Genomic DNA, 112,770 nt, shown 5'->3' with positions numbered 1-112,770 from the left:
CAGGAGCAGGAGCAGGTCGGGCAGCACCCCAACGGCAGCGGCATCCACCGCCGCTCCGACCTGATCGTCCGCCTGGGCAACCGGCCGATCTGGCGCCAGGGGGACGCGGCCAAGGTGGCCGTCGACCTCTCCCGCATCATGATCTTCACCTCGGACGGCGCCCGCATCGACCCGCCCCGCCGCTGACCCGCGACCCCCCCGAAGACGGAGACCCCGCCTTCTGCCGGACCCGTGTGCCGACGGCGGCTTCACGGGCACACGTGCCGGCCGTCATCACCCGTGTTCTAGGCGAGGCTCCAGCGGGAGCCCTCGGGGGTGTCCTCGACGGCGACGCCACCTCGGACCAGGGCCGCGCGCAGGGCGTCGGCGACGTCGTACCGGCCGCTCTCCCGCAGCGAGGCCCGCAGCTCGAGCAGCGGCTCCACCAGGGCGGTCAGGCCCTCCGAGCGCCGTCCCGACGCGGCGGCCAGCTCGCCGAGCCGGGCGATCAGCAGCCGCACCAGCTCCCTGGCCTGCTCCACGCCGCCCGAGTCCTCCTCGGTGTCGGCCGCCCACTTGACCATCTCCGCCTCCAGGTCGAGCACCGCCCCCGCGGCCACCACCGGATCGTGCCTGGCCGCTGCGGCGTTGAACGCCTCCTCGCACGACCGGATCGACTCCTCCAGCGTCACCTCCGCGGGCACGGCCCGCGGCTCCGCCGCGGCAGGGGCGGGTGCGGCGCCCGCCGTCTTCCCCTCGGCCAGGCGGCGCAGCCCGGCCAGGTCCGTACGGGTGCCGGCCGGCAGCACCGTCACCGACCCGGGCAGCCGCACGGTCAGCCCGCCGCGCCCCGCCACCCGCACCTCCTCGCTGTGCAGGTCGATGACCAGCGCGGTGTGCTCGTCGATGCCGAGCACGGCGGTGCCGGGCGGCAGCTCGCGTTCCATGCGGGACAACCGCCGCTCCCCCAGGTAGCAGAAGCGCGTGTCGTGGGTGCCGCCCTCGGCGTTGTCGAAGTGCGGGATCAGCACCGCCCGCAGGCCCAGCGGCTCCAGCAGGTCGAGCCCCTCGCGCCAGTGCGGCTCCGCGCCCACCTTGTAGATCTCGTAGACCGGCACGGTCGCCAGGCCCGCCGTGCAGGCCGCCGCCGACGCCAGCACGGTCACGCTCGAGCGGGCGCGTACGCGAGCCCGCAGATCACCCGCGACGCCCGAGCCGGCCCAGCGGTCGAGCGCGTACGTGGGACTGCCGGGCCCCGAGAACACCCAGTCGGCGCCCGTGATCGCCGGCGAGACCTCCACCTCGAGCCCGACGCTGCGGGCGAAGTAGCGGCGGGCGCGGGCGGAGATGTCGGCGCAGTTCTCCTGGAAGGCGTAGGGAGTGTCGAGCAGCACGGCCCGCGCCCCCGCGCGCAGCGTCCGCGCCGCGGCGCGGTGGACCTCGACCATGGTCGGGCTCGTCTCGCCCGACCCCATCAACACCAGCAAACCGGGCATGGCTGTCGGCCTCTCTCTCGCACGCCCTCGATCACAACCCGGCCGCCCTGCTGTTTCAAGAGCGAAAAGGGACATGCCCGTGGAACGCACCTGCACATGACTGGCAGTAAGTTGGTGACGGTGACGGCAGGACACGTGGTCTCGGTCGAGACGCTCATGCTACGGGTGGACGCGCGGCGCCGCTGGTCGTACCGGTCGGCCTTGACCAGCCCACGACCCGGCGAGAGCCCCGACGCGGCGGCCCGGCGGCTGGCCGGCGTGGCCGCCGGCGACTCGGGCACCGTCGTCCACTCCACGAGCTGGCGCTACGAACCCGACGGAGGAGTCGTCCTCACCTACGCGATCTGCCCCGACCCCGAGCCGTGGCTGCCCGCCGTCGAGGTGCCGGTGCTGGAGATCGCCCGCGGCCGGGCTCCCGCCGCGCCGTCACCCGACCGTGTCGCCCTGGCCAACGTGGTCGCCCACGCCGTGCGGCACCTGGCGTTCCTGATGGCCGAGGACCCGGTCGTCGCCCGCGTCCTCGCCCGGCACCCGCGCCTCGCCGCCGCCCTGGAGCCCGCCGCGGCACCGGCGTGAGACCCGCCGGCCGAGGTCCTGCATCGGCTTCTCCACGAACCGGTACGTCAGCGCGCTCGCCCCGATGATCACTGCCAGCGCCACGGCGGTCATCAGCAGCTGGTACGGCAGCGCCGCCTGCCGCAGATCCCCGCTGACCTGCACGAAGTACTTCAGCAGCGGATGGTGCACCAGATAGAGCGAGTAACTGATCAGCCCGAACCACACCAGCACCCGCGGCAGCCGCCGCCCCCGCAACGCCATCCCGCCCGCGAACGTGGCCGCCGCCAGCGCGATCGTCGTCAGCCAGACGTCGGCCCGCACCCACCACCAGCCGCTCTCGATGGCCCAGACGGGCGCGACCACCACCAGCGCCGCCGTCACCGCCACCGGCCACAGCGGCCCGGTGCCGCGCTCCCACCGGTAGATCGCCGTCCCCGCGAACATCACCGCCAGCACCGCCGCCCCCAGCCACGGCACCCGGCTGCTCAGCAGCAGGCAGGCCACCGCCATCACGCCCAGCAGGCACGCCGAGACCGTGCGCAGGCGGCCCAGCACCACGCCCGTCAGTCCGAGGACGAACACCGCGCACGACACGTACGCCGGCCACCCGCCCCCGAACACCGCCCCCGACGCCACCAGCCCCACCAGCACCGCCGCCACCGCGAACACGATCGCCCACGTCCCGCTGCGCTCATGCCCGCGCGTCAGGAACAGCGCCGTGACCACCAGGTAGAACACCATCTCGTACGACAGCGTCCACATGGTGTCGGCCACCCCGCCGATGCCCACGACGTCGAGCAGCATCGTCGCGTGCGCCGCCACCGCGCTGCCGTCCCGCACCACCGCCTCCCGCACCGGCACCCACCAGGCGAGCGCCAGCACGAGCACGATGATCGCGAGGTAGAGCGGGTAGAGCCGGAAGAACCGGCTGATCCAGAACGCCCGCACATCACCGTGCCGCTCCAGCGACGCCGGGATGATGTAACCGCTGACCAGGAAGAACACGAAAATCCCGTAAACGCCGAGACTGAACCAGTAGGGCCTCAGACTGGGCACGAACCACGGCAACATGTGCTCGGCCACCACCGCGAGCGCACCGATCCCCCGCAAAGCGTCGAGCCAGGCGAGCCGGGAGGATGAGGTGAGGGCGGCCGGGGACGCGGGGGATGAAGCGGCTGCGGACACCCGCACCAACCTACCGTTGCCAGTGAGCGAGCACTACCGAAGCGCGCGCCGGCAGCCATGACCTTACGGCCTGGCGTTCCCCCGCGAAGGGGTTCCCGCTTCATCGCCGACCGCCCACCGAGGCGGGTCTTACACCAGCTCTGCCAGGACGATCGGAGCCGTCCTGCCCGGTATCCCGAGGGGCGTTTTCCGTCTCCCCGCAACTCTGGGCGACGTCGACCGCGAGCGCGGCCAGATTGCGTGCGGCGTTGACGTCCCGGTCCAGGAGCAAACCGCACTCGGTGCATGAATAGGTGCGCTCCGATAGGGCGAGCTTGGCTTTCACCGCGCCACATGCAGAGCACGTCTTCGAAGAGGGGAACCAGCGATCGGCAACGACCAGCCTGCCCTTGTTCCGGGTGGTCTTGTATGACAGCTGTCGTCGGGTCTCGCCCATGGCGACATCGGCGACGGCCCGGGCGAGGTGGCGGTTGGCGAGCATCCCGGCCACGTTCAGGTCCTCGGTCACGACGGTGCCGTAGGTGGACGCCAGGCGGGTGGTCAGCTTGTTCAGACCGTCGCGCCGTTGGGCGGCGACATGGGCGTGTGTCTTGGTGAGAGCCGCTCGGGTCTGGTGCCAGCGGGCGGAGGCGTTCCCCCTGCTCCCGTCTGGGGCGCGCGGGCCTCGGCGGCGGGCCAGTTGCTTGTTCAACCGGCGCAGTTTCCGTAGCGCAGACCGATGATGCCGGGGGTTGTTGATCACTTCACCGGTGGACAACACCGCCAGCACCTTGACGCCGAGGTCAAGAGCGACGACCGCGTCCGGCCGGGCCGGCGAGCGGTCGGGCCGGACGATCTCGCAAGTGAACGAGACGAACCAACGGCGGCCGTCGAGCCGGACCGTGGCCGAAAGGATCCGGCCGGTGCCGCGCTCGATGTGGCGGGCCAATTTGCGGGCGGACTCGCAGAGGCGGATCGTGCCCAGCCGAGGCAGCGTCACATGCCGCCGGTCGGCCTCCACCCGAAGGGGACCGGTGGTGAACCGGCACGACGGCATGGCTCGGTGTTTCGCCGTGAAACGCGGAAACCCGACCCGTTCACCCGCCCGCTTGCCCCTACGGGAAGCCGACCAATTCTGCAAGGCACGCGCCAACCCGCCCAGGCCGGAAGTGTACGCCTCTTTGGAATTTTCTGCCCACCATGGCGCGTCTGTGCGTTTCGCCAGGTTCCACGCTCGGCGCAGCGCGTACAGGTTCCAGGGGACTTCGGTCAGTGACTCTGCGGAAATGCCGTAAGACTGCTCGGCTGCCCGCTGCGCAAGAGCGGCCCTGACGCGGGCCAAGCCCCAATTGAACGCGAACCGCGCCGCGCCGCAGTGCGAGGCCAACCCCTCGGCTTGCTCCGTAGTGGGGTCCAGCGCGTATCGGTACGCCTGGGTGACCTTCAAGGCAGGTCCTGCATAGCGGTCGCCACCGCCGGACCGCTGTGGTGCACGCGCGGTTCACTGTCTCCGCCGAGCGTCCGCTCCTCCGCATTCACCCGTGCACTACAACGCAGAGTCACCTTCCGTCACTCGCCATATCGTTCACAGTCGACGGAGCGGGGTGGGTCAGTGGGGGCGGTGGGTGGTGAGGGTGGCGTGGTGGTCGGCGTCGGCGGGGCCGTCGGGGTCGGTGTGGACCGTGGCGGCCCGTAGGCGTGGGAGTTCGTGGATGAGGCGGTGTTCGGCTTCGACCGCGACCCCATGAGCGGTGATGACGGACATGTCGTGGGGGACGAGGATCTCTACCTCGGCGTGGAGGGCGTGCCCGATCCAGCGCAGACGTACGGAGCCCACGCGGCGGACGCCGTTCACCGAGGTGAGGATGCGTTCCGCGGCGTCCACGAGGGCGGGGTCGACGGCGTCCATGAGGCGGCGGTAGATCTCGCGGGCCGCGTCGCGCAGCACGAAGCAGATGGCGACGGTGATGAGCAGGCCCACGACGGGGTCGGCCAGCGGCAGGCCGAGCGCGGCGCCGCCGGCGCCCAGGAGGACGGCCAGGGAGGTGAAGCCGTCGGTCCTGGCGTGCAGGCCGTCGGCGACGAGGGCGGCCGAGCCGATCTCCTTGCCGACCTTGATGCGGTAGCGGGCGACCCACTCGTTCCCCGCGAACCCGATCAGCGCCGCCCCGGCCACCCAGCCGACCGCCCTGATCTCCTGGGGGTCGAGGAGGCGCGTGACGGCCTCGTACCCGGCCAGGGCGGCGGATACGGCGATGAGCGCGACGATGACGATGCCCGCGAGGTCCTCGGCCCTGCCGTAGCCGTAGGTGTAGCGGCGGGTGGCGGCGCGGCGGCCGAGCGAGAACGCGATGGCCAGCGGGACGGCGGTGAGGGCGTCGGCCAGGTTGTGCAGCGTGTCGCCGAGCAGCGCGACCGAGCCGGACACCGCCACGATGACGGCCTGGACGGCGGCGGTGACCATGAGGACGGCGAACGAGACGGCCAGCACGCGCATGCCCCTGCTGCTGGTCTCCAGGGGGGTGTCGGTCTTGCCGGCGGTGTCGTGGCTGTGCGGGGTGACGGCGTGCGTGATCCGCTGCACCACACCTCGGATCCCCCGCCACCGGCCCGAACGCCCATGCCCATGCCCATGTTCGGGCCGATGTTCGGGCCCATGCCCGTGCCCATGCCCGTGCTCGTGGGCGGTGTCCTCGTCGTCGGACATGGTGTTCCTCGCTCCCGCAGTCCCTCCGCGCTCAGGATAAGCAGCGGCCCAGGGAGCGGCGGCGTCACCAGCCGACCTTGCCCTTTCCCGAGATGAGCGAGCGCGCGATGACCATGCGCTGCACGTCGTTGGTGCCCTCGCCGATCGCCATGAGCGGCGCGTCGCGGTAGAGCCGCTCGACCACGTACTCCTGGGAGTAGCCGTACCCGCCGTGGATGCGCATCGCGTCGAGGGACGCCTTCAGCGCCACTTCGGAGGCGAAGTACTTGGCCATGCCGGCCTCCATGTCCACCCGCCGGCCTCCGTCGGCCTGGGAGGCCGCCCAGTACGTGAGCAGCCGGGCCGCCTGGATCTCGGTCGCCATGTCGGCCAGTTTGAGCTGGATGGCCTGGAAGCCGGCGATGGGCTGCCCGAAGGCGGTGCGGTCGCGGGAGTAGGCGAGCGCGGCGTCGTACGCGGCCTGGGCGACCCCGACGGCGCGGGCGGCGATGTTGATGCGGCCCATCTCCAGCCCGCCGAGCACCTGCTGCATGCCGCGCCCCTCGGCGCCGCCGAGCAGGCACGAGACCGGCACCCGCACCTCGTCGAGCACGACCTCGCAGGTCTCGGTGCCCTTGTAGCCGAGCTTGGGCAGATCGCGGCTGACGGAGAAGCCGGGCAGATCGGGGTCGACGAGCAGCACGGACATGCCCTTGTGGGCGGGCTCCTCGATGGAGGTCTTGACCAGGACGGGCAGCGGGTCGGCGTGGCGGGCGTTGGTGATCCAGGTCTTGGTGCCGGTGACGACGTAGTGGTCGCCGTCGCGGACCGCGCGGGTCTGGATGCCCTGCAGGTCGGTGCCGGCGCCCGGCTCGGTGAGCGCGATGGCGGTGCGCCGCGCGCCGGTGGCGAGGTCGGGCAGGTGGCGGCGTTTCTGCTCGTCGGTGCCGTGGCGGGCGATCATCCAGCAGGCCAGCGAGTGGGAGCCGATCGTGCCGGCGACGCCCATCCAGCCGCGCGCGATCTCCTCGAAGACGAGCGCGAAGGAGACCATGTCGGCGGCGAGCCCGCCGTACTCCTCGGGGACGGACAGCCCGAACAGCCCCATCTGCTTCATCTTGTCGATGATCTCGGCCGGATAGCGCCCGGAGTGCTCCCATTCGGTGGCGACCGGCATGATCTCCTTGTCCACGAACGCGCGCAGGGTCTCGCGGAACGCCTTCTGCTCGTCGGTCAGCTCGAAGTCCATGTGACTCAACTCCTCAGAGCGGGCCGGTCCTGGCCTGGGGGAAGTAGCCCTTGTCGTGGGGTGCGTCGCGCTTGTAGACCATGACGGTGCGGGTCCAGGACATGATCTCGTCGCCGTCCTGGTTGAGCCCGCGCGTGTACGCGGTGACGATCCCGGCGTACGGCCGCGACTTCGACTCCCGCTTGGCGGTCACCTTCGACTCGGCGTAGAGGGTGTCGCCGACGAAGACGGGGTGGGTGAGCTTGATGTCGGTCCAGCCGAGGTTCATGATCGCGGTCTGGCTGACGTCGATGACGGACAGGCCGAGCACGATGGCCACGGTCAGCCCCGAGTTCACGATGATCTTCCCGGTGGGGGCCTTGGCGGCGAAGTGGGCGTTGAAGTGGTTCTGGTTGGTGTTCATCGTCAGGAGCGTGAACCAGGTGTTGTCGGCCTCGCTGATGGTGCGGCCCATGGGGTGCTGGTAGACGTCCCCGACGGTGAAGTCCTCGTAGTAGCGGCCGATGGCGGGCTCGTGGACGGTCAAGGGCGGCTCCTGTTCACACCGTCGTGACCGCCCACGTTAGTGACCAGATCATTATTCGGTCAACGGTTACGCGCGGGCCGCCAGCTTGGACACCACGTCCACGATGCGGGCGGCGCGCTCCACCTCGGCGCGGTGGAAGTCGGGCCCGTCGGCCCGCGCCACCACCACGTGCAGCCCGGCGGCCACGACGGGCAGCAGCATGAGGCGCAGCTTCTCGGCGTCCCTGGCGACCGCCCTCGGGGGCGGCTCCGGCAGGTCGAACGAGGCGGGCGCGGCGTGCGAGGCGTGCTGGACGACGCCGTCGGCCACCGCCAATGACCACTCGGCCCCGCACAGGCCGGGCAGCGCGTCCACGAGCGTGGCGAAGCCCCGGGCGGGCTCGCTGGCGACGTGCATGAGCAGGTCGTAGTCGAGGGCGGAGCCGGGCACCTCCTTGGTGGGCCACACCCCTTCGACCCGGACCCCCGGCAGGGCGGAGAGCCGCTCGCGCGCCTCTTCTGTGGTCACCGGCGCGGGCCAGGAGACGGTGAAGTCGTCCACCGCCCGTCCCGCCTCGCGTTCGAGCACGGTGACCTGCAGGATGTCGGCGCCCAACGTACCCAGGGCCTTGGCCACCTGGCCGAGTCCGCCGGGCCTGTCGGGCAGTGACACCCTCAGACGCAGCAGCATGTCCGCCCCCTTTCCGCAGAGGCTCTCACAGTGCCGTGGACAAGTTTCGAGCATGTTCCACGGATATGTCGTGCACGCTGCGGTTATTTCCAACATTGCAGTGTTAAGTCCGGATTGTCGATAAAGGGACTGTCTGCCCCGCCGCATCCCCGGACAAAGCGCCGCTCGAAACGCTCAGGCGAACACGTCCTGCTGGTAGCGGCCCCGCTCCTCCAGCTCCGCCGGCCACGCGGCCCCGTCCTCGCCGGTCCTGTCGCGGTGAAGGCCGAGCAGGACCTGCCGGACGGCCGGCGCCATCCGGAGGCCGTCGCCGCAGACGTACACGTGCCCGCCCTGCTCCCAGGCGGCCAGCCCGCCCCCGCAGGGCAGGTCATGCTCGGGATGCTCGTCCAGAATGCGCGGGATGACGTCCAGCTTCATGATCGTCTTGTGCGCCCTCGGCCCTGCGCCGCTTGATCACGTCGTCCACCAGCGACCGCATCGTGGCGATGTCGCGCCGGCAGGAGCGCTCGTCCGCCTTCCTGAGCTCGTCCGCCTTCCTGAGCTCGTCCGCCTTCCTGAGCTCGTCCGCCTTCCTGGGCCTGGTCACGACGTGCTGAAAGGCGTTCGTCTCCGGTGTCGTCATCGCCGAGGCGCAGGGGCTCCTGCCCGGCGATCCGGAGGAGGCCGAGCGCGGCTTCGACACCGCGAGATCCGGGTGATCATCCACGGGCCGGGCTGATTTTCCTGGTAGGGGTTGCGTTGGATTTTCCAACTCACTTATGGTGGGTTGGAAAATCCAACCCAAGCGGACGGTGCCGCGATGCGTGATGCCGTCATCGTGCAGGCCGTACGCACCAATGCGCACCGGCGTCCTCCCGGCCACCGAGCCACTCACCCTGGAGCGAACCTCATGAAGATCACCGACAGCGTCGCCCTCGTCACCGGCGCCAACCGCGGCCTGGGCGCCACGTTCGCCCGCGCCCTGCTGGAGCGCGGCGCGCGCAAGGTGTACGCCGCCGCCAGGAACCCCGCCTCGATCACCGACCCGGACCTGACGCCGATCGCGCTCGACGTGACCGACCAGGCCGCCGTGGCCGCCGCCGCCGAGCTCTGCGGCGACGTGAGCCTGCTGATCAACAACGCGGGCGTCTCCCACAGCCAAAACCCGGGCCCGGCGGCGGCCAGGGCCGAGATGGAGGTCAACTACTTCGGCACGCTGGCCATGAGCGGCGCCTTCGCGCCCGTGCTGGCCCGCAACGGCGGCGGCGCGCTGGTCAACGTCCTGTCGGTGCTGTCGTACCTCACGTTCCCGCGCGTCACCACGTACGCGGCGTCGAAGGCCGCGGCCTGGTCGCTGACCAACGCGCTGCGGCTGGAGCTGCTGGAGCAGGGCACGCAGGTGGTGGGCGTGCACGCCGGCTACATCGACACCGACATGGCCGCGAGCATCACCGGCCCCAAGATCGCCCCCGAGGACGTGGTCGCGGCCACGCTCGACGGGCTGGAGTCGGGGGCGTACGAGGTGCTGGCCGACGACGTCAGCAGGCAGGCCAGGTCGGGGCTGTCCGGCGGCCTGGAGCTGCTCTATCCGGCGCTGGCCGGCCAGTAGGCGGGCCGGCGGGCGGCGGCGGTCGTGCGAAGGGGTCAGCCGACGGCGGCCCAGACCGCCTCGAACGCCTCGGGGGTGATCTCGGTCAGCTCCCAGATCTCCAGCGGCTGGTCGGACAGGAAGCCCTGGCCGTCCTGGAGGTGACGCCACCAGTAGCGGCGGGCGGCGCGATCGGCACCGTCGGCACCGTCGGCGCCCACCTCGACCTGGCGGACCGCCCAGTGCTCGCCGTCGCCCTCGACGCTCTCGAACAGCCAGGCCCGCCCGTCCTCGTCCCCCAGGTGCCAGTAGTGCCTGGGGGCCTCGGAGTCGGCGAGCCTCTTCACCAGCTCGCGGCGCGCTTCGAGGTGGGCGGAGTCGATGCTCACGGCGTCAGTGCTGGTAGGCGCCCGCGGTGGGCGAAGACTTGAGGACCTTGCCCGCGGCGTCCTTGAAGATCGCCTTGCCGCCGTACCACGTGGAGCTCAGCCGCACCCCGCGCCCGATCGCCGGAGAGCCGGGACGCAGCCGCAGGTCGGTGCGGGAGACGAACTTCGGGTCGGCCATGACCGTCTTCGGCCCCGGCTTGAAGCGGGCTTTGCGCCCCTTGTAGACGCCGCCCGCCTCGTCGGCGCCCTTGCCGTCCTCGAAGCCGGCCTCGCCGCCGACGTGGACGGCGTTGTTGCGCAGCTTGAGTATCGACGGCGAGCACCCGTCGTGGCAGGACCAGCCGATGGTGTTCCTGGCCGGCAGGTAGACGGAGTTGTGCACCGCGATCGTGCCCTTGACCGGGCCGACGATGTGGCGCTGGCCGCGGGTGATGAGGAACGAGCCGCGGCTGCGCTTGGAGGTGACGACGTTGAAGGCGAACACGTTGCCGGTCGCGGTCGTGCCCTTCTTCGCGCCGAGCTCGGTGAAGGTGTCGTTGTCGCGGGCGACGTTGTGGGTGACGCGGTTGCGGTCGCCGCCGAAGATCTCGACGGCGGCGCCGTCGGTGCCGTAGTCGCTGCTCTTGGCGTAGCTGCCGGTGATGGTGTTGCCGGTGACGAGGTTGTCGTCGCCGTTGAGCAGCACGCCGAAGGCGCCGGAGTCGTTGTCGCCGCCCGAGTCGTTGACGCTCATCCGGTTGTTGTCGGTCAGCACGCTGTCGCGGATGGTGTTGTGCGAGCCGGACGGGGTGACCAGCACGCCGGCGATGTTGCGGTCGGCCTGCACGCCCGACAGCTCGATGCGGCGGCCGGCGAGCTGGAAGCCGGCCCATCGGCAGCCGGAGGCGCGCAGCCCGCTGATGCGCCAGTAGTCGCCCTTGACGATCACGCAGTCGTCCTCGGTGCCGCTGATCCTCGCGAGCGGGCCCTTGCCGTAGGCGCGGACCACGATGGGCCGGGCGGCGGTGCCGTCGGCCTCGAGGGTGAGCGGGCCGGTGAAGCCGCTGCCGCGCTTGACCGCGACCGTGTCGCCCGGCTTGAGCTCGGCGGCGCCGACCTTCTCCAGCGACTTCCACGCGGTGCGCTCGCTGGTGCCGTCGGCCGCGTCGTCGCCCGCCTTGGAGTCGACGTAGTAGGTGGTGCCCGCCCGCGCTCTGCTCTCCGCGCTCCGGGTCTCCGCCGCCGCGGCGGCGGGTACGGCGGGCAGGAGCGAAGCCATGACGGCTACGGACAGCAACCTCATACGGGGCACACCACTAACGAGCTGGGAGGTACGGAAAATCAGCAGAGGCCACCGTAGCGTGATCAGCCGCTGGTTCGCCATACGCTCAGCGAAGGTCCGTCACCCGGTATCACGTCGCCGTCGGGCGCGTGGTAGAGGCCGGTGAGGTGCTCGCCGAACGTGAGCGGCTCGCCCGGCGCCCGCCGTACGCACACCACGATCGACTCCCCGTACGTCTCCCGCGCGAACACCAGGCAGTCGGCGTCGGCGTGCAGCCAGCGCAGGCCGCCGTGCCGCAGGGCGGGCTCGGCCCTGCGCAGCCCGAACAGCTCGCGGTAGGCGGCCAGCGTCGCCTGGTCCCGGTCGCCGGGGCGGTTCCACGGCATGGGGGTGCGGGAGTGCTCGCCGTTGACGCCGGTCAGGCCGAACTCGCTGCCCGCGAAGATCATCGGCGTGCCCGGCAGCGTGGCCTGCAGACCGGCGGCCAGCAGGTGGCGCTCGCGCGAGCCGGTGACCGTGCGCACGCGGGGCGAGTCGTGGGAGTCGAGCAGCTGCCAGGAGTGCACGTACGAGCGCCACGACAGGTGCGCGGCGAAGGACCGGAACGTGGCCAGCGTGGCCAGGCCGTCGCGCTCGGGGATGCCGCCCGGCACGCCGAGGAAGTGCTCGAGATCCGTCTCGGGGCCGCGCAGCCAGGCCCAGACCGGGCGGGTGAAGCCGCCGTAGTTCATGGTGCCGTGCCAGCCGTCGCGGTCGAGGTCGGGCGAGGCGTCGTGGTTGTGCTCGGCGATGAGCGCGGCGCCGGGGCCGAGCTCGGCCCGCAGCAGGGCGGCGACCTCGTGCAGGTGGTCGTCGGCCGCGCGGCGCCCGGTCATGTTGGCGACGTCGACCCGCCAGCCGTCGAGCGGGCCGAGCCACCGCTTCAGCACCGCCGTCATCCGTTCCCGTACCAGTGCGCTGCCCCAGTTGAGCTTGGGCAGCGTCTTGACGCCCCACCAGGACTCGTAGTCGCCGGTGGCGGGGTCGAAGTAGAACATCTCGCGCTCGGGGGCGCGCACGTCGGAGACGGCCGTGGTGAACCACTCGTGGGCGTCGCCGCAGTGGTTGGTGGTGATGTCGCCGATGAGCCGCATGCCGCGCGCGTGCAGCGCGCCCGACAGGCGGTGCAGCGCGGCGTCGCCACCGAGCAGCGGGTCCACGTGCTCGAAGGTCGAGGCGTCGTAGCGGTGGTTGGAGCGGGCGGGGAAGAACGGCGTGAGGTAGACGGTGTCGGCGCCGAGTCCGCTGATGTGGTCGAGACGCCGGGTGACGCCGTCGAGGTCGCCGCCGTAGAACTGGGTGGAGGTGCCGGGGCCGCTGGGGATGACGGGGTCGCGGTCCCAGTCGCGGGGCAGCGCCCAGCCGGGCGGCTCCGGCCTGGCGCCGGAGCGGTCGAAGCGGTCGGGGAAGATCTGGTAGACGATCGCGCCGGCCAGCCACGACGGCGGCGGCTCGTGGCAGACGAGCCGGAAGTCGCCCGCGTCGGTGAGGTCGTGCGCGGCGAGCCCGGCCGCGGTCAGCCATTTCTGGCCGGTACGGGTGTGCAGCAGGAAGCGGTACGGGGTGACCGGGTTGACCGCGGTGATCTCGGCCCGCCACCACACGTCGCCGCGGCCGTAGCCGCCGGCGCCCCGGCGCGCGGGGTCCACGCGGGCCTCGGCGTAGCGGGGCTCGCCGTCGTGCACGGCGCGGACGTGCACGCCGGCGACCCCGGCGGCCACCGGCGCGCGCAGCCAGAGCGTGACCCGCGCGCCGAGCTCGGGTCGCTGGTCGGAGACGTAGAGGGCGGACCCGTCGTGGTGAGGCTCCCCGAGGTGACGCACTGTGCTCATCTATCCCTTGACGGCGCCGGCGGTCAGGCCGGAGACGATGTACTTCTGCAACCACAGGAACACGCCGACCGTGGGCACGGCGGTGATCAGCGTGGCCGCGGCGAACATGCCGAAGTTCGTGTTCCGGTGATCCCCCGCGATCATGCCGTACATGCCGACCGCGAGCGTCTTGCTCTCCGGATCGCGCAGGAACACGCTCGCCATCAGGAACTCGCTCATCGTGCCGATGAACGCCAGCAGCGCGGTGACCGCGAGGATCGGCGTGACCAGCGGCATGATGATGCGCCAGAAGATCTGGGCGTGGGTGGCGCCGTCCATGGTGGCGGCCTCGTCCAGCTCCTTGGGGACGGTGTCGAGGAAGCCCTTCATCAGCCAGGTGTTCACGCCGAGCGCGCCGCCGAGGTAGAGCAGCAGCAGGCCCCACACGGTGTCGAAGCCGAGGGCCGGGTACAGCTCGGTCACGCTCGTGAAGATCATGAAGATCGTCACGATGGCCAGGAACTGCGGGAACATCTGGATGAGCAGCAGCGCCAGCAGCCCGGTCCTGCGGCCGGCGAAGCGCATGCGGCTGAAGGCGTACGCGGCCATCATCGACAGCACCAGGCCGGCGAACGACGAGGCGAGCGCGATGAACACCGAGTTGAAGAACCAGCGCTTGAAGGGATAGGCGTCGGAGGTCAGCAGGTCGCCGAAGTTGTCCAGGCTTGCCCCGGTGGGGAACAGCTCGGTCGAGGCCAGCGTGCCCAGCGGGTTGATCGCGGCCGAGATCACGAACAGGATCGGGAACACCGCGAACACGCACACGGCCAGCACGAAGACGTGCCGCAGGGCGAGCTTCACGCGTAGACCTCCTCCTGCTTGCGGGTACGCCGGAAGGCCACGGCCGAGATGACGGCCACGATGGCGAAGATGAACACCGAGATCGCCGCCGCGAAGCCGAACTGCGCGCCGCTCGGCCCGAACGCCAGCCTGAAGGTGTAGGTGATGAGCAGGTCGGTGCCGCCGACCTGCGGGTTCTCCGCGGGGAACGGCCCGCCGTCGGTGGTCAGGGCGATGACGTTGAAGTTGTTGAAGTTGAAGGCGAACGACGAGATCAGCAGCGGCGTGAGCGCGACGAGCAGCAGCGGCAGCGTGACCCGGCGGAACGCCTTCCACGGGGTGGCGCCGTCGATGGCGGCGGCCTCGGTCAGCTCGCGCGGGATGGCCTGCAGCGCGCCGGTGGTGACGAGGAACATGTACGGGAAGCCGAGCCACAGGTTGACCAGCACGACGCCGAGCCGGGCGGTCCCCGTCTGGCCCAGCCAGTCGATCTCGGCCCCGAGCAGCTGGTTGATCAGGCCGAAGTCGCGGTTGAACATGTCGCGCCAGACCATCAGCATCGCGAAGGCGGGCATCGCGTACGGCAGGATCAGCACGATCCGGTAGATCTTGGTGCCGCGCATGCGCGGGTGGTGCAGGGCCAGGGCGACCGATATGCCGAGCGCGAACGTGCCGAGCACCGAGGCGAGCGCGAAGGCGAGGTTCCAGCCCAGCACGCCGGCGAAATAGCCGGAGATGGTGGGGTTGGTGAGCACCCGCAGGAAGTTGTCCAGGCCGACGTTGACCTGCCAGCCCTGGGCCAGGTGCTCGCCCTCGGCGTTGACGAAGTAGCCCTGCGACTCGTCGGCCGTCCAGGGGCCGCCGTCGCCGCGTACGCAGTCGCAGGCGGCGTCGTACACCAGGGCGGCCTTGCCCTCGACGGCGCGGCTGAGCCCGTTCGCCTTGATGAGGCCGTCACCGGTGGGCACGGCCAGCGCCGTGATCTCGGGCCCGCGCGCGGCGGCCTCGGGCGCCTTGAGCACGGTGAGCCCCGGCGCGGCGAGCACCTTGCCGGTCACGCCGAGCCGCGCGCCGGCCAGCGGTTCCACGCCGGCCCGCGTGCCCAGCGAGACCTGCTTGGTGTCCGGGTCCACGAGCAGGAACACCAGCTCCTCGCCGCGCAGGGCGACGGTGAGCGTGTACTCCGGCGAGCCGGGCGCCTGACGGACCGAGCCGGTCTGGACGGCCTCGATGGCGGCGGCCTTGTCGCCGCGGTGCCCGTCACCGAAGTTCGTGAACGCCGTGGTCACCGTGTAGAGCACGGGGAACACCTGGAAGGCGAGGAGGAAGACGGTACCGGGGATGAGGTATTTGGCCGGGATGAAGCGCCGGGTCAGATAGAGGCAGGCGATGACCGCGGTGGCGGCGCCGAGCAGCGTCAGTGACACCCACGACCCGGCGGCCACCAGCGGCGGCACGGCGTAGAGCAGGATCGCGCCGGCCACGGCCAGCACCGCGATCCTGCTCACCACGAACGCCGTGCTCCGCTCCCCGCGCGGCCGTGCCGCCGCGCGCACGTGCGAAGGCATGAGCGGTCAGTTCTTGAGCGCGCCGTCGATGGCCTTCTGCGCCGACGCGGCGGCCTTGGCCGCGTCGCCGCCCTTGACCACGGCCGTCTCGGCGATGCCGAACGGCTCCCAGATCGCGGCCATCGCGGGGATGGCGGGCATCGGCAGGCCGTCCTTGCCGGCCTCCATGAACTTGGCGGCGTCGGGATCGCTCGCCTGGACCTCCTCCAGGGCGGCGGTCAGCGCCGGGGGCCTGGGGTCGGCCTCGTACAGCGCCTTGGCGACGTCCTTGCTGGTCACGTAGTTGGCGACGAACTCCTGCGCCAGCGCCTTGCTCTTGCCCTTCGAGGCGACGAAGAAGCTCTGCACGCCCACGAACGGGGTGGCCGGCTGCCCGCCCTCGAACGGCGGGACGGCGCTGATGTCGTAGGTGACGCCGCCCTTCTTGATCTCGCTGATGGCCCACGGGCCGGAGACGAGGAAGGCGCACTTGCCCGAGGCGAAGGTCGGGATGTAGTTCTCGTTGGTCAGGGACGTGCGCAGCGCGCCCTCGCCCTTCTCACCGAGGTCCTTCAGCTTGCCGAACGCCTTGACCGAGCCCTCCGAGCCGAGCAGCACCTGCTTGGGGTCGGGGTCGCCGGAGGCGGTCGTGCCGAACAGCGCGCCGCCGCCCGAGGCGAAGATCGGGTAGACGTGGAAGGCGTCGCCCTTCTGGCCGACCGGCAGGCAGAGCACCTCCTTGACCTTGCCGTCCTTCTTCAGCGCCTTGCCCTTGGCGATCATGTCCTCGATCGTCGCGGGGGCGTCGGGGGCGAGGTCGGTGTTGCGGATCAGGGCGATGTTCTCCACCGCGTACGGGGCTCCGTAGATCTGCCCGTCGAAGGTGACCGCCTGGATCGCCTTCGGGGAGAAGGCGGCCTTCTGCTCCTCGGTGAGCGTGACCGGGTCGATGGCGCCGTTCTGCACGAGGTTGCCGATCCAGTCGTGCGCGCCGATCATGATGTCCGGGCCGCTGCCCTGCTGCGAGGCGGTCAGGAAGGTCGTCTGGTTGTCCTTGCTGATCTCCTTGACCTCGACGGTCACACCGTTCTCGGTGCCGAACTGCTCGGCGAACGGCTTGAGCGGCTCGACCCTGCTGGGGTCGGCCCAGATCACGAGCGTGCCGCCCGCGCCCGCGGGGGCCGAAGAGGCCGGGGACGACGGCGCCGCCGTACCGTCGGCGGGGGCCTGCGGCGACGATCCGCCGCACGCGGTCGCCGCGAACGCGAGAGTCGCGAGAGCTGCCACACCCAGAGCCCGGATGCGCATGGGGGGACCTCCTGAGGTCACGGAGGAACGGCGATGCGTCGTTGCACCGCCGCCGAGATTGGCTCGACGTTTCCGGGACGTTAGCCGCTCTTTGCAAAAAGTGGAAGAACTTGCGCAAGAGCGTTACCTGATCAACACCCGCGCCATCGGTCCTGACCTGCCCGACACCAGGCCACGACGTTGCAGGATGGAGCTGCAAGTTTCCGAAACTTGCACTTGACCTCGTCCTACGAATCGGACATCCTTCACCAGAACCACACCGATATCCGGATCATCCGGGAAGGACGCACATGCTCGGCAACGACGACTGGTGGCGGGACGCCGTCGTGTACCAGGTCTACCCCCGAAGCTTCGCCGACGCCAACGGTGACGGCGTCGGAGACCTCGCGGGCGTCCGCGAGCGCCTCGACTACCTGGCGGAGCTGGGCGTGGACGCCATCTGGCTGAGCCCGTTCTACACCTCCCCGATGGCCGACGGCGGCTACGACGTCGCCGACTACCGCGACGTGGACCCGATGTTCGGCACGCTCGCCGACTTCGACGCGCTGACGGCCGACGCGCACGCCAAGGGCATCAGGGTCATCGTGGACCTGGTCCCCAACCACTCCTCCGACCAGCATCCCTGGTTCAAGGCCGGGCTGCGCGACCGCTACATCTTCCGCGACGCGCCCAACGACTGGGAGTCGATCTTCGGCGGCCCCGCATGGACGCAGGTCGAGGACGGCTCGTGGTACCTCCACCTGTTCGCGCCCGAGCAGCCCGACCTCAACTGGGAGAACCCCGAGGTACGCGCCGAGTTCCGCGACATCCTGCGCTTCTGGCTCGACCGGGGCGTGGACGGCTTCCGCATCGACGTGGCGCACGGCATGATCAAGGCCGCCGGCCTGCCCGACGTGGGCAAGAAGGACGGCCCGCAGGCCGAGATGCTGGGCGACGAGCAGGTGCCGTACTTCGACCAGGACGGAGTGCACGACATCTACCGCGAGTGGCGGCCGATCCTCGACTCCTACCCCGGCGGGCGCATGGCGGTGGCCGAGGCGTGGGTGTCCTCCCCCGAGCGGCTGGCCCGTTACGTCGGGCCCGACGAGCTGCACCAGGCGTTCAACTTCGAGTTCATGATGGCCGACTTCCACGCCAAGTCGTTCCGTTCCGTCATCGAGAAGTCGCTCGCCGAGGCCGAGCTGGTCGGCGCGCCCACCACGTGGGTGCTGTCCAACCACGACAAGCCGCGCCACGTCACCCGGCACGGCTCGCTTGCCCGCGCCCGCGCGGCCACCCTGCTCATGCTGGCGCTGCCCGGCTCCGCCTACCTCTACAACGGCGAGGAGCTGGGCCTGCCCGAGGTGCTCGACCTGCCGGACGAGCTGCGCCAGGACCCGGCGTTCCTGCGGCGCGGCGAGAGCCGCGACGGCTGCCGGGTGCCGCTGCCGTGGACGTCGTCGGAGGGACTCGGCTGGCGGAACCCGTGGCTGCCGATCCCGGCCGAGTGGGCGGCGCTGTCGGCCGAGGCGCAGCACGACGACCCCGCCTCGACGCTCAACCTCTACCGCGCCGCGCTGCGGCTGCGCAGGCAGCACCCGGCGCTCGGCGGCGGCACGCTGACCTGGCTCGACTCGCCCGAGGACGTGCTGGTCATCGAGCGCGAGCCCGGCCTGGTCGTGGTGCTCAACACCGGCGACGAGCCGGTGCGCCCCGGCGTCGCGGGCGAGGTGCTGCTGTCCAGCGGCCCCCTGACGGACGACGGCGCCGTCCCGCCGGACACCACGGTGTGGCTGCAGCGCTGAGGCTTGCCTAATCTTTTCCCTTATTCGGTATATAAGCGACAAAACACTGCAATCACGCTCGGTAGCCTCGGGGGATGGCACCCTGGTGGGCCAGGTCCCTGCGCGGACGTGTCACTCTCATCGCGACGGCCGTAGCCGCCCTCGTGCTGATCCCTGTGGCCATCGCGGGGATCATGGTCGCGAGGACCCTCGTGAACGCGAGCGTCTTCAACGACACGAGGAACACCGCCGAGCGCATCGCCTCCGAGATGCGCGGCGGTGTTCTGCCGCTGGGCGCCGCCATCCCGGTGCCCGACCCGTCCGTCGACCTGATCCAGGTGGTCAGCGCCGACGGGCGGCTGCTGGGGGCCAGCGACGGGGCCAGGGCGCTGCCGCTGCTCGATGACGTCAGGCCCACCGGCGCCGGCCAGGTCATCAACACCACGACGTGCCTGCCCACCAAATGCGTCCACGTGTCGGCGGTGCGGGTGTCGGTGTTCCCCGACTCCCCCATCGTCTATGCCGGACGCAGCTCGCCCGACGTGCTGCAGACCCACACGATGGAGATCGTCGTGTTCATCGAGGTCGCCATGCTCATCGCCCTGGCGGGCTGGGCCACGTGGCTGGTCACCGGGCGGGCGCTGCGGCCCGTCGGCGCCATGCGCGCCGAGCTGGACGCCGTGCACGCCGGCGACCTGAGCCGCCGCGTCACCCAGCCGCCGGGCGACGACGAGGTGGCCCTGCTCGCCCGCTCCGTCAACGGCACGCTCGCCCGGCTGGAACGCTCGGCCGAGCAGCAGCGCCAGTTCGCCTCCGACGCCTCCCACGAGCTGCGCACCCCGATCGCCGGGCTGCGCGCCCAGCTGGAGAGCGCCCAGCTCTACCCGGACGACACCGACATGGAGGCGCTGGTCGAGAGCGCGCTGCGCGACACCGACCGGCTGGAGACCATCATCACCGACCTGCTGCTGCTGGCCAGGATCGGCTCCCGGGTGGACATCGTCAAGGAACGCTTCGACCTGGCCTGCCTGGTACGGCAGGAGCTGGCCACCCGCACCGACAAGATCCCCGTGCAGGTGGACCTGGCGGAGGGCGCGTGCGTGGAGGGCGTGCGGACGCAGCTCGCCAGGGTGCTGACGAACCTGCTGGACAACGCCCAGCGCTACGCCGAGCAGACCGTCCTGGTCACGGTGCACGCGGAGCCGGACAGGACGGCCAACGGCTGCAACCACCACGCCCTGGTGGTGCTGACCGTGGAGAACGACGGCATCGAGATCCCCCTGCACGACCGCGAGCGCATCTTCGAGCGCTTCACCCGCCTCGACACCGCCCGCAGCCGCGACACCGGCGGCGCCGGGCTGGGGCTGGCCATCGCGCGCGACGTGGCCGTCGCGCACGGCGGCACGCTCTGCGTCGAGGACCGCCCGGGCGGCGCCCGCTTCGTGTTGCGCCTGCCGTCCGCATGACCGGGCCGGCAGGCGCGGACGTCACGCCGGCGTGTCCCGTCCGCATGACCGAGGCGGGGACGTCACGCCGGCGCCTCCCGGCCGCGCGGACGGCGGGAGGCGCTGATGGCGTGCCGTCAGGCGGTCGTCAGCTCCTTGGCGGGCTCGCGGGGCTCGTCCCCGTCAGAGTCGCCGTCGTCCAGGAGCGTGGCCTCGTCGAACGGGGCCTGCCCGGCCAGCACCTGTCCCGCGCGCTCCCTGTCGAACTCGCCGGTCCACGTGCCGACGAGCACGGCGGCCACGGCGTTGCCGGCGAAGTTCGTCAGCGCCCTGGCCTCCGACATGAACCGGTCGATGCCGACGATGAGGCCGACGCCGTCCACCAGCTCGGGCCGGTGCGCCTGCAGGCCGCCGGCCAGCGTGGCGAGGCCCGCGCCGGTGACGCCCGCCGCGCCCTTGGACGCGATCATCATGAACAGCAGCAGCGTGACCTGCTCGCCGAACCCGAGCGGCGACCCGGTGGCCGTGGCGATGAACAGGGTGGCCATGGTGAGGTAGATCGCGGTGCCGTCGAGGTTGAAGGAGTAGCCGGTCGGCACGGTGATGCCGGCCACGGTCTTGCTGACCCCGAGGTGCTCCATCTTGGCGATGAGCCGGGGCAGCGCCGTCTCCGACGACGAGGTGGACAGGATCAGCAGGAACTCCCTGCCGAGGTAGCGCAGCAGCGACCACAGGTTGATCCTGGCGACCAGCCACAGGATCGTGCCGAGCACGACGCCGACGAACAGCGCGCAGGTCACGTAGAAGGCGATCATGATGATGGCCAGGCTCTTGAGCGCCTCGAGGCCGGTGTCGCCGACGACGGCCGCGATCGCGCCGAACGCGCCCACCGGCGCCGCCCACATGATCATGGCGAGGATGCGGAAGACCAGCCGCTGGAAGTGCTCGATGCCGCGCAGGATCGGCTCGCCCTTGCGGCCCATGGCCTGCAGCGCGAACCCGGCGAGCAGCGCCACCAGCAGCGCCTGGAGCACCGAGCCCTCGGTGAGCGCCGACACCAGCGTCTTGGGGATGATGCCGAGCAGGAAGTCCACCATGCTCGCGTCGGCGCCCTTGGCCGCCTCCGCCTCGGCCCGCTCCCTGGCCGCGTCGGTGAGCTGCAGGCCGGAGCCGGGGTCGATGACGTTGCCGACGGCCAGGCCGATGATCAGCGCGACCGTGGACATGGCGATGAAGTAGCCGAGCGCGAGCCCGCCGACCTTGCCGACCTGGGCGGCCTGGCGTACCGAGCCGATGCCCAGCACGATCGTGCAGAAGATGACGGGCCCGATCACCATCTGGATGAGCGAGACGAACCCCGTGCCGATGGGTTTCAGCTGGACGGCGAGGTCGGGCCAGATGAAGCCGACGAGGATCCCGAGCAGGACCGCCACGATGACGGCCAGGTAGAGATAACGGGTGCGATCGCGCATAGGGGGGCTCTCCGGCGGTTTTGGAACGAGCTTCTGTCCGTGCGACTATGCGCTGCACAAGTGATGCAGGTCACCATTGCGTAAGTTTCGTTCACGGGGAGGGTGGGACATGCGGCGCTGGAGCCTGGCCGGGCAGATGCTGGTGCTGCAGCTGCTCGTGGTGACCGTCACGGCGGCGGGCGGCGCGACGCTCGCGCTGGTGCAGGCCCACCGGCTGCTCACCGATGAGGCGGGCAGCACGGCGAAGGCGGTGGCGATGAGCGTGGCGGCCTCGCCCGACGTGCTGGCCGCGCTCGACGAGCGCGACCCGACGGCGCGGCTGCAGCCGTACGCCGAGCGCGTCCGCACGGCGACGGGCGTCGACTTCATCACGATCATGCGCCCCGACGGCACCCGCTACACCCATCCCAACCCGGCGGAGATCGGCGGGCGCTTCCTCGGCCACATCGAGCCCGCGCTGCGCGGCGAGACGTTCACCGAGACCTACACCGGCACGCTGGGCCCCTCGAAGCGGGCGGTGACGCCGGTGACGGCCGGCGGGCGGGTGCGGGCCCTGGTCAGCGCCGGCATCACCATCGACCGCATCGACGCCAGGCTGCGCGACCAGCTCGCCTGGGGCGGCCTCATCGTCGCGCTCGCGCTCGGGCTGGGCGCGGCGGGCACGTGGCTGGTGACCGCGCGGTTGCGCCGCCAGACGCACGGGCTCGGCCCGGTCGAGCTGGGCCGCATCCACGAGCACCACGACGCCGTGCTCCACGCGGTCAGGGAGGGCCTGCTGCTGGTCGGCAGGGACGGCACGCTGACGCTGTGCAACGACGCGGCCAGGCAGCTGCTGGGGCTGCCCGCCGACGCCGAGGGGCGGCACGTCGCCGAGCTGGGCCTGGCGGAGCTGCTGACGGACGACGAGGAGCGCGTGCACCTGGCCGGTGACCGGGTGCTCGCGGTCAACAGCGCGGCCAGCAGGCTCGGCACGGTCGTCACCGTACGCGACCACACCGAGCTGCAGGCGCTGACCGGCCAGCTCGACGCCGAGCGCGGCTTCGCCGACTCGCTGCGCTCGGCCGCGCACGAGGCGGCCAACCGGCTGCACACCGTGATCACGCTGGTGGAGCTGGGCCGCACCGAGCAGGCGGTGGCGCTGGGCACGGCCGAGCTGCGGGCCGCGCAGGAGCTGACCGACCGGGTGGTGGGCGCGGTGCGCGAGCCCGTGCTGGCGGCGCTGCTGCTGGGCAAGAGCGCCGAGGCGGCCGAGCGCGGCGCCGAGCTGGTGATCAGCGCGGACAGCGAGCTGGACGACCTGGGCTTGGACCCGCGCGACCTGGTCACGATCGTCGGCAACCTCATCGACAACGCCGTGGACGCGGCGAGCCGGGTGGAGGTGCATCTCAGCGGCGACGAGCGGGGCGTACTGATCAGGGTGGCCGACGACGGTCCAGGGCTGACCGGCCGGGCCGCGTTCGAGAAGGGCTGGACCACCAAGGGCGACGGCCACGGGCTCGGCCTGGCGCTGGTGGGCCAGGCGGTGCGGCGCCTCGGCGGCACGATCGACGTGGCCGGCTCGGTCTTCACCGTACGGCTGCCGGCGCCGAGGCGGGAGCCGGTGCCGTGACGACGCCGGAATCCGGGCTCATCTCCGTGCTCGTGGTCGAGGACGAGGAGATCACCGCCGAGGCCAACCGCATCTACGTCGAGCGGGTGCCCGGCTTCGAGGTGGCCGGGGTGGTCAGGTCGGGCGGCGAGGCATTGCGCTTCCTGCGCCGCAGGCCCGTCGATCTGATCCTGCTCGACCTCTACCTGCCCGACATGCACGGCCTCGAGGTGTGCCGGGCGGTGCGGGCGGGCGGCCTGCTGTGCGACGTGATCGCGGTGACGTCCGCGCGCGACCTCACCATGGTCCGCTCGGCGGTGTCGCTCGGCATCGTCCAATACCTGCTCAAGCCGTTCACGTTCGCCGCGCTCGCCGAGAAGCTGACCCGCTACGCCCGCTTCAAGGAGGAGGCCGGGCTGGCGGTCGGGCAGGGCGACGTGGACCGGGTGCTGGGCACGCTGCGCGGATCGTCCGCCGAGCTGCCCAAGGGCATGGCGCAGGACACCCTCGACGCGGTCGTCACGCAGCTGCGCGCCCAGGCGGGCGGGGTGGGCGCGCAGGCCGTGGCGGACGCGATCGGGGTGTCCAGGGTGACCGCGCGGCGCTACCTCGAATACCTGGTGGAGCTGGGCGTGGCGGCCCGCGTCCCGCAGTACGGCGGCGTGGGCAGGCCAGAGTTGCTCTACCGGATCCCCACGCAGAGTTCAGGACGGTGACGCCGCCCGTTCAATCCGGCCTTCTAGCTTCTGGGTGCAATCCGATGCACTGAGGAGTCACCTTGCGAGTCCTGGCCGTAGTTCCCGCCCGCGGAGGTTCGGCGGGCGTACCCCTGAAGAACCTCGCCCTGGTCGGGGGCGTTCCGCTGGTCACCAGGGCGGTGCGGGCCTGCCTGCGCGCCGAGTCGATCGACCAGGTGGTGGTGAGCACCGACCACGAGGGGATCGCCGAGACCGCCCGCCAGGCGGGGGCGGTCGTGGTGGAGCGGCCCGCCGAGCTGAGCGGCGCCACCGCCTCCAGCGAGTCGGCGGTGCTGCACGCGCTCGACGCGCTCGGCGCCGAGCCCGAGGTGGTGGTGCTCGTGCAGTGCACGAGCGCGTTCATCGACCCCGCCGACCTGTCGGCGGCGGTGCGCAGGGTGCTGGACGGCGAGGCCGACTCGGTCGTGTCCGGGCTGCCCACGCACGAGTTCCTGTGGACGGCCGCGGGCTCCGGCGTCAACCACGACCCGGCCGTACGGCCACGGCGGCAGGACCGCGAGCCGCAGTTCCGCGAGAACGGCGCCTTCTACGTCATGCGCACCGCCGGTCTGCGCGAGCACGGCCACCGCTTCTTCGGCACGGTCGCCGTGCAGCCGGTGCCGGCCCGGCACGCCATCGAGGTCGACGACCCCGAGGACCTGGAGCTGGTACGCGCGCTCGCGCCGTTCATCGACCGGCCCGAGCCGATCGACGTGGACTGCGTCATCACCGACTTCGACGGCGTGCACACCGACGACCGTGCCTACGTCGACTCCGACGGCCGCGAGATGGTGCTGGTCAGCCGCTCCGACGGGATGGGCGTCTCGCTGCTGAAGCGGTCGGGGGTGAAGGTGCTGGTCATGTCCACCGAACAGAACCCGGTCGTGGCCGCCCGCGCCCGCAAGCTGGGCGTGCCGGTGCTGCAGGGCCTGGCCGACAAGCGCACGGTGCTGCGCGACTGGCTGAGCATCGAGGGCCTCGACCCGGCGCGGGTGGCGTACGTCGGCAACGACGTCAACGACCTCGGCCCGATGGCGGAGGTCGGCTGGCCGATCGCCACCCCCGACGCGCACCCGAGGGTGCGCGCCGCCGCCCGCGTCGTGCTGACCAGGCCCGGCGGGTCGGGCGCGGTGCGCGAGCTGTGCGACAGGGTGGTGGCCGCCCGGCCTGAGCCGCCCGCCGCCGAGGCGCGCGTCAGGCCGCACTTCGGGCCCGTCGCGATCGGGGACGTGCTGGTCGGCGACGGCGAGCCGGTGTACGTGATCGGCGAGATCGGCATCAACCACAACGGCGACCTCGACCTGGCCAGGCGACTCATCGACGTGGCCGCGGACGCCGGGTGCCAGGCGGTCAAGTTCCAGAAGCGCACCCCGGCGATCTGCGTGCCCGAGGAGCAGAAGGGGCAGATCCGGCAGACGCCGTGGGGCGAGATGACGTACCTGGAGTACAAGGAGCGCACCGAGTTCGGGCGCGACGAGTACGCGCAGATCGCGAAGCACTGCGCTGAGCGGGGGCTGCACTGGTTCGCCTCGCCGTGGGACGTGCCGTCGGTGGAGTTCCTGGAGGAGATGGACGTCCTGGTGCACAAGGTGGCCTCGGCCGGCGTGGCCGACCACGAGCTGCTGCGGGCGCTCGCGGCCACCGGCAAGCCGGTCATCCTGTCGACCGGCATGTCCACGCTGGCGGAGATCGACGCGGCCGTGGAGATCCTCGGCACCGAGAAGCTGATCATGATGCACGCGACGTCCACGTACCCGCTGCCGCCCGAGGAGGCGAACCTGCGCACGATCACCACGCTCAAGGAGCGGTACGGCGTGCCGGTCGGCTACTCGGGGCACGAGCGCGGCCTGCAGATCTCGCTGGCGGCGGTCACGCTGGGCGCGGTCTGCGTGGAGCGGCACATCACGCTCGACCGGACGATGTGGGGCTCCGACCACGCCGCCTCACTGGAGCCGGCCGGGCTGGAGCACCTGGTCCGCGACATTCGCATCATCGAGCAGGCCATGGGCGACGGCGTCAAGCGCGTCTTCCCCGGCGAGGAGGCCCCCAAGGCCCGCCTGCGCCGCGTAACCGTCTGACCCGGCACCCGTCCGAGACGGATGCCGTCCGACACGGGTGCCGTCCCAGACGGGTGCCGTCCCAGACGGGTGCCGTCCCAGACGGGTGCCGTCCCAGACGGGTGCCGTCCCAGACGGGTGCCGTCCCAGACCCCGAACCGACGGCCACCCCCTCCCACCCCCCAGCAGGAGACCAGCCGCTTTGATCACGCTCTCGGTCGTCGTGCCGGTGCGGGACGGTGAGCGCTTCATCGCCGACGCGCTCACCTCCCTGTGCCGCAACGCCGCACCCGGCTTCGAGTTCATCGTCGTGGACGACGGCTCCGTGGACGCCACGGCGGACGTCGTCGCCGGCTTCGCCGACGACCTGCCGGGCCTGACCGTGCTGCGCAACCCGGAGCCGCTGGGCCTCGCGGACGCGCGGAACGCGGGCCTGGCTGCGGCGACCGGCCGGTACGTCACGTTCATGGACGGCGACGACTGGCTGGCCCCCGGCCACCTGGCCCGGCTCGTCGCCGCGATCGACGGGCTCGGCTGCGACTTCGTCCGCACCGATCACGTGCAGGCGGAGGGCCGCAAGCGGGTCGTGCACCGCGCCCCGCTGGCGCGGCGGGGCGCGGTGCTCGACCCCCGCGAGGCGATCCTGCCCGCGGGGGTGCGCACGATGGTCGACTACCCGTACGCCTGGGCGGGCGTCTACCGGCGCTCGCTGGGCGACCTGCTGCACTTCCCCGGCTCGCTGCACACCGCGGAGGACCGGCCGTGGATCTGGCGGCTGCACCGCGAGGCCGCCTCGTTCGCGGTGGTGCCGCTGGCCGGCCTGTTCTACCGGCGCCTGGTGCCGGGCTCGCTCACGCAGGTGGGCGACGAGCGCCAGCTGCACTTCTTCGACGCCTTCGAGCTGGTGCTGAAGGACCTGGAGCCGGAGTTCCTGCCCAAGGCGGTGCGCAACTTCTGCGCGCTGCTGGCCCACCACCTGAACATCGGCGACCGGTTCACGCCCGAGCTGCGCGCCCGCTTCGAGGAGCGCGGCAGGGACATGCTGCGCACGCTGCCGCAGGAGCAGGTGTCCGAGGCGCTGGCGGGCATGCCGGCCGAGCGCGAGGCCGTCCTGCGGGCCCTGCTGCCCGATCTGGCGCCCGGGACGCGTTTCCGGGTCCGCCGCGACCACGAGGAGCTGTGACGTGCGGGTCTTCTACGCCTCGACGCTGTTCGGCGCCATGTCGCTGGCGGCGGCCATCGACGACGGCCGCTTCGGCGACGGCCGCAGGCTGCTGATCGTCTCCACGAACGCGGCCGTGCCCGAGGTGGCGACGCCGCTGGACGAGACGCCCGGCTTCGCCGCCTTGCGCTCCCGCTTCGACGAGGTGCGCTCGTGGAACGAGCTGATCGCGCCGCTGCACCCGTCGGACTGGCGGGCCCGCGTCATCGAGGTGCCGATGCTGGAGCGCCTCATCCGCGCCCACTGGGGCCTGGACGGCGTGACGGAGCTGGTGCTGGAGTCGATCGCGGTGCCGCCCGCGCGGACGATCGCCGGGCTGGTGCGCGACTGCCCGATCACCGTCTACTCCGACGGGCTGATGAGCTACGGCCCCACCCGCGACCCGCTGCCCGCCGAGATCTTCCGCCGCGTCACCCGGCTGCTCCACCTCGACCTGGTGCCGGGCCTGACGCCGCTGCTGCTCAGCGAGTACGGCGTCGCCCCCGAGACCCTGCCCGCCGAGCGTTTCCTCGCGATCGTGGACGAGGTCGCCGCCGCCACCCCGCCCCCGCCGGCAGGCCGGGCGGTCGTCCTCGGCCAGTACCTGTCGGCGCTGGAGATCGTCACGCCCGAGGAGGAGGCCGCGCTGCACGAGACGATGCTGAAGGCGCTGGCCGCCCGCGGCCACACCTCCGTCGTCTTCAAGCCGCACCCGGCCGCCGGGCGCCGGCACGCTCAGCTGCTGCGGGCCGCCGCGGGACCGGCGGGCGTGCGGCTGGAGGTGGCCGGGGAGGGCGTGCCGGCCGAGGCGTGCTTCGCGGCGCTGCGGCCCGAGCTGGTCGTGGGCTGCTTCTCCACGGCCCTGGTGACCGCGTGGCGCTACTACGGGCTGCCGGTGGCCTCGTACGGCACGGAGCTGGTCCTGGAGCGGCTGACCCCGTACGAGAACAGCAACCGCGTGCCCGCCACCATCGTGGACGCGCTGCTGCCGCGCCTGTCGGCGGACGGCGGCGTCGAGCAGCCGCCGGAGACGGACCTGCCGGCGCTGGTGCGCGCGGTGGGCTACTGCATGCAGGCCGACGCCTACCCCGGGCTGCGGCCCGAGGGCGTCGCGCTCGACCCGCGCTACTTCAAGCGCCGCCGCCTGGAGGCCCTCGGCCTGGCCGAACCGCCCCCCGCGGCGGCCCGGCCAGGCACGCTCACCCGCATCCGCAGGAAGATCAGGTCAGCGCTCTGAGGTAGCGGCGCACGCGGCGCTTGGCGCGGTACCCCACCCGCAGCATCTTGGGCGGCACCTCCACGCGGAGCCTCGCCCTGCGCCGCGCCGCCGCGTGCTCGGGCCCGTCGAGCAGCGACCGCGCGGGCGTGTCTGGCCCCGCCTCCACGAGAGCGGCCAGCCGCCCGGCCCAGTCGTCGCGCTCGGCGGGGTGGAAGTAGTTGGCGGCGCACCAGGCGGGCGAGGCCGTACGGAAGCCGCCTTCGGCCAGCTCGTCCAGCGTGCCCAGCAGGTCGCTGCCCTCGAACACCAGGTTGATCATCTCGGCGCTGACCCCGAAGTCGCGCAGCACCAGCGACGGCACCCCCATCGCGATGGCCTCCAGCGCCGCCGTCGAGCTGACCGTGACGAACCCGGCCGCCCGCTCCAGCTGCTCCCGCATCGACCCGGCCGCGAACGTCAGCCGCCCCGGCTCCCCCATCTCGCGCCACAACCGCTGGTACGGCAGCCGCTCGTTGTGCGTCTGCCGCTCGCCGTCGAGGGCGCGCAGCTTGACCACGACCTCCAGGTCAGGCCGGTCGGCCGAAAGCGCGGCCAGCGACAGCAGGATCCGCTCGCGCTGCCGCCGCTCGCGCGGCACCTTGGCCTGGGTGGCGAACACCACCCGGTCGCCGCCGCCGGCGCCCCGCTGGGGCCGCAGGAACGGCAGCCTGGCCAGGCCCACCGCGCCACCGCCGCCGAGCCGGCCGGCGATCGCGGTGAACTCGGCCACCTCGCGCTCGCTGTGCACGACGAACAGGTCGCAGCCGCTGCGGAACGTCCACGCCTTCTCCGTGGCGGGCACGGAGATGCCGGGCAGCCCGGAGACGAAGACGGGCCGGGGCCGCAGGCCGTCGAGCACCTCGGCGACCAGCACGTCCACCACCGGGCCCGTACAGGCCACCAGGATCGCGTCGGGCCCGGTGCGCTCGGCCAGCCGCCGCAGCGACCGCGCCGACAGCACCGGCGGCACCGGCGGCACGGCCCGCTCCCCCACGGCGGCGGCGATCTGCTCGGGCGAGGGCGCGATCGGCGTGCGCACCACGACCAGGTCGGTCACGCAGCCGGGAGGCAGGTCGTCGAGCAGGCAGGCCGCCCATTTCAGATACGAGTCGGAGTCGGCGACGGCCAGCACTCTCACCCGGGAACTCCTGTCAAATGCGAGCGCAGGGCGGGCGCCGCCCTGCTGGTCCACCAGTCATCGGGTACGTCCACGGGCTCGACGGCGACGCCGCGCGGGCCGAGCAGCACGCGCAGCGACGTGATCGCGGTCGAGGGCAGGCTGAGCACGCGCTGGCCCGCGTCGAGGCCGCGCAGCGTCAGCTCGGCCGGCACGCCGCCGTCGTGGACGGTGATGCCGGGACGCTCCCGGATCAGCGCGACGTCCACGGGGTCCTCGCGGCGGTGCGGGTAGTAGGCGAGCGGCTCGCGCGCGGCCAGGTCGGTCAGCCAGCGCAGGTAGTGGTCGCGGCGGACGAGGCCGTTGCGGACGAGCGAGGTGCCGAGCACGACCGTACGCTCGGCGGGGCCCTCGGAGCTGGGCGGCTGCGCGCGCAGCCAGGCGAAGTCGTGGCGGACGAGCTGCACGCCGGCTTCCCGTACGGCTTCGGCGAGCCGGTCGTCCACGGGCAGGGCGGTGAAGACCGACACCTCGCTCAGCCGCAGCCGCAGCGCGGCGGCCAGGCCGAGCACGGCACGCAGCCGTCCCCCCTCGGCGCGGGCCCGCAGCAGCGGCCGGTACGGCCCGGCGGCCAGCAGTTCGAGCAGCCGCAGCGTGGCCAGCCCGTCGTCCACCACGACGACGCGTCCCGGCCTGGACAGCAGCCAGCGCAGCTGCACCCGTCCCGAGAAGGCGTCGCCCACCGCCAGCGCGCGGCGCGGCATGCGCTCACGCGGCTCGGCCAGCTCCAGCCCGCCGGGCAGCGCCATCGAGCGCAGCTCGCGCCGGGTGGCCTTGAGCGGGCGCAGGCCGGCGCGCGGCACGACGGCCGTGGCCGGGCCGAGGAGCCCGGCTTGGTGGGCCTCGACGGCGCACAGCATCTGGAGCGGTGACTCCACCCAGGCCGACGCCTGTTCGACCACTCCTGCCCTCCCGGGTGATGGGCCGTTCACGACCGCTTCAAGCTAGCCCGCCCGGCTTAAGCCGCCAGGAACGCGGCGTGAACAATGGAGGGTATGAACTCGCTCATGCTCAACACGGACGGCGTGCAGATCCCGCAGCTCGGTTATGGCGTCTGGCAGGTACCTGCCGAGGAGGCCGAGCAGGCGGTCACGACCGCGTTCAAGGCCGGCTACCGGCACATCGACACGGCCGCCGCCTACGGCAACGAGGAGGGCGTGGGCCGCGCGGTGCGCAACAGCGGGCTGCCGAGGGAGAAGGTGTTCGTCACGACCAAGCTGGCCAACGGCGAGCACGCCCGCGCCGAGGCCGCCTTCGACGAGTCGCTGGCCCGGCTCGGCCTCGACTACGTCGACCTCTATCTCATCCACTGGCCGATGCCGGGGCAGGACAAGTACCTGCAGGCGTGGAGGGCCATGGAGAAGATCTACCGGGACGGCCGGGCCAAGGCCATCGGCGTCTCGAACTTCACCGTCGAGACGCTCACCAGGCTCATGGACGAGGCCGACATCGTCCCCGCCATCAACCAGATCGAGCTCCACCCCTACTTCCAGCAGCGGCAGATGCGCGAGTTCCACGAGGCCAACGGCATCCTCACCGAGGCGTGGAGCCCGCTGGGGCAGGGCAGGGGGCTGCTCGACGACCCGGCGCTGCGGGTGCTGGCCGACAAGCACTGCAAGACGCCGGCGCAGATCGTGCTGCGCTGGCACCTGCAGCTCGGGAACGTGGTGATCCCGAAGTCGGTGACGCCGGCGCGGATCGCCGAGAACATCGACGTCTTCGACTTCATCCTGGACGCCGAGGACCTGGCGGCCATCGGGGCGCTCAGCCGGGGGCAGCGGCTCGGGCCCGACCCCGACTCGTTCGAGTGACGGATGTGACAAAACGACATTCCTGATATTTCCGGCACCACCGACATAAGCCCATATTTGCCTTCCGTATACGATCGCCGGCGTGCGAGATTTCACTTGGGGAATAGCCGCCACCGGCGGCATCGCCCGTACCGTGGGTGCGGCGATCGTGGCGGAGCCCGGCATGCGGGTGGCCGCCGTGGGAAGCAGGAATCTGGCCAGGGCGCAGACCCTGGCGTCGGATTTGGGCGCCGAGTCGGCGTACGGGTCCTATGAGGAGCTGTGCGCCGACCCGGCGGTGGACGCGATCTACGTCGCCACCCCGCACGCCCAGCACCTGCAGGTCGCCGCCGCCGCCATCGCGGCGGGCAAGGCGGTGCTGTGCGAGAAGCCGCTGGCCGCGACCGTGGACGACGCGGAGAAGATGGTGCGGCTGGCCCGTGAGGCCGGGGTCTTCCTGATGGAGGCCATGTGGATGCGGTTCAACCCGCTCATCAGGCGCATCAAGGAAGATCCCCGCTTCGGGGAGATCCGGTCGGTCCAGGCGAGCTTCGGCTTCGCCCATCCGTACGACCCGGCGCACCGCCTGTGGGCTCCGGAGCTGGGCGGCGGCGCGCTGCTCGACCTCGGGATCTACCCGTTCGGGCTGGCCCAGCTCATCCTGGGCATGCCCACCGGCCTGCACGTCACCGGCTCCCTGGCCCCGAACGGCGTTGACGCGGAGGCGGCCGGCGTCTTGCGTTACCCCGGCGGGCGGCACGCTCTCGTGGCCACCTCATTGCTCGGGAATTACCCGAACGGGGCCAGTGTTGTAGGTACGCAGATGCGGGCGGACATCCAGGCACCGTTCTGGGCACCGCAGCGGATCGTCCTCTCCGGGCCGGCGATGGAGCCGGAAGAGCACGTGCTCGACCCGGCCGACAACGGTTACGCCGGAGAGCTCCGCGAAGTCCGCGCCGCCGCGGCCGAAGGCAGGACCGAATCCTCGATCATGCCGCTTGACGAATCCCTTGCCATGATGGGGCTTCTGGCCGAGGCGCGCAGTCAGCTCGGCTGACTTTACTTTTATGGATTTGTAATCCTCTTGCCTCATGTATTACCTTATGGGACATCTTGAGGCATACGTCCGGTTTGTCCGGCTATGTCAGACCATCGCACGACACATCACAGGATCGTCCTGTGACCGCTGAATCCGCCACGCGCGGAACCGGGGACCCATGTCCTTTGGGGTGAATCGGCACTTCGGTGCCGTAGGGCAGCTTCCACGCCCGAACCCGTCAGCTAACCCGGTAAGCGGCATGGAAGCAAGGAGTAACCCCCTCGATGGCCAAGCATCGTCTTACCGCTGTCTCGAAGAGCACCATCGCCCGCGCCGTCCTCGGCGCCGGCGTCCTGGCCTCGGCCTTCGGCGTCCCCGCCGCGGCCCACGCCGACACCTCCACCGCCGTCGCCGCGGCCACCGCCGCGAAGCACCCGGCCACCGCGCTCGCCGCCCACAAGGCGGCCGAGCGTGACGAAACCAAGATCACCGCCACCGCCGACCAGGTCCTGGCCGTCGCCAGGGCGCAGGTGGGCGTCTCCGAGAACGCCAGCGGCGGCGGGACCAAGTTCCAGCAGTGGTACGCCAACTCCCAGCGTGCCGCCGAAACCGTCGCCCGTGACGGCGGCAGCCGCGCCGCCTACCTGAACGCCGCCTGGTGCTCGATGTTCGTCTCCTGGGTCGGCGAGCAGACCGGCGCCCGCCCGCAGGTCGGCTGGGACGCCTGGACCGTCGCCCACGCCAAGTGGTTCGCCGCCAACCAGCGCTTCGGCCACGAGGCCAAGCCGGGTGCCGTGGTGTTCTTCTCCTGGAAGGGCGGCAAGTCCCTGAGCGACATCCAGCACGTGGGCTTCGTCGTCAAGGACAACCACGACGGCACCATCTCCACCATCGAAGGCAACACCGGCAACGGCAAGGTCGAAGAGCGGGTCCGGCCGAAGTCGCAGGTCGTCGGCTACGGCTACCCCGAGTACGCCGGCTGACCTTCCCTCACGTCCCTCTTCCTGACAGCGGAACGCGCGCCCCTTCCCGGGGCGCGCGTTCGTCATGTCAGGAGATCGGCGTACGGCCCCGGGATCTGGCTGAGCCGGTCGTGGGTGCCGCACTGCACGATCCGGCCTTCGCCGAGGACGACGATCAGGTCCGCCATCCGCACGGTGGGGAAGCGGTGGGTGATCAGCAACGTGACGGCTCCCGGATGGCCCTTGGCCGCCTCGGCGTAGCGCGCGAAGACCGCGCTCTCGGCCGGTGCGTCCAGCGCGGCGGTCGGCTCGTCCAGCACCAGCAGCAACGGCTCCGTCCGCATCGACCCGCGAGCCAGGGCCAGCCGCTGCCACTGCCCGCCGGAGAGCCGTACACCGTGCTCGAACGTCTCCCCCAGCTCGGTCTCCAGTCCCTGAGGCAGCCCGGCGACCACCTGGCCGGCGTCGGCTCGTTCCAGCGCCCCCGCCACGGCCGCGGGGTCGCGCAGCTTGGGGAGATCCCCCACGCCGACCGTCTCGCCGGCCGTGAGCTCGAAGCGGACGTGATCCTGGAAGACCGCGCCGACCCTGGCCTGCCACGCGTCCTGCGCGAGGTCTCCGAGCGGACGGCCGTCCACCAGGATCGTGCCACGCGACGGCCGATGCAGCCCGCACAGCAGCTTCACCAGCGTCCCGGGACGGTAACCCGGTTCCGCCCAGCCGGTCAATTGCGGAAAGTTGTAAGGCGCCTTACCATTTGGCGATGATCCACGGTGAGCGGCCGTCGTACGACGAGATGGTGTCGATGCTGGGGGTGCCCTTCGCGGTCGAGGACGCCCGCGCCCGCTGGGGCAGGCTCGTGGAGGAGGCCAAGGACGGCAGGACCATCATGATCACCCGCGAGCGCTGGGAGTGGGCGGCCCTCGTGCCGCTCTCCAGGGTGGGCGGGGTGCTCACCGGCCTGCCGCTCGTGGGGCTGTCGACCGCGCGGTCCAAGCTGGGCGACCTCGTACGCCAGGTCGCCGACCCGTACGGCGAGCCCGTGCTGCTCGGCCGGCACCGCAAGCCGGTCGCCGGGCTGGTGGGCGCGCACGTCCTGCTCGGCAAGGACGCCCAGCAGGACCGCTCGGCCACCGCCGACGCCCTGCTGGTCGGCGGCCACACGATCACGCTGGCCCACGACCCGGCCGAGGGCCTCGTCCTGGCCGTCGCCCGTGACAGGGAGGGCAAAGAGGTCTCCGCCGGCGCCGGCCGCAACGCCCGCGAAGCCCTCCACGCCCTCACCACCCCACTGACCTGGCCGCAGACCTGACGTCCGGCGCCGCGAAGAAAAGTCGCGGGGCGTGTCGATCCGGGACGCAGCCGCTCGACGCGTTGCCGAGAACGTTCGAAGAGACCCGAGGAGAACCGATGAAATTCATGATCGTGGGCAAGGCGAGCGCCGAGACCGAGGCGGGGGCGGTGCCCAGCCAGGAACTCGTGGACGGCATGCGCGCCTACAACGAGTCCCTGACCAAGGCGGGCGTGCTGCTGGCGGCCGAGGGCCTCTATCCCAGCTCGCACGGCGCCCAGATCTCCTACAGCGACGGCAAGGCGACCGTCATTGACGGGCCGTTCACCGAGGCCAAGGAGCTGATCGCGGGCTTCTGGCTGATCCAGGTCAAGTCGCGCGAGGAGGCCGTCGAATGGGCGCTGCGCGTGCCGGTGCCGCCGGGCAACGACGGGGTCGGCCTGGAGGTGTGGCAGGTGTTCGACGGCTCCGACACGCCCGAGGGGACGATGTCGCCGGAACAGCAGGCATACGACGAGGCCCTGCGCGAGCGCCTGCTGGGAGACGAGCCTCGCCCTTGATCCGGGTTGCGCGGCCGTGGGGCTGACTGGTCTCATGGGCCGGTGGCGGGTTCTGACGTCCAGCGGACGATCGAGGCGGTCTGGCGGATCGAGGCGGCGCGGCTCATCGCCGGGCTCGCCGGGCTCGTCCGCGACGTCGGGCTGGCCGAGGAGCTGGCTCAGGACGCCCTGGTGGCGGCGCTTGAGCAGTGGCCGGAGTCGGGGGTGCCGCGCAACCCGGGCGCGTGGCTGATGACGGTGTCCAAGCGCCGCGCCATCGACCTCATCCGCAGGAACGAACGCCTCCAGCGCAACCTCGCCGAGCTGGGCCGTCGCATCGACCTCACCGAGGAGGCGCCGGAGCCGGACGAGATCGAGGACGACCTGCTGCGGCTGGTGTTCACGGCCTGCCATCCGGCGCTGTCGATGGAGGCGCGGGTGGCGCTGACGCTGCGCGTGCTCGGCGGCCTGACCACCGATGAGATCGCGCGGGCGTTCCTGGTGCCGGAGCCGACGGCGGCGCAGCGCATCGTCCGCGCCAAGCGCACGCTCGCCGCGAAGAAGATCCCGTTCGAGGTGCCGCAGGGGGCGGAGCTGGCGGCGCGGCTGTCGTCCGTGCTGGAGGTCGTCTACCTCATCTTCAACGAGGGGTACTCGGCGACGGCGGGCGACGACTGGATGCGGCCCGCCCTGTGCGACGACGCGCTCCGCCTCGGCCGTGTCCTCGCCGGGCTCATGCCCTCGGAGGCCGAGGTGCACGGGCTGGTGGCGCTGATGGAGATCCAGGCGTCCCGGTCGGCGGCCAGGGTGGGGCCGTCCGGCGAGCCGGTCCTGCTGCTGGAGCAGGATCGCGGCCGCTGGGACCGCCTGCTCATCCGCCGCGGCCTGGCCGCACTCGGACGCGCCGAGGCGCTGTCCGGCTCACCGGGGTCGTACACGCTGCAGGCCGCCATCGCCGCCTGTCACGCTCGTGCGCTCGCACCCGAGGAGACCGACTGGGCGCGGATCGCGGGCCTGTACGAGGAGCTGGCCAAGCTGTCCCGCTCCCCCGTCGTCGAGCTGAACAGGGCGGTGGCGCTGTCGATGGCATCCGGCCCCGCGGCCGGGCTCGCGCTGCTCGATCAGATCGCCGGCCAGCCCGCGCTCAAGGGCTATCACCTGCTGCCGAGCGTGCGCGGCGACCTGCTGGCCAAGCTGGGCCGCAGGGACGAGGCCCGTGCCGAGTTCGCCCGCGCCGCCGCCATGACCCGCAACGCCCGCGAACGCGCCCTTCTGGAGGAACGCGCCGCCGCCTGCGCGCCCGCCGGGTGATCAGCCGACGGCGCGTGCCCCGAGCAGGCCGGCCAGTGCCGGGTGCGCGCGGCCCCGCCTCCTCCTCCGAGGCCGCGTACCGCAGCGACAGCAGATGCAACATCCCCGCTCCCTGACCCCGTAGTGCCGCCCCGTGATGGCACCCGCGGGCTCAGGCCCGTTCAGGTGGGGAGACATGCCCCGAAGCGACACGAAAGATGCCTCTTGTGATGGGAGCGCTCCCAATCAGCTCTTTGAGGCGTTCATGCCCAAAAATCCGGTTTTTGAGTGTTAAACCGCCCCATTGGTAACGGTTGCGTTTCGCGGGATTGACGGGCGAACCGGGTAAGTGCACCCTTTGTGGGAGCGCTCCCAAAGATTCCACCGCGGCAGAGCGCGTGTCGCGGTGCCCTCCCAACATTCACCCCAGAAGGGCTCCACCATGATGATCAGGAAGCGTCGCGGCACCCTCGCCGCGGCCTCGGCCCTGGCCGCGGCGGCGCTCGCCGTCGCGTCGTGCGGCTCCGGTGGCACCGCGGAGCAGAGCGGCGCCCCGGCCTCCTCCGCCGCGGCGGGGCCGATCACCATCCGCGTGCAGACGTTCGGCGGCGGCACCAACTTCGGCTACAAGAACGCCGTCGACAAGTGGAACGCCGAGCACAAGGACATCCAGATCCAGCACGAGAACCTGACCGACCAGTTCGAGCAGCAGTACTGGCCGCAGATGATCCAGTGGCTGCAGGCCGGCAGCGGCGCGGGTGACGTCGTCGGCATCGACGAGGGCGGCATGGGTCTGGCCAAGGCGCGCACCGAGTGGTGGGCGGACCTGAAGGAGCACGGCCTGGAGTCGCGCAAGGCCGACTTCCCCGCCTGGAAGTGGGAGAACGGCGTCGCCGCCGACGGCAAGCTGTTCGCCCTCGGCACCGACATCGGCGGCATGAGCCTGTGCTACCGCAAGGACCTGTTCGAGAAGGCCGGCCTGCCGACCGACCGCGAGGAGGTCGGGGCGCTGTGGCCGACCTGGGACGAGTTCCTGAAGACCGGCGAGAAGTTCCAGTCGAAGGTCAAGGACACCAAGTGGGCCGACGGCACGAACACGCTCTACCAGGTGGTGCTCTACCAGGAGGCGGCCAAGAACGGCAACGTCTCCTACTTCGACAAGGACAACAACCTGATCGTCGACAAGAACCCGGCGGTCAAGACGGCCTTCGACTTCGCCCAGAAGCTGAGCCAGCAGGGCCTGACCGCCAAGCTGCGCAACTTCACCGACGAGTGGGCGACGGGCACCCAGAAGGGCGCGTTCGCCACGCTCGGCTGCCCGTCCTGGATGCTCGGCGCGATCAGCGGCAACGCCGGTGACGAGGGCAAGGGCAAGTGGGACGTCGCGGCGGTGCCCGGCGGCGGCGGCAACTGGGGCGGCTCCTGGCTGGCCGTGCCGAAGCAGTCGAAGCACCCGAAGGAGGCGGCGATGGTCGCCGACTACCTGACGCAGGCGACGACACAGGCGAGCGTCTTCACCGACTTCGGCAACATGCCGAGCAACACGAAGGCGCAGCAGGACCCGGCGGTGCAGGGCGCGAAGAACGAGTACTTCAACGACGCGCCCGTCGGTGAGATCTTCGCCAAGTCCGCCGCCAGCCTCCAGCCGGTCTTCCTCGGCGTGAAGCACGCGCAGGTGAAGAGCGCGATCGAGTCGGTCGTGCAGGGCATGGACGACGGCTCGGTGCCGTACGACAAGGCCTGGCAGCAGCTGGTCGACGACGCGGTGAAGGCCGCGGGCTGATCTCCCGCCCGGCCCGCCTCGCGGCGGGCCGGGCTTGTTGCCGCCGAAAGGTCTGTTATGAGCCTCGACACCCTTCCGCGGGCGGCGCGGAGCAACCACCGCGCCCGCCCGCCCGGCCGCCGCTGGCGTTCCCGTCTGGACGTCAAGGCGATGCCGTACTTCCTGGTGTCCCCGTACTTCCTGCTGTTCGCCGCCTTCGGGCTCTTCCCGCTGGCGTTCACGCTCTACTACTCGCTGTACGACTACGACCTGACCGGCACCGTCGAGTGGGCCGGTCTGGGCAACTACACCGCGCTGCTGGGCGACGACGACTTCTGGCGGGCCACGGTCAACACCCTGGCCATGTTCATCATCGCCACCGTCCCCCAGATGCTGCTGGCGCTGTTCCTGGCCAACGCGCTGAACAAGCGCATGCGCTTCCGGCTGGCGCTGCGCATGAGCGTGCTGCTGCCGCTGGTCACCTCGGTGGTCGCGGTGGCGGTGGTCTTCACGCAGCTGTTCGCCCGCGACTGGGGCCTGGTGAACTGGCTGCTCGGCATGGCCGGGGTGGACAACACGAACTGGCGGGCCGAGCGCCTGCCGTCGTGGATCGCGATCGCGACCATGGTCGACTGGCGCTGGACCGGCTACAACGCGATCATCTTCCTGGCCGGCATGCAGACGATCCCGCGCGACCTGTACGAGGCCGCCTCGATCGACGGGGCCTCGCAGCGCCGGCAGTTCTGGCAGATCACGCTGCCGATGCTGCGCCCCACGATGATCTTCGTGGTGCTGAACTCCACGATCGGCGGCCTGACGCTGTTCTCCGAGCCGATGACGTTCTACAACGGCAACCCCGACGGCGGCTCGCAGGGCCAGTTCCAGACGGTGGCCATGTTCGTCTACAAGGAGGCGTTCCGTGAGTTCGACTACGGCTACGCCTCGGCCGCGGCCTGGCTGCTGTTCCTGCTGATCCTCATCGGAGCGGCGATCAACTTCGCGTTCGTGCGCAGGATCGGGGGCACGAAATGACCATCTGGAAACCGACCGTCCTGACGCGGGTGCTGCTCGGGCTGGCCATCTTCCTGTCGGCGTTCCCGCTGTACTGGATGCTGGTGATCGCCTCGCGGACGAACTCCGACGCGGTCTCGTCGCCGCCGAAGTTCCTGCCGGGCGGCAACCTGGGGCAGAACATCATCGCGGTGCTCCAGCACCCCGAGGCGAAGTTCGTGGCCGGCCTGACGAACTCGTTCATCGTGGCGAGCGTCGTGACGATCTCGGTGATCCTCATCTCGACGCTGGCCGGCTTCGCGTTCGCCAACCTGAACTTCCGTGGCCGCAACGCGCTGCTGCTGCTGGTGCTGCTGACGATGGCGGTGCCGCTGCAGCAGATGGGGGTGGTGCCGCTCTACCGGCTCATGGTGAGCCTGGAGTGGACGGGCACCCTCAAGGCGGTCATCCTGCCGTACCTGCTCAACGGGTTCGGCGTCTTCCTGATGACGCAGTACACGCGGCAGTCGGTGCCGATGGAGCTGGTCGAGGCCGCCCGGGTGGACGGCGCCGCCACGCTGCGCATCTGGTGGAACGTCGTGCTGCCCGCCGTGCGGCCCGGCATGGCCGTGCTCGGCATCAACACGTTCATGCTCATGTGGAACGACTACATGTGGCCACTGATCGTGCTTAACCAGGACAACCCGACCGTGCAGATCGCGATCAACGGTCTCAACGCGAGGTACTCCACGGAGTACTCGTTGATCTTCGCGGGCACCGCGTTGTCCATCATTCCGCTCATCGCAGTATTCGTCGCATTCGGCCGCCAGATCGTCGGCGGCCTCATGGAAGGTGCGGTCAAAGCGTGACGACACAAGAGGAACAGACGCGTTCCGGGCTGCGCTTCCCTGCGGGCTTCGCGTGGGGGGCCGCGACCTCGGCGTACCAGATCGAAGGGGCGGTCGCGGAGGACGGGCGCGGCACGTCCATCTGGGACACCTTCACCAAGACGCCGGGAAAGGTGCTGAACGGGCACCACGCGGACGTGGCCATCGACCACTACCACCGCTACCGGGAAGACGTCGCCATCATGGCGGAGCTGGGCCTGTCGGCCTACCGCTTCTCGGTCTCCTGGCCCCGGATCCAGCCGGACGGCTCCGGCCGGATCAACCAGAAGGGTCTCGACTTCTACCGGCGGCTCTGCGACGAACTGCGCGAGCACGCCATCGACCCGTGGCTGACCCTCTACCACTGGGACCTGCCCCAGGCGCTGGAGGACGAGGGCGGCTGGCCCAACCGCGACACCGCCTACCGCTTCGCGGAGTACGCCGCCGCGGTCCACGACGCACTGCAGGACTACGTCCACACGTGGAGCACGGTCAACGAGCCATGGTGCGCCGCGTTCCTCGGCTACGCCTCGGGCGAGCACGCCCCCGGCCGTCGAGAGCCGGAGAACGCGATCAGGGGCGCGCACCACCTCAACCTGGCCCACGGTCTGTCCGTGCAGGCGATGAACGCCCGCCGGGTCGGCGGCTGCGTCAACCTGTACGCGGTCACGCCGGAGACCGACAGCGAGCGCGACCTGGACGCGGCCCGCCGCATCGACGGCCTGCAGAACCGCTTCTTCCTGGACGCGATGCTGCTCGGCCGCTACCCCGAGGACGTGCTGGCGGACCTGCCGGTCGAGCCCGACTTCATCCAGCCGGGCGACATGAAGACCATCAACGCGCCGCTCGACGTGCTACTGGTCAACTACTACAGCCGCTTCACCGTCTCGGGCGCGCCCGGCGGCAAGCAGTCGGCCGCCGCGGCCCCCACGGACTCGGGGTCTCCGTGGGTCGGCAGCGAGCACGTCTCGTTCGTCAACGGCGGCCGCCCGGTGACCGCGATGGGCTGGGAGATCGACGAGGGCGGCCTGGTGGAGATCCTCACCAGGGTGGCGCGGGACTACCCGCCGATCCCGATGGTGGTCTCCGAGAACGGCGCGGCCTTCGACGACGTGCTGGACGACGGCCGGGTCCACGACAGGGAGCGGCAGGCGTACGTGGAGGCGCACCTCGGCGCCTGCAAGGAGGCCATCGACGCGGGCGTGCCGCTGGAGGGCTATTTCGCCTGGTCGCTGATGGACAACTTCGAGTGGGCCTGGGGTTACGGCAAGCGATTCGGCATCGTGCGGGTGGACTTCGAGACCCAGGAGCGCGTTCTGAAGGACAGCGCGCACTGGTACTCGGAGATCATCCGGCAGAATAGGCGCCATGAACCGACCGACTCTTGAGGCAGTCGCTGCTCGGGCCGGGGTGGGCCGGGGCACGGTGTCGAGAGTCATCAACGGCTCGCCCAACGTCAGCGCGAAGGCCCGCGAGGCCGTCGAGCTGGCGATCCGCGAGCTGGGCTACGTGCCCAACCGTGCGGCGCGCGCCTTGGTGACGCGCCGCACGGACACGGTGGCGCTGGTGGTGTCCGAGTCCCAGTTCCGGGTCTTCGACGAGCCGTACTTCGCGGGAACGATCCGCGGCATCGGCTCGGCGCTGGCCGAGACCGGGTTGCAGCTCATCCTCGCGATGGCGCGCACCCCGGAGGAGCACGCGCGGCTCGAGCACTACCTGACGGGTCAGCACGTCGACGGCGTGCTGCTGCTGTCCCTGCACGGGGCCGACCCGCTGCCGGGCAGGCTGGAGACGATGGGGGTGCCGACCGTGCTGGGCGGCCGCCCCGTCGGCCTCGACCCTTACAGCTATGTGGACATGGACAACAGGGCAGGGGCCCGGCAGGCGGTCAAACACCTGCTGGGCCTCGGCCGCACCGCGATCGCCACGATCGCCGGCTCCCAGGACATGGGCGTGGGCGTCGACCGGCTCTCGGGCTACCGAGACGCGCTGCTGCCCTCGGGCCTTCCCGAGCTCGTGGCCTACGGTGACTTCTCCGAGCACAGCGGCGCCGCGGCGATGACCGAGCTGCTGCGCGCCCACCCCGAGCTCGACGCGGTGTTCGCCGCCTCCGACCCGATGGCGCTCGGCGCGATGCGCGTGCTGAAGGCCGAGGGCCGCTCGATCCCCGACGACGTCGCGGTGATCGGGTTCGACGACTCCAAGGCCGCGCTGCACGCCGACCCGCCGCTGACGACCGTGCACCAGCCGACCGAGGCGATGGGGCGGCAGATGGCCCAGCTCCTGGTGGCGCGCATCAACGGCGAGGAGCTGCGCCAGCCCGTGGTGATCCTCGACACCCACCTCGTACGCCGGGAGTCCGCATGAGCAGCAGGATGCGAGGACCATGGACAGCAGGACCAAGCGGCGCTTAGCGGCGGCCGAGCTCGACGCCCTGACCCGCCGCGCGGTGGGTGTGGGCGTCGAGTCCGCCACCGAGCTGACCGACGGCTACGCCAACGCCGTGTGGCGGCTGCGGCTGGCCGACGGCCGCGACGCGGTGCTCAAGCTGAGCCCGCCGCCCGACCTCGACCAGCTCAGCTACGAGCGCAACCTGCTGCGCATGGAGGCCGCCGCGATCGGCCTGGCGGCGCAGGCGGGGGTGCCGGTGGCGGCGCTGCTGCGCGCCGGGTTCGACGACCCCGTGCTGGGCGGCGACTACCTGCTGCTGGCCGCGCTCGACGGCGTGTCGTGGAACGACGTCAAGCCGGACGGCGAGGCCGGGCTGCGCAGGGAGCTGGGCCGCCACCTGGCCAGGTTCAACACGGTGACCGGCGAGGTGTTCGGCTATCCGCACGCGGGCATCACCGGCCGCACGTGGCGCTCGGCGTTCCTCGCGATGGTGGCGGCGCTGCTCGGCGACACCGAGCGCTACCCGACACCGCTGCCGCTGCCCGCCGCGGAGATCATGGCGATCGCCGAGGCGGCGGCGCCGGTGCTGGACGAGGTGACGACGCCGCGGCTGGTGCACTTCGACGTGTGGGCGGGCAACGTCTTCCTCGACGTGAGCGGGCCGCCCCGCATCCAGGCGATCATCGACCACGAGCGGGCCTTCTGGGGCGACCCGCTGGCCGAGTTCGTCACGCCGACGATCTTCGGCGAGCTGGCCGACGACGACCCGCTGCTGGCCGGCTACCGCGAGGTGACGCCGCTGGAGCTCACCCCGGCCGCCCGCACCAGGCTCGACCTCTATCGCGCCTACCTCTACCTGATCCTGCTCATCGAGAACGGACCCCGGCAGTACCCGCCGGACGAGTACGCCAGGATCCGCGTCAGCGCGACCGCGTCACTGACGGACGTGCTGGACCGCCTCGTACGCGCGGCCGCGCGGCCCGTCGAGTAGGTCGGCGCCGGCGACGGTCAGGTTCGCCGCGCCGTGCACCGCGAGCGCGCCGCTGACCCGGGTGCCGAGCAGGTGCACATTCGGCCTGCCGTAGTTGCCCGCCGCGTCCATCGAGCGGTACTCGATCGTGTGCCGGCCACGCGGCAGCGTGCCGTAGACCAGGGAATCGATCTCGGTGCCCTGCTCGGAGAACGTCCACGGCATGACCTCGCGGCCCACCTGGTCGTAGGCGTAGCCGAGGGTCTTCATCGTGACTCCTCCGCTCCCTGAGGGGAGCGGCTTCTCGCTAAGCCGCTTCCGCAGCCTGGCGAAGGGCAAGCCCTGCCCTCAGAATGTTGATCGCCGCGTTCACGTCGGCGTGCGCGGCATGCCCGCACCCCTGACATCGGAACACGGCCTGGCTGACGCGGTTCTCCTTCGCACCATGCCCGCAGCGCGAGCACGTGCGGGAGGTGCCGGCGGGGTTCACCGCGATCAGCTCTCGACCGGCGCTTTCAGCCTTGTACGCGAGGACCGTCAGGAACACCCCCCAACCCGCGTCGAGAATGGACCGGTTCAGGCCGGCCTTGGCGGTCACGTTCCGGCCGGGCCGGTCGATCGTGCCGGACGCCGAACGAGTCATGTTCGCGATCCGCAGGTCCTCGTGCACGATCATGTCGTACCTGGCGACCAGTGCGAGGGCGGCCTTGTGCGCGCAGTCCAACCGCTGGCGGCGGACCTTGGCGCGCAGGGCGGCGACCTGCGCCACCGCTTTACGGCGGCGACGGGAGCCGCGCCGCTTGCGGGCCAGGGCCCGCTGGGCTTCGGCCAGCCGGTCGGCCGAGGCGGCCAGACGGCGCGGGTTGACCAGGTACCGGCCGTCGCTGGTGGTGGCCAGCGAGGCGACGCCCAGGTCCACGCCGACGGCCACGCCCGTGGCCGGGAACGGATCGGCGGGCACGCCATCACACGACAAGACCAAATACCAGCGGGAACCCTCGCGCTTCACGCTGATCGTCTTCACCTGGCCTTTCGCGGGCCGGTGCTGGTGGACGCGGACGTGCCCGATGCCCTGGAGCCGGACGTACGCGGTGGGGCGCTCGGGCTGGGAGTTCCACCGGCAGCCGTCGCCGTCCTTGGGCCACTCGACGGTGTCGAACCAGCCGCGCCCCTTGAACCGGGGAAGCCGGGCGTACGCCCGGCCTTGACGCGGTCGAAGAACGCACGAAATGCCCTGTCCAGCCGCCGCAGGGTGGCCTGCTGGGAGGAGAACGACCAGCGGCCCTGCCCATCCGGGTCATCACCCCGGATGTGCTGCAGTTCGCCCGACTGATCGCCGTACCGGACCGTCACGCCTGCCGTGCGGTAGGCCGTGCGGCGGTGCTCCAAAGCGGCGTTGTAGAGCTGACGGTGGTCTTCCAGGCACGCGGCGAGTGCAGCGGCCTGCTTGGCGGTGGGGCGCAAAAGGAACTTGAACGACCTACGCACGGCCACCGCCCTTGGACGACCGCTCGTCCTGCGTCTCGATGTGGCGCTGCACCGTCTGTGCGGACACCGCACCGGGCGTGGCCACGAAGGAGGACCGCGACCACAGTGTGGGCAGCTGGGAGCGCAGGTGCGGGAAGTCGGCGCGCAGGTGGTGGGAGGTGCACCCCTTGAACTGGCCGGCCACGTACGAAGGTGAGTGCTTCGGGTGTGGCTTGACGAACAGGTGCACGTGGTCGGACAGCACCTCCAGCGCCACGATCTCCCCATCATGCTCGTCGGCCTTGGCGTGGATCCGTTCCTCAAGGCGGTCCTTGACCCGGCCGCCGAGGACCGGGCGGCGGTACCCCGGGCACCACACCACGTGGTACCCGAGGTCGTACGCCGCACCCGGGGAAGTACGCACCTGACGAGACACACGATTCTTATAGCAGCGCCGACCCAGCTCACGCGCGACGAAACGGAGAACTCTCATGTGCAGACCTGACAAGTCACGCCTCAGGGAGGTCGGCGAGCATGACGGGGTCGGTGGTGGGCTGCCGGGAGCCCTCGGCCGGTTCGACGGTGAGCGCCACGCGGTCGTCGCCGCGCAGCGGGGTCAGCACCACCGGGGCGCTCGCCCCGCCGGGGCCCGGCTCCAGCAGGCCGGCCGGGCGCGGGCCTTCCGGGCCCATCAGCCACAGCTCGTACGCCTTCGCCCGCGGCAGCTCGGCCAGCCCCGACGAGGTGAACACCATCCGCCCCCGCTCGCGCGAGATGACGACCGTGCCGGTGCCGCCGGTGGTGACCTGCCGCCGCATGGTCTCGGCGTCGGGCGCGGCCAGCACGGCGGCCAGCTCGCCGTTCCTGGCGGTGAGGTCGGCGAGGTCGCGGCGGGCGTCGAAGGCGAGCACGCCGAGCGCCACGGCCGCCGCCGCCGACACGGCGACCGACACCCCGGCGACCACCTCCACGCGCCGCCTCCTTCGCCGCAACGGCGCCACCCGCCCGCCATCGCCGTCCCCGGGCGGCACGGGCAGTCGATGCGACACCGTGGGCGCGTCGTCGGGGATCTCCGGGGGGCGGGTCCGGTGGGCGGCGGTGAGGAGGCGGTGGCGGAGGCGGGCGGGCGGGGGTGCGGCGACCGTCTCCGCCAGGCGGGCCGCGGTCTCGCGCAGCCGGCTGACCTCGGCCGCGCAGCCGTCGCACACGTGCAGGTGCTCCTCGAACAGCACCCACTCGGCGTACGGCAGCGCGTGCACGGCGTAGGCGCCCGAGAGGGTGTGGAGCTCGTCGTTCATCGTCCACTCCCAGGTGTGAGAGGCGGCTCACCCCTGTACTTCGGCGCTCCCGGCACGCCGGATGGCCCCCGCCCTTGTGCATTTCGGCGAAGATGCGACAATCTCATTGGGGGATGAATTATGGGATGTGTGATCGCGGGGGGCGGCCCCGCCGGTGCGATGCTCGCCCTCCTTCTGGCGCGGTCCGGCGCCGAGGTGACGCTGCTCGAGAAACACGGCGACTTCCTGCGGGACTTCAGGGGCGACACGATCCACCCCTCGACCATGCAGGTGCTCGACGAGCTGGGGCTGGCCGAGGAGCTGCTGAAGCTGCCGCACCGCAAGTCGTACAGCCTGACCGTCGTCTCCGACGCCGGCGACATCCGCCTCGCCAACGTGCGGAACCTGCGGACCAGATACGACTACATCACGTTCGTACCGCAGTGGGACTTCCTCACGCTCATCACGCGCGCGGCGGCCCGCTACCCGAACTTCCGGCTGCTGATGAACGCCGAGGCGGTCGACCTGATCCGCGAAGGCGGCGCGGTCCGCGGGGTGCGCTACCGCGACCCGTCGGGCGAGCACGAGATCAGGGCCGATCTGACCGTCGCCGCCGACGGCCGCACCTCGGTGCTGCGCGCGAAGGCCGGTCTGACGCCGCAGGACCTCGGCGCGCCCATCGACGTGCTGTGGTTCCGGCTGCCGCGCGACCCCGCCGACCGCGCGGATCCGTTCCTGCGGGTCTCGCGGGGCCGCCTGATGGTCGCCATCAACCGGGGCGACTACTGGCAGCTCGCGTACGTGATCCTGAAGGGCGGTTACGAGCGGCTGAGGCACGAGGGCATCGACGCGCTGCGCCGGCCGATCAGCGAGCTCCTGCCCTGGCTGGCGGACCGGGCGGAGCAGATCACGAGCTTTGACGACGTCAGCGTGCTGACCGTCCGGATCGACCGGCTGCGCCGCTGGCACCGCCCCGGGCTGCTGTGCATCGGCGACGCCGCGCACGCCATGTCACCGGTGTTCGGCGTCGGCATCAACATGGCCGTCCAGGACGCCGTCGCGACCGCCAACCTGCTGGCCGGCCCGCTCAGGCACGGCGGGCCGATCCCCGAGCGGGCGCTGCACCTGGTGCAGCGGCGGCGCATGCCGCCCACCCGGATCACCCAGGCGCTGCAGCGGGTGATCCAGAACCGGTTCATCAGCCCCACGCTCAGCGGCGACGCCGACCCGACACGGCGGCTGCCGCGCGACCTGACCGCGATTCCGGTGCTCAATGGGCTGGTGGCCCGCGTGATCGGCCTCGGCGTACGGCCCGAGCACCTCATGGCAAAGCAAGTTTGACTTCCTCTGGGTTCGCACCCGTATAACCGCATTCTCACAACGTGGACAAGGGGGTCGGTGGTGCCGAGCCAGTGGAATACCCTCGTATCTCGTGAGCAGCAATCTAGTGGATCTCGATTCCTGGCGAGCCCTCCCCGCGGCGCAGCAGCCTGACTGGCCAGACCGCGGCGAGCTCGACAAGGTTGTCGCCGAACTCGGCGGCCTGCCCCCGTTGGTCTTCGCCGGCGAGTGCGACCAGCTCAAGGAGCAGCTGGCGGCCGTCGCCCGTGGTGAGGCGTTCGTCCTGCAAGGCGGCGACTGCGCCGAGACGTTCGCCGGCGCGACCGCCGACAACGTGCGTCAGAAGCTGAAGACGTTGCTGCAGATGGCGATCGTGCTGACCTATGCCGGCCGGGTGCCGGTGGTGAAGATCGGCCGGGTCGCGGGGCAGTTCGCCAAGCCGCGGTCCAAGCCCACCGAGGTCCGCAACGGCGTGGAGCTGCCGGCCTACCGGGGCGACATGGTCAACGGCTTCGACTTCACGCCCGAGGCCCGCATGCCCGACCCGTGGCGGCTGCTCAAGGCCTACCACTCCTCCGCCGTGACGCTCAACCTCGCCCGCGCCTTCACCAAGGGCGGCTACGCCGACCTGCGCCAGGTGCATGCCTGGAACCAGGACTTCGTGGCAGAGTCGCCGGCCGGGCGCCGCTACGAGCAGCTCGCTCGCGAGATCGACCAGGCGCTGGCCTTCATGCGGGCCTGCCGGGCCGAGCCCGAGGAGTTCCACACCGTCGAGTTCTACTCCTCGCACGAGGCGCTGATCCTCGACTACGACCGCGCGCTCACCCGCATCGACTCGCGTACGGGGCTGCCGTACGACGTGTCGGCCCACATGGTCTGGATCGGCGAGCGCACCCGCCAGCTCGACGGCGCCCATGTCGACTTCTTCGCCAAGATCCGCAACCCGATCGGCGTCAAGCTCGGGCCCACCACCACGCCCGACGAGGCGCTCGCGCTGGTCGACAAGCTCAACCCGGCCAACGAGGCGGGGCGGCTGACGTTCATCACGCGGATGGGCGCCTCCAAGATCCGCGAGCACCTGCCCGCGCTGGTCAAGGAGGTCACCGCGTCCGGCGCGCGGGTGGCGTGGATCTGCGACCCGATGCACGGCAACACCTTCGAGGCGCCGAGCGGTCACAAGACGCGGCGGGTCGACGACGTGCTCGACGAGGTGGCCGGCTTCTTCGAGGTGCACCGCTCGCTCGGCACCCACCCGGGCGGCATCCACATCGAGTTCACCGGTGACGACGTGACCGAGTGCGTGGGCGGCGGCCACGAGATCAACGAGGCCGACCTCGCCACCCGCTACGAGACGGCCTGCGACCCGCGCCTCAACCGCGGCCAGTCCCTCGACCTCGCCTTCCGCGTCGCCGAGCTCTACCGCGGCTGACCGTCCCCGGCCGATGGTCACGGCCGTCCGTCCGTCCACGGACGGCCGTCTGCGACTGACCGTTCCCGGCGCGCCGCCCGGCCCCCGAGGCCCGGGCGGCGTGACGCGCCTGCCCCCCTTCCACACCGCAGCGGGCCGGAGTTCTTCTCCGGTCCGCTGTGTCGCTTTCGGGAAAAGAGTGATCCAGGTCTCATCGGCGGGCAATCCTGAATTCGGGAGAAAGGTGAGGTTTGAGAGCTATGATCGCCCGGAAAAGCTCTCATATTTCAGGAGAAATGACGTGGCTGGTGCTCCGGAGGGGGTCGACCCGAACGTCCCCAACGTCGCGCGCATGTACGACTACTTCCTCGACGGCAAGGACAACTTCGCGGCCGACCGGGCAGCGGCCGAACAGATCCTCCAGAAATTCCCGCACACCAAGGAAGGCGCCAGGGCGAACCGGGACTTCCTCCGCCGTGCGGTGCGCCATCTGGTGGACTCCGGTGTACGCCAGATCGTCGATCTCGGCGCCGGGCTGCCCACCCAGGGCAACACGCACGAGATCGCCCCTGAGGCGCGCGTGGTCTACGTGGACTACGACTCGGTGGTGTGTGTGCACGGCAGGGCGTTGCTGGCCAGGAAGGAGAACGTCGACTTCCTCCAGGCGGACGTGCGCGAGCCCGAGGCGCTGCTCGGCAAGCTGGGCGGGCTGGTCGACTTCGACCAGCCGGTGGCGTTCCTGATGCTGGCGCTGCTGCACTTCGTCTCCGACGACGACGCCTACGACCTGGTGGCCAAGTTGCGCGCGGCGAGCGTGCCGGGCAGCTACCTCGTGATCAGCCACGCGGTGGACCCGACGCCGGACGAGACCCCGCGGGCGCTGGAGATCTACAAGAAGTCGACGGCCGCGCTGAACCTGCGTACGCGGGAGCAGATCGAGCGCTTCTTCGAGGGCTATGAGCTGGCCGAGCCGGGGCTGACGTTCCCCGCCAGGTGGCGTCCTGACCAGGAGATGATGCTGGGCGACCACATCACCTTCGGGTACGTCGGCGTCGCGCGCAAACTCTGACCCGTGCATGAGAAAGGCCCCGCCGTGAACCGGCGGGGCCTCGACGTGTCGGCGGTCAGTTCTGCTGGGCGTTCTTCAGCTCTTCGCTGAGCTCGGCCCTGATGGCGTCCATGTCGAGGGCCCTGACCTGCCTGATGAGGTCTTCGAGCGCGGGCGCCGGGATGGCGCCGGCCTGCGCGAAGACGACGATGCCGTCGCGGATGGCCATCAGCGTGGGAATCGAGGTGATGTCGAACCCCTGGGCGAGGCCCTGCTCCGCGTCAGTGTCGATCTTGCCGAAGGTGATGTCCTCGTGCTTGTCCGACGCCTGCTCGAAGATCGGCCCGAACTTCTTGCACGGCGGGCACCACTCGGCCCAGAAGTCGAGCAGCACGATCCCCTTGTCGGCGATGTCGTTGAAGTTCTTCTCGGTTACTTCGATGGTCGCCACAAGTGGCTCCTTGCTCGTTGTCGCTAGCAGTGCATCCGTCTCAACCACGTACCCACACCCAGCATTCCATGCTCCGGCGGCGGGCGCGGCCCTTCGGATCGGCCGCGCCCGCCGGGGCTCAGCGCCCGCCGGGCCCTCGCCCGGGCCCTCCGCCGGGCCCTCCGCCGGGCCCTCCGCCGGGCAGCGTCAGGCCGATGACCAGCGGATCATGGTCGGAGGAGCGGTAGGCGTCGGGACGGTAGAGGTCAGGCGGATTGAACTCGGTGTTGTAGTCGCGGATGCGCGGCTCGTCGGCGTTGATGTGCCAAATCGCGGCGCTGGTGACCCGCTTGAGCAGCTGCCTGCCGACCAGGGCGTGGTCGAGCTCGCCCGCCAGCCCGTCGAACAGGTAGCTGTAGCGCTGCGCGGCGGGCACGAACCGCTTGGTGACGCTGGTCAGGCCGCCCGCCTCAAGAGTGCCGATGGGGTCCTCCTCGCCGTAGGCGTTGAGGTCGCCGAGCACGATCGGGTTGGGCAGGTCCCGGTCCTCGATGAGGCCGAGCAGGGCCTGGGCCTGGGCGACGCGCGTGGCGTTCCAGCAGCTCTGGCCGTCGCCCTGGTCGGCGTCGGGGCCTTCGGACGGGCAGCTGCCCTTCGACTTGAGGTGGTTGACCAGCATCGTGAACGGCTGGCCGCCGCCCTTCCTGCGGAAGGTCTGGATCAGCGGGGGCCGGCTGAAGACGGGGTCGTCCGACGCCTGCGCCGCGCCCACCGGGGTGAGCTTGGCGGGCTTGTAGATCAGGCCGACCTGGATGGCGTCGGTACCGGGGTGCGGGTGCGCGAGCGCGGCGTACGTACCGGCTCCGATCTGGGCGTTGACCGCGTCCACGAGCGCCTGCAGGGCGGTCTGGCCGTTGTTCTCGACCTCCATGAGGGCGACCGCGTCGGCGTCGAGGCCCTTGAGCGCGGCCACCAGCTTGGCGAGCTGGCGCTCCTGCTCTGCGGCGTTGTTCGCGCCGCGCGAGCCGAGCGTGGTGAACCAGTTGAGGGTGTTGAACGAGGCCACCTTGACGTTCCCGATCACCGGGAACGGCTTGGGCGTGCGCGGGTTGGCGTTCGCGTACGCGATGGGCTTGGTGGGCTGCAGCCGGTAGGAGCCGAAGCCGTAGCCGAGCACGCCGGTGACGCCGAGCGCCACGTCGCCGGTCCGCACGACGGGCGGCAGCGTGGCGGGGTTCTCACGGGTGGAGGCGTCGTCCACGAGCAGGGAGCGGCGCTCGTTGAGCCCGGCGTCCACGCCGCGCCGGTCGGTCGGCTGGAACAGCCGGCCCTGGGAGGAGAGCGTGACCTCGCCGTAGCGGCCCAGGTTGTAGTGCTCGCTGACGGTGAGCGGCTGCGGGAAGGTCAGCAGCATGTTCTCGACCGGCTCCAGGCTCTTGCCGGAGGCCACCGGCAGCCGGTACGGCAGCGCCGCCACCTTGCCCTTGCCGCACACGTCCACGGCGGTGACGGGCGACAGTTCGGTCCAGCCGTTGAACTCGGTCACGGTGCCGGTCACCAGGACCCGGTCGCCGGCCTTGACGTCCTTGACCGACTCGCGGGCGTACGCGAACAGCCCTTCCGACGTCGCCGGGTCGGCGTCCGGCCTGGGGTCCTGGATGAAGAAGCCGCTGAGCTGGTCGGTCCGCTGGAAGTCGGCGGTCACGACGCCCTCGACGCGGACCGTCTGGCCGGCCAAGGGGCTGGCGTCTCCGGCGCCCTGTACCTGCGCGATGCGGTGCGAGGCCGGGGTGGCGCAGGGCTCTGAAGCGGGGTCGGCGGTGTTGACGGCGGCGGCGGAAGCGGCCGGAACCGCCACCGGGATCACCACCGCGACCAAGGCCGCCAGGGATGCTCGTGATAAAGCGTGCATGTCCGGCACTTTACGGCCAATATGACCCGCATATTTCCACATAAAGATGGATAGAACATTAAATCGCCGAACCTTGACATCGGCGGCGGCGGGTATCACCTGAGCATGGACTGGGTCACCTGCGCGTATTCTGCTGCTTGCACCGGAATCGCTAGCCGTCCGACCGGGCTCTGCCTCGCCCACCTCGATCCCGAGCACCTGAGCGCGGCGCTCGCCGAGCTCTCCCCCGGCCGCCTGCTCGACCTGCGCGGCACCACCGTCACCAGCGCCCTGCTCGCCCGCATCCTCGACGCCACGGGCGGCCGTCCAGGACGGGCCAGGCTCGACCGGGTCACCTTCACCGGCGACGTACGGCTGTCAGGGGTGAGGTTCTGCGGCGACGTGTCGCTCGACGGCGCCAGGTTCGACCGGCTCGCCTCGTTCTTCGGCGCCAGGTTCGAGGGCAACGTGTCGCTGGCGGGCGTCAGGTTCGCCCGCGAGCTGTCCTTCCACGGCGTCACCGCACGCGGGCACGTCTCGCTCGACCAGGCCGTGATGGCGCGCGACGCGCTGTTCAGCCAGGCCGAGTTCGGGCACGGGCTGTCGTGCGAGCGCGCCAGGTTCGACGGATACGCCACCTTCGACGGTGCCCACCTGGGCGGCGGCGCGGTCTTCAGGGGCGCGCGCTTCGGCCGTACGCTGTCGTTCCGCAAGGTCAGGGGGCACGCCGGGTTCGAGGCCGCCCACTTCGCCGCCGACGCGTACCTGTCGGCCACCGGACGGCTGTCGGCGGCCAGGGCGCGCGCCGACGGGCTGCTCGACGTCGCGGTGGCCTGCTGCGGCGTGAACCTGCGCGGCGTCGAGGTGACCGGCCCCACCACCGTGCGGCTCACCGACTCCCAGGCCGACCTGGAGGGCGCGGTGCTGCACGGCCCGGCCACCGTGACAGGGCGCGGCCGCTCCACGCTCACCTCCCTGCGCCAGGTGGACGCCGGCGACCTCGCGCTGCGCGGGCTCGACCTGACGACGTGCCGCTTCGCGGGGCTGGCGCACCCGTCGGGCGTGCGGGTCAAGGACTGCACGTTCGCGCTGACACCGCGCGGCGTGCAGCTCAGCCTGCGCTGGCCGATGCTGCGCTGGTTCTCCCGCCGCCGGGCGCTGGCCGACGAGCACGCCCTGCGCGGCGACCGCCTCGGTGGCCGCCACGGAAGCGGCCACGGAAGCGGCCACGGAAGCGGCCACCACGACGACCCCGGCGACCCGGGCGCCACACCCGACGGGCTCGCCGCCCTCTACGCGGGCCTGCGCCCCAGTGACCGCGCCACCTCGGCCGACTTCGCGTTCGCCGCCATGGAGATGCGCCGCCGGGCCGGTCACGGCTGGTGGCTGTCGGTGTCGTGGCTGCTGTGCGGGTACGGCATGCGCCTCGGCCGGGCGGCGCTCTGGCTGGCCGTGGTGGCGGCGCTGACGGCGGCGGCCCTCCTGTGGAGCACGGCCTCCCACGCCGGCCAGCACCGCGCCCCGACGAACCAGGCCGTCCCCCGCTGACGACACCCCGCGCCCTGCCCGCCAACCCCAGTGCCGACCACAGTGCCGACCACAGTGCCGAGCACAGTGCCGAGCACAGTGCCGACCGGGGGCGGCGGGCGTGCGGGGCTCAGAGTTCGGCCGCGAGCGCCTCGATGGTGGCGAAGTGGCGGGGCCAGCCGCCGCCCATGATGCGCCGCGACAGCTGCTGCACCTCGTCGTCCGGGTCGAAGCCCTCGTGGTCGAGGAAGAGCCTCGTGCCCTTGCCCTCGGGCTCCAGCCGCCAGGTCACGGTCCAGTCCACCCGCCCGTCGCTCCAGGCCAGCCGCAGCAGCTTCGCCGGCTCGATCGCCAGCACCTCGCAGTGGACGACCCCGTCGAAGCCGACCGCCTTCTTGGGCGTGGTGGTGAAGGTGAAGCGGTGGCCGACCTCGGGCTTGAAGTCGTTCGGCATGAGCCAGCGGGCCAGCAGCTCCGGCTCGGTGAGCGCGCGCCACACCTTGGCCGGCGGGTGGGCGAGGAACTGGTCGAGCCTGATGGCCGTGCGCTCCTCAGCGGTCTCCGGTGGTCCGGCGGGTGGTGGGGTCTGCGGCATCGTCGTCGTCCTCCAGGTCGTCGAGCAGGGTGGTCAGTGCGGTGAGGCGCTCTCGCCAGAAGCGTTCGTACGGGCTGAGCCAGTCGCGGATCTCCATCAGCGGTCCCGCCTCCAGGCGGTAGTGGCGTTCGCGGCCCTTGCGGGCCTCCGACACCAGCCCCGCGTCCCTGAGCACCTTGAGATGCTCGGACACGCTGGGCCTGCTCATGTCGAACCGCTCGGCCAGCCGGCCGGCGGGCTGTGCGCCCTCGTCGAGCAGCAGGCGCAGCAGCTCCCGCCGCGCGGGGCTGGCCAGCGCGGCGAAGACGTGGTCGGCGCTCACGCCTGGCTGACCACGAAACCGTTGCCGTCGGGGTCGTGGAAGAGCAGCTGCCGCCCCCACGCCTGCTCGCTCGGCCCGTCGAAGGCGACGCCGTGCTCGCCCAGCCGGGCGGCCAGCGCGTCGAGGTCGGGCGCGCCGACGACCAGGCCGCCGATCGGCGCCATACCGGGGAACCACGAGGCCAGCAGCAGCGTCGTCGCGCTGCCCTTGGGAGCCACGGTGAGCCAGCGGCCCATGGGGAAGGGATTGTCGGTGCGTACCTCGAAGTCGAGCACCCGCGTGTAGAAGTCGTGTGCCGCGCTCTGATCGGCGACCGGCACGGTGATGGTGAGGATGGAGGAGATGGGCATGTCGGACACTATATGTAGGAAATTTCCTACATGACAAGCCCCGGCCCAGCGCCGGATATCAGGGGATTCCCCGATGAGACCGGCGGCCGTTCTCTTTACACTTGAGCCATGCTCATCGACGACTACGTGGCCGAGCTGGACAGAGCCGTCTGCGGGCCGCCAGGACCCAAGCACGACCTGGTCGTCGAGGCACGTGACAGCCTGCTCGACACCGCCGAGGCGTTCGAGGCCGAGGGGCTCGACCGGGCGGAGGCCGAGCGGCGCGCGGTCGAGGAGTTCGGTGAGGTCGCCGAGATCGCGCCGGGCTTCCAGCTCGAGCTGACCGCCGCGTCGGGGCGGCGGCTCGGCATGCTGCTGTTCGTCAGCGTGCCGATCACGGTCGCGATGTGGTCGATGTTGTGGCGCCTCTATCCGGCCGACGCGAGCGCCTGGCTCGACAGGCCCGACTGGTACGGCCCGCTCTCCCGGCTGCTCGACGTGCTCCAGCTCGGCACCGGCCTGTACGGCGGCCTCGTGGTCTTCGCGCTGAGCAGGGGCGCCCGCTGGATCCGGCGGCCCAGGCTGGCCGTCCGGTCGATGGGCATCATGGTGTGGACGGCGCTGCCACTCACGGGTGTGCTGGCGATGGTTCTGTCGTTCGCCGTCGACGCACCCAACTCACTCGAATCGCTGCCGGCCCTGCTGGCGAACCTGGTCACCTCGGCGATGTGGGGGCTGCAGCTCTACGGCGCCGCCAGGTGCGTACGCGTGACGCGCGCCTGAGCCCCACTCACGGCGCCACTCACGGCACCGCTCATGACACAGCTCACGACACCGCTCATGACACAGCTCTGGACGCATCCGCCGGCTCGGCCCGCAGCACGCTGCCGATCACGGTGGAGAACTCCCGCCAGGCCGACCGCTCCCCCTGCAGCTGCTTCCTGCCCGAGTCGGTGAGCCGGTAGGTGCGGCGCCTGCGGCCGCCCACGGTCGCCCACTCGCTCGACAGGTGGCCGATGCGCTCGAGCCTGCGCAGCGCCGGATAGACGGTGCCGGTGGGCACGCTGAGCGCTCCTCCGCTGCGTTCCTGCAGCGCCTCGATGATGGCGTAGCCGTGCAGCGGCTTCTCCTCCAGCACGGAGAGGAGGAGAGCGTCCATGTGGCCGCGCAGCGCATCCGGGTTCATGACATCGATCCTAGACATCGGTTCATTGTGTAGCCAGTCTACATGTAGCCTTTCTACGTGTAGGCTATCTACGTATGGACACGACCTCGGAGCGGTGAATGGACGTCCTGGATCTGGCACGCACGCAGTTCGCGGTGACCGGCAGCCTGCACTTCCTGTTCGTGGTGCTCACGCTGGGCCTGGCGCCGCTGGTCGCGATCATGCACACCAGGTGGGCACGGTCGGGGCAGCCCCTGCACGAAGGCATGACGCGCTTCTGGGGGCAGATCTACGTCATCAACTACGCGCTCGGCATCGTGACCGGGCTCGTGATGGAGTTCCAGTTCGGGCTGGCGTGGAGCGGGCTGACCGACTACGCCGGCGACGTCTTCGGGGCTCCCCTCGCCATGGAGACGCTGCTGGCCTTCTTCCTGGAGTCCACCTTCCTCGGCCTGTGGATCTTCGGCTGGGGCCGGCTGCCCAAGTGGGCGCACGTGGCCTGCATCTGGGTCGTGACGCTCACCGCGTACGCCAGCGCGTTCTTCATCATGGTCGCCAACTCGTTCCTGCAGAACCCGGCGGGCGCCGTCGCCGACGGTGAGCGCCTGCGCCTGGCCGACTTCGGCGCGCTGCTCGCCAACAAGGCGCTGATCTTCTCCTTCCCGCACGTCGTCGGGGCCGGGCTGTTCACCGGCGGGATGGTGCTGGTGGGCGCGAGCGCGTACCGGCTGTGGCGGCGCGCTCCAGAGACCGAGTTCTTCGGCCGCTCGCTGCGCACCGGCGTGCTCACCGCCGCCGTCGGCATCTTCGTGACCATGGCCTTCGGCTACGCCCAGTTCGGCGGCGTCGCCGAGGACAAGTTCGGCGCGCACAACCCGGTGGCCGCCACCGCGCTCGGCTTCATGATCGAGATCGGCCAGCTCCTGGCGCTGGTGGTGCTGCTCGTGATGCTGCCGCTGATCCGCGTGCTGCCGCGGGCCCGCTGGGCGCATCCGATCCTCATGCTGATGACGCCGCTGCCGTTCGTCCTGTCGATACTCGGCTGGATCGCCAGGGAGGTCGGCAGGCAGCCGTGGATGATCTGGGAGCGGCTCAGCGTCGCCGACGCCATGACGCCGGGCCTGACCCCCGGCATGGTGATGGGCTCGCTGGCCGCCTTCACGGCCGTGCTCGGCCTGCTCGCCGTCGTCGACTACGTGCTCATCGCCAAGGTGATCAGGCGCGGGCCGCGCGGGCTCGACCTCGGCGCCGCCGCCGATGAGCCCCGCTCCCCCGCCCTGACCTTCTGAGAGGTGCTGACGATGGACCTGCTGTGGTTCGCCATCTTCGCCGTGCTGCTCGCCGGATACTTCGCGCTCGAGGGCTTCGACCTCGGCGTGGGGCTGCTGCTGCCGGTGCTCGGCAGGACGCGCGCCGACCGTGACCGCCTGGTGGCCGCGATCGCCCCGTACGTGCTGGCCAACGAGGTGTGGCTGGTGGCCGTCGCCGGGACCATGGCCGGGGTCTACCCGCTGCTGGAGGGCGAGGTGCTGGTGGGGCTCTATCCGCTGGTCGTGGCCATGCTGATGAGCTGGGTGCTGCGCGACGCCGGGCTGTGGTTCCGCCGCAGGCTCGGCGGGCCGCTGTGGCGGGGCTTCTGGGACGGCGCCGTCGCGTTCGGCTCGCTCGGCCTGTCCGCCGGCTGGGGCATGGCCCTGTACGCCGCCGCCACCGGCTTCCAGGCCCCCGTCGTGCATCCGCTGGGCCTGCTGCTCGGCGTCGTGGTGACGCTGCTGTTCGCCTTCCACGGCTGGACGTTCCTGGCCTGGCGCACGCCGGGCGCGTTCGGAGCCGTCAGGTCGGGGCGGGCGGTGCTGGTGTCGGGGCTGGTGGCCGCGCTGCCCGCGATCGGGGTGCTGGCGGGCGCGATGCCGTACCTGCTGGCGCACACCGCTCCCCCGGCCACGCTGAATGTGCTGAGTCTCATGGTCCTGCCTGTCGCACCCATCCTGGTGGGGGCGCAAGTATGGGTATGGCGGACTTTCCGGCCAGGCAAGACCGCCACGTTGCTCCCTTCGTTCTTCTGAGGGCTTACTGGGCGCGATCTGAGGGGCTCTGTGCACAAGGGTTTGCTTTCGCTCATGCGGGCCGAGCGTGCGGTCCGCACGCACCTCGGCGTCACCATGGCCGCCGCGGTGCTCGCAGGGCTGCTCGTGCTGGTGCAGGCCGAGCTGCTCGCGGGCGTGCTGTCCGGGCGCTTCACCGCGGCGGCGCTCGGCGTGCTGGCGGCGGTGGTCGGGGTGCGGGCGCTGCTCGCCTGGACACAGGGCGTCTTCGCCGGGTTCACGGCGACCGGCGTCAAGTCGGCGCTGCGCCACCGGCTGCTGGAACGGCTGCGCGAGCTGGGCCCTGCCCGGCTCGCCGCCCACCGCTCGGGCGAGCTGGTCACGCTCGCGGGGCGCGGGCTCGACGGGCTCGACAACTATTTGACCGGCTACCTGCCGTCCATCGCCGTGGCCGGGGTCGTGCCGGTGGCGGTGCTGATCCGGCTGTTCGCCGCCGACCTCGCCAGCGCCGTGATCGTGCTGGTCACGCTGCCGCTCATCCCCATCTTCGGCGCGCTCGTCGGCATGACCACCAAGGCCGTCACCGAGCGGCAGTTCCACGCCCTGTCGCGGCTCGGCGGCCACTTCCTCGACGTGGTCCGCGGGCTGCCCACGCTGCGCGCCTTCGGCCGGGCCCGCTATCAGGCCGGCGTCATCAAGCAGGTCGCCGACGCCCACCGCAGCGCCACCATGCGGACCCTGCGGGTGGCGTTCCTGTCGTCGCTCGTGCTCGAACTGTGCGCGTCGCTGTCGCTGGCGCTGGTGGCGGTGCCGATCGGGCTGCGGCTGCTCGGGGGGTCGCTCGACCTGACCACGGCGCTGCTGGTGCTGCTGCTGGCGCCGGAGGCGTACCTGCCGCTGCGGGCCATGGGGACCCGCTTTCACGCCTCCATGGAGGGGGTGGCGGCGGCCGACGCCGCCTTCGCCGTCCTGGACGACGAGCCCGACCACGCCGGCGGCGGCACCCGTGCGGTGCCCGTCGGCGGCGCGCCCGAGATCCGGCTGGAGAACGTCACCGTGCGCTATCCGGGCCGCGAAACGCCGGCGCTGGAGGACGTCTCGCTCACCATCTCCCCCGGCGAGCGCGTCGCCCTGGTCGGCGAGAGCGGCGGCGGCAAGAGCACGCTGCTGCACCTCGTGCTCGGGTTCGTCCAGCCGTCCTCAGGCCGGGTCCTCGTCGACGGGACCGACCTGCGGGAACTCGACCTGGCGCGGTGGCGGGCGCGGCTGGCGTTCGTGGCGCAACGGCCGCACCTGTTCGCCACGTCGGTGGCCGACAACATCCGGCTCGGCGCCCCCACGGCGTCCCTGGAGGACGTCCGCAAGGCCGCCGCGGCGGCGCACGCCGACTTCGTCGAGGACCTGCCCGAGGGGTTCGGCACGGTGCTGGGCGAGCGCGGCACGAACCTGTCCGCCGGCCAGCGCCAGCGCGTCGCCCTGGCTCGCGCCTTCTGCCGCCCGGCCGCCTCCGTGCTGCTCCTGGACGAGCCCACGGCCCGCCTCGACGGCCGCAGCGAGGCCGCGGTGGTGACGGCCACCGCCGAGCTGGCTCAGGGCCGTACGGCCGTCATCGTCGCGCACCGGCCCGCCATGATCGACCTGGCCGACCGTGTCATCCGGATCCACGACGGGCGCGTGCTGTCCGACACTGGGGCCCGCGTGGAAGGGAGCAGGCCGTGAAGCGGCGCATCGGGTTGCGCGTGTGGTGGGCGGTGCTGGCCGGGTCGGCGGCCGACCTCGCCGGGCTCGGGCTCATCGCCGCCGCCGCGTGGCTGATCACGCGGGCGGCCGAGCAGCCGCCGCTGGCCGCGCTGAGCGTGGCGATCGTGGCGACGCGGGCGTTCGCCACCGGCAAGGGCGTCTTCCGGTACGCGGAACGCCTCACCGGCCACGACGTCGCCCTGCGCGCCCAGGCGGGCACCAGGGAGGACCTGTACGAGGCCCTCATCCCGCCCCAGCGTCCCCGCCACGGCGGCGCCGACCTGCTGAGCCGCATGGTGGACGACACGGAGGCCGTGCAGGACCTGCTGGTCCGCTGCCTCCTGCCGGCCGCCGCGGCGGCGATGGCCGGGCTCGCCGCCGTGGTCGTCGGCCTGACGATCCTGCCGGTGGCGGCGCTGGTGCTGGCGGCGGGCCTGGTGCTGGCCGGGGTGCTGCTGCCCGCCGGCACGGCCGCTGCGGCCCGCCGCTGGTCGGCGCGGATCGCCCCGGCGCGGGCGGCGCTGGCGGGCCGGGTGGCCGACCTGGTGCACGGCTCGGCCGACCTGGCCGCGTACGGGGCCGACGACGCCGCCCTGGACCGGGCGCGCGCGGCCGACGGAGCCCTGGCCGCGCTCGAACGCCGCCAGTCCCGCGTGCACGCCGCCGCCCTGGCCGGCGGCACCCTGCTGCAGGGCCTCACGGTGGCCGCGGTGGTGCTGCTGGCCCAGGCGGCGGGCGTCGGCTCCGTCGGCACGGCGGTGCTGGCCCTGACCGGCCTGGTGGCGTTCGAACCCGTGCTGCCTCTCGCGGCGGCGGGCGAGCGGATGGCGGGTATCACGGCCGCGCTGCGGCGCCTGCGCGAGGTGCGCTCCGCGGCCCCCGCCGTCACCGAGCCCGCCGCCCCCGCGCCCCGCCCGGAGGCCCCGCTCACCATCGAGATCGACGACCTGGTGGTCCGCCACCCGGCGAGCAGGGAGCGGGCGGCGCTGGACGGGGTGTCGCTGCGGGTCGCGCCGGGGCGGCGGGTGGCGATCGTCGGGCCCAGCGGCGCGGGCAAGAGCACGCTGCTGGCCGCCTTCATGCGCCTGGCCGAGCCCGAGTCGGGGAGCATCCGGGTCAACGGCGTGGACCTGCGCGACCTGGCGGGCGACGACGTACGGGAGCTCATGACGGGCCTCACCCAGGACCCGTACATCTTCCGCGCCAGCCTGCGCGACAACCTGCGCCTGGCCGGCCCCGGCGCGGACGACGAGCGGCTGCGGCGGGCGGTGCGCGACGCCCGGCTGGACGGCTGGGTCGAGCGGACCGGCTGGGACACCGAGCTGGGCGAGGACGGCAGGACGGTGTCGGGCGGCCAGCTGCAGCGGCTGGCGCTGGCCAGGGCCCTGCTCTACGACCCGCCCGTGCTGCTGCTCGACGAGCCCGCCGAGGCGCTCGACGAGGAGACGGCCGACCGGCTGATGGACGACCTGCTGGACGTCACCCGCGACCGCACGACCCTCCTGGTGACCCACCGGCTCAAGGGCCTGGAGTCGGTCGACGAGGTGATCGTGCTGGAGGACGGCAGGGTGACGCAGCGCGGCCGGCACGACGAGCTGGTGCGCGTGCCCGGCTATTACCGCGACCTCTGGGAGTCGGAGGTCCTCACCCGGCGGTGACGTACCCGTGCCCACGGGTTGTGTTGGCGACGCAATCAGATTTACGATGCAAACCACTCTACAAAGCCGAGGAGTTTGCATGGTCGACGACGAGGAGCGCGTCCTCACCCCCGAGGAGATGCTGCGGGTCATCGAGGAGCAGAGCCACGCCACGACCAAGTGGCTGCATGGCGACCCGCGCCTGCTCTACGTCCCGTGGGGGGTTGCCTGGCTGCTCGGCTTCTCCGCCCTGTTCCTGCACTACGGGCTCGACGGCCGCCCCTACCTGGCGATCACGCAGATGCAGGCGGTGGGCGTGCTGCTGGCGGCCATGCTCGTCGCCGGCACGGTCTCCGCGTACGGGATCGTCAAGATGAACAAGCTGGTGCGCGGCGACACCTCGGCCAGAGGCGCGATGTACGGCTACGCCTGGCTGGCCGGCATGGTGCTGGTGACGATCATCGCGATCCGGTTGAGCCCGCTGCTGCCCGCGGCGGAGCGCGGCCTGCTGTGGGCGGGCGGCTCGCTGCTGGTGGTCGCGCTGCTCTACATGCTCGGCGGCGCGATCTGGCTCAACTGGCCGATGTTCTTCATCGGCGGCTGGACGGCCGGCGTCAACGCGCTCGGCGTGCTGCTCGGCACGGGCCTGCACGCGCTGCTGACGGCGGTCCTGCTGGGCGGCGGGTTCATCGCGGCCGGGCTGTGGCTGTGGCGGAGGCAGCGCGGGTGAGCGGGCTGCCCGAACTCGATCCGGTGATCCACGCCCAGGCACGGCTGCGCGTGGTGGCCGCGCTCAACGTGCTGGCCGACGGCGACGAGATGGCCTTCAACTCGATGAAGGAGCTGCTCGGCATGACGGCGGGCAACCTGTCGGTGCACCTCACCAAGCTGGAGGACGCCGGCTACGTCCGCATCACCAAGACGCACAAGGGCCGCACCCCCGTCACGTACGTGGCGCTGACCAAGCGCGGACGGCTGGCCTTCGAGGAATACACCGCGGCGATCCGCGCCCTGCTGGACAACGCTGGAGGAGTGCAATGACGGTCCTGGCCCGCGCGTCCGAGGTCACCCGCCGCTACGGCGACGTGGTGGCGCTCGACCGCGTCTCGCTCGGCATCGGGGCAGGTGAGCTGGTCGGCCTGCTGGGCCCCAACGGCGCCGGCAAGTCCACGCTGATCAACCTGCTGGTCGGGCTGCGCCGGCCGACGTCCGGCACGGTCGAGCTGCTCGGCGGCTCGCCGCTCGACCCGGCGACGCGGCGCCGCATCGGCGTGACCCCGCAGGAGACGGGGCTGCCCGAGTCGCTGCGGGTCGGCGAGGTGGTCGACTTCGTCCGCGCCCACTATCCCGACCCGGTCGGCGGGCCCGAGCTGCTCGACCGCTTCGGGCTCGGCGACCTGGCGAAGCGGCAGGTGGGCGGCCTGTCGGGCGGGCAGCGGCGGCGGCTGGCGGTGGCGCTGGCGTTCGCGGGCGACCCGCGGCTGGTCGTCCTCGACGAGCCGACCACCGGGCTCGACGTGGAGGCCAGGCACGCCCTGTGGGCGGGCGTCAGGGCGTACCACGAGGGCGGCGGCACGGTGCTGCTGACCAGCCACTACTTGGAGGAGATCGAGGCGCTGGCCCAGCGGGTGGTGGTGATGGGCGGCGGCCGGGTGCTCGCCGACGACACCGTGAGCGCGATCCGCGGCATGGTGGGCGTGCGCCGGGTCTCGCTGGTGGCCGAGCGGCTGCCGGAGCTGCCCGGCGTGCTCGGCAGCGAGCTGGTGGACGGCCGCACCACGCTGGTCACCACCGACCCCGACCGGCTGGTGGTCGAGCTCGTACGCAGCGGCGCGCCGTTCTCCGGCCTGGAGATCAGGCCCACCACCCTCGAAGAGGCGTTCCTCACCATCACCGCGAAGGAGTCGGCCCATGTCTAGCCTGGTCGCCGCGCACACCAGGATCCTGCTGCTCGAACAGCTCAGGGTGCCCATCGGCCTCGCGGCCGGCGCGTTGTTCCCCGCGGTCTCGCTGGCGGCGTTCGTGGTGCCGTTCACGGGTGATGACCCGCGGGCCGCCACGATGGCGACGGCGTCGCTGACCCTCTTCGGCGCGATGTCGCAGGCGATCATCGGGCTGTCCGTCACGGTGGCCCAGGACCGCGAGCAGCCGTGGAACCCCTACGTCCGCACGCTGCCCGCGGGCCCGTTCCCCCGCTTCGCCGGGCGCATCCTCGCGATGCTCGCCCAGATGGTGCTCGCGGTGGTGCCGGTGCTGCTGGTGGCGGCGCTGTTCACGGCGGCCACGATCACGCCGCTGGGGCTCCTCGCGGGCCTGGTGACGCTGCTCGCCGGCGTGGTGCCGTTCATGCTGATGGGGTTGTTCATCGGCTTCCTGCTGACCGCGAAGGCGACGATCGCGGTGTCGCAGCTGCTGTTCTTCCCGATGGGCGTCCTCGGCGGGCTGCTGCTGCCGCCCCAGATCCTGCCCGGCTTCCTGGAGGCGGTCTCGCCGTTCACGCCGGCGCGCGGGGTGGCCGAGCTGCTGTGGGCGGTGACGGCGGGCACCACGCCCGGCGTGGTGTCGCTGGTCTCGCTGGCCGCCTGGACGGTGCTGGCGGCGGCGGGGGCGGTGTGGGCGTACCGGCGGGACGAGGGCCGGCGCTTCGCCTAAGGGGAAATGTCGCGAAAAAGGGGGTGTGCCGCCGAGTCCGCAGCGATCTCGACGGCACACCCGCTCATGAGGGGGTCCTGATGTTACGCGTTCTCCGCAAGGGTGACGTCGACCTCGTGGCTTTCGCCGTCCCTCATATATGTGATCTTGACCTCTTGGCCCGGTTTGAAACCTCTGACCTGCCCAACAACCGTATCGCCTCCGTCAACCGTCTTGTCGCCGATCTTCGTGATCAGGTCGCCTTGCCGCAGTCCGGCCTTCTCCGCCGGGCTGCCCGGCGAGACCTGCCTGACCAGCGCGCCCGCCACGTCGCCGGTGGCGTCGGTGACGCTCACGCCGAGCCAGGCGTGGGTGACCTTGCCGCTGCTGATGAGCTGCTCGGAGACCTGCTTGGCGGTGTTGACCGGGATCGCGAAACCGACGCCGCCGCCCGCCGCGTCGGAGGCGATGGCGGTGTTGATGCCGACCAGCTCGCCGGCCGCGTTGACCAGCGCGCCGCCGGAGTTGCCCGGGTTGATCGAGGCGTCGGTCTGGATCGCGCCGCCGATCGTGGTGGGCGCGCTCTGGTTCTCCTGCGGCCAGCCGGGCGGCAGCTGCCTGCGCTGGTCGTCGCCGAGGTTCAGCGTACGGTCGAGCGCGCTGACGATGCCGGCCGTGACGGACCCGTCGAGGCCGAGCGGGCTGCCGATGGCCAGCACCGGGTCGCCCACCTTGAGCTGGTCGCTGTCGCCCAGCGTGGCCTTGGTCAGCCCCGAGACGCCCTCGGCCCTGATGACGGCCAGGTCGGTGGCCGGGTCGGTGCCGACGACGGTGGCCTTGGCGGTCTTGCCGTCGCTGAACTTGACGCTCATCTGACCACCCTGGCCCGCCCCCACGGCCACGTGGTTGTTGGTCAGGATCAGGCCGTCCTCCGACAGCACCACGCCGGAGCCCTCACCGGACTGTCCCTGGATCATCACGACCGTGGGCTGCACCTTGGCCGCCACTTCCGCCACCGTGAGCTGGTCGGACGCCGACTTGAAGACCGGGCTCGGAGCGCTGGGGCTGCTGCTGGCGACCGGCTCGGGCTGGAACGAGGTGGCGACGACGGCCCCGACGACACCGCCGCCGACGGCCATGGCGGCCATGGCGAGCGCCGCGATGGCCTTCTGGCCGACGGTGAAGCGCTGCTTCTCGGGCTGCGCCGGCGGTGGCGGCACCTCCATGACGATCGTCTCCCGCCGGGGGAAGCCCCCGGCCGCCGGTGGGGTGGCGCCGAACTGGCTCCACCCACCGGTGTCCCGCTGCTCGGGACCCTGCTCGTGAGGCTCGTTCGCGTTCATCCTGTCATCTCCCTCGAATCCCTCTGCTTCAAGGGTGTCAAGACTCTCGTAAGAGCAGGTTAAGGGGCGGATTCCGGAGGCGCGCCACGCCCTGATGCGACCCTTATCGATCGAGGTCGCGCCGGGCGTGGGGCTCGCGGAAAAATATTTGAGATTTCTACCGCTTCGCCGGCCAGTACTCGTCCTTCAGCAGCCGCTTGTAGAGCTTGCCGGTCGGATGACGGGGCAGCTCGGCCCGGAAGTCCACCGACCTGGGGCACTTGTAGTGGGCGAGGTGCTCGCGGCAGTACGCGATCAGCTCCGCCTCCAGCCCCGGCCCCGCCTCCGCCATGGACACCGGCTCGACCACGGCCTTGACCTGCTCGCCCATCTCCTCGTCCGGCACGCCGAACACCGCCACGTCGGCCACCTTCGGGTGCACCGAGAGCACGTTCTCGGCCTCCTGCGGGTAGATGTTCACGCCGCCCGAGATGATCATGTACGAGCGGCGGTCGGTCAGGTAGAGGAAGCCGTCCTCGTCGAGATGGCCGATGTCGCCCAGCGTGGTCCAGCCCCTGCCCTGTGGGTCCTGGGCGGAGCGGGTCTTGTCGGGGTCGCCGTGGTACTCGAAGCGGCCGCCGTTCTCGAAGTAGATGGTGCCGTGCTCGCCGGGCGGCAGGTCGTCGCCGTTCTCGTCGCAGATGTGCACGACGCCGAGCAGCGAGCGGCCGACCGTGCCCTTGTGGGCCAGCCAGTCATCGGGGCCGGCGTAGAGGAAGCCGTTGCCCTCGGTGCCCGCGTAGTACTCGTGGACGATCGGGCCCCACCACTCCATCATCTGCTCCTTGACCGGGACGGGGCAGGGGGCGGCGGCGTGGATGGCGTACCGGAGGGAGGAGACGTCGTACTTGTCCCTGACCTCCTGCGGCAGCTTGAGCATCTTGATGAACATCGTCGGCACGAGCTGCGAGTGCGTGACCGCGTACTGCTCGACCGCCGCCAGGTACCGCTCGGGGTCGAAGCGCTCCATGACCACCACGGTCGCGCCGAGCCGCTGGAAGGACATGCAGTAGCGCAGCGGCGCCGCGTGGTAGAGCGGCGCCGGCGAGAGGTAGACGCTGTCGGCCGACGGCGCGAACAGGCCCTGGATGAGCCTCAGCAGCATGCCGGGCTCCTCCAGCGGGCCGTGCGTGGCGGGCACCTTGACGCCCTTGGGGCGGCCGGTGGTGCCGGAGGAGTAGAGCATGTCGGCGCCCGTGCACTCGTCCTCTATGGGGGTGGCGGGGTGCTCGGCGACCGCCTGCTCGTACGAGGTGAAGCCCTCGGCCTCGCCGCCCAGCATGAGCCGCAGCTCGACGCCCGGCGTGCCGGCGGTGGCGGAGGCGGCGACGGCGGCCAGGTCGGCGCTGGAGATGAAGACCCGGGCGCCGCAGTTGGAGACGATGTAGGCCAGCTCGTCGGCCTGCAGCCGGGAGCTGATCGGCGTGTAGTACAGGCCGGCGCGGTGCGCGGCCCAGGCGACGGCCAGGAAGAGCGGGTGGTTGGCCAGCATGAAGGCGACGTGGTCGCCGGGACGCAGGCCGGCGGCGCGGAAGAGGTGGGCCAGCCGGTTCGACTCCTCGTCCAGCTCGCGGTAGGTGACGACCTGCCCGGAGCCCGCCATGATCACAGCGGGCTTGTCGGGGGTGACTGCTGCGATGGCTCCCGGGTACATGAACAGAACAGTATTCGGTCAGTCGCCCGGCGCGCCAGAACCGGCGCGGCCCCCTGCCCTTCGGGGCCGCGACCGGCTTGGGGCGTCACTCGGCCGTCACTCGGCCGTCACTCGGCCGGGAGGACCGAGCCCTGGTACTTCTCCTTGATGAAGTCCTTGACCTTCTGGTCCTGCAGCAGCTTGCCGAGGGTGACGATGTTCGCGTCCTTCTCGTGGCCGTTCGGCACGACCAGACCGTTGACGTACGGGTTGCCCTCGGTCTTCTCCAGCACCAGCGCGTCGGAGGCGGGCTTGAGACCGGCCTCCAGGGCGTAGTTGCCGTTGATGACCGCGGCGTCCACGTCCTCCAGCGAGCGCGGGAGCTGCGCCGCCTCCAGCGGCTTGAACTGCAGGTTCTTCGGGTTCTGCGCGACGTCGCGCTCGGTCGCTGCGGTGCCTGCGCCCTCCTTGAGGGTGATCACGCCGTTGTCGGCGAGCAGCTTGAGCGCGCGGCCCAGGTTGGTGGCGTCGTTGGGCAGCGCCACGGTGGCCCCGCTCGCCAGCGCCGACACGTCGGTGATCTTCTTGGAGTACAGGCCGAGCGGCTCCAGGTGGACCCCGGCGACGAAGGTCAGATTCGTGCCCTTGCTCTTGTTGAAGTCGTCGAGGTACGGCCGGTGCTGGAAGTAGTTGGCGGTCAGCTTGCCCTCTTCGAGCTGCACGTTCGGCTGCACGTAGTCGGTGAACTCGACGACTTCCAGCTTGAGCCCGGCGGCCGGGGCGAGGTTGTCCTTGACGAAGTTCAGGATCTCCGCGTGCGGCACCGGGTTCACGCCGACCTTGAGCACCGTGTCCGCCGACTCGGCCGTGTCGTTCGTCGCGGACTGCGACGTGCCGCATGCGGCGAGCGACAGAGCCAGCGCGACAGCACCCACAAAGCGGTGAATTTTCATGATCTTTCCTTACTTGTGCGATAGGCGCCGAGCGACCCAGTCGCCCAGGCTCTGCAGGAGTTGCACGATGACGAGCAGCAGCACGACCGTGACGATCATCAGGAGCGTCTCGAAGCGCTGGTAGCCGTACCGGACGGCCAGGTCGCCCAGCCCGCCGCCGCCGAGCGTGCCGGCCATGGCGCTGTAGCCGATGAGCGCCACCACGGTCACGGTCAGGCCCGCGACCAGGCCGGGCAGCGCCTCGGGCAGCAGGACCTTGCGCACGATCGCGGTCCTGCTCGCGCCCATGGCCTGCGCGGCCTGCACGACGTCCGAGCCGACCTCGCGCAGCGCGGTCTCGACCAGCCGGGCGAAGAACGGCACCGCGCCGACGGTCAGCGGCACCACGAACGCGGCCGTCCCGATGGTGGTCCCGACGACGAGCCGGGTGAACGGGATGATCGCGATCATCAACACGATGAACGGCAGCGAGCGCCCCACGTTCACCACGAACCCGAGCGCGCTCTTCAGCGCCGGCAGCGGCCGCAGCCCGTCACGGTCGAACGCCACCAGCGCCACGCCCAGCGGCAGCCCGAGCAGCAGCGTGAACAGCGTCGCCCAGCCGACCATCAGGCCCGTCTCCACCGTCGCCGGCCACAGCAGCGGCAGCATCTCTTCCCAGGTCACGCGGCCTCCCCCGCTTCCTCCACGATCAGCCCGCAGTCGCTCAGGTACGCCAGCGCCGCCCGCCGGTCGGCGCCGTCGAGCGCCACCCGCAGCCGGCCCACCGAGCCGCCCGCGAGGTCCTCGATGGAGCCGCCGAGGATGCTGAGGTCCACCTCGAACTTGCGCACGACCTCCGACACCACGGGCTGGCGCGGGTCGCCGGTGAACGTCAGCGTCACCGAGCCGGCCGGGGCGGGCTCGGGCAGCGGGAAGATCTCCCTGGTCAGCCGGGAGCCGGGGGTCCTGATGAGGTCCGCGATGACGCCGGACTCCTCGATGCGGCCCCGCGCCATGATGGCGACCGAGTCGCAGACGCTCTTGACCACGTTCATCTCGTGGGTGATGAGCAGGATCGTCAGGCCCAGCTCCGTGTTGAGCCGCTTGAGCAGGGCGAGGATCGACTGCGTGGTGGCCGGGTCCAGGGCCGAGGTGGCCTCGTCCGACAGCAGCACCGACGGGTTGCCCGCCAAGGCCCTGGCGATGCCGACGCGCTGCTTCTGGCCGCCCGACAGCTGGTGCGGGCGGTCCTTGCCGCGTCCCGCCAGGCCGACCAGCTCGAGCAGCTCGGCCACCCGGCGCTCGCGCTCGTCCCTGGGCACGCCCATGACCTCCAGCGGGAAGGCCACGTTCCCGGCGACCGTGCGCGAGGACAGCAGCGCGAAGTGCTGGTGGATCATGCCGATGCGCTGCCTGGCGCGGTTCAGGTCGCGGTCGCCGAGCGCGGTCATGTCCTGTCCCGCGACGGTGACGGTGCCCGCCGTGGGGCGTTCGAGCAGGTTGACGCAGCGCAGCAGCGTGCTCTTGCCGGCGCCGCTCTGGCCGAGCACGCCGTAGATCTCGCCTTCGCGCACGTGCAGGTCGACGCCGTCGAGCGCGACGGTCTCGCCGTACTGCTTGCGCAGGCCGGAAGCCTGGATCACGGAGGAATCCCCACGACTGAGGGCGGCCACGTGGCGGGCCGCGAAAACGGACATCCTTGGGAAGGCGGCGCGGGTCGGCGCCGGCAGCTTCAGAGTCAGCGCGTGCCGGGGTGGAAGGGCAGGTGGCTCAGCCTGCGCAGCACGAAACCGGGTGTGATCATGACGACCTTCGACATCGAGGAACGGGCGGTGGGTCTGCTCTAGCGGGCCGGCATTCGCCCCATACGCATGCTGCGACACGCGGCGCCCATGGGGACGCGGCGAGCGGTCGCGTATGCCTCGTTCACGCCCGTCCTAACGATGGTGACATTTCCCGCTATTCCCCGTCTTCTGAGTGAGATACGTCACGACCTGCGAACATGACCGTCCCGCCGTACCCCAGGAGGCCGGGTACGGCGGGACGACCGCTCGTGGCGGGGGACGCCGCCGGGTGTCAGGCGGCGACCGTGGTGGCCACCTCGGCCGGGCTGAGCGCGATGTCGAGGACCTCGCGCACGTCGCTCACCGTGTGGATGGTCAGCTCGTCGCGGACCTCCTGCGGCACGTCGTCCAGGTCGGGCTCGTTGCGGGCCGGGATGAGCACGGTCGTGATGCCGGCCCGGTGAGCCGCGAGCAGCTTCTGCTTGACGCCGCCGATCGGCAGCACCCGCCCGGTCAGCGAGATCTCGCCGGTCATCGCGACGTCGTTGCGGACCAGCCGCCCGGACAGCAGCGAGGCCAGCGCCGTAGTCAGCGTCACGCCGGCGGACGGGCCGTCCTTCGGCACGGCGCCGGCCGGGAAGTGCACGTGGACCGAGCGGTCCTTCAGCGCGGTGACCGGCAGCTCCAGCTCCGCGCCGTGGGAGCGCAGGTAGGACAGCGCGATGCGGGCGGACTCCTTCATCACGTCGCCGAGCTGGCCGGTGAGCGTGAGCCCCGTCTCGCCGGTCTCGGGGTCGGCGAGCGACGCCTCGACGTAGAGGACGTCTCCCCCGGCCCCGGTGACGGCCAGACCGGTCGCCACGCCGGGCACGGACGTGCGCTGCTTGGCCTCGGGCAGCGACGACTCGGGCACGAACCTCGGCCGCCCGAGGTAGCCCACCAGGTCGTCATCGCCGACGGTGACGGGCAGCTCGTCCTTGGCCGCGACCTTGCGCAGGATGCGGGCCACCGACCGCTCCAGCGAGCGCACGCCCGCCTCACGCGTGTACTCGGCGGCCAGCCTGCGCAGCGCCGCCTCCTCGACCGTGACCTCCTCGGCCGTCAGCCCGGCCAGCTCGCGCTGCCTGGGCAGCAGGTGGTCGCGGGCGATGGCGACCTTCTCGTCCTCGGTGTAGCCGTCGAGCGTGACGACCTCCATGCGGTCGAGCAGCGGCCCGGGGATGGCCTCCAGGACGTTGGCGGTGGCCAGGAACAGCACGTCGGACAGGTCGAGCTCGACCTCGAGGTAGTGGTCGCGGAACGTGTGGTTCTGAGCCGGGTCGAGGACCTCCAGCAGCGCGGCCGTGGGGTCGCCGCGGTAGTCGGCGCCGACCTTGTCGACCTCGTCGAGCAGCACGACCGGGTTCATCGAGCCGGCCTCGCGGATGGCGCGGACGATGCGGCCGGGCAGGGCGCCGACGTAGGTGCGGCGGTGGCCGCGGATCTCGGCCTCGTCGCGTACGCCGCCGAGCGCCACCCGGACGAACTTGCGGCCCATCGCGCGGGCCACGGACTCGCCCAGCGACGTCTTGCCGACTCCGGGAGGGCCGGCCAGCGCCAGCACGGCGCCGCTACGCCGGCCGCCCACCACGCCGAGTCCCTTGTCCTGGCGGCGCTTTCGCACGGCCAGGTGCTCGATGATGCGGTCCTTGACGTCGGCGAGGCCGGTGTGGTCGGCGTCGAGCACGGTGCGCGCGCCGGTCAGGTCGTAGTTGTCCTCGGTGCGCTCGTTCCACGGGATGTCGAGGACGGTGTCGAGCCAGGTGCGGATCCAGCCGGTCTCGGGCGACTGCTCGGAGGTGCGCTCGAGCTTGTCGACCTCCTTGAGCGCGGCCTCGCGTACCTTGTCGGGCAGGTCGGCGGCCTCGACGCGGGCGCGGTAGTCCTCCTCCTCGCTCTCGGCGGCGTCGCCGTTGAGCTCCTTCAGCTCCTTGCGGATGGCGCTCATCTGCTGGCGCAGCAGGAACTCGCGCTGCTGCTTCTCCATGCCCTCCTGGACGTCCTTACGGATCGTCTCGGCGACGTCGAGCTCGGCCAGGTGCTCGCGGGACCACTCGATGAGCCGGGCCAGCCGCTCGGCCGGGTCGGCCTGCTCCAGCAGCTCGACCTTCTGGGCGGTGGTGAGCCAAGGGGTGTAGCCGGAGCTGTCGGCCAGCACGGAGGGGTCGTCGATCTGGTTGACCTGGTCGACCACCTGCCAGGCGCCGCGCTTCTGCAGGATGGTGGTGGCCAGCGCCTTGTACTCCTTGGCCAGCTCCTGGGCGCGCTCGCCGGCGGCGACGGTGTCGATGCTCTCGGCCTCGACCCACAGTGCGGCGCCCGGGCCGGTGGTGCCGGTGCCCACGCGGACCCGGTCGACGCCGCGTACGACGGCGGCGGGCTCACCGCCCGGCAGCCTCCCGACCTGCTCGACGACGGCTCTGACGCCGATCGCGCCGTAGCGGCCGTCTATGCGGGGAACGAGGAGGACCCGTGGCTTGTTGCCACCGGATGCACGGGCCGCCTCTATCGCAGCGCGCACCTCGGAGTCGGACAGGTCCAGCGGAACCACCATGCCCGGCAGGACGACGGCGTCGTCGAGCGGCAGGACCGGGAGGATCAAGCTCTCACTCATGCGAACTCCAAAGGGTTGAGTTATACCGACTCAATTCATCGGAGCCGCGCATTGTTCCCTTCCTTGCCGATGTTCGCTCACGGCGATCGTAATGTTGTAAGCCATACCTGAGGGTGACCCAGAATCAGACCCTGGTGTGACGACGCCCGGCAACCCCCTCTTCTACTCTTGAGCAGGCGTATTCCCCGCCTCTTCGTTGCTCACCGGAGGGCGGGGCCGGACCGGGCGGGGGGTGTCGTGAGCGAAGGGGTGGTGCGGCGGGCGACGGGGGCGGTGGTGCGGCCGCTCAAGCTCGCCCTCTACCGGGGCGACGCCGATGCGCCGCCCGCCCGGCGCAGGCTGACCTTCCGGATGCCGCAGTGGCTGTGGCCGGTGATCCCGGCGCGCACCGTCAACCTGGTGCAGGTCGCGGACCTGGTGCTGGCGTTCGCTCTCTACGGGCTGACCGTCTCCATGATGCTCGACTGGAACGCCGAGGCCGCCTTGCTCCGGCCGCACGGCGGCACCCGGGTGCCCATCCTCGACGCCTATGCCTACCTGGCCGCGCTCGGCGTCGCGCTCCCCGTGGCGCTGCGCGACCGGTGGCCGCTGGCCGCCTGGCGGGTGGCGGCCGGGGCGATGCCGCTCGTGGTGTGGGTCGACGGCAGCCTCGACTCCGGCCCGCCGCCCTACCCGTGGACGACGGTGGTCGGCTACCTCATGGTGCTCTACTCGGTCGCCGTGCGTTGCGAGCGGCGGATCACGGTGGGCGTGTGGATGGTCGCGATGCTGGCCGCGTGGATCATCCACCCCGACTCGATGCCACTGACCGGCGTGTTCGTGACGATCGCCGCGGCGTTCGGCTACAACGTACGCGTGCGGCGCAGCGCCATGGCCAAGCTCGTCGAGGAGGAGCAGCGCGTCAAGGCGGCCGAGAGCGCGCAGGCGGTGCTGGAGGAGCGGGCCCGCATCGCCCGCGAGCTGCACGACGTGGTCGCCCACCACATGTCGGTGATCGCCATCCAGGCCGAGGCGGTGCCGCTCAAGGCGGCGGGCGACCCGGCCCAGCTGGAGGCGGGGCTGGCCGAGATCCGGGGTCTGTCCCTGGAGGCGATCGCGCAGCTCCGCCAGGTGCTGGGCGTCCTGCGCGACCCCGCGGGGCGGGCCGACACCGCGCCGCAGCCGGGGCTCGACCGCGTCGACGAGCTGATCGCCAACGCCCGCGCGGCCGGGCTGGCGGTGCTGGTCAGGCGGAGCGGAGAGCTCAGCGGGCTGCCGTCGGCGGTGGAGCTGTCGGCGTACCGGATCGTGCAAGAGTCACTGTCGAACGTCATGCGCCACGCCCCCGGCGCCGCCGTGGCCGTCGACATCACCCGCACCGCCGACACCCTCCACCTGACGATCGCCAACGGCCCCACCCCCGCCCGCGCAGCCACACCCCGCAACCCACCGGCCATCGAGGCCGGAACGCCCCACGAGCCCATGAGCCAAGGCGAGCCGCACGGCGCCATGTCAGGCAGCAGAAGCGCCCCGAACGGCACCGGCGCCCTTGAGGATGCGAGCGGCCGGGGCCTTCTGGGGAGCAGGGGCGATGCGGGCAAGGCCGTCAGCCTCGACGATCCGGGCGGACGCAGTGGCCGGGCCAACACCGGCGACCCGATCCGCATCCACGACCTCAGTGACGCAGCCGGTGGGGGCCACGGACTCGGTGGGGGCCACGGACGCGGTGACGGCGGATCAGGTGGCGGAGACAGCCAGGGGGGCATGGCCGACACCGGCGGCCTGGGCCGCACGCGCGGCCTCAGCGACACGCGCGGCCTTGGCGAACCGGGGGGCGGGGGTGGCTTGGGTGACGTCGGCGGGCTGGGGCGGACGGGTGCCGCGGGCGACGCCCACGGCGGAGATGGGCCGGGTGGTGAGGTGGGGCGGGTGCCGGTGAGCGGGAGCGGGCAAGGGCTCGTGGGGATGCTGGAGCGGGCGGTGCTGCTGGGTGGCACGCTGGAGGCGGGTCCGGTGCCCGGCGGCGGGTTCGAGGTGCGGGCCACGTTACCGATCACGGGGAGGGAGAGCGCGTGATCAGGGTGCTGATCGCCGACGACCAGGGCATGGTGCGCACCGGGTTCACGGTGTTCCTGAGCGGCCAGCCGGACATCGAGGTGGTGGGCGAGGCGGCCGACGGGCGCGAGGCCGTCGAGCGGGCCGCCGAGCTCAAGCCCGACGTGGTGCTGATGGACGTCCGCATGCCGAACATGAACGGCCTGGAGGCCACCAGGGAGCTGATGGCCCTGGGCGGCGCGACCAAGGTGCTCATCCTGACCACGTTCGACCTCGACGACTACGTCTACGAGGCGCTGCGGGCGGGGGCGAGCGGGTTCCTGCTCAAGGACGCGTCGGCGACTCAGCTCGCGGAGGCAGTCCGTGTGGTCGCCGCCGGCGAGGCGCTCATCGCGCCGGCCGTCACCAAGCGGCTCATCACCGAGTTCGCCCGGCTCGGCTCCCCTCGCCCGGTGCCGGGCCGGCGGCTCGACGAGCTGACCGAGCGGGAGACCGAGGTGCTCCTGCTGGTCGCCCAGGCGCTGTCCAACCAAGAGATCGCGGAGAAGCTGTTCGTGGCCGAACAGACGGTCAAGACCCACGTGGGCCGCGTCCTGATGAAACTGGGCCTGCGCGACCGCGCTCAGGCCATCGTCTTCGCCTACGAAAGCGGCCTGGTCCGCCCCGGCGAGTAACGTCTGGGACGGATGCCGGACCGCGCAACCTCCAGGCGCGAACGTCGGCCTGAGGCAACTCTCGAAAGACGGACGCCAGACAGCGCAACCCCCAAGCGCCAACGCCGACCTGAGGCAACCGCCGAAAGACGACGCCGGCGCGGGCCGTCCCGACGACACCAGGAGCTGGGCCCTCCCGGCCGAAGCCGAGCGCGGGGTTTCTCCTGGGGCGGCCGTCCCGATCAGCGGTATCGACGCGGTGAGCAGGATGCCGTCCCGTCGGCACGTGGCGGGAGCTGGGTCCGGTGCCGCTGCTGAGGGGAACCGGCGGGAGATCCGGGAAGAGGGGGCGGGTGGGGTGGTTTTCTGGGCGTGGGGTCAGGTCGTACAGTCGGCGGGTGGATCCTGTTGACCTTTTTCGTCAGGTGGCGGCCACCGTGCCTGCTTACGGCGAGTTTCTTGCCGAGCATCACGTCGATCCGGCGAAGGTGACGACGCCGGCGGAGTTCGCGGCGTTGCCGATGACGACCAAGGACGGTTATATCCGTCGGTATCCACTCCCCGATCTGTGCAGGGGCGGGGTGATCGGGGACATGATCGCGGTGTCGTCGGGGTCCACCGGGGAGCCGTCGTTCTGGCCGCGGTCGGTGGCGGATGAGCGGGTGATCGCGGATCGGTTCGCGGAGGTGTTCGACGCGTTCAGTGCGCGGGAGCGGCGGACGCTGGCGGTCGTGTGCTTCGCTCTAGGCACCTGGGTGGGCGGGCTGTTCACGGTGAGCTGCTGCCGGCAGCTGGCCGAGCGCGGCTATCCGGTCACGGTGGTGGCGCCGGGGACCGACCGGCGGGAGATCCGGCGGGTGCTGCCCGAGCTGGCCCCGCACTTCGACCAGGTCGTGCTGCTGGGCTACCCGCCGTTCCTGAAGAACGTGATCGACACCGAAAACCTGCCGTGGCACGCGTGGGACCTCAAGCTGGTGACGGCGGGCGAGGTGTTCAGCGAGGAGTGGCGGGCGCTGGTGGCGGAGCGGGCGGGCATCGCCGATCCGCTGCGGGGCATCGCCTCCCTGTACGGCACCGCCGACGCGGGCGTCCTGGGCAACGAGACGCCGCTGTCGGCGGAGATCCGGCGGTTCCTGGCGGCCAGGCCGGAGACGGCGCGGGAGTTGTTCGGCGAGTCGCGGCTGCCGACCCTCGTCCAGTACGACCCCGGGGTGCGGTATTTCGAGGAGCACGAGGGGACGCTGCTGTTCTCGGGGGACAACGGTGTGCCGCTGATCCGGTATCACATCGCGGATGAGGGTGGCGTGCTGCCCTACGACAGGCTCCTGTCGTTCGTCGGGGAGCGTGGGTTCACGCCGTCGATGAGCGGGCCGGAGCGGCCGTTCGTGTACGTGTTCGGCCGCAGCCACTTCACGGTCTCCTTCTACGGCGCGAACGTCTACCCGGAGAACGTCGCGGTCGGTCTGGAGCAGCCGGAGGTGAGCGGGGCGGTGACCGGCAAGTTCGTGGTGGAGGTGGGCGAGGACGAGCGGCGTGACCGGTTCCTGACGGTCACGGTGGAGCTGATGCCCGGCGAGCGGCCGTCGGACGAGTTCGCCGACGCGGTGGGCGGGGCGGTCCTGGGTCAGCTGCTGCGGCTGAACAGCGAGTTCGCCGCCTACGTGCCGGCCGATCGGCAGCGGCCGTTCGTCCGGTTGCGGGAGGCCGGCGACCCGGAGTACTTCCCTCCGGGCGCCAAGCACCGTTACACCCGCTGACCGCCAAGAGGAGGCGTGTGCGGGGGCCTGTCCGGGCGGGCAGGCCCACCCGTGGGGCCGTCAGCCGGAGCGCACCCGCGCGGGTCAGTTCACCAGGGCGGCGGCGATGCGGTTCTCGGCCCAGGGGACCATGAGGAAGCCGCGTTTGACCGTCAGCACCTGCACCCCGGCCGTCCACGACTGGATGCCCGGTACGGAGGCCAGGGTGCGGGAGGTGAAGTGGTGGAGGTCGGCGGTGGTGGGGACGATGACCTCGCAGATGAGCGAGGCCTGCCCGAGCACGGACGCGATCATGCGGACGCCGCGCTCGCCGGACAGCCGCTCGGCCACGCTGTCCTGCATGCTCGGCTCGACCGACAGCCAGAACAGGATCTCGGCCTCGTAGCCGAGTGCGGCGGCCGGGATGAATGCGGTGACGCTGGCGCAGCCGCGATCGAGCATGGCTTCGAGGCGCCGCCTGGCGGTGCTCTCGCTGATGCCGAGCCGGCGCCCGACGGACTGGAAGCTGGCCCGGCCGTCGTCGCGCAGGGCGGCCAGCACCTCGCGGTCGACGTCGTCGAGGTGCCCGCGCTCGCAGGTGTGGAGCGGCCTGGGCGTGGCGAACGCGGCCGCCTGGGGCCCGAGCAGGGGCGCGCTCCAGTCGTAGCTCACCTTGTACGTGTGCAGCACCAGGTCGGCGTTGCTCTGCTGCGCCCCCGGAATGGTGTGGACGAAGTCGACCAGCATCGAGTAGAGGTCGCGGTGCTTGGGCGCGACCAGCTCGAACACGATGTCGTAGCCGCCGGTGACGATGGTGACGTACCGGATGTCGGGGTTGGCGGCGAGCAGCCCCGCCACCCTGAGCTGGCTGCCGGGCGCGCAGGTCAGCCGGACGAGGAACACGTGGACCGGCCCTTCGTGCTCCAGGTGCGGCAGCACCGCGACCCGGGCCAGGCCGGCGCCGAACAGGTGCTGGGCCCGCCGCGCCACCGTCGTGGTGGAGGTGCCGATGAGCTGGGCGATGTCGGTCCAGCTCGCCCGGCCGTTCACGTGGAGCGCGGCGAGGATCTTGCGGTCGAGGTCGTCGAGATCTTCCATCGGGGGCATCATCGCGCGATCAGGGCCGTTCTCGCACCTGTCCTGAGCCACCGGTCAGGGCCCGGGCGAGGAAGTCGCGGACGGTGGCCTCCCACAGCTCGGCCTCCTCGACCTGCGGCGAGTGGCCGGACTTCTCGAAGATCCGCAGCTCGGAGCCGGGGATGAGGCGGGCGATGGTCTCGCTGCACTCGGGCGGCGTGATCCAGTCGTGCCGGCCGACGGTGATGAGGGTCGGCGCGGTGATGCCGGGCAGGAGGTGCTTGATGTCGTAGTTCGGCTGGTTGTGGGCGAAGGCGTAGTTGTGCGTCTCGTAGTGGTACGGGGTGGCGGCCACGCGCTGCTCGACCTTGGCGGGGTCGTAGTCGTGGTCGTACAGGGGGAGGATCTCGCGCCAGCAGTCGCGCAGGTCGTCGTCGTCGCGCACGGTGCCCGCCATGATGCGGTCGAGCTTGTCGCGGTCGATCGCCACGCGGGAGGAGGCGGCGGCGTTGCGGATGGCGAGGTCCTGGTTGCCGTTGTCGGCCGAGGTGTCGCGCAGCACGACGGCGGAGACGCGGTCGGGGTGGCGGGCGGCGTACTCCATGGCGATGAAGCCGCCGTACGAGCCGCCGGCGATGACGACCTGCTCGGCGCCGATCCACTCGCGCAGCGCCTCGACGTCGGCCACCCACTGCTCGTGGGTGAACGGCCCGGTCAGGCCGCTCGCCCCGGAGCCTCTGGCGTCGAAGACGACCACCCGGTAGGCGTCGGCGAGGCGGCCGAAGCTGGCCTTGGGCTCGGCGAGTGAGCCGAGCCCGGGGGCGCCGTGGTGGGCGATGACGACGTTGTCGCCGTCGCCGAGTATCTCGACGTTGAGGCGGTTGCCGTTGATGTCGACGTGCACAGGGGTCCTCTCAGATGGCCGTCAGATGACGATGTCGGTGAGCTCTCGGGGGTACGCGGTGAGCCGGCGCGGCCCCGACTCGGTGACGAGCACGGTGTCGGAGATGCGGTAGCCGGCGTGGCCGGGCACGTAGACGCCGGGCTCGCTGGACAGGATCATGCCGGGGGCGAGTTCGGTGGCGTCGCCGTCGGACAGCCACGGCGGCTCGTGGAAGCCGAGCCCGATGCCGTGCCCCTGGCGGTGGCGCAGGTGCGCGCCGTAGCCGGCCTCCTCGATGACGGCCAGGCAGCGGCGGTTGACCTCCTCGCAGGTGGCGCCGGGGACGAGCGCCTCGGTGCCGATCTCCTGCGCCTCGCGTACGGCCTCGTAGTAGCGGGCCTGCTCGGGGGTGGGCTCGCCGATGACGAACGTGCGCTCGCTCTCGACGAACCGGCCGCCGACGGCGCAGCCGAGGGAGAGCATGAACGTCTCCCCCGCCTTCAGCCGGTCGCCGCCGGGCAGGCGGTGCGGCTGGGCGGAGTTGGGGCCGCCGTAGACGAGGCCGCCGGTCAGCATGGGGACGACCACGACGTCCTCGTGGGAGGCGTACATGAGGCGGGAGCCGTAGGAGATGACGTGCCCGGCCAGCTCGGTCTCGGTGGGCAGCTCGCCACTGTCCTCGACGGCCTGCCTGACCAGCTCGACGCCGGCCTCGATCATCCGGTCGGCGATGCGGGCGGCCTCCTCGTGCAGCGCGATCTCCTCGGGGAGCTTGCGCAGCCGCACCTGGCCGACGGCGTCGGAGACGCTCCACCGGGTCCCGGGGAACGCCGCCGCGAGCGCCGCCGTACGGCCGATGGAGGTGGAGGAGGCGTAGGCGGCCGTGGCGGGGGCCGGTACGTGCGCGGCGAGCACCGCGAACGGCGAGCGCACGCCGGGGAACTCGGGGTAGGCGCGGATCTCGGCCCTGGCGTCCTGGTCGGCGGCGTACTCGCGTTCGAGGTCGGGCACCAGCAGCACCGGGTCGCCGTCGAGCGGCAGCCAGCAGGCGACCGGCCGCTCGTTCGGGAAGTGGTGGAAGCCGGTGAGGTAGGCGACGTCGAGCGGGTCGTCGAGCAGGAGCGCCGAGAGCCCGTCCGCGGCCATGCGGGCGCGTACCCGGTCGAGGGCGCCCGCGTAGAAGGAGGCCGGCAGCTTCTGGGAGAAAGTCATGTGTCGCTCCTGTGGTTGCGGGCGTCGTTGTAGGCCACGGACAGCAGCGTCGTCGACAGAACCAGCAGCAGGATCGCCAGCGACGGGAACAGCGTGGTCCACCAGGCGGAGGCGAGCGCGCCCGACTGCTGCGCCTTGTGCAGGATCGTGCCCCACGACCAGCTGTTGGGGTCGCCCAGGCCGAGGAAGGACAGCCCGGCCTCCGACAGCACGGCGCGGGACGTGGTGAGCACGACGGACACGCCGACGACGGGGACGACGCCGGGCAGCAGGTGCTTGCGCACGATCCACAGCGACGAGCCGCCGACGACCTTGGCCGCGGACACGAACGGCATGGGCACGATGGCCAGCGCCTGCGAGCGCACCACGCGGGCCACCTCGGGCCAGCTGAACAGCGCGATCACCACGGCCAGCGTGCGCACGCTGGGCCCGGCCAGCGCCGCCACCAGGATCATCAGCGGCAGCACGGGCAGCGACAGCGACAGGTCCACCAGGACGCCGAGCGGGGTGTCCAGGCGGCGGAAGTACGCGGCGCTGACGCCGATGAGCAGGCCGATGACGATGGCGAGGACCGAGGCGCTGACCCCGACCGCCATGCTGACCCGCGTACCCCAGACGACCTGGGCGAACACGTCCTGGCCGATGTCGTCGGTGCCGAACCAGTGGGCCGCGGAGGGCGGCTGGGAGGTGTCGGCGCCGTATCCCTCGGGGAAGGGCGCGATGAGCGGCGCGAAGATCGCGACCAGGAGCATGAGGAGCAGCACGACGGCGCTGGCCATGCCGAGCGGGTTGCGGCGGAAGGAGCTCCAGGTCCGCGCGCGGGGGGTGAGCTCCGCTGCGATGGCGGTCATGAGGTGCGCACTCTCGGGTCGAGGATGCCGTAGGCCACGTCCGTGATGAGGTTGGCCACCACGACGGCGGCCGCCAGCAGCACGAACGCGCCCTGCAGCACGGGGAAGTCGAGCTGGCCGACCGCCTCGTAGATGGCGCGGCCGATGCCCGGGTAGGCGTAGATGGTCTCGGTCAGCACCGCGCCGCCGACCAGGGTGCCGAGCTGCAGGCCGGCGATGGTGGTGGTGGGCAGCAGCGCGTTGCGCAGCGCGTGCTTCCACACGACCTTGCCGGGCCGTACGCCCTTGGCCTTGGCCAGCGAGACGTAGTCCTCGCCGAGCGCGTCGATGAGCGTGGTCCGCATGGTCAGCACGTAGCCGCCGAGCTGGATGAGCACCAGCGACAGGCAGGGCAGCACCAGGTGGTGCACCATGCTGACGGTGGCGCCGATGCCGGTGGCGTCGAGGTCCACCGCGCCACCGATGGGGAACCAGCCGAGCCAGACGCCCAGCACGTACATGAGGAAGATGCCGACGCTGGGCACGAACAGCGACTGCGCGGTGACGCCGGTGAGCTGGATGACGCGGTCGAGCCAGCCTTTGGCCCTGGTGGCGGCGAGCACGCCGAGCGGGATGCCCAGCACGATCGTCACCGCCATGGCCGAGATGGTGAGGATCAGCGTCCACGGCAGCCGTTCCATCAGCACGGTCGTCACGGGGACCGACTGGCGGAACGACATGCCGAGGTTGCCGTGCAGGAGCTGGCCGAGGTAGTCGACGTACTGTGCGGCCAGGGGTTTGTCCAGGCCGAAGTCCGCGAGCAGCTTCTGGCGCAGCTCCTCGGTCATGTTCGGGTCGGCCACGGCCAGCACCGGGTCGCCCGGCAGCAGGCGGACCAGGAAGAACGTCACCGTGACCGCGAACCACAGGGTGAGCAGGCCGCGGGCCAGCCGGAGGCCGATGAACCTCATGCGATCATCCCGCCGGCTTCGCCGAGGCGAGGGAGAGCGGGTTGAGGATGGACAGCAGCTCGCTCGGCATCGGCTTGAAGCCGGTCCACTTCGCGGAGTACGCGATGTTGAACGTCTCCACGTACAGGACGTTGTCGTAGACCTGGTCGTGGATGATGCGGGCGGCCTCCTGGATCGGGGTCCTGGCCTCCTCGACGGTCAGCGCGCGCTGCGCCTTGTCGATGAGGTCGTCCAGCTTGGGGTCGGCGACCTGGGCGTAGTTGATGAACCCGCCGCTCTTGAAGGCCAGCCCCAGGTTGGCGGGCGGGTTGTCCATGACCGCCCACGACCCGGCGTAGATGTCGAAGTCCCGCTTGGTCGTCTTGTCCAGGTACGTGTTGCGCTCCAGGCCCTGCAGCTCGATCGTGATCCCGGCCTTCTTCGCCGCGTCGCGCACCATGGGCGCCCAGCGGGCGATGTTCGGGTCGGCCTGGTCGTAGATCATGCCGAGCTTCAGGTTGGTCTGCCCGGCCTCGGCCAGCAGCTTCTTGGACTGCTCGGGGTCGAAGGCGTACTCCTTCGAGCTCGGGTCGGCGTAGTCGGGCAGCGTCGGGGTCAGGACGCTGGAGTTGGAGGACTTGGCGAAGCCCTTGAGCGCGATGTTCCTGATGGCCTCGTAGTCCACGGCGTGGGCCAGCGCCTGCCGCACGCGGACGTCGTCCAGCGGCTTGCGCTTGGTGTTGTACTGCAGGTGCGCCCAGCCGAGCGACGGGATCTCCTGCAGCTTGATCTGGGCGTCGTTCTTCAGCTCGGCCGCGGTGGCGGGCGGCAGCACGTTGCCGATCATGTCGATCTCGCCGTTGCGCAGCGCCAGCACCTCGGTGTTGACGTCGGGGAAGACGCGGAAGACGACCTGCTTGACGGTCGGCTGGCCGGGCCCAAAGTCGTCGACGCGGTCCATGATGTAGCGCTGGCCGCGCTCGACCTTGGTCAGCTTGTACGGCCCCGCGCTCACCCAGTCCTTGTCGTTGGCGAACTTCTGCACGCTCGGCGCCTTCTCGAACACGTGCTTGGGCACGATCGGCAGCCAGAAGCCGACGTTGTCGAGGAACGTCCCGTCGGGGCGGCTCAGCTTGAAGCGCACCTCGGTGGGCGAGACGGCCTCGGCCTCGTCGAGGGCGGTGATGAGCCCGGCGACGACGCCGAACTTCTCCTTCTGCACGGCCGTCACCGCGAACACCACGTCGTCGGCGCTGACCGGCTTGCCGTCGGACCACTTCATGTCGTCGCGCAGCTTGACGGTGGCGCTCTTGCCGTCCTCCGCGTACGACCACTCGGTCGCCAGGTACGGGGTGCGCTTGCCGGCCTCGTCCATCTGCATGAGGTGCGGGTACATGAGGCTGGTGACCCACGAGTCCGTCCGGCTGTTGCCGACCAGCGGGTTGTAGTTGACGACGTCGGCGGTCGTGCCGATGGTCAGCCGGTCGGCCGAGGCCGGGGCGCCCTGCTCGGCGGACGACGGGGAGCCCGACTGGCCGGGCACGCTCGGGGCGCACGCGGCGATGCCGGTAAGTGCGGCGGCCAGCGCCGCGGCCAGGGTGACACGTCTCATCAGATCCAGACCTCTTCCAGCACCCGCATGACGTTGCCGCCGACGACCTTGGTGATCTCGTCGTCGGAGTACCCGTGGGCGACGAGCCAGGAGATGATGTTCCAGAAGCATTCGGCCGGGTTCTCCAGGCCGTCCACGTACGCGACCTTGTCGTAGTCGATCCCGGCGTGCGCCTCCCTGATTGACAGGTGGTCGGCGAACGTCTCGTGCAGCCCGACGTGGTCGCCGAACAACGTGTCGGGGCCGAAGGCCACGTGGTCGATGCCGACCAGGTCCACACAGTACGTGAAGTGGTCCATGACCGACTCCAGGGTGTGCCTGGGGTGGTCGGGCGACAGCGTGGTGTGCGGGGCCGCCTCCAGGCCGATGACGCCGCCGCGCTCGGCCGCCGCCTTGATGACGGAGTCCGGCTTCATGCGGTTCGTGGGCCAGACCGAGCGGGCGCCGGCGTGGGTGATGAGGATCGGCTTGGTGGAGTGCTTGATCGTGTCGAGCGAGGTCTGGTCGCCGGAGTGGGAGACGTCGATGGCGATGCCGAGCTTGTTCATGCGGCGCACGGCCCTCTCGCCGAACAGGGTCAGGCCGCCGTCGCCGCGCTCCTTCAGGCCGCTGCCGAGCGTGTTGGCCTCGCTGTAGGCGATGCCCATCTGCCGTACGCCGAAGCCGTACAGCATGTCGATCCTGTCGACCTCGTTCTCGATCATCGTGGCCGCCTCCAGGGCGAGCACGAGGCCCATGCGGCCGCTGCTGTGCGCCTCGTGCACGTCGGCCAGGCGCTCGACCTTGATGAGGTAGTCCTGGTGGGCGATGTCCGACAGGCGCATGCCGATGTCGGCGATCACGTCGTTCCACTTCCAGCCGGCCTGGCTGGTGACGCAGCAGGTGCCGTCCATGAGGTTGTCGAAGACGACCGTCATGCCGGAGCGGGCCAGGCCCTCGTAGCCGGTGCGGTGGCGGGCGGTGCGGTTGTAGTCGACGGTCTGGCCGATGTCGTCGGGGAAGATCGACGGGTGGTCGTGCAGGGAGACGACCAGGCTGTCGGTGAGCAGGCGGCGGACGCGCTCGGTCTGCTCGGTGGTGAGCTCGGGGCCCTGGTACGCGGGGACGCGGCCGATCTCAGGCGCCAGGTCGAAGTGCCGGTAGTCGACGCCCTCCTCCAAGTATTCGTACGAACGGTAGCCCTTGTAGCTCTTCGCGGCTTCCAGCATCTGGTATCCCCTCTTGTCCGATTGCCGGAAGTTTGCCAGGATCAGGCGCTAAAGACAATATCCAAGTTGTTTTTCGGCAACAGACGTCCAGTCAGCGCCAGCATTCGTCACAATCCAGAAGGGGGTGCGGTGAGCGAACCACCGGCCCTGGAGATCCGCGGCCTCCACGTCACCTTCACCGCCCAGGGACGCGAGATCCCGGCGGTCCGCGGGGTGGACCTGACCATCGAGCGCGGCCAGACGCTCGCGCTGCTCGGCGAGTCGGGCTCGGGCAAATCCGTCACCGCCAAAGCCGTCATGGGGCTACTCGACCAGCCGAACGCCCACGTACGGTTCGAGACGGCCAGGCTCGGCGGGCGCGACCTGCTCACCATGAACGCCGAGCAGCTCAGAGCGCTGCGCGGCAGCGAGATGACGCTCGTCTTCCAGGACGCGCTGTCCGCGCTCAACCCCGTGCTCAGCATCGGCGACCAGATCGGCGAGCTGTACCGCGTGCACCGCGGCCTGTCACGCAAGGAGACACGGGCCCGCTCGATCGAGATGCTCGACCTGGTCGGCATCCCCGCCGCCGCCAAGCGCATCGACGACTACCCCCACCAGTTCTCCGGCGGCATGCGGCAGCGCATCCTCGTCGCCATGGCGGTGGCGCTCGAACCCGACCTGATCATCGCCGACGAGCCGACGACCGCGCTCGACGTGACCGTCCAGGCGCAGATCCTGGAGCTCATCGACCGGCTGCGGCGCGAGCTCGGCACCGCGGTCCTGCTCATCACACACGATCTCGGCGTCGCGGCCGAGGTCAGCGACCGGATCGCGGTCATGTACGCCGGGCGCATCGTGGAGCGCGGCGAGGTCGGCGAGCTGTACGACCGGCCCGCGCACCCGTACACGGAGGCGCTGCTCGCCGCCATCCCCGACCTGGACAGCCCCGCCTCGGAGCTGCGCGCCATCCCCGGCGCGCCGCCCAGCCCCGCCGAGGTGCCGCCCGGCTGCTCGTTCGCGCCGCGGTGCGCGCGGGCGAGCGAGGTGTGCGGCACGACCCGGCCGCCGCTGACCGTCCTACCCGGCTCTGACCGTTCCGTCGCCTGCCACCACGCGGAGGAGATGCTCGATGGCGCTCTCACCTGACGCCGCCCCCAAGCCCCTCGAACAGCGGGGCGAGCCGGTGCTGCGGGCCACGAACCTGCACAAGACGTACCGCGGCGGCCTGCTGTCCAGGGGCGGCGCCGTACGCGCGGTGGCCGGCGTGGACCTCGACCTCCACCCCGGCGAGACGCTGGGCATCGTCGGCGAGTCCGGCTGCGGCAAGTCCACCCTGGCCCGCATGCTCGTCGGCCTCGAACGCCCCGACCAGGGCGAGGTCACCTTCCGCGGCCGGCCGTTCTTCACCAGGGGCGGCGTGCCGCGCGACATCAGGCGCCGCGTCCAGATGGTCTTCCAGGACCCGCTGACCTCGCTCAACCCGCGCATGACCGTGCACGACATCGTGGCCGAGCCGCTGCGGGTGCACCGCCTCGCGCCGAACTCCCGCGCCATGCGCGACCGCGTCGCCGAACTGCTCACCCTGGTCGGCCTGTCACCCGACCGGATGAGCCGCTTCCCTTACGAGTTCTCCGGCGGCCAGCGGCAGCGCATCGGCATCGCCCGCGCCCTGGCCACCGAGCCCGACGTGATCGTGTGCGACGAGCCGGTGTCGGCGCTCGACATGTCGGTGCAGGCTCAGGTGGTCAACCTCTTCGCCGAGCTGCAGCGGACACTCGGGGTGGCCCTGGTGTTCATCGCGCACGACCTGGCCGTGGTCCGGCACGTCTCGCACCGGGTGGGCGTGATGTATCTGGGCCGGGTGGCGGAGCTGGGCGCGGCGGCCGACGTCTACTCGGCGCCGGCGCATCCGTACACGATGGCGCTGCTGTCGGCGGCGCCCGTGCCGAAGCCGGCGCTGCGCGGCCGCTCCCGCATCATGCTGGCCGGCGACCCGCCGAGCCCGGTGGCGCCGCCCCCGGGCTGCCGCTTCCACACCCGCTGCTGGAAGGCCACCGACCGGTGCGCGGAGGTGGAGCCGGTGCTGGAGGACGTTTCCGGGCACTACGCGGCCTGCCATTACCCGGAACGCCCGTCTTGACGTGGGCTTTCCCGGGGTACCTGAGAGGGAGAGCAAGCTTTGCTGACACACTGTCGCCATCGGCTTGACGCCGCCCGCCGCCGTTTGTGACACTTCGTCATGAAACGTCAGCACGAGCAGAGGTGGGCCGTGACCTCGTCCTTCTCAGAAACCCTGCGGAACGCCACGTGGGCCGACCACGAATCCGCCGAGTCCGACGGCTACCTCTCCGCGCTGATGGCCGGCCGCCTGACCGAGCACGACTACGGCGAGATGGTGGCCCAGCACTACTTCGCGTACACCGCGCTCGACGGCGTCTCCCGCGAGCTGGCCGGCCACCCGGTGGCGGGCCGCTTCGTCTTCCCCGAGCTGTACCGCGAGCAGGCGCTCGAACGCGACCTCGCCACCATCTACGGCCCCGGCTGGCGCGAGCGCATCACCCCGTCGAAGGCCACCCGCACCCTCGTGGCCCGCATCCACCAGGTCGCCGACTGGCCGGGCGGCTACGTCGCCCACCACTACACCCGCTACCTCGGCGACCTGTCCGGCGGCCAGTTCATCCGCATGGAACTGCAGAAGATCTACGGCTACGCCAAGGGCGGAGGCGTCGACTTCTACATCTTCGACGACCTGGGCAGCCTCCCCCGCTTCAAGACGGAGTACCGCTCCCGCCTCGACGCCCTCGGCCAGGATCTGGACGACCGCGAGCAACAGCGCATGATCGCCGAGGTCCGCCTGGCCTACCAGCTCAACACCGAAGTCCTGAGTGACCTCCGCCACCTCGTCAAAACCGCCGCCTGACCCCGGTCAGGCGTACGGATCCCGCAGCGGCACGGCCCGCTCGGCGAACTCCTCGCGCAGCCGCCTCAGGCGCGGGCCCGCCTGGTAGTAGCGTCCCTTGGTCTCCCCGTACGGCTGGAGCCACTTCCTGGCGGCGAGCTCGCGCAGGTCGCGGGCGGCCTTGCCCTGGCTGAGGTCCTCGTCGGCCTGGTAACGGCTGCGCCGCAGCCGCCGGTTCACGAACGCCTCGTAGAGCGCCGACACGCACCGATCGTTCAGCCCGTCGGCGTCCACCTGCTCCTCCAGGTACGTCCAGATCTCGCCCGCCTCGGCCAGCCTGGCCGCCACCCGCTGCGCCTGCATGTGGTGCGCCCTGAGACAGAACCGCACCCAGGCGAGCGTGTCGCCGTGCGGGCTCCAGCGGCGCCGGCCGACCGCGCCCAGCACGTCGTAGTACTCGATGGTCGTGCGCTGCTGCCCGAGCCACTCCTCGATCGAGCAGAACTCCGGGGTCATGATCTGGTCACGGCCCAGGACCAGGGTCTGGAGGGCTCGCGACATGCGGCCGTTCCCGTCGCGCCACGGGTGGATGTTGACCAGGTTTAGGTGCGCCATCGCAGCCCGCACGTAGCTCGGCGCCTCCAGGTCGCCCTCGTTGAGCCAGGCGACCAGCTCGTCCAGGAGCGCGGGGACGAGCACGGCGTCCGGGCCCTCGTAGACGACCCGGCCGGATGAGAAGTCGCGCACGTAGATGGCGCCGGAACGGATGACGCCCGGAGACTGGGGGCCGTGATGGCCGATCATCATGAAGTTGAGTGCGTTCAGCAGGCCGGCGTCGTAGCGGAACGCCGGGGCGCGGGACAGCGACCTGATGTACGTCAGCGCCTGCTGGTACCCGGCGATCTCCTTGGTCACCGCATTCGACGCGTCCAGGGGCTCCTCCCCCGCCATGATGGATTGGACGTCCTCCACGCTGGCGCGGTAACCCTCGATCGCGTTGGAACCCTGGATCGCACGCGCCTGCAACTGCCTGCGCAACTGACCATCCCACCGGTGGGTCTCGGCCAACCGGTATTCAAGGTCCTGTCGCATGTCCTCGATCTCGGCCAGCACGACCTTGTCCGCCGCCTCAAGCGCAGGAGTCCCGTAGAGCATGCCGCCATGAAAGCATGAACGAATCATTCGGCCAAAGGAATGAATGATTCATCCATTATGTCGTTTCCCCGTGTCATGGGTGGCCGCGTTGGGCGGGAGCCGGGGCTTGGGGCGGCCTACGATGGGGGTATGCCCCGGATCAAGGCCGCCACCATCGGTGAGCATCGTGCTCAGACGCGCGACCGCATTCTGCAGGCCGTGTCGCGGTTGTCGCGGGTGCAGGGCATCGATGCGATCTCCATGACGGACGTCGCCCATGAGGCCGGGATCACCCGAACTGTTCTGTACAACTATTTTCCCGACAAGGCGGCTCTGCTGCTGGCGTTCACCGAGCGGGTGACGCACTACTTCATCGAGAGTTACGAGCGGGAGCTGCCGGTCGGGGCGTCCCCGTCCGAGCGGCTGCGAGGGTTCGTGCGGCTGCAGTTGGCCGGGCTCGTTGCTCATCCGCATCCCGGGGCCGCTGATCTCAGTGCGGCTCTGGGGCCTGATGCCTATCAGCGGCTGGCCGAGCATGTCGCGCCCATGCAGCGGGTGCTGGTGGACATCCTGGAGAGCGGGGTCGAGGCCGGTGAGTTCCGGGTGCTCGACGTCGCGGCCACCGCCCGGATGGTGCTCGCGGTCATCGGGGCTGAGCGGGTGCCGCTGATCAGTGGTGAGGTGACGGTGGAGGCGGCCGGGGAGCTGGTCTCCGAGTTCGTCTTGAGGGCCTTGGCCCCTCGGTCGCATGAGTGATCCGGCCGGGCAGGTCAACGGGCACGTCGCCGTCAAGTCGGCTCGGGGGCGGTGGATTCTCGGGGCCACGGTGCTCGGGTCGGGGCTGGCGCTGCTCGACGGCACTGTGGTGAACGTGGCGCTGCCGTTCCTCGGCCGCGAGCTCGACGCGCAGATGGATGGGCTGCAGTGGACGGTCAACGCGTACACGCTGACGCTGGCCGGGCTCATCCTCCTGGGCGGGTCGCTCGGTGACCGGTACGGCCGGCGGCGGATCTTCCTGGTCGGCGTCGTCTGGTTCGCGATCGCCTCGGCGCTGTGCGGCCTGTCGCCGAACATCGAGGTCCTCATCGCGGCACGCGCCCTGCAGGGCGTCGGCGGGGCGCTGCTGACGCCGGGCTCGCTGGCGATCATCCAGGCCAGTTTCGTGCGCCACGACCGGCCGCGCGCGGTGGGCGTGTGGTCCGGGCTGGGCGGCGTGGCGAGCGCGGTCGGGCCGCTGCTCGGCGGCTGGGTGGTGCAGACGGCCGGCTGGCGGTGGGCGTTCCTCATCAACCTGCCGTTCGCGGTGCTCATCGTGATCGTCACGCTGCGGCACGTGCCGGAGAGCCGGGACGAGGAGGCCGCAGGGCGGTTCGACGTGCTCGGATCCGTGCTGGCGGCGCTGGCGCTGGCCGGCATCACGTATGGGCTGATCCAGCAGGGCGCGGCGGTGCCGCTGGTCGCAGGGCTGGTGCTGGCGGCGGCGTTCGTGGTCGTCGAGGTGCGCAGGTCGCCGGACGCGCTGGTGCCGGTCGGCATCTTCCGCGACCGGGTGTTCACGGCGGTGAACATCGTGACGCTCGTCATGTACGCCGCCATGGGCGTGGTGTTCTTCCTGCTGGTGGTGCAGCTCCAGGTGGTCTCCGGGTTCTCGCCCATCGCGGCCGGGATGGCGATGCTGCCGGCGACGATCCTGATGATGCTGCTGTCGGCCAGGGCCGGCGAGCTCGCCAAACGGTACGGCCCGCGCCGCCCCATGACGATCGGGCTGCTCGCCGCGGGCGGCGGCTTCCTGGCGATGAGCACGATCGGGTTCGGCGCCTCCTACGCCTTCCAGGTGCTGCCCGCGGTCGCCCTGTTCGGGCTGGGACTGTCGGCCACGGTCGCGCCGCTGACCGCGACCGTGCTGGCCTCGGCCGACGAGCGGCACGCCGGCATGGCCAGCGGCGTCAACAACGCGGTCGCGCGGACCGGCGGGCTGCTGGCGGTGGCCGCGGTGCCGCCGCTGGTGGGGCTGGTGGGCGACGCCTTCCAGAACCCGCCGGTCTTCGACGCGGGGTTCAGGACGGCGATGCTGATCTCGGGGGCGATGATGGTCGTCGCGGCGGTGCTCACGTGGGTGACGATCAGGTCGAACGTGCTGGCCGCCGACTGACCGGAGCGCTAGAAGGTGAAGCGCTGGCTGCGGACGCTGTTGTCGAAGTTCGACAGCAGCAGCTCGGGCTCGCCCACCGTGCGGATCTCGGGCAGCCGGGTGAGCAGCTCGCGGAACATCGTCCGCATCTCCTGCCGCGCGAGGTTGGCGCCCAGGCAGAAGTGCGGGCCTGGGCCGCCGAAGCCGACGTGGGGCTTGGTGTCGCGGGTGATGTCGAACGCGTCGGGGTCGGGGAAGACCGTCTCGTCGCGGTTGGCGGAGCCGTAGAAGAGCACGACCTTGTCGCCCTTCTTCAGCTCCAGGCCGCGCAGCGAGTAGTCCTGGGTGACCGTGCGGCGGAACTGCATGATGGGCGAGACGTAGCGGACCATCTCCTCGATGGCGCCGTTGACGTGGCTGTCGAAGTCGCTCATGAGCAGCTCGCGCTGCGCGGGGTTCTCGGTGAGCAGCCTGATGCCGTGGGCCATCGTGTTGCGTGCGGTCTCGTTGCCGGCCACCAGCAGCAGCGAGAAGAACGAGCCGAGCTCCTTGTCGGTCAGCTTCTCCCCGTCGGGGTTGGCGTTGACCAGCAGGGACACCAGGTCGCCCTTGGGGTCGGCGGCGCGCTCGTGGCCGAGCTTGATGACCATGCGCTGGAGGGCGAACAGCGCCATCATGTTCTGGCCGGCCATCTGGACGGTGCGGGCCAGGCTGGGGCGCACGCCGGTGTAGGCGGTGGAGATGTCGACGTGGCGGTGCACCTGCTCGCGCAGCTCCTGCGGGATGTCGAGCATGTCGCAGATGACGTGGATGGGCAGCCGGGCGGCCACCTGGGAGACGAAGTCGCGCGGGCCGTCCTTCACGACGTCGTCGACGATGCGGGCGCACGCGGCCTCGATGTCGCTCTGCAGGCCGGCCAGCATCTTCGGGCTGAACGAGCGGGTCACGATGCGGCGCAGGCGGGCGTGGCGCGGGTCGTCCATGTTGACCATCGACTCGCCGAACACCTGCTTGACCCAGCCGGGCGGCTCGGGGTTGGTGACGGCCGGCTCGCTGGAGAAGACCTTCGCGTTGCGGCTGGCCTCGACGACGTCGGCGTGGCGGACGAGGGCGTAGAAGCCCTTGCCGGAGCGCAGGAACGGCACCTTCTTCTCGGGGAAGAACACCGGGTGCTCCAGTTGCCGGAGCCGGGCGAAAGCCTCATTCCGCTCTTTCAGCGGCTTGCCCCAGAAATCCAGATCGGCGAGGTCGATGTCCACCGTCCTATCCTGGCACGGTCCCACGCCGCTCCGGCCATCGACGGCCGTACCGGAAACCCCTGCCGCCACGGGGCCCGCGCGACCCGGACACGGATGTGCATCCTGCCCTTCTGGCGCGTTCTCGCGGCGTTAAGCCCCAATTCGCGCCGTCTGGTCTTACTGGCGGTATGAACGCGCTGCTCGCCGCTCTCCTGGTCCTCCCCCTCGCCTCAGGTACGGCTCCCGCCGCCGCCCGCGCGTGCGGCGGGCACCCGCTGGACTTCGACGCCGACGGCCGCCCCGACCTCGCCGTGGCCGCCCCGTACGCCCACGACAGGGCCGGTTCGGTGACCGTCATGTACGGGTCGGGTGAGCGCGTCGAGCTGACCCAGGACGGCGCGGAACCGGGCGACGCGTTCGGGTCGGCGCTGGCCGTGGGCGACTTCAACGGGGACCGCTGCGCCGACCTCGCGGTGGGAGTGTCGGAGGAGTTCACCGGCGAGCGGGTGCCGGGCGGCGACGGCAACGGGGTGGTCCAGGTGTACGACGGCTCGCCTCGGGGGCTCGTACCAGGAAGGGAGCTGGCACTGGCCAGGCCGTCCAGCGACCGGTTCGGCGCGGCGCTGGCGGCCGGCGACCTCGACGGCGACGGCAGGGACGAGCTGATCGTGGGCGCGCCGAGCCACCGCTCGGGCGGCCAGGTCACCGTGTACGGGCTCAAGGGCCGCAAGCCGGTCGCGGTCAGCCAGAAGACCTCCTGGGTACGGCAGCGCGCCGCCGTCACCGACCAGTGGGGCGCCGCCCTGGCGACCGGCGACTTCGACGGCGACGGCAAGGACGAGCTGGTCGTGGGGGCGCCCGCCGACAGCGTGCGGCAGGACGGGCAGGGCTCGGTCACCGTCGTCGACGTACGGGCGCGGCGGGCGCGCCTGCTCACCCAGGCCACGCCCGGCATCCACGGGGCCGCGGAGAAGTGGGACGGGTTCGGCGCCGCCCTGGCCACCGGGGACTTCAACGGCGACGGCAGGGCCGACCTCGCCATCGGCGTGCCCGGTGAGGGCATCACCGAGAACCAGCGGGCCATGGACTACGGGGACGGCGCCGTGGACGTGCTCTACGGGTCGGGCGGCGGGCTGCGTACGGACAGGACCGAGGCGTGGTCACAGAACAGCCTGGACGGCCGCCCCCGCTACTACGACCGGTTCGGGACGGCGCTCGCCGCCGCCGACCTCAACGGCGACGGCGTGGACGAACTGGCCGTCGGCGTGCCGGGCGAGAAGGCCGTGCAGGTGCTGGCAGGACGCCGGTCGGGCGGGCTGACGCGCGAGGGGAACCTGCTGGTCAAGGGCAAGGGGCAGGACTTCGGCGCGTCGGTGTCGGCGCTGCCGGGATGGGAGCGGTACCGGTCGCTGTCGGCGCAGCGCCGTCCCGTGTACGGGCTCGTGATCGCCTCCCCCGACCAGGGCCTCGTCATGTACGCGCCGGGCCGGCGCGGCTCGGACCGGGTCAGGCTCGGCAAGCTCCGCCGCCTCGCCGAGGGCACCGGCCTGTACGGCTACGCCTTCGGCTGACCTGGGGCAGGCGAGAGCCGGAGGGGGTCAGGGGCGGGCGTCGAGGGGCAGGAGAACGCGGAACAACGCGCCCTTGCCCGGCTCCGCTTCGGCCATGACGATCCCGCCGTGCGCCTCCACCAGCGTCGCCGCGATCGACAGCCCCAGCCCCGACCCGCCCGCGCTGCGTGCCGGATCGGCCCGGTAGAAGCGTTCGAACACGCGCTCCGCCACCTCGGGCGCGAACCCCGGCCCCTCGTCGGCCACCTCCACCACGGCGTGGTCGCCGTCGGCCCCCACCCGCACCTGGAACGGGGTGCCCGGCGGGGTGTGGGTGAGCGCGTTGGTGACGAGGTTGTTGAGCACCTGTCCGAGCCGGGTCTCGTCGCCGGTGACGACGACCTCGCCGTCGCCGCCGAACAGGCGTACCAGCTCGATCCGCCGGTCGGGCGCGAGCGTCTGGGCGTCGATGACGGCGGTGGCGCACAGGCTCAGCAGGTCCACGGGCCGCATCGCCAGCTCGCGCCGCTGGTCGAGCCTGGCCAGCAGCAGCATGTCCTCCACCAGCAGCCCCATCCTGGCGGCCTGGCCCTCGATGCGGCCGAGCAGCCGTACGGCCTCGTCCAGGTCCTTGGTCTCCCCCAGCCGGTACAGCTCGGCGAACCCCCTGATCGAGGTGAGCGGCGTGCGCAGCTCGTGGGAGGCGTCGGCCATGAACCGGCGCATCAGCTCCTCCGAGCGGCGGGCGGCGGTCGCGGACGCGCGGGCCGACTCGGCGGCCTCCTCGCGCTCGCGCACCGCGCTCTCGATGCGGGCGAGCATGGTGTTGAGCGAGCGGCCGAGCTTGCCGACCTCGGTGGTGCCGGCCCAGAGCGGCACGCGGCGCGACAGGTCGCCGCCGGCGATGTCGTTCGCGGTACGCGCGATCTCACCCAGCGGGCGCAGGCTTCTGCGTACCAGCCAATAGCAGAGGAGCCCGAGCACGGCCAGCGTGCCGCCGCCGCCCACCGCCACGATGAGGGCGAGCTGGGAGACGGTGGCGTCCACCTCGCCGAGGCTGATGGCCATCATCCTGGTCTGGCCCGCGCGGGTGGGCACGGCGATGACCCGCCAGTTCGGACCGCCCGCGACGGTCGACTCGACGGTGAAGGGGCGCCCGTCGCGGACGCGCACCTCGGGGCCGGTCAGCCGGGGCAGGGCGGGCGTGTGCTCCTCGGTGGACTCGCTGAAGGTGCGCACCAGCTCGCCGCTCGGGTCGAGGACGACGCCGTGGAACAGCCCGAAGAAGCGCTGCGGCCGCCCGTCGGGGCGCGGGTCGACCGGCGGCAGCGTCTCGCGCGGCACGGCGGCCACGTGGAGCTGGCGATCGACGCGTTCGACCAGGTAGTTGCGCAGCAGCCGCACGGCGAACAGGCCGGTCAGCGTGATCGCGAGGGTGACCAGCAGCAGGGTGGCCGAGACGAGCCGCAGCCAGAGCGGCGCCCTGGACAGTTGTCTGCGTATCTTCCTCATATGCGGGGCGGGCGCAGGATGTAGCCGACGCCGCGCAGGGTGTGCAGGTATTTCTGCTCGCCGGTGTCGATCTTGCGGCGGAGGTAGGAGACGTACGACTCGACGAGCCCGACGTCGGTGCGCCAGTCGCCGTTCCAGACGTGGTCGAGGATCTGCTTCTTCGACAGCACCCGTCCCACGTTGAGCATGAAGTAGCGCAGCAGGCGGAACTCGGTCGGCGAGAGCCGGACGAGGACGCCGTCGCGCCAGACCTCGTGCGTCTCGTCGTCCAGCTCCACGTCGGCGACCCTGAGCCGGTTCGGCGGCGGGGCGCCGCGGCGGGTCCTGCGCAGCACGGCCCTGATGCGCGCGATGACCTCCTCCAGGCTGAACGGCTTGGTCACGTAGTCCTCGCCGAGCCCCAGCCCGGCCAGGCGGTCCTCAGGCGTGTCCTTGGCGGTCACGAACAGCACCGGAACCCGGCGGCCGCGGGACCGCAGCCTTCCCGCGACCGCCAGGCCGTCCAGATCGGGCAGCATCACGTCGAGCATCACCAGGTCCGGCGTGCTCTCCTCGGCCACCCGCAGCGCCTCCTTGCCGTCGGCCGCCGTCAGCACCTCGAACCCGGCCATGCGCAGGCTGGCCGAGAACAACTCCCTGATGTTGGGCTCGTCGTCGACCACCAGCAGCCTGGCCTCGGGCTCGCTCATCGCGGGCCGCCTCCCCGGGCGGCGGGGCCGCCCTGCGTGATGGAGGCGGCGGTCACCGTGCCGTCCGCGTCCGGCGTGCCGCGCACCACGATCGTGACGCCCGGCTTCAGGTCGGCGACCTTGCCCGGCCTGGAGATCTGCACGGCGGTCTCGCCGGTGGTGGCGACGGTGACGCTCTCGCCGGTCACGGTCTTCAGGTGGACGGTGCCGTCCTCGACCTTCTCGACCGTGCCGGTCGTGCCGCCGCCGAAGCCGCCCGGCCGGCGGCCCTCCCTGCCCACGCCGCCCGGCCGCTCGCCGGACGCGGCCTGCCGTGACGGGCCCGCCTGCGGCGTGCCCAGCGACCGGCCCGGCGAGCCGCCCGAGCCGCCCGACGAGCCGAACGCGCTGTGCGCCTGGATGCCGATGAGGATCCCGGCCACCAGCACGACCCCGGCGCCCAGCGCGAGCGTGACCTTCGACAGGCCCCTCGCCGGCCGGACGGCGAGCTCCTCCCGCAGGTCGCCGGGGAACGGCGAGGAGTCCAGCTTGTCCAATGTCCCTCTCCTTACTCGTGGCGCAGGGCCTCGATCGGCCTGAGCTTGGCCGCCCGGTTGGCCGGGTAGCCGCCGAAGAACAGCCCGATCCCCACCGAGACGCCCAGCGCCAGCGCGACCGACGACGGCACGAGGACCGGCTCGATGCCGGCGATGCTGAACCTGGTCCCCGCGAACGCCACCAGCACCCCCGACAGGCCGCCGACCAGGCTCAGCAGCGTGGCCTCCATCAGGAACTGGCCCAGGATGGCGCTCCTGGGCGCGCCCAGCGCCTTGCGGACGCCGATCTCGCGGGTGCGCTCGGTGACCGTCACCAGCATGATGTTGGTGATGCCGATGCCGCCCACGAGCAGCGAGATCGCGGCGACCGCGGCGAGCAGCACGGTGAAGGTGCCGGTGGCCTCGCTGACGGTCTCCTGCAACGTCGCCTGGTTCAGGATGCGGTAGTCGGGATTGGTGGTGTTCGTGATGCCGTGTCGTTGGTTGAGGATAGCGGTGACCTCGGCCTGCGCCGCCGAGGTGGTGCCCGCTCCCGTCGCCTGCACGACGATCTGGTCCAGCGAGCCGAACCCGCTCAGGCTCTGCTGCACGGCGGGCAGCGGCGCCACGGCCACGTCGTCGGCGTCCTGCGCGCCGCTCGACCCGGCCGCCTTGAGCACCCCGACCACCGTGAACGGCACCCCCGACACGCTCACCTGTTCGCCGATCGGGTCGGCGGAGCCGAACAGCTCGTCCGCCACGGTCTGGCCGATCACCATGACCTTCCTGGCGGCCGTCACGTCGTCGTTGTAGAAGTAGGCGCCCTTCGCGACCGGCTTGTTGACGGCCTCGAAGTAGCTCGGGTAGGTGCCGACGAGCTGGGCGATCGGGTGGGCGGCGGCGCCGTACGAGGCAGGGGCCGCCGAGACCGTCACCACCGGCGAGACGCTGCGCACGGACGGGGCAAGCGTCGCGTCCGTCAGCGCCTTGGCGTCGGCCAGGCTGAGCTGCCTGGCCTGCGTACGCGGCCCGGTGTTGCCGCCCCTGCCAGGACCCCGCAGGCCGCCACCGCCGCCCCCTGAGAAGGAGGGCGAGATGGTCAGCGTGTTCGCGCCGAGCCGCTGGATGTTCTGCTGGATGCTGCGTGACGAGCCCTCGCCGACGGCCACCAGCATGATCACGGCGGCCACCCCGATGAGGATGCCGAGCGTGGTGAGCGCGCTGCGCATCTTGTTGGCCAGCAGGCCGCGCAGGGCGAAGCGGAGGATCTCGACCTGGTTCACGGGGCGGCCTCCGGCAGGCGGGGCGGCGGGCCGTCCACCGGAGCCTGACGGCGGTCGTCCACGATCTCGCCGTCCACCAGCCGGATCACCCGCTTGGCGTGCCCGGCCACGTCGTCCTCGTGGGTGATGAGCACGATCGTGCGGCCCGACGCGCTGAGCCGGTCGAGGATCTCCAGGACGTCGCGGGTCGAGGCGGTGTCGAGGTTGCCGGTCGGCTCGTCCGCCAGCAGCAGCGCGGGCGCGGTCACCAGGGCTCTGGCCACGGCGACCCGCTGCTGCTGGCCACCGGAGAGCTGGTTCGGCTGGTGGTGCACCCGGTCGGTCAGGCCGACCTGCTCCAGCGCGGCCAGCGCGCGGGCGCGCCGCTCCGCCGGGCGCACGCCGCCGTAGACGAGGGGCAGCTCGACGTTGGCGAGGGCGCTCATGCGCGGGATCAGGTTGAACGACTGGAAGACGAAGCCGACGCGGCGGTTGCGCAGCAGCGCGAGCCGGTGCTCGTCGAGGCGGCCGGCGTCGGCGCCGTCGATCAGGTACGTGCCCGAGGTGGGGACGTCGAGGCAGCCGAGGATGTTCATCAGCGTGGACTTGCCGGAGCCCGACGCGCCCATGATGGCCACGTAGTCGCCGCGCTCGACGTCCAGGCTGACGCCGCGCAGCGCGCGCACCCTCGCCTCGCCGGCGCCGTACTCCTTGACCAGGTTCCGCACCCGCAGGACCGGGACCGTCCCCGCGGTCCTTCCCTCCGCCGTCACCGCCGGCCCCCGCCCGGGAAGCCGCCGCCGAAGCGCTGCCCGCCGCCGGTCCGCTGGCCGGTGGACGGGGTGGACGGGGTGGACGGCGGCACGATCTCGTCGCCCTCGGACACGCCGGACGTGATCTCGGTGAGCGTGGCGCCCTGGACGCCGACCTCGACCGGGGTCCTGACCTGGCGCCCGTCCCGCAGCACGGTGACCGTGGCCCGGCCGCCGCTCGTGGAGATCGCCGTGGAGGGGACGGTGACCACGTTCTCCGCCCGGCCGGTGATGACCTCGACCGTGGCGGTCTGTCCCAGCCTGATCTGGTCCGGCACTTTTGTGAACGTGATCGTCACCGGGTAGCGCACGACGTTCTCGCTGGTGGCGGCGACCGGCTCGATCTGCGTCACCCTGCCGGTCGCGGTCACGCCGGGCAGCGCGTCGAACGTGATCGTCGCTTGCCGGCCCTTCTTCAGCCGGCCCGCGTCCGACTCGGTGAAGGTGCCGACGAGCTGGAGCTTCGTGGTGTCGGCCAGCTCGATGAAGCCGGTGCTCGCGCCCGTCCCTTGTCCGCCTTGCGGGTTGCCAGTGCCGGTGCCAGTGCCGGTGCTGGTTCCGCCCACCGAGCCGTTCACCGCCGTGATCGTGCCCTTGAACGGGGCCTTGAGGACCGTGGCCGCCACCGTGCGCTGGGCCTCGCGATAGGCGTTGCGGGCCTTGATGAAGGCGGCGTAGAGCTGCGCCGTGCCCGTCCCGTCCGACACGGCGCTGTCGTACGCGGCCTTCGCCGCTGTCAGGCTCTCCTGGGCCGCCGCGCCGTCCAGCCTGGCCAGGATGTCGCCCTTGGCGACCTTGTCCCCTGCCTTGACGTAGATCTTCTCGACGGTGCCGCTCGTACCGAACGACAGCGCGCGCGACAAGGAGCTCTCCACCGCGCCCGACGCCGACACCGACGCGGTCACCGAGCCGCGCCCCGCCGTCACCGTGCGCACCGCCGTCTCGCCCGCCGCCTGATCCGTGCCGAGCTGCGCGTACACGAGGCCGGCACCGCCCAGCAGGAGCACCGTCAGCGCCCCGTTGGTCAACAGCGCCCTGCGCCTGATCGACACCTTCACGAGCGGTGACCCTCGCACACCAGGCTGCGACGCAGCCGCGAGCAAGCTGAACGTTCGCTGGACGGCGGCGGCGCCCATCCGGCGTCCAGGAAACTCTGAGGGTGCGCGCAGGCTGCCGCCAACCTGCTCGGCCAGGATGTCCCCTCATGAGACCGAGATTCGTGCTGGGCGGGCTCGCCCTCGCCGTGCTCGTGGCCGGGTCCGGCCTCGCGCTGGCGCTGGCGCTGCGCGACGATCCCCGGCCGGCCGCCCAGGTACGGCTGGCCGCCGCACAGCGCGGGCAGGTCACGGCCTCGGTCAGCGCGGCGGGCAACACCGTGGACGGCTCCCGCCGCGACCTGGCGTTCGGCTCGCCCGGGACGGTGACGAAGGTGTACGTCGAGGCCGGGGTCAAGGTGCGCAAGGGCCAGGTGCTGGCCAGGATCGACGGGCGGGCGGCGCGGGAGGCGTACGAGGCGGCCAAGGCCGACCTGGCCGCCGCCGAAGAGGCCCTGGACCAAGCCTCCTCAGCCACCACCGCCCCGGCAGCCGCCACCGCCCCGGAAACCACCGCGGCCGCCGAGGCCGCCCCTGAAGCCACCGGCGGTGGGACCGCGGGGACAGGCTGCGTGCCCGCCGCCGGTGCCGTCCTCGGCCCCGAGGCGCCGTTCAGCCCGCATCCGACCCGCACGCACGGCCCTGAGCCGACCGATCTCCCCGAGCCGCAGCCGACCGTCACCGTCACCGCGACGACCACCGCGTCGGCCACCGTGACGGCCACCGCGACGGTGACGGCCACGGTCACCGCGCCCGTCACCGCCGCTCCCCCGCCCGCCGTGCCCACGCCTGACCCGTCCGACGGCGGCCTGCGGGGCCTTCCCGGTGACGACACCCCGGGGGTGGTCGGTGTGGACGACACCCCGGAGCCTTCGCCGACCGCGTCCCCGAAGCCGTCAAGGAAGGCCGCCACCAGCGCGAGGCCGACGGTAGTGAGGCAGCCCAAGACGTCCAGGCCGGGTGAGTGCGCCAGGACCGGGACCCGGCAGGCCAGGACGGGCGGCACCAAGGGCTCGACGGGCAAGGGCGGGCTCAGCGCCGAGCAGGCCGCCGTGAACGTGGACCGCGCCGAGGCCGCCGTCGAGCAGGCCGCGGACGCCGTACGGGCGGCCAGGATCGTCGCCCCCGTGGCGGGCACGGTGCTGTCGGTCGCGGGCGCGAGCGGCGACAAGGCGGGCACCGGCACCTTCATCACGCTGGGCGACCTGGACGAGCTGCAGGTCCGGGCCATGGTCACCGAGTCCGACGTGAACCGGCTGACGGTCGGCCAGCACGCCGCGATCACGCTGGCGACCCGCGCGGGCGAGCGGTACACGGGCACGGTCACGGCCGTCGCGCCGTCCGCCACCGTGTCCGACCGGCTGGTCAGGTATGCGGTGACGCTGGCCTTCGACGAGCCGCCCGCCGGGCTCATGCTCGGGCAGACCGCGTCGGTGACGATCACCACGGGCGAGGCCAGGGACGCCCTTTACGTGCCGGCGTCCGCGGTGCGCAGCCGTTCCGACGGGACGCAGGTCGTCACCGTGCGCGCCGGCGGCAGGGACTCGGCCAAGGTCGTCCGCACGGGGGTGCGCGGCGACCAGTACGTGCAGGTCACCTCGGGGCTGAGCGAACGGGACCAGGTGGTCATGCCGGGCGGCACGTCGGGCGAGTTCCCCGACGCGAGCTGGCCCGGCACTTGAGCCGGCCGGGCCGGGCGCCCGCCACCCGCGCGCCCGGCCCGGTCACCGGCCGGGCCCCGGCGAAACCTGCCACGCCGGGGCCCGGCCGACCCCCCACCCGATTGAGCGAACTCGCAGGCGGCCTTCAGCAACTCTTCAGGTCAGGCCGGTGGCGCGGCTTGGGCGGCGGCGGAGCGATCCTGTGCCGCCGGGACGGTGAGGCGGTGGGAGGTCTTCGCGGGGGCGCCTCTGCGGGAGATGTAGTCGAGGGTGCGGAAGTCCACCGACAACTCGTCCCTGGTCAGCCGCCCCATCAGGTAGCCGCGCCGCTGGTCGATGTAGGAGAAGTGCGGGTTCTCCTGCAACGCCTCGGAGATCCACGTACGGTCGCGGTACCCGTCGCCGTCGCTGGCGATCGACGACGCCACCAGTTCCCTGGCCACCACCGGCGAGTCGGGGTCGTCGAAGTCGGTCTTGAGCTCGGCCAGGTGGTGCATGTGGGCGTCGCCGGTCAGCACCACGGGGTTGGCGGTACGGCCCAGGGCGGTCAGCAGGCGGGTGCGCTCGGCGGCGTAGCCGTCCCAGGAGTCGAGGTTGACCTCGCGCCCCGGCCCGGTCCTGAAGTCGCGCTGCGCCACCATGATCTGCTGCCCGAGCAGGTTCCAGCGGGCGGTGGAGGCGTCCAGGCCGCGCTCCAGCCAGCGCCACTGGCCGGCGCCGAGCAGCGTACGCCGGTCGTCGAGCCGGTCGTCGCACCCGGCCCGCACGCCGTCGAGGCACGCCTGGTCGTCGCGGAACTGCCGGGTGTCGAGCAGGTGGAAGCGGGCCAGCGTGCCCCAGGAGACCCGCCGGTTCACCCGCAGCACCGCGCCCTGGAGGCTGGCGCGGCGCAGCGGCATGTTCTCGTAGTACGCGCGGAACGCCTGCGCCCGCCGCTGCTCGAAGCCGGGCGCGCCGGTGCTGGAGACGTGGCCGGCCCAGTTGTTCTCCACCTCGTGGTCGTCGAACGCCACCAGCCACGGCGCCACCGCGTGGGCCGCCTGGAGGTCGGGGTCGCTCTTGTACTGGGCGTGACGCAGCCGGTAGTCGGCCAGGGTGCGGCACTTGCCGGGCGTGTGGGTGCGGACGCGGCCGGCGAGGGCGGTGTAGCCGCTGGGGCCGTACTCGTACATGTAGTCGCCGAGGAACACCACCAGCTGCGGCTCCTGCTCGGCGAGGCGGCGGTAGGCGGTGTAGAAGCCGTGCTCGTAGTGGGCGCACGCGGCGACGGCGAAGTGCAGCGGCGTCTCCCCCACCGGCGTCGTACGGGTGCGCCCGGCCGGCGACAGCCTGCCCTCGCTCTTGAAGCGGTAGAAGTATTCGCGCCCCGGCTCCAGCCCCTTCAGCTCGACGTGCACGCTGTGCGCGTCGCGGGCGCGGGCGGTGGCGGTGCCGGACCTGACGATCCCGCGGAACCGTTCGTCGGCGGCGACCTGCCAGGCCACCTCGACGTCGCGGGACGGCATGCCGCCGCGCCCGTCGCCGCCGAGGGGGTCGGCGGCCAGTCGGGTCCACAGCACGAAGCCGTCGGTGGAGGGGTCTCCCGAGGCGACGCCGAGGGTGAAGGGGTCGGTCTTGAGCGTTCTGGAGGTCGCGGCCGCCGGGAGGGCGGGCGAGGAGACGAGGAGGCCGGCTGTCGCCGCTGTCAGGAAGGCTCTGCGGTCCACGCTCCCAGGTATCGCCTCCCGGTCTGACTCCGCCGTGACAGCGGAGTCAAGCCAGGATGAACAGCACCGGTCGGTACGCGGCCACCGCGTACGCGAGGTGAAGCCCTCGTGAACGGCGGCCGCCGCACCTCAGCCGGCCAGGGACGCGCGCAGGGCGGCGGCGTCGGTGAAGTGCACCGCGCGCAGCCCGGCCCGCAGGGCGCCCTCGACGTTCTCCTCCCGGTCGTCGACGAAGACGATGTCGGACGGATCGGCGTCGAGCCCGCGCGCCAGCGCGTCGTAGATCTCCTTGTCGGGTTTGACCAGGCCCATCCGCCCGCTGTAGTAGCGGTGGCCGATCGCCGCGATCCAGGGCAGCTGGTCGAGGCCGTCGCCGACGCAGACGGGCGCGTTCGACAGCAGCGCCACGTCACGGCCGGCGTCGAGCAGCTCGCCGAGCAGCGCGACCGTGCCTCTGTCGGGGTTGGCCCAGCTCGAGACGTCCATGGCGACCAGCCGCGCGACCTCGGCGGGCGCGGCGGCCCGGCCCAGCACGGCGCTCCAGTACGCGTGCGGGCTCAGGTCGGCCCGGTCGAAGGCGAGGCGATGCTCCCAGTAGCCGCGCCTGAACGCTCCGGGCTCGGCGCCCACCGCCCGCGCCATCGCGTCGGCGTCGTCCGCCGACTGGGGCAGGGAGAGCACGCCGCCGTAGTCGAACACGATCCATGTCATGCGAGGAATGGTCGCAGATGCGGGCCGAGCGCCGGGCAGCCCAGGTATTTCTCGGCGGTGTGGAAGTCGATCCAGTCGAGGTTGACCAGCTCTTCCGCGTCGACGCCGGTGAAGCAGCCGGCGAGGGCGGGCGGGATGGCGGCGATGTCGTCCTTGTCGGAGATGTTCACCCAGCGCCGCACGCCGGGCGGGCGCTCGCCGCGCCCGTTGACGGGGGCGGGCAGGAGGTGCTCGAAGACGACGTTGCGCATGCCGAGAGGGCTGCCGAGGGTGACGAGCAGGTCCGCCTCGAGGTCGGGGCAGGCCCACAGCGCCTCGTACGTCACCACGCTGCCCAGCGAGTGCGCGATGACGATCCGGGGGCGGTTGCGCCTGATGACGTCGGCCACGGCCTGCCGGCACTTCTCGCGGCGGCCCTTGTCGGTGAGGTAGGCGGCCACCTCGGGCGCGAACAGCTTGGCGAACGCCGCCGACCGCTCGTCCAGCCTGTCCAGCAGCCAGCCGGTGACCGACTTGAGCGCGCCCGTGACGTGCTCGCCGAGCCCGAGGTTCCTGGCCCAGCCGGCGAGGACCTCCTGCGCCTGGAGCTCCATGGCGGCCTTGGGGGCCTCGCCGAGGTCGGCGCCGTCGTTCAGGAGGTGGGAGAAGTAGGCGATCTCCGAGAAGTACGGCCGCGTCTCGCCGCCGAGCGCCGCGTGCAGGTAGCGGTCCCACTTGCGGCGCATGGCCGTCTCGGCGCCGGGCACCGACCGTCCGGCTCTGAGGTAGTAGTCGTACTTGCCGATCCCGTGCACGCCGACGATGCCGGACACCGCGCCCTCCCCAACCCCGTGCTTCTTCCGCGCGATAGTGGCATACGTGGCCGTCCGGCGGAGTGTCAACGAGCACTCGCGGCGGGAAAATGTGATTGCGGGCGGTATATGCCGTCCATATACGGTGACATGTCGTAAGAAAGAGCGCATCGCGAACAGGAGCTCCCCACCATGCCCGGCCCGCTGGTCGTCAACGACGCCGTCGTCATCCCCGACGCCGAGCTCGTGTGGCGCTTCTCGCGTTCCTCGGGCCCCGGTGGCCAGGGCGTCAACACCACCGACAGCCGGGTGGAGCTGACCTTCGACCTGTCCGCGACCACGGCGCTGCCGCCCGCGCTCAAGGCGCGCGCCCTCGACCGGCTCGGCACCGGCACGATCACCATCGCCGCCTCGGAGTACCGCTCCCAGCTGCGCAACCGCGAGGCCGCCGCGCACCGGCTCGCGCAGCGGCTGCGCGAGGCCATCGCGCCGCCGCCCAAGCGCCGGCGGCCGACCAAGCCGAGCCGCGGCTCGGTGGAACGGCGCATCGCCGCCAAGAAGCACCGCTCCGGCCTCAAGCGCCTGCGCCGCGAACCCTGACGCCCCCGCGTCCAGTGAGCTTCCGGGGACCTTCCAGGCTTCCCGCCCGTCTCCCCACCGCCCGCCCCTTCATCGGCGGGCGCGCTCCCGAGGTCAGGTGCCGATGAGGCGGGGCAGGGTGGTGATGGTGGCCGAGAGGTAGCCGGCCACGGCCTGCGGGATGAGGTTGCGCGCGAACAGCTCCGAACGGTGCAGCCGGACGTGCTCCACCTCGTACAGACCGCGCGCCGGGTCATCGAACTCCGGCCCGTGGCGTAGCTTGGAGTCCATGCTCAGCAGGCGGCAGCCGTACACGTGCTGGGTCTTGACCTCGCCCTGCCAGGGGTAGGACACGGTGACCAGGTGACGCACCGCGAAGACCGTCGCGCCCAGCTCCTCCAGGAGCTCCCGGTGCAGGGTGTCCTCCAGTGTGTCGTCCTCGGGCTCGACGTGCCCGCCCGGCACCGTCCAGTAGCGCGCGCGTCCCGGCACCGTACGCCGGAACAGGACGAGCCGATCGTCGTGGTCGAGCAGGACACCGCGGACACTTGGTCGCATACATCCACCCTATTTGACCGGTATGTCCTTCCGGTAGCCTAACCTACGGTACCGTAACCTGAAGGAGAAGATCTTTTATGGCGATGTCTCAGACGGAGCTGCTGCACGAGCTCGAGCCGGTGGTGGCCGGCGAACTCGACCGCCACGAGAAGATGGCCAAAGAGTGGTTCCCGCACGAGTACATCCCGTGGAGCGAAGGCCGCGACTTCGACGGCATCTACGGGGGCGAGGCATGGCAGGAGGGCGACTCCAAGATCCCCGAGGCCGCCAGGGTGTCGCTCATCGTCAACCTCCTGACCGAGGACAACCTGCCCAGCTATCACCACGAGATCGCCACGACGTTCGGCCGCGACGGCGCCTGGGGCACCTGGGTGCACCGGTGGACCGCCGAGGAGGACCGTCACGGCACCGCCATCCGCGACTACCTCACCGTCACCCGCGCCGTGGACCCGGTGGCGCTGGAGCGCGCCCGCATGCGGCACATGGAGCAGGGCTTCGTCACCGAGTACAGCACGATGCTCCAGCAGCTCGCGTACGTCTCCTTCCAGGAGCTGGCCACCCGCATCGCCCACCGCAACACCGGCAGGGCCTCCGGCGACGAGGGCTGCGAGCGGCTGCTGGCGAGGATCGCCGCCGACGAGAACCTGCACATGCTCTTCTACCGCAACCTCCTGAAGGCGGCCTTCGAGCTCGACCCCAACCAGACCATGCGCGCGGTGACCGACGTCGTGACCACCTTCCAGATGCCCGGCCAGGGCATGGAGGGCTTCGCCCGCAAGTCGCTGATCATCGCCCACGAGGGCATCTACGACCTGCGCCTGCACCTGGACGACGTGCTCATGCCGGTGCTGCGGCAGTGGTCGGTGTTCGACAAGACGGGGCTGGACGCCGAGGGTGAGAAGGCGCGCGAGGAGCTGTCCGCGTTCCTGGCCAGGACGGACGCCACGGCCGCCCGCTTCGTCGAGCGCCGCGAGGCCCGCCGCGCCCGCGAGGCCGCCCAGAAGTAACCCGCAGGGGCGCAGAAGCGTACAGAACATCATGAAGAGGGGCATGGCACCGCAGTAGCGGCGGCATGGGAGGATCCTGGCCCATGGACTTTCCCACCACGGTCGCCGTCGGGATCGCCACGCTACTGACGATCATGCTCCTCGCGGTCGTGACGCAGCGGCTGCTGGATGTCCGCTTCGGCGCGCTGCGCACATTCCTGGCCGCGCTGGTCGCGTTCGCGCTCGCCCAGCCGGTGCTGGAGCCGATCATGGCCATGGTCGGCCCCATGGACGGCACTCAGCCGCCCGACGCGGCCGCCCTGGGAGTACTCCTGCTCGTCCTCATGGCCATGGTGCTGATCCCCATGGCCATGCTCGTGCTGGCCGAGGCGCTGGTGCCGCCCGGCTCGGTGCCGGGGCCGCTGGAGCTGGCGCGGTCCGTACGCGGCCGGTTGTCCAGGACCAGGCGTTATTCGCAGATCACCAGGATCGCCGTCCGGCACGGACTCGGCCCCTACCTGCGCGGCAGGGGCGAACGGCTGGACGACCGCTCGGGCAAGCTCCGCCTGGCCGCGTCGCTGCGGGCCGCGCTGGACGACGGCGGGGTGACGTTCGTCAAGCTCGGGCAGGTGCTGTCCACCCGGCGCGACCTGCTGCCCGCCGAGTTCGTCGAGGAGCTCGGACGGCTGCAGGACCAGGTCGCCCCCGCCCCGTGGGAGCAGGTCGAGCCGGTGCTGCGCGCGGAGCTGGGCGGGCCGGTGGAGGAGGTGTTCGCCGCGTTCGACCGTACGCCGCTCGCCGCCGCCTCCATCGGCCAGGTGCACGCCGCCCGGCTGCACTCGGGCCGCGAGGTCGTGGTCAAGGTACGCCGGCCGGGCATCGAGGCGGTCCTCGGCCAGGACCTGGAGATCGTCCGGCGGCTGGCCGCCACGCTGGAGGGCAGGACTCGCTGGGGCCGCTCGCTCGGCCTGCGCGACCTGGCCGAGGGCTTCGCCACGGCGATCAGGGAGGAACTGGACTTCGGCGTCGAGGCCGCCAACATGGCCGCCGTCTCGGCCGCCCGCGCCTCAGGAGGCTCCGGGGAGGACCACGGCGGCGGAGCGAGCGTCGCGTATCCCGCGCCGATCAGCGCCATGTGCTCGGAGCGGGTGCTGGTCATGGAGCGGCTGTCGGGACGCCCGGTCACCGCCGCCGACCCCGCCGAGGGCCCGCGCCTGGCCCGCGACCTGCTCGACTGCCTGCTCAGGCAGATCCTCATCGAGGGCGTCTTCCACGCCGACCCGCACCCGGGCAACCTCATGCTGCTGGAGGACGGCACGCTGGGCCTGCTCGACTTCGGCTCGGTGGGCCGGCTCGACGGCTCCGTACGCGCGGCGCTGCAGCGCTTCCTGCTCGCCATGAACCGCCAGGACCCGCTGGGCGTCACGGACGCGCTCCTGGAGGTGGTGCCGCGCCCCGAGGAGATCGACGAGCCGGCGCTGGAGCGGGCCCTGGGCCAGTTCATGGCCAGGCACCTGGGCCCCGGCCTGGACAGCGCGCAGCTGTTCACCGACCTGTTCAAGATCGTCTCGGAGTACGGCCTGTCGATCCCGCCCGAGGTGGCCGCCGTCTTCCGCGCGCTGGCCACGCTGGAGGGCACGCTGGTGCGCCTGTCGCCCGGCTTCAACCTGATCGGCGAGGCCCGCGCGTTCGCGGGACGCTACCTGTCGGAGCAGGTCACGCCGGAGACGATCCGCGAGTCGCTGACCCAGGAGCTGACCGCCCTGGTGCCGATGCTGCGCCGCCTGCCGCGCCGGATCGAGCGCATCGCCAGCGCCGCCGAGCACGGCCGCTTCAGCATGAACGTGCGGCTGCTCGCCGACGACCGTGACCGCCGCTACGTGACGGGCCTGCTGCACCAGGTGCTGCTGACGGTGCTGGGCTCGACGGCGGGGGTGATGGCGGTCATCCTGCTGACCACGGACGGCGGGCCCGCGCTGGTGGGCTCGACGACGCTGCTGCAGCTCATCGGCTACAACCTGCTGATGGTCGCGGCGATCCTGGGCTTGCGGGTGCTGGCGCTGATCTTCCGCCGCCCCCGCGCCTCCGACGACCGGTAGTCGGGACATCCCCGCACAAGCTCGCCGAGTTCGGGGAGAACTGTGCGCCTCTTGACTTCGGCATGGTCTTGGACATCCGCGGCATCGGGCAGGTTCCCGGTAACACCGGAACCCCTTGGGAGCAGTGGGTGAAAATCATCGGGATCGCCGCCAGTCTCCACGCGGGGTCATTCATCACCAGATTGCTGGACGCGGCAGGCGGCGAATTGCCGGAGAACGTGTGTTTCGAGGTGTGGCAGGGGTTGGGCGACATCCCGCCGTACCAGCCGGGGACCGTCCCGGGGCCGGCGCGGGAGCTGGTCTCGATGGTCGCGGGGAGCGACGCGATCCTGCTGACGGCTCCCGAGCACAGCCTGCTGCCGATGGAGCTGACCCACGCACTGGACTGGATGTCCGCGCGGGACGGGCTGTCGGGCAAGCACGTCGGGGTGATGAGCGCGAGCGCGCGGGCCTGCGGGGCCATGTGGGCGCAGGCGGAGCTGTACAAGCAGTTGCTCGGGGCGGGCGCCGTGGTGATGGGGGCCGAGCTGGTGATCTCGCCGGCCTGCCCGCACTTCGACGAGGACGGCCACCTGACCTCGGCCGACCTGCGCGACCAGGTGCGGCGAGTGATCCGCCAGCTGTGCCCCGCCGAGGTCATGGAGCCGGTGCTGTCGGCCCTGTAACGGCCCCTGTGACGACCCCTGTGACGACCCCTGTGACGACCCTGTGAAAGCGCTGTGACGGCACCTCCGACGGCCCCTCCTACAGCCCCTCTGACTGCCGGCCCCTCTGACGGCGCTGTGATGCGGTCAGTGCTCGCGCCGCTGCAGGCGCTCCAGCTTGATGCTCAGGTCGAGGACCTCGGAGCGCAGGAAGTCGAACTCGCGCTGGATCTCCGACCGGACGACGGCGAACTCGACGGCGATCTCCGCCCGCACGTCCGCCCCGGGCTCGGCGCCCTCAGCGGTTTCGGCCGTCTCGGGGGTCTCGGCGGCAGGCCGGGAGGCGACCTCCCTGCGCACGCCCGCGATCTCCGTGCCGACCGCGGCGAACTCCTCGCCGATCTCGCCACGGGCACGGGCCAGCTCGGCCCGCAGCGTGGTGATCTCGGCCTGCAGCCGCTCCGAGAGGTTGAGGACCTCCCGCATGAGACCGATCTGCTGTTCGGGCCCGGCCTGCTCCAGGGCCGTCTCGAGATCCTCGACCCGGAGTTTCAGGTCGAGGACCTCCGCGCGTACGTCCACCTGCCTCCGCCCCCTCACGCTCTGCGCTCTTGCTTGCTGCCATCGTCGCAGCCGCGGGACGGGGGCGCGGAGCGGAGGAAAAGCGCGGGTGTGCTTCTTTCCTCTCGCGCCCCTCGAACCCCTCTCGACGGCGGGAACGACGGCGGGAAGCGGGTGCAGGTTTTTCCTCCTGAGCCCGTCCCGCGGGCCTCAGATGAGCTCGATGAGGTCGGCGACCGAGTCGACGATCAGGGAGGGACGGTAGGGGAAGCGGTCGATCTCGTGCCGCTGGGTGACGCCGGTGAGCACGAGGATGGTGAACAGCCCGGCCTCCATGCCCGAGACGATGTCGGTGTCCATGCGGTCGCCGATCATGGCCGTGGTCTCGCTGTGGGCCTCGATCTCGTTGAGCGCGCTGCGCATCATGCGCGGGTTGGGCTTGCCCACGAAGTACGGCTCCACGCCCGTGGCCTTGGTGATCATGGCGGCGACGGCGCCGCAGGCCGGCAGCGAGCCCTCGGTGGAGGGGCCGATGGGATCGGGGTTGGTGGCGATGAAGCGCGCGCCGCCCTCGATGAGCCGGATGGCGCGGGTGATCTGAGTGAAGCTGTAGGTGCGGGTCTCGCCGAGCACCACGTAGTCGGGGTCGAGGTCGGTCAGCACGTAGCCGACCTCGTGCAGCGCCGTGGTCAGCCCGGCCTCGCCGATCACGTACGCCGACCCGCCGGCCCGCTGGTCGTCGAGGAACTGGGCGGTGGCCAGGGCGGAGGTCCAGATGGACTCGGCGGGCACGTCGAGCCCGGCGCCCGCGAGGCGTACGGACAGGTCGCGCTGGGTGTAGATCGAGTTGTTGGTCAGGACCCGGAACTTCCGGCCCGACTCGCTGAGTCTTTTGATGAATTCGTCCGCACCTGGGACCGGCCGCCCTTCGTGTACGAGAACGCCGTCCATGTCGGACAACCAGGAGTCGATCCGCTTACGCTGAGTCACGCGTTCATCGTACCGAGCGCGCCTTATCGACTTCCCGCCCGGCAGGTGAACAATGTTGCTCATGTCGTTCACTGAAACCGCCCAGGACATGCGGGACGAGATCGTCCAGCTCAGGCACTCCCTGCACACCACCCCCGAGATCGGCCTGCACCTGCCGCGCACCCAGGAGAAGGTGCTCGCGGCCCTGGAGGGGCTGCCGCTGGAGATCACGACCGGCTCCGCGCTCAGCTCGGTGACGGCGGTGCTGCGAGGTGGCAGGCCCGGTGGACAGCAGGGACCCGCGGTGCTCCTGCGTGGCGACATGGACGCGCTGCCGGTGGCCGAGAAGAACGACCTGCCGTACGTCTCCCAGGTGCCGGGCCAGATGCACGCCTGCGGCCACGACCTGCACACGGCGATGCTGGTGGGGGCGGCGCACCTGCTGAGCGGGCGGCGCGACGAGCTGGCCGGTGACGTGATCTTCATGTTCCAGCCGGGCGAGGAGGGCCACGACGGCGCCAAGCGCATGATCGAGGAGGGCGTGCTGGAGGCGGCGGGCGCCCGGCCGGTGGCGGCGTACGGGATGCACGTGGTGTCGTCGGTCCTGCCGCAGGGGCTGTTCGCGTCGCGGCCCGGGCCGCTGATGGCGGCGGCCGACACGTTCAAGGTGACGGTGAAGGGGCGCGGCGGGCACGGCTCGACGCCGCACCTGTCGCTCGACCCGATCCAGGCGGCCTGCGAGATGGTGACGTCGCTGCAGACCATGGTGACCAGGACGTTCAACGTCTTCGACCCGGTCGTGGTGACGGTGGGCAGGTTCCAGGCCGGCTCGGCCGACAACGTGATCCCCGACGAGGCGCACTTCGAGGCGACGCTGCGGACCTTCAGCAAGGAGAACAGGGCGCTGGCCAAGCGGCGGCTGGTGGAGGTCGTGGAGGGCATCGCGGCGGCGTACGGGCTGGGCGTGGAGCCGTCGTTCGCGATGGGCTACCCGGTGACGGTGAACGACAGGACCGAGGCGGAGTTCGCCGGCGCGACGGCCGACGAGCTGTTCGGGCCCGGCCGCTACGCCGTCTCGCCCAACCCGATCATGGGCTCGGAGGACTTCTCGTACGTGCTGGAGAACGTGCCGGGCGCGTTCGTGTTCCTGGGCGCCTGCCCGCCGGACCGCGACCCGGTGACCGCCCCCTACAACCACTCCCCCGACGCGCTCTTCGACGACGCGGTGCTGCCGGACGGCGCCGCGCTGTACGCCTCGCTGGCGGCCTCCAGGCTGGCGCAGGAGGCGGCGAACGGAGATAAGGGGTGACCACATGCGTGCCTGGGTGGTGGAGCGGCCTGGACCGATCACGTCGGGGCCGCTGCGGCTGATCGAGCGGGAGGCGCCCGTGCCGGGGCCCGGCGAGGTCCTGGTGAAGGTGGAGGCGTGCGCGGTGTGCCGTACGGACCTGCACCTCGCGGAGGGCGACCTGGAGCCGCGCCGGCCGCGCACCACGCCCGGGCACCAGGTGGTCGGCAGGATCGAAGGGACCGGCAGGCGGGTGGGCGTGG

105 protein-coding genes, 3 pseudogenes and 1 riboswitch (2 of these 109 running past the window's edge) are annotated in these 112,770 nt (G+C 71.5%); of the genes and pseudogenes, 52 read left to right on the top strand and 56 right to left on the bottom strand.

The genetic code is table 11. The features are described 5' to 3' along the window. A protein-coding gene (locus tag AB0K28_RS08555) for an ATP-binding cassette domain-containing protein (protein WP_364366749.1) crosses the window boundary here: on the top strand, window positions 1-186 show its 3' end. 1,107 nt of this gene lie to the left of the window's left edge; the window shows 186 of its 1,293 coding nt (coding positions 1,108-1,293); its start codon lies off the left edge, out of view; it ends in the stop codon at window positions 184-186. Window positions 187-284: 98 nt separating this feature from the next. On the opposite strand, the gene AB0K28_RS08550 is transcribed toward AB0K28_RS08555, so the two are convergent. The 8 genes from AB0K28_RS08550 to AB0K28_RS08515 all read right to left on the bottom strand — a co-directional run bounded on the left by AB0K28_RS08550 (window position 285) and on the right by AB0K28_RS08515 (window position 8,747). After that, complete coding sequence (locus AB0K28_RS08550) at window positions 285-1,475, bottom strand: hypothetical protein (protein ID WP_364366746.1); 1,191 nt, start codon at window positions 1,473-1,475, stop codon at window positions 285-287. Window positions 1,476-1,901: 426 nt separating this feature from the next. Further along, window positions 1,902-3,218 carry an acyltransferase gene (locus AB0K28_RS08545; RefSeq protein ID WP_364366743.1) on the bottom strand — a complete coding sequence of 439 codons (1,317 nt, stop codon included), beginning with the start codon at window positions 3,216-3,218 and terminating at the stop codon, window positions 1,902-1,904. Between the two features lie 100 nt (window positions 3,219-3,318). Continuing rightward, window positions 3,319-4,644: an IS607 family element RNA-guided endonuclease TnpB gene (gene tnpB / locus AB0K28_RS08540; RefSeq protein ID WP_364366740.1), complete on the bottom strand. Its 1,326-nt coding sequence runs from the start codon at window positions 4,642-4,644 to the stop codon at window positions 3,319-3,321. 162 nt (window positions 4,645-4,806) lie between these two features. Continuing rightward, on the bottom strand, window positions 4,807-5,781 hold the full coding sequence (locus AB0K28_RS08535) for a cation diffusion facilitator family transporter (protein ID WP_364366737.1): 975 nt from the start codon (window positions 5,779-5,781) through the stop codon (window positions 4,807-4,809). A 187-nt stretch (window positions 5,782-5,968) separates the two neighbouring features. Beyond that, complete coding sequence (locus AB0K28_RS08530; protein WP_345402250.1) at window positions 5,969-7,132, bottom strand: acyl-CoA dehydrogenase family protein; 1,164 nt, start codon at window positions 7,130-7,132, stop codon at window positions 5,969-5,971. A 13-nt stretch (window positions 7,133-7,145) separates the two neighbouring features. Then, the gene (locus AB0K28_RS08525) at window positions 7,146-7,658 is read right to left on the bottom strand and encodes a MaoC family dehydratase (RefSeq protein WP_364366734.1); all 513 of its coding nucleotides are present in this window, start codon (window positions 7,656-7,658) and stop codon (window positions 7,146-7,148) included. Window positions 7,659-7,724: 66 nt separating this feature from the next. After that, window positions 7,725-8,327, bottom strand: coding sequence for an ACT domain-containing protein (locus tag AB0K28_RS08520; RefSeq protein WP_364366731.1), 603 nt, complete (start codon window positions 8,325-8,327; stop codon window positions 7,725-7,727). A 174-nt stretch (window positions 8,328-8,501) separates the two neighbouring features. After that, window positions 8,502-8,747, bottom strand: coding sequence for a hypothetical protein (locus AB0K28_RS08515; RefSeq protein WP_364366728.1), 246 nt, complete (start codon window positions 8,745-8,747; stop codon window positions 8,502-8,504). Window positions 8,748-8,779: 32 nt separating this feature from the next. On the opposite strand from AB0K28_RS08515, the gene AB0K28_RS08510 reads away from it, so the two are divergent. Next, window positions 8,780-8,926: a hypothetical protein gene (locus AB0K28_RS08510; RefSeq protein WP_364366725.1), complete on the top strand. Its 147-nt coding sequence runs from the start codon at window positions 8,780-8,782 to the stop codon at window positions 8,924-8,926. Between the two features lie 293 nt (window positions 8,927-9,219). Next, window positions 9,220-9,918, top strand: coding sequence for an SDR family oxidoreductase (locus AB0K28_RS08505; protein WP_364366722.1), 699 nt, complete (start codon window positions 9,220-9,222; stop codon window positions 9,916-9,918). Between the two features lie 35 nt (window positions 9,919-9,953). Here AB0K28_RS08505 and AB0K28_RS08500 read toward each other — a convergent pair whose 3' ends face one another. From AB0K28_RS08500 to AB0K28_RS08475, 6 genes are all read right to left on the bottom strand, one after another. Next, window positions 9,954-10,286 (bottom strand): hypothetical protein, encoded by a 333-nt coding sequence (locus tag AB0K28_RS08500; protein ID WP_364366720.1) that lies wholly within the window; start codon window positions 10,284-10,286, stop codon window positions 9,954-9,956. Window positions 10,287-10,290: 4 nt separating this feature from the next. Next, on the bottom strand, window positions 10,291-11,544 hold the full coding sequence (locus tag AB0K28_RS08495) for a right-handed parallel beta-helix repeat-containing protein (protein ID WP_364366717.1): 1,254 nt from the start codon (window positions 11,542-11,544) through the stop codon (window positions 10,291-10,293). Window positions 11,545-11,630: 86 nt separating this feature from the next. Then, the gene (locus AB0K28_RS08490; protein WP_364366714.1) at window positions 11,631-13,418 is read right to left on the bottom strand and encodes a glycoside hydrolase family 13 protein; all 1,788 of its coding nucleotides are present in this window, start codon (window positions 13,416-13,418) and stop codon (window positions 11,631-11,633) included. Beyond that, a complete protein-coding gene (locus AB0K28_RS08485) occupies window positions 13,419-14,258 on the bottom strand; it encodes a sugar ABC transporter permease (protein ID WP_364366711.1) in 840 nt (279 codons plus the stop codon). After that, on the bottom strand, window positions 14,255-15,805 hold the full coding sequence (locus AB0K28_RS08480) for an ABC transporter permease subunit (RefSeq protein ID WP_364366708.1): 1,551 nt from the start codon (window positions 15,803-15,805) through the stop codon (window positions 14,255-14,257). The genes AB0K28_RS08485 and AB0K28_RS08480 overlap by 4 nt, the downstream gene beginning before the upstream one ends. Before the next feature lie 6 nt (window positions 15,806-15,811). Then, window positions 15,812-17,092, bottom strand: coding sequence for a maltose ABC transporter substrate-binding protein (locus AB0K28_RS08475; protein ID WP_364366705.1), 1,281 nt, complete (start codon window positions 17,090-17,092; stop codon window positions 15,812-15,814). Between the two features lie 290 nt (window positions 17,093-17,382). Here AB0K28_RS08475 and AB0K28_RS08470 point away from each other — a divergent pair, with 290 nt between their 5' ends. Together AB0K28_RS08470 and AB0K28_RS08465 are read left to right on the top strand one after the other, a co-directional pair. Next, window positions 17,383-18,876: a glycoside hydrolase family 13 protein gene (locus tag AB0K28_RS08470; protein ID WP_364366702.1), complete on the top strand. Its 1,494-nt coding sequence runs from the start codon at window positions 17,383-17,385 to the stop codon at window positions 18,874-18,876. A 74-nt stretch (window positions 18,877-18,950) separates the two neighbouring features. Continuing rightward, entirely contained in the window at window positions 18,951-20,321 is a 1,371-nt protein-coding gene (locus tag AB0K28_RS08465; protein WP_364366699.1) for a HAMP domain-containing sensor histidine kinase, read from the top strand. 116 nt (window positions 20,322-20,437) lie between these two features. Here AB0K28_RS08465 and AB0K28_RS08460 read toward each other — a convergent pair whose 3' ends face one another. Next, window positions 20,438-21,772, bottom strand: coding sequence for a cation:dicarboxylase symporter family transporter (locus tag AB0K28_RS08460; RefSeq protein ID WP_364366696.1), 1,335 nt, complete (start codon window positions 21,770-21,772; stop codon window positions 20,438-20,440). 109 nt (window positions 21,773-21,881) lie between these two features. On the opposite strand from AB0K28_RS08460, the gene AB0K28_RS08455 reads away from it, so the two are divergent. The 5 genes from AB0K28_RS08455 (at window position 21,882) to AB0K28_RS08435 (ending at window position 28,592) form a co-directional block, all read left to right on the top strand. Next, a complete protein-coding gene (locus tag AB0K28_RS08455) occupies window positions 21,882-23,381 on the top strand; it encodes a sensor histidine kinase (RefSeq protein WP_364366693.1) in 1,500 nt (499 codons plus the stop codon). Continuing rightward, window positions 23,378-24,076 (top strand): response regulator, encoded by a 699-nt coding sequence (locus tag AB0K28_RS08450; RefSeq protein WP_345402220.1) that lies wholly within the window; start codon window positions 23,378-23,380, stop codon window positions 24,074-24,076. Before AB0K28_RS08455 ends, AB0K28_RS08450 begins: the two co-directional genes overlap by 4 nt. 62 nt (window positions 24,077-24,138) lie before the next feature. Beyond that, window positions 24,139-26,175 (top strand): N-acetylneuraminate synthase family protein, encoded by a 2,037-nt coding sequence (locus tag AB0K28_RS08445; protein ID WP_364366690.1) that lies wholly within the window; start codon window positions 24,139-24,141, stop codon window positions 26,173-26,175. 181 nt (window positions 26,176-26,356) lie between these two features. Next, window positions 26,357-27,337, top strand: coding sequence for a glycosyltransferase family 2 protein (locus AB0K28_RS08440; RefSeq protein ID WP_364366687.1), 981 nt, complete (start codon window positions 26,357-26,359; stop codon window positions 27,335-27,337). A 1-nt stretch (window position 27,338) separates the two neighbouring features. Then, window positions 27,339-28,592, top strand: a complete 1,254-nt coding sequence (locus AB0K28_RS08435; protein ID WP_345402212.1) for a polysialyltransferase family glycosyltransferase — start codon at window positions 27,339-27,341, stop codon at window positions 28,590-28,592. Here the strand turns inward: AB0K28_RS08435 and AB0K28_RS08430 are convergent. Together AB0K28_RS08430 and AB0K28_RS08425 are read right to left on the bottom strand one after the other, a co-directional pair. Next, window positions 28,576-29,751: a DUF6716 putative glycosyltransferase gene (locus AB0K28_RS08430; RefSeq protein WP_364366684.1), complete on the bottom strand. Its 1,176-nt coding sequence runs from the start codon at window positions 29,749-29,751 to the stop codon at window positions 28,576-28,578. The two genes, AB0K28_RS08435 and AB0K28_RS08430, sit on opposite strands and share 17 nt — an antisense overlap. Continuing rightward, the gene (locus tag AB0K28_RS08425; RefSeq protein ID WP_364366681.1) at window positions 29,748-30,692 is read right to left on the bottom strand and encodes a hypothetical protein; all 945 of its coding nucleotides are present in this window, start codon (window positions 30,690-30,692) and stop codon (window positions 29,748-29,750) included. The genes AB0K28_RS08430 and AB0K28_RS08425 overlap by 4 nt, the downstream gene beginning before the upstream one ends. Window positions 30,693-30,785: 93 nt before the next feature. Between AB0K28_RS08425 and AB0K28_RS08420 the strand changes: the two genes are divergently transcribed. The 3 genes from AB0K28_RS08420 (at window position 30,786) to AB0K28_RS08410 (ending at window position 33,602) form a co-directional block, all read left to right on the top strand. Then, on the top strand, window positions 30,786-31,601 hold the full coding sequence (locus AB0K28_RS08420; RefSeq protein ID WP_345402199.1) for an aldo/keto reductase: 816 nt from the start codon (window positions 30,786-30,788) through the stop codon (window positions 31,599-31,601). Between the two features lie 82 nt (window positions 31,602-31,683). After that, window positions 31,684-32,637, top strand: coding sequence for a Gfo/Idh/MocA family oxidoreductase (locus AB0K28_RS08415; protein WP_364366678.1), 954 nt, complete (start codon window positions 31,684-31,686; stop codon window positions 32,635-32,637). A 117-nt stretch (window positions 32,638-32,754) separates the two neighbouring features. After that, window positions 32,755-32,891, top strand: a riboswitch (cyclic di-AMP (ydaO/yuaA leader). 12 nt (window positions 32,892-32,903) lie between these two features. Further along, a complete protein-coding gene (locus tag AB0K28_RS08410; protein WP_364366675.1) occupies window positions 32,904-33,602 on the top strand; it encodes a CHAP domain-containing protein in 699 nt (232 codons plus the stop codon). Window positions 33,603-33,664: 62 nt separating this feature from the next. Here AB0K28_RS08410 and AB0K28_RS08405 read toward each other — a convergent pair whose 3' ends face one another. Further along, window positions 33,665-34,309, bottom strand: a complete 645-nt coding sequence (locus AB0K28_RS08405; protein ID WP_364366672.1) for an ABC transporter ATP-binding protein — start codon at window positions 34,307-34,309, stop codon at window positions 33,665-33,667. 35 nt (window positions 34,310-34,344) lie between these two features. Between AB0K28_RS08405 and AB0K28_RS08400 the strand changes: the two genes are divergently transcribed. From AB0K28_RS08400 to AB0K28_RS08360, 9 genes are all read left to right on the top strand, one after another. Further along, window positions 34,345-34,893 (top strand): hypothetical protein, encoded by a 549-nt coding sequence (locus tag AB0K28_RS08400; RefSeq protein ID WP_345402187.1) that lies wholly within the window; start codon window positions 34,345-34,347, stop codon window positions 34,891-34,893. Between the two features lie 98 nt (window positions 34,894-34,991). Beyond that, a complete protein-coding gene (locus AB0K28_RS08395; protein WP_364366669.1) occupies window positions 34,992-35,432 on the top strand; it encodes a YciI family protein in 441 nt (146 codons plus the stop codon). A 42-nt stretch (window positions 35,433-35,474) separates the two neighbouring features. After that, window positions 35,475-36,722 (top strand): RNA polymerase sigma factor, encoded by a 1,248-nt coding sequence (locus AB0K28_RS08390; protein WP_364366666.1) that lies wholly within the window; start codon window positions 35,475-35,477, stop codon window positions 36,720-36,722. Between the two features lie 421 nt (window positions 36,723-37,143). Beyond that, on the top strand, window positions 37,144-38,484 hold the full coding sequence (locus AB0K28_RS08385; RefSeq protein WP_364366663.1) for an extracellular solute-binding protein: 1,341 nt from the start codon (window positions 37,144-37,146) through the stop codon (window positions 38,482-38,484). A 57-nt stretch (window positions 38,485-38,541) separates the two neighbouring features. Next, entirely contained in the window at window positions 38,542-39,495 is a 954-nt protein-coding gene (locus AB0K28_RS08380; protein WP_364366661.1) for a sugar ABC transporter permease, read from the top strand. Beyond that, window positions 39,492-40,322: a carbohydrate ABC transporter permease gene (locus AB0K28_RS08375; protein ID WP_345402170.1), complete on the top strand. Its 831-nt coding sequence runs from the start codon at window positions 39,492-39,494 to the stop codon at window positions 40,320-40,322. The genes AB0K28_RS08380 and AB0K28_RS08375 overlap by 4 nt, the downstream gene beginning before the upstream one ends. Next, window positions 40,319-41,728, top strand: a complete 1,410-nt coding sequence (locus tag AB0K28_RS08370) for a GH1 family beta-glucosidase (RefSeq protein WP_345402167.1) — start codon at window positions 40,319-40,321, stop codon at window positions 41,726-41,728. The genes AB0K28_RS08375 and AB0K28_RS08370 overlap by 4 nt, the downstream gene beginning before the upstream one ends. Beyond that, entirely contained in the window at window positions 41,709-42,707 is a 999-nt protein-coding gene (locus AB0K28_RS08365; protein WP_364366657.1) for a LacI family DNA-binding transcriptional regulator, read from the top strand. The genes AB0K28_RS08370 and AB0K28_RS08365 overlap by 20 nt, the downstream gene beginning before the upstream one ends. A 19-nt stretch (window positions 42,708-42,726) precedes the next feature. Continuing rightward, window positions 42,727-43,722, top strand: a complete 996-nt coding sequence (locus AB0K28_RS08360) for an aminoglycoside phosphotransferase family protein (RefSeq protein ID WP_364366654.1) — start codon at window positions 42,727-42,729, stop codon at window positions 43,720-43,722. Here AB0K28_RS08360 and AB0K28_RS08355 read toward each other — a convergent pair. The 5 genes and pseudogenes from AB0K28_RS08355 to AB0K28_RS08335 all read right to left on the bottom strand — a co-directional run bounded on the left by AB0K28_RS08355 (window position 43,666) and on the right by AB0K28_RS08335 (window position 46,466). After that, a complete protein-coding gene (locus tag AB0K28_RS08355) occupies window positions 43,666-43,971 on the bottom strand; it encodes a hypothetical protein (RefSeq protein ID WP_345402161.1) in 306 nt (101 codons plus the stop codon). The genes AB0K28_RS08360 and AB0K28_RS08355 overlap by 57 nt on opposite strands. A gap of 37 nt (window positions 43,972-44,008) precedes the next feature. Beyond that, window positions 44,009-44,932 (bottom strand): transposase, encoded by a 924-nt coding sequence (locus tag AB0K28_RS08350; RefSeq protein ID WP_364366987.1) that lies wholly within the window; start codon window positions 44,930-44,932, stop codon window positions 44,009-44,011. A 188-nt stretch (window positions 44,933-45,120) separates the two neighbouring features. Beyond that, a pseudogene (locus AB0K28_RS08345) lies at window positions 45,121-45,189 on the bottom strand (hypothetical protein); the annotation flags it as partial. Then, window positions 45,182-45,592, bottom strand: coding sequence for an IS200/IS605 family transposase (gene tnpA / locus AB0K28_RS08340; protein ID WP_364366651.1), 411 nt, complete (start codon window positions 45,590-45,592; stop codon window positions 45,182-45,184). The gene tnpA and the pseudogene AB0K28_RS08345, both read right to left, overlap by 8 nt. Before the next feature lie 85 nt (window positions 45,593-45,677). Further along, window positions 45,678-46,466: an anti-sigma factor gene (locus AB0K28_RS08335; protein ID WP_364366648.1), complete on the bottom strand. Its 789-nt coding sequence runs from the start codon at window positions 46,464-46,466 to the stop codon at window positions 45,678-45,680. Window positions 46,467-46,586: 120 nt separating this feature from the next. On the opposite strand from AB0K28_RS08335, the gene AB0K28_RS08330 reads away from it, so the two are divergent. The 3 genes from AB0K28_RS08330 to AB0K28_RS08320 all read left to right on the top strand — a co-directional run bounded on the left by AB0K28_RS08330 (window position 46,587) and on the right by AB0K28_RS08320 (window position 50,263). Continuing rightward, window positions 46,587-47,786, top strand: a complete 1,200-nt coding sequence (locus AB0K28_RS08330) for an FAD-dependent oxidoreductase (RefSeq protein ID WP_364366645.1) — start codon at window positions 46,587-46,589, stop codon at window positions 47,784-47,786. A 91-nt stretch (window positions 47,787-47,877) separates the two neighbouring features. Continuing rightward, complete coding sequence (locus tag AB0K28_RS08325; RefSeq protein WP_345402146.1) at window positions 47,878-49,215, top strand: class II 3-deoxy-7-phosphoheptulonate synthase; 1,338 nt, start codon at window positions 47,878-47,880, stop codon at window positions 49,213-49,215. Between the two features lie 280 nt (window positions 49,216-49,495). Then, entirely contained in the window at window positions 49,496-50,263 is a 768-nt protein-coding gene (locus AB0K28_RS08320) for an SAM-dependent methyltransferase (protein WP_345402143.1), read from the top strand. A 55-nt stretch (window positions 50,264-50,318) separates the two neighbouring features. Here the strand turns inward: AB0K28_RS08320 and AB0K28_RS08315 are convergent, their stop codons facing one another. Together AB0K28_RS08315 and AB0K28_RS08310 are read right to left on the bottom strand one after the other, a co-directional pair. Then, the gene (locus tag AB0K28_RS08315) at window positions 50,319-50,693 is read right to left on the bottom strand and encodes a thioredoxin family protein (RefSeq protein ID WP_345402140.1); all 375 of its coding nucleotides are present in this window, start codon (window positions 50,691-50,693) and stop codon (window positions 50,319-50,321) included. Between the two features lie 118 nt (window positions 50,694-50,811). Next, entirely contained in the window at window positions 50,812-52,584 is a 1,773-nt protein-coding gene (locus AB0K28_RS08310; RefSeq protein WP_364366640.1) for an ExeM/NucH family extracellular endonuclease, read from the bottom strand. A gap of 105 nt (window positions 52,585-52,689) precedes the next feature. Between AB0K28_RS08310 and AB0K28_RS08305 the strand changes: the two genes are divergently transcribed. Next, window positions 52,690-54,111 (top strand): pentapeptide repeat-containing protein, encoded by a 1,422-nt coding sequence (locus tag AB0K28_RS08305; protein ID WP_364366637.1) that lies wholly within the window; start codon window positions 52,690-52,692, stop codon window positions 54,109-54,111. A gap of 109 nt (window positions 54,112-54,220) precedes the next feature. On the opposite strand, the gene AB0K28_RS08300 is transcribed toward AB0K28_RS08305, so the two are convergent. Genes AB0K28_RS08300 through AB0K28_RS08290 form a run of 3 tightly spaced genes read right to left on the bottom strand, consistent with a single transcriptional unit; the run spans window position 54,221 to window position 55,357 of the window. Continuing rightward, on the bottom strand, window positions 54,221-54,685 hold the full coding sequence (locus tag AB0K28_RS08300) for an SRPBCC domain-containing protein (RefSeq protein ID WP_345402123.1): 465 nt from the start codon (window positions 54,683-54,685) through the stop codon (window positions 54,221-54,223). After that, complete coding sequence (locus AB0K28_RS08295) at window positions 54,642-55,007, bottom strand: metalloregulator ArsR/SmtB family transcription factor (RefSeq protein ID WP_364366634.1); 366 nt, start codon at window positions 55,005-55,007, stop codon at window positions 54,642-54,644. Before AB0K28_RS08295 ends, AB0K28_RS08300 begins: the two co-directional genes overlap by 44 nt. After that, window positions 55,004-55,357, bottom strand: a complete 354-nt coding sequence (locus tag AB0K28_RS08290; protein ID WP_364366631.1) for a VOC family protein — start codon at window positions 55,355-55,357, stop codon at window positions 55,004-55,006. Before AB0K28_RS08290 ends, AB0K28_RS08295 begins: the two co-directional genes overlap by 4 nt. Before the next feature lie 108 nt (window positions 55,358-55,465). Here AB0K28_RS08290 and AB0K28_RS08285 point away from each other — a divergent pair, with 108 nt between their 5' ends. Continuing rightward, window positions 55,466-56,119, top strand: a complete 654-nt coding sequence (locus AB0K28_RS08285; protein ID WP_364366628.1) for a permease prefix domain 1-containing protein — start codon at window positions 55,466-55,468, stop codon at window positions 56,117-56,119. 55 nt (window positions 56,120-56,174) lie between these two features. On the opposite strand, the gene AB0K28_RS08280 is transcribed toward AB0K28_RS08285, so the two are convergent. After that, on the bottom strand, window positions 56,175-56,522 hold the full coding sequence (locus AB0K28_RS08280) for a helix-turn-helix transcriptional regulator (RefSeq protein WP_364366984.1): 348 nt from the start codon (window positions 56,520-56,522) through the stop codon (window positions 56,175-56,177). Window positions 56,523-56,620: 98 nt separating this feature from the next. Here AB0K28_RS08280 and AB0K28_RS08275 point away from each other — a divergent pair, with 98 nt between their 5' ends. The 8 genes from AB0K28_RS08275 to AB0K28_RS08240 all read left to right on the top strand — a co-directional run bounded on the left by AB0K28_RS08275 (window position 56,621) and on the right by AB0K28_RS08240 (window position 64,575). Then, window positions 56,621-57,790 (top strand): cytochrome ubiquinol oxidase subunit I, encoded by a 1,170-nt coding sequence (locus AB0K28_RS08275; RefSeq protein WP_364366625.1) that lies wholly within the window; start codon window positions 56,621-56,623, stop codon window positions 57,788-57,790. Between the two features lie 12 nt (window positions 57,791-57,802). After that, complete coding sequence (locus AB0K28_RS08270; protein ID WP_364366622.1) at window positions 57,803-58,567, top strand: cytochrome d ubiquinol oxidase subunit II; 765 nt, start codon at window positions 57,803-57,805, stop codon at window positions 58,565-58,567. Window positions 58,568-58,621: 54 nt separating this feature from the next. After that, on the top strand, window positions 58,622-60,265 hold the full coding sequence (gene cydD / locus AB0K28_RS08265) for a thiol reductant ABC exporter subunit CydD (RefSeq protein WP_364366619.1): 1,644 nt from the start codon (window positions 58,622-58,624) through the stop codon (window positions 60,263-60,265). Beyond that, window positions 60,262-61,944, top strand: coding sequence for a thiol reductant ABC exporter subunit CydC (gene cydC, locus AB0K28_RS08260; protein ID WP_364366616.1), 1,683 nt, complete (start codon window positions 60,262-60,264; stop codon window positions 61,942-61,944). Before cydD ends, cydC begins: the two co-directional genes overlap by 4 nt. A gap of 79 nt (window positions 61,945-62,023) precedes the next feature. Beyond that, the gene (locus AB0K28_RS08255; protein WP_364366613.1) at window positions 62,024-62,653 is read left to right on the top strand and encodes a hypothetical protein; all 630 of its coding nucleotides are present in this window, start codon (window positions 62,024-62,026) and stop codon (window positions 62,651-62,653) included. Then, window positions 62,650-62,964 carry a transcriptional regulator gene (locus tag AB0K28_RS08250; RefSeq protein WP_345402097.1) on the top strand — a complete coding sequence of 105 codons (315 nt, stop codon included), beginning with the start codon at window positions 62,650-62,652 and terminating at the stop codon, window positions 62,962-62,964. Before AB0K28_RS08255 ends, AB0K28_RS08250 begins: the two co-directional genes overlap by 4 nt. After that, on the top strand, window positions 62,961-63,842 hold the full coding sequence (locus tag AB0K28_RS08245; protein WP_345402095.1) for an ABC transporter ATP-binding protein: 882 nt from the start codon (window positions 62,961-62,963) through the stop codon (window positions 63,840-63,842). Before AB0K28_RS08250 ends, AB0K28_RS08245 begins: the two co-directional genes overlap by 4 nt. Further along, window positions 63,835-64,575, top strand: a complete 741-nt coding sequence (locus AB0K28_RS08240) for an ABC transporter permease (RefSeq protein WP_364366606.1) — start codon at window positions 63,835-63,837, stop codon at window positions 64,573-64,575. The genes AB0K28_RS08245 and AB0K28_RS08240 overlap by 8 nt, the downstream gene beginning before the upstream one ends. Before the next feature lie 83 nt (window positions 64,576-64,658). Here AB0K28_RS08240 and AB0K28_RS08235 read toward each other — a convergent pair whose 3' ends face one another. The 6 genes from AB0K28_RS08235 to lon all read right to left on the bottom strand — a co-directional run bounded on the left by AB0K28_RS08235 (window position 64,659) and on the right by lon (window position 72,941). After that, window positions 64,659-65,897 (bottom strand): trypsin-like peptidase domain-containing protein, encoded by a 1,239-nt coding sequence (locus AB0K28_RS08235; RefSeq protein ID WP_364366603.1) that lies wholly within the window; start codon window positions 65,895-65,897, stop codon window positions 64,659-64,661. Window positions 65,898-66,054: 157 nt separating this feature from the next. After that, window positions 66,055-67,590, bottom strand: a complete 1,536-nt coding sequence (locus AB0K28_RS08230) for an acyl-CoA synthetase (RefSeq protein WP_364366601.1) — start codon at window positions 67,588-67,590, stop codon at window positions 66,055-66,057. Window positions 67,591-67,697: 107 nt separating this feature from the next. After that, window positions 67,698-68,522: a MetQ/NlpA family ABC transporter substrate-binding protein gene (locus AB0K28_RS08225; protein WP_364366598.1), complete on the bottom strand. Its 825-nt coding sequence runs from the start codon at window positions 68,520-68,522 to the stop codon at window positions 67,698-67,700. Between the two features lie 9 nt (window positions 68,523-68,531). Beyond that, a complete protein-coding gene (locus tag AB0K28_RS08220) occupies window positions 68,532-69,188 on the bottom strand; it encodes a methionine ABC transporter permease (RefSeq protein ID WP_345402075.1) in 657 nt (218 codons plus the stop codon). Then, window positions 69,185-70,147 (bottom strand): ATP-binding cassette domain-containing protein, encoded by a 963-nt coding sequence (locus AB0K28_RS08215; protein WP_364366594.1) that lies wholly within the window; start codon window positions 70,145-70,147, stop codon window positions 69,185-69,187. Before AB0K28_RS08215 ends, AB0K28_RS08220 begins: the two co-directional genes overlap by 4 nt. A 433-nt stretch (window positions 70,148-70,580) precedes the next feature. Further along, a complete protein-coding gene (gene lon, locus AB0K28_RS08210; RefSeq protein ID WP_345402072.1) occupies window positions 70,581-72,941 on the bottom strand; it encodes an endopeptidase La in 2,361 nt (786 codons plus the stop codon). 351 nt (window positions 72,942-73,292) lie between these two features. Between lon and AB0K28_RS08205 the strand changes: the two are divergent. From AB0K28_RS08205 to AB0K28_RS08190, 4 genes and pseudogenes are all read left to right on the top strand, one after another. Next, window positions 73,293-74,063, top strand: a pseudogene (locus AB0K28_RS08205) (histidine kinase); the annotation flags it as partial. 798 nt (window positions 74,064-74,861) lie between these two features. Then, a pseudogene (locus AB0K28_RS08200) lies at window positions 74,862-74,996 on the top strand (sensor histidine kinase); the annotation flags it as partial. Then, a complete protein-coding gene (locus AB0K28_RS08195; protein ID WP_364366590.1) occupies window positions 74,993-75,649 on the top strand; it encodes a response regulator transcription factor in 657 nt (218 codons plus the stop codon). The pseudogene AB0K28_RS08200 and the gene AB0K28_RS08195, both read left to right, overlap by 4 nt. A 377-nt stretch (window positions 75,650-76,026) precedes the next feature. Beyond that, on the top strand, window positions 76,027-77,385 hold the full coding sequence (locus AB0K28_RS08190; protein WP_364366588.1) for a phenylacetate--CoA ligase family protein: 1,359 nt from the start codon (window positions 76,027-76,029) through the stop codon (window positions 77,383-77,385). An 84-nt stretch (window positions 77,386-77,469) separates the two neighbouring features. On the opposite strand, the gene AB0K28_RS08185 is transcribed toward AB0K28_RS08190, so the two are convergent. From AB0K28_RS08185 to AB0K28_RS08155, 7 genes are read right to left on the bottom strand one after another with little or no spacing between them, the layout of a single operon-like run. Continuing rightward, window positions 77,470-78,462 (bottom strand): Lrp/AsnC family transcriptional regulator, encoded by a 993-nt coding sequence (locus AB0K28_RS08185; RefSeq protein ID WP_345402063.1) that lies wholly within the window; start codon window positions 78,460-78,462, stop codon window positions 77,470-77,472. Between the two features lie 19 nt (window positions 78,463-78,481). Beyond that, window positions 78,482-79,345 carry an alpha/beta hydrolase gene (locus tag AB0K28_RS08180; RefSeq protein WP_345402060.1) on the bottom strand — a complete coding sequence of 288 codons (864 nt, stop codon included), beginning with the start codon at window positions 79,343-79,345 and terminating at the stop codon, window positions 78,482-78,484. A 21-nt stretch (window positions 79,346-79,366) separates the two neighbouring features. Continuing rightward, window positions 79,367-80,536 (bottom strand): Xaa-Pro peptidase family protein, encoded by a 1,170-nt coding sequence (locus AB0K28_RS08175; protein ID WP_364366583.1) that lies wholly within the window; start codon window positions 80,534-80,536, stop codon window positions 79,367-79,369. Then, complete coding sequence (locus tag AB0K28_RS08170; RefSeq protein ID WP_345402051.1) at window positions 80,533-81,387, bottom strand: ABC transporter permease; 855 nt, start codon at window positions 81,385-81,387, stop codon at window positions 80,533-80,535. Before AB0K28_RS08170 ends, AB0K28_RS08175 begins: the two co-directional genes overlap by 4 nt. Then, on the bottom strand, window positions 81,384-82,337 hold the full coding sequence (locus AB0K28_RS08165; RefSeq protein WP_345402048.1) for an ABC transporter permease: 954 nt from the start codon (window positions 82,335-82,337) through the stop codon (window positions 81,384-81,386). The genes AB0K28_RS08170 and AB0K28_RS08165 overlap by 4 nt, the downstream gene beginning before the upstream one ends. A gap of 4 nt (window positions 82,338-82,341) precedes the next feature. Continuing rightward, window positions 82,342-83,928, bottom strand: coding sequence for an ABC transporter substrate-binding protein (locus tag AB0K28_RS08160; RefSeq protein WP_364366579.1), 1,587 nt, complete (start codon window positions 83,926-83,928; stop codon window positions 82,342-82,344). After that, window positions 83,928-85,136, bottom strand: coding sequence for a membrane dipeptidase (locus tag AB0K28_RS08155; protein WP_345402042.1), 1,209 nt, complete (start codon window positions 85,134-85,136; stop codon window positions 83,928-83,930). The genes AB0K28_RS08160 and AB0K28_RS08155 overlap by 1 nt, the downstream gene beginning before the upstream one ends. A gap of 129 nt (window positions 85,137-85,265) precedes the next feature. On the opposite strand from AB0K28_RS08155, the gene AB0K28_RS08150 reads away from it, so the two are divergent. The 3 genes from AB0K28_RS08150 to AB0K28_RS08140 all read left to right on the top strand — a co-directional run bounded on the left by AB0K28_RS08150 (window position 85,266) and on the right by AB0K28_RS08140 (window position 88,038). Then, window positions 85,266-86,264, top strand: a complete 999-nt coding sequence (locus AB0K28_RS08150) for an ABC transporter ATP-binding protein (protein WP_364366576.1) — start codon at window positions 85,266-85,268, stop codon at window positions 86,262-86,264. Further along, window positions 86,248-87,258 carry an oligopeptide/dipeptide ABC transporter ATP-binding protein gene (locus AB0K28_RS08145; RefSeq protein WP_364366573.1) on the top strand — a complete coding sequence of 337 codons (1,011 nt, stop codon included), beginning with the start codon at window positions 86,248-86,250 and terminating at the stop codon, window positions 87,256-87,258. The genes AB0K28_RS08150 and AB0K28_RS08145 overlap by 17 nt, the downstream gene beginning before the upstream one ends. A gap of 129 nt (window positions 87,259-87,387) precedes the next feature. After that, window positions 87,388-88,038: a biliverdin-producing heme oxygenase gene (locus AB0K28_RS08140; protein ID WP_364366570.1), complete on the top strand. Its 651-nt coding sequence runs from the start codon at window positions 87,388-87,390 to the stop codon at window positions 88,036-88,038. Between the two features lie 6 nt (window positions 88,039-88,044). On the opposite strand, the gene AB0K28_RS08135 is transcribed toward AB0K28_RS08140, so the two are convergent. Beyond that, the gene (locus tag AB0K28_RS08135) at window positions 88,045-89,172 is read right to left on the bottom strand and encodes a Fic family protein (RefSeq protein WP_364366567.1); all 1,128 of its coding nucleotides are present in this window, start codon (window positions 89,170-89,172) and stop codon (window positions 88,045-88,047) included. Window positions 89,173-89,301: 129 nt separating this feature from the next. Between AB0K28_RS08135 and AB0K28_RS08130 the strand changes: the two genes are divergently transcribed. After that, window positions 89,302-89,907 carry a TetR/AcrR family transcriptional regulator gene (locus AB0K28_RS08130; protein ID WP_345402029.1) on the top strand — a complete coding sequence of 202 codons (606 nt, stop codon included), beginning with the start codon at window positions 89,302-89,304 and terminating at the stop codon, window positions 89,905-89,907. Further along, complete coding sequence (locus tag AB0K28_RS08125; RefSeq protein WP_364366564.1) at window positions 89,900-91,303, top strand: MFS transporter; 1,404 nt, start codon at window positions 89,900-89,902, stop codon at window positions 91,301-91,303. Before AB0K28_RS08130 ends, AB0K28_RS08125 begins: the two co-directional genes overlap by 8 nt. Before the next feature lie 8 nt (window positions 91,304-91,311). Here AB0K28_RS08125 and AB0K28_RS08120 read toward each other — a convergent pair whose 3' ends face one another. After that, on the bottom strand, window positions 91,312-92,541 hold the full coding sequence (locus AB0K28_RS08120) for a cytochrome P450 (RefSeq protein WP_364366561.1): 1,230 nt from the start codon (window positions 92,539-92,541) through the stop codon (window positions 91,312-91,314). 167 nt (window positions 92,542-92,708) lie between these two features. Between AB0K28_RS08120 and AB0K28_RS08115 the strand changes: the two genes are divergently transcribed. Beyond that, the gene (locus AB0K28_RS08115) at window positions 92,709-94,091 is read left to right on the top strand and encodes an FG-GAP-like repeat-containing protein (RefSeq protein WP_364366558.1); all 1,383 of its coding nucleotides are present in this window, start codon (window positions 92,709-92,711) and stop codon (window positions 94,089-94,091) included. A 27-nt stretch (window positions 94,092-94,118) separates the two neighbouring features. Here the strand turns inward: AB0K28_RS08115 and AB0K28_RS08110 are convergent, their stop codons facing one another. From AB0K28_RS08110 to AB0K28_RS08085, 6 genes are read right to left on the bottom strand one after another with little or no spacing between them, the layout of a single operon-like run. Next, complete coding sequence (locus tag AB0K28_RS08110; RefSeq protein WP_364366555.1) at window positions 94,119-95,582, bottom strand: HAMP domain-containing sensor histidine kinase; 1,464 nt, start codon at window positions 95,580-95,582, stop codon at window positions 94,119-94,121. Then, window positions 95,579-96,271, bottom strand: a complete 693-nt coding sequence (locus AB0K28_RS08105; RefSeq protein ID WP_345402017.1) for a response regulator transcription factor — start codon at window positions 96,269-96,271, stop codon at window positions 95,579-95,581. Before AB0K28_RS08105 ends, AB0K28_RS08110 begins: the two co-directional genes overlap by 4 nt. After that, a complete protein-coding gene (locus AB0K28_RS08100; protein ID WP_364366552.1) occupies window positions 96,268-96,807 on the bottom strand; it encodes a hypothetical protein in 540 nt (179 codons plus the stop codon). The genes AB0K28_RS08105 and AB0K28_RS08100 overlap by 4 nt, the downstream gene beginning before the upstream one ends. An 11-nt stretch (window positions 96,808-96,818) precedes the next feature. Continuing rightward, window positions 96,819-98,069, bottom strand: coding sequence for an ABC transporter permease (locus AB0K28_RS08095; RefSeq protein WP_364366549.1), 1,251 nt, complete (start codon window positions 98,067-98,069; stop codon window positions 96,819-96,821). Continuing rightward, a complete protein-coding gene (locus AB0K28_RS08090) occupies window positions 98,066-98,821 on the bottom strand; it encodes an ABC transporter ATP-binding protein (protein WP_364366546.1) in 756 nt (251 codons plus the stop codon). The genes AB0K28_RS08095 and AB0K28_RS08090 overlap by 4 nt, the downstream gene beginning before the upstream one ends. Then, window positions 98,818-99,918, bottom strand: a complete 1,101-nt coding sequence (locus AB0K28_RS08085) for a biotin/lipoyl-binding protein (RefSeq protein ID WP_364366543.1) — start codon at window positions 99,916-99,918, stop codon at window positions 98,818-98,820. Before AB0K28_RS08085 ends, AB0K28_RS08090 begins: the two co-directional genes overlap by 4 nt. A gap of 146 nt (window positions 99,919-100,064) precedes the next feature. Here AB0K28_RS08085 and AB0K28_RS08080 point away from each other — a divergent pair, with 146 nt between their 5' ends. Then, window positions 100,065-101,636, top strand: coding sequence for an efflux RND transporter periplasmic adaptor subunit (locus tag AB0K28_RS08080; RefSeq protein WP_364366540.1), 1,572 nt, complete (start codon window positions 100,065-100,067; stop codon window positions 101,634-101,636). Window positions 101,637-101,776: 140 nt separating this feature from the next. Here the strand turns inward: AB0K28_RS08080 and AB0K28_RS08075 are convergent, their stop codons facing one another. From AB0K28_RS08075 to AB0K28_RS08065, 3 genes are all read right to left on the bottom strand, one after another. Further along, entirely contained in the window at window positions 101,777-103,321 is a 1,545-nt protein-coding gene (locus tag AB0K28_RS08075) for an alkaline phosphatase D family protein (RefSeq protein ID WP_345401999.1), read from the bottom strand. Between the two features lie 129 nt (window positions 103,322-103,450). Beyond that, the gene (locus AB0K28_RS08070) at window positions 103,451-104,032 is read right to left on the bottom strand and encodes an HAD family phosphatase (protein ID WP_364366537.1); all 582 of its coding nucleotides are present in this window, start codon (window positions 104,030-104,032) and stop codon (window positions 103,451-103,453) included. Continuing rightward, a complete protein-coding gene (locus AB0K28_RS08065; protein WP_364366534.1) occupies window positions 104,029-104,844 on the bottom strand; it encodes a hypothetical protein in 816 nt (271 codons plus the stop codon). Before AB0K28_RS08065 ends, AB0K28_RS08070 begins: the two co-directional genes overlap by 4 nt. Window positions 104,845-105,015: 171 nt before the next feature. Here AB0K28_RS08065 and arfB point away from each other — a divergent pair, with 171 nt between their 5' ends. Further along, entirely contained in the window at window positions 105,016-105,423 is a 408-nt protein-coding gene (arfB, locus tag AB0K28_RS08060; protein ID WP_364366531.1) for an alternative ribosome rescue aminoacyl-tRNA hydrolase ArfB, read from the top strand. Between the two features lie 93 nt (window positions 105,424-105,516). On the opposite strand, the gene AB0K28_RS08055 is transcribed toward arfB, so the two are convergent. Further along, a complete protein-coding gene (locus AB0K28_RS08055) occupies window positions 105,517-105,960 on the bottom strand; it encodes an NUDIX hydrolase (protein WP_345401990.1) in 444 nt (147 codons plus the stop codon). Window positions 105,961-106,037: 77 nt separating this feature from the next. On the opposite strand from AB0K28_RS08055, the gene AB0K28_RS08050 reads away from it, so the two are divergent. The 3 genes from AB0K28_RS08050 to AB0K28_RS08040 all read left to right on the top strand — a co-directional run bounded on the left by AB0K28_RS08050 (window position 106,038) and on the right by AB0K28_RS08040 (window position 109,710). Beyond that, a complete protein-coding gene (locus AB0K28_RS08050) occupies window positions 106,038-106,967 on the top strand; it encodes an acyl-ACP desaturase (protein WP_364366528.1) in 930 nt (309 codons plus the stop codon). 83 nt (window positions 106,968-107,050) lie between these two features. Then, entirely contained in the window at window positions 107,051-109,045 is a 1,995-nt protein-coding gene (locus tag AB0K28_RS08045) for an AarF/UbiB family protein (protein WP_364366525.1), read from the top strand. A gap of 128 nt (window positions 109,046-109,173) precedes the next feature. Further along, on the top strand, window positions 109,174-109,710 hold the full coding sequence (locus AB0K28_RS08040; RefSeq protein WP_364366522.1) for an NADPH-dependent FMN reductase: 537 nt from the start codon (window positions 109,174-109,176) through the stop codon (window positions 109,708-109,710). A 126-nt stretch (window positions 109,711-109,836) separates the two neighbouring features. Here AB0K28_RS08040 and AB0K28_RS08035 read toward each other — a convergent pair whose 3' ends face one another. Then, window positions 109,837-110,271 (bottom strand): hypothetical protein, encoded by a 435-nt coding sequence (locus AB0K28_RS08035; protein ID WP_364366519.1) that lies wholly within the window; start codon window positions 110,269-110,271, stop codon window positions 109,837-109,839. 189 nt (window positions 110,272-110,460) lie between these two features. Beyond that, window positions 110,461-111,201 carry an HAD-IIA family hydrolase gene (locus AB0K28_RS08030; RefSeq protein ID WP_345409727.1) on the bottom strand — a complete coding sequence of 247 codons (741 nt, stop codon included), beginning with the start codon at window positions 111,199-111,201 and terminating at the stop codon, window positions 110,461-110,463. 100 nt (window positions 111,202-111,301) lie between these two features. On the opposite strand from AB0K28_RS08030, the gene AB0K28_RS08025 reads away from it, so the two are divergent. After that, window positions 111,302-112,528 carry a M20 family metallopeptidase gene (locus tag AB0K28_RS08025; RefSeq protein WP_364366516.1) on the top strand — a complete coding sequence of 409 codons (1,227 nt, stop codon included), beginning with the start codon at window positions 111,302-111,304 and terminating at the stop codon, window positions 112,526-112,528. A gap of 4 nt (window positions 112,529-112,532) precedes the next feature. Continuing rightward, window positions 112,533-112,770, top strand: partial view of a zinc-dependent alcohol dehydrogenase family protein gene (locus AB0K28_RS08020; protein WP_345409726.1) — the 5' end (the start) only. The gene runs 731 nt beyond the window's last position; 238 of the gene's 969 nt are visible here — the first part of the coding sequence; it begins with the start codon at window positions 112,533-112,535; the stop codon falls past the right edge of the window.

The sequence above is a fragment of the Nonomuraea sp. NPDC049504 genome (assembly GCF_040676845.1).
Classification (GTDB): Bacteria; Actinomycetota; Actinomycetes; order Streptosporangiales; family Streptosporangiaceae; genus Nonomuraea; species Nonomuraea salmonea.
The sequence above is the reverse complement of the archived record's forward strand: the minus strand, read 5'-3'. Positions and strand labels throughout refer to the sequence as shown.

What these genes read in the sequence shown, in the direction of transcription:
- AB0K28_RS08550 (WP_364366746.1), bottom strand. Translation starts at nt 1,475, where the DNA reads ATGCCCGGTTTGCTGGTGTTGATGGGGTCGGGCGAGACGAGCCCGACC.
- AB0K28_RS08530 (WP_345402250.1), bottom strand. Translation starts at nt 7,132, where the DNA reads ATGGACTTCGAGCTGACCGACGAGCAGAAGGCGTTCCGCGAGACCCTG.
- AB0K28_RS08520 (WP_364366731.1), bottom strand. Translation starts at nt 8,327, where the DNA reads ATGCTGCTGCGTCTGAGGGTGTCACTGCCCGACAGGCCCGGCGGACTC.
- AB0K28_RS08515 (WP_364366728.1), bottom strand. Translation starts at nt 8,747, where the DNA reads ATGAAGCTGGACGTCATCCCGCGCATTCTGGACGAGCATCCCGAGCAT.
- AB0K28_RS08505 (WP_364366722.1), top strand. Translation starts at nt 9,220, where the DNA reads ATGAAGATCACCGACAGCGTCGCCCTCGTCACCGGCGCCAACCGCGGC.
- AB0K28_RS08495 (WP_364366717.1), bottom strand. Translation starts at nt 11,544, where the DNA reads ATGGCTTCGCTCCTGCCCGCCGTACCCGCCGCCGCGGCGGCGGAGACC.
- AB0K28_RS08490 (WP_364366714.1), bottom strand. Translation starts at nt 13,418, where the DNA reads ATGAGCACAGTGCGTCACCTCGGGGAGCCTCACCACGACGGGTCCGCC.
- AB0K28_RS08480 (WP_364366708.1), bottom strand. Translation starts at nt 15,805, where the DNA reads ATGCCTTCGCACGTGCGCGCGGCGGCACGGCCGCGCGGGGAGCGGAGC.
- AB0K28_RS08475 (WP_364366705.1), bottom strand. Translation starts at nt 17,092, where the DNA reads ATGCGCATCCGGGCTCTGGGTGTGGCAGCTCTCGCGACTCTCGCGTTC.
- AB0K28_RS08470 (WP_364366702.1), top strand. Translation starts at nt 17,383, where the DNA reads ATGCTCGGCAACGACGACTGGTGGCGGGACGCCGTCGTGTACCAGGTC.
- AB0K28_RS08465 (WP_364366699.1), top strand. Translation starts at nt 18,951, where the DNA reads ATGGCACCCTGGTGGGCCAGGTCCCTGCGCGGACGTGTCACTCTCATC.
- AB0K28_RS08460 (WP_364366696.1), bottom strand. Translation starts at nt 21,772, where the DNA reads ATGCGCGATCGCACCCGTTATCTCTACCTGGCCGTCATCGTGGCGGTC.
- AB0K28_RS08455 (WP_364366693.1), top strand. Translation starts at nt 21,882, where the DNA reads ATGCGGCGCTGGAGCCTGGCCGGGCAGATGCTGGTGCTGCAGCTGCTC.
- AB0K28_RS08420 (WP_345402199.1), top strand. Translation starts at nt 30,786, where the DNA reads ATGAACTCGCTCATGCTCAACACGGACGGCGTGCAGATCCCGCAGCTC.
- AB0K28_RS08410 (WP_364366675.1), top strand. Translation starts at nt 32,904, where the DNA reads ATGGCCAAGCATCGTCTTACCGCTGTCTCGAAGAGCACCATCGCCCGC.
- AB0K28_RS08400 (WP_345402187.1), top strand. Translation starts at nt 34,345, where the DNA reads ATGATCCACGGTGAGCGGCCGTCGTACGACGAGATGGTGTCGATGCTG.
- AB0K28_RS08395 (WP_364366669.1), top strand. Translation starts at nt 34,992, where the DNA reads ATGAAATTCATGATCGTGGGCAAGGCGAGCGCCGAGACCGAGGCGGGG.
- AB0K28_RS08385 (WP_364366663.1), top strand. Translation starts at nt 37,144, where the DNA reads ATGATGATCAGGAAGCGTCGCGGCACCCTCGCCGCGGCCTCGGCCCTG.
- AB0K28_RS08380 (WP_364366661.1), top strand. Translation starts at nt 38,542, where the DNA reads ATGAGCCTCGACACCCTTCCGCGGGCGGCGCGGAGCAACCACCGCGCC.
- AB0K28_RS08375 (WP_345402170.1), top strand. Translation starts at nt 39,492, where the DNA reads ATGACCATCTGGAAACCGACCGTCCTGACGCGGGTGCTGCTCGGGCTG.
- AB0K28_RS08365 (WP_364366657.1), top strand. Translation starts at nt 41,709, where the DNA reads ATGAACCGACCGACTCTTGAGGCAGTCGCTGCTCGGGCCGGGGTGGGC.
- AB0K28_RS08360 (WP_364366654.1), top strand. Translation starts at nt 42,727, where the DNA reads ATGGACAGCAGGACCAAGCGGCGCTTAGCGGCGGCCGAGCTCGACGCC.
- AB0K28_RS08355 (WP_345402161.1), bottom strand. Translation starts at nt 43,971, where the DNA reads ATGAAGACCCTCGGCTACGCCTACGACCAGGTGGGCCGCGAGGTCATG.
- AB0K28_RS08335 (WP_364366648.1), bottom strand. Translation starts at nt 46,466, where the DNA reads ATGAACGACGAGCTCCACACCCTCTCGGGCGCCTACGCCGTGCACGCG.
- AB0K28_RS08330 (WP_364366645.1), top strand. Translation starts at nt 46,587, where the DNA reads ATGGGATGTGTGATCGCGGGGGGCGGCCCCGCCGGTGCGATGCTCGCC.
- AB0K28_RS08310 (WP_364366640.1), bottom strand. Translation starts at nt 52,584, where the DNA reads ATGCACGCTTTATCACGAGCATCCCTGGCGGCCTTGGTCGCGGTGGTG.
- AB0K28_RS08305 (WP_364366637.1), top strand. Translation starts at nt 52,690, where the DNA reads ATGGACTGGGTCACCTGCGCGTATTCTGCTGCTTGCACCGGAATCGCT.
- AB0K28_RS08300 (WP_345402123.1), bottom strand. Translation starts at nt 54,685, where the DNA reads ATGCCGCAGACCCCACCACCCGCCGGACCACCGGAGACCGCTGAGGAG.
- AB0K28_RS08290 (WP_364366631.1), bottom strand. Translation starts at nt 55,357, where the DNA reads ATGCCCATCTCCTCCATCCTCACCATCACCGTGCCGGTCGCCGATCAG.
- AB0K28_RS08285 (WP_364366628.1), top strand. Translation starts at nt 55,466, where the DNA reads ATGCTCATCGACGACTACGTGGCCGAGCTGGACAGAGCCGTCTGCGGG.
- AB0K28_RS08280 (WP_364366984.1), bottom strand. Translation starts at nt 56,522, where the DNA reads ATGAACCCGGATGCGCTGCGCGGCCACATGGACGCTCTCCTCCTCTCC.
- AB0K28_RS08275 (WP_364366625.1), top strand. Translation starts at nt 56,621, where the DNA reads ATGGACGTCCTGGATCTGGCACGCACGCAGTTCGCGGTGACCGGCAGC.
- AB0K28_RS08270 (WP_364366622.1), top strand. Translation starts at nt 57,803, where the DNA reads ATGGACCTGCTGTGGTTCGCCATCTTCGCCGTGCTGCTCGCCGGATAC.
- cydD (WP_364366619.1), top strand. Translation starts at nt 58,622, where the DNA reads ATGCGGGCCGAGCGTGCGGTCCGCACGCACCTCGGCGTCACCATGGCC.
- AB0K28_RS08255 (WP_364366613.1), top strand. Translation starts at nt 62,024, where the DNA reads ATGGTCGACGACGAGGAGCGCGTCCTCACCCCCGAGGAGATGCTGCGG.
- AB0K28_RS08245 (WP_345402095.1), top strand. Translation starts at nt 62,961, where the DNA reads ATGACGGTCCTGGCCCGCGCGTCCGAGGTCACCCGCCGCTACGGCGAC.
- AB0K28_RS08240 (WP_364366606.1), top strand. Translation starts at nt 63,835, where the DNA reads ATGTCTAGCCTGGTCGCCGCGCACACCAGGATCCTGCTGCTCGAACAG.
- AB0K28_RS08235 (WP_364366603.1), bottom strand. Translation starts at nt 65,897, where the DNA reads ATGAACGCGAACGAGCCTCACGAGCAGGGTCCCGAGCAGCGGGACACC.
- AB0K28_RS08230 (WP_364366601.1), bottom strand. Translation starts at nt 67,590, where the DNA reads ATGTACCCGGGAGCCATCGCAGCAGTCACCCCCGACAAGCCCGCTGTG.
- AB0K28_RS08225 (WP_364366598.1), bottom strand. Translation starts at nt 68,522, where the DNA reads ATGAAAATTCACCGCTTTGTGGGTGCTGTCGCGCTGGCTCTGTCGCTC.
- lon (WP_345402072.1), bottom strand. Translation starts at nt 72,941, where the DNA reads ATGAGTGAGAGCTTGATCCTCCCGGTCCTGCCGCTCGACGACGCCGTC.
- AB0K28_RS08185 (WP_345402063.1), bottom strand. Translation starts at nt 78,462, where the DNA reads ATGGAAGATCTCGACGACCTCGACCGCAAGATCCTCGCCGCGCTCCAC.
- AB0K28_RS08175 (WP_364366583.1), bottom strand. Translation starts at nt 80,536, where the DNA reads ATGACTTTCTCCCAGAAGCTGCCGGCCTCCTTCTACGCGGGCGCCCTC.
- AB0K28_RS08170 (WP_345402051.1), bottom strand. Translation starts at nt 81,387, where the DNA reads ATGACCGCCATCGCAGCGGAGCTCACCCCCCGCGCGCGGACCTGGAGC.
- AB0K28_RS08165 (WP_345402048.1), bottom strand. Translation starts at nt 82,337, where the DNA reads ATGAGGTTCATCGGCCTCCGGCTGGCCCGCGGCCTGCTCACCCTGTGG.
- AB0K28_RS08160 (WP_364366579.1), bottom strand. Translation starts at nt 83,928, where the DNA reads ATGAGACGTGTCACCCTGGCCGCGGCGCTGGCCGCCGCACTTACCGGC.
- AB0K28_RS08155 (WP_345402042.1), bottom strand. Translation starts at nt 85,136, where the DNA reads ATGCTGGAAGCCGCGAAGAGCTACAAGGGCTACCGTTCGTACGAATAC.
- AB0K28_RS08145 (WP_364366573.1), top strand. Translation starts at nt 86,248, where the DNA reads ATGGCGCTCTCACCTGACGCCGCCCCCAAGCCCCTCGAACAGCGGGGC.
- AB0K28_RS08135 (WP_364366567.1), bottom strand. Translation starts at nt 89,172, where the DNA reads ATGCTCTACGGGACTCCTGCGCTTGAGGCGGCGGACAAGGTCGTGCTG.
- AB0K28_RS08130 (WP_345402029.1), top strand. Translation starts at nt 89,302, where the DNA reads ATGCCCCGGATCAAGGCCGCCACCATCGGTGAGCATCGTGCTCAGACG.
- AB0K28_RS08125 (WP_364366564.1), top strand. Translation starts at nt 89,900, where the DNA reads ATGAGTGATCCGGCCGGGCAGGTCAACGGGCACGTCGCCGTCAAGTCG.
- AB0K28_RS08115 (WP_364366558.1), top strand. Translation starts at nt 92,709, where the DNA reads ATGAACGCGCTGCTCGCCGCTCTCCTGGTCCTCCCCCTCGCCTCAGGT.
- AB0K28_RS08110 (WP_364366555.1), bottom strand. Translation starts at nt 95,582, where the DNA reads ATGAGGAAGATACGCAGACAACTGTCCAGGGCGCCGCTCTGGCTGCGG.
- AB0K28_RS08105 (WP_345402017.1), bottom strand. Translation starts at nt 96,271, where the DNA reads ATGAGCGAGCCCGAGGCCAGGCTGCTGGTGGTCGACGACGAGCCCAAC.
- AB0K28_RS08080 (WP_364366540.1), top strand. Translation starts at nt 100,065, where the DNA reads ATGAGACCGAGATTCGTGCTGGGCGGGCTCGCCCTCGCCGTGCTCGTG.
- AB0K28_RS08070 (WP_364366537.1), bottom strand. Translation starts at nt 104,032, where the DNA reads ATGACATGGATCGTGTTCGACTACGGCGGCGTGCTCTCCCTGCCCCAG.
- arfB (WP_364366531.1), top strand. Translation starts at nt 105,016, where the DNA reads ATGCCCGGCCCGCTGGTCGTCAACGACGCCGTCGTCATCCCCGACGCC.
- AB0K28_RS08055 (WP_345401990.1), bottom strand. Translation starts at nt 105,960, where the DNA reads ATGCGACCAAGTGTCCGCGGTGTCCTGCTCGACCACGACGATCGGCTC.
- AB0K28_RS08050 (WP_364366528.1), top strand. Translation starts at nt 106,038, where the DNA reads ATGGCGATGTCTCAGACGGAGCTGCTGCACGAGCTCGAGCCGGTGGTG.
- AB0K28_RS08045 (WP_364366525.1), top strand. Translation starts at nt 107,051, where the DNA reads ATGGACTTTCCCACCACGGTCGCCGTCGGGATCGCCACGCTACTGACG.
- AB0K28_RS08030 (WP_345409727.1), bottom strand. Translation starts at nt 111,201, where the DNA reads ATGGACGGCGTTCTCGTACACGAAGGGCGGCCGGTCCCAGGTGCGGAC.
- AB0K28_RS08025 (WP_364366516.1), top strand. Translation starts at nt 111,302, where the DNA reads ATGTCGTTCACTGAAACCGCCCAGGACATGCGGGACGAGATCGTCCAG.